The organism is Bdellovibrio sp. GT3 (genome assembly GCF_037996765.1).
Taxonomy (GTDB): domain Bacteria; phylum Bdellovibrionota; class Bdellovibrionia; order Bdellovibrionales; family Bdellovibrionaceae; genus Bdellovibrio.
Window position 1 is genome coordinate 571457 of record NZ_JBBNAD010000005.1, and the last position, 115343, is coordinate 686799.

A 115343-nucleotide genomic window follows, 5' to 3' on the forward strand; every position below is an offset into this window, starting at 1 on the left:
CTTGAAGCGATGTACATGATCTCGCAAGGCGATTCCTTCCGCTACTCTGATAACTCCACAATGATCAATTCGGCTAATCAAGAATCGCTTATTCAAGCGTTGATTACTCAAAACGATCTTCACTACAAATTGAAATTAGGTCTTACGAAAAGTCGTAAAGTTTTAACGTTGAATGAAAAACGTGTGACGTCGGCGGATGTTCGTAAAATTTTTGCCAGTGTTGTGTTTAGTCCCGAAAGTTTAGCAGCGATCAAAGAAGGTGCCGATCACCGCCGCGAACTGGTTGATGATTTGCTGGTGACCTTTGATCGCAAGAACACCGATTTGATCGCCGATTATCGAAAAGCACTGAAAACGCGCAACAAGATGCTTAAGAACTTTGTTGAGGGCGATGTACCTAAAGGTACCACCCTTGACCTTTTGGAGTCTTTAAACCCGCAATTTGTGCGTTTAGCGACCGATTTGACCTATGCTCGCATCAACGCACTAGCTGGTTTGGCAAAAGACTTTAACAACGCCATGCAATACATTTCTGGTAATTCTGCTGTGGATATCTCGGTGGAATACCTGGTTTCCGATGAAAATGCTGTGCACTTCACTCGTGAACAGGTCCAAATGTCTCTTGAAAAACGTCTTGGAGAATTGCATGATGCGGAGCTCTCATCTGGAACCAGTTTGGTAGGGCCACACAAACACGACATCGTGTTCCTATATGGTGGAAAAGACTCAAGATTTTTTTGTAGCCAAGGGCAGCAAAGAGCCATCATTCTTTCTTTCAAAATGGCCCAAATTGTGTATCATAGGAAGGCTCACGGAACCTATCCTGTGCTGATGTTAGACGATGTCTTATCTGAGCTCGATAAAACCAAAAGAGATGCGCTGATTACGTTCTTACACGAGATCAACACACAAATTTTTGTTACGACGACAGACTTCACATTGCCCGACTCTTTCAGCCTCGATCAGTTATCCGTTGTGCGCATCAAGGATGGCCAAATTCTTGATTAGCCATTTCAAGTTTTTAAACTTGCGATGAATGTATGAACGCGATCCGCTCGACAGCGTCGAGGGATATGCAAAGCAATGAGGGGTTCCAGTGTCTACAGAAGAACAACAGCAACCAGCGGCCTATTCGGCCGATTCGATTCAAGTTCTTGAAGGTCTCGAAGCAGTTCGTAAACGTCCCGGTATGTATATCGGTGATACTCAGTTCAAAGGTTATCATCATCTTGTGTATGAGATTGTGGATAACTCGGTAGACGAACATCTTGCTGGATATTGCAAAACTATCAAAGTTTCAATCAATGCAGATGAATCCATCACTGTCGAAGATGACGGTCGTGGTATTCCTGTTGCAACTCAAAAACAAACTGGCAAATCAGCTCTAGAAGTTGTTATGACCGTACTTCACGCCGGCGGTAAGTTCGACGGTGGTGGTTATAAAGTTTCTGGTGGTCTACACGGAGTTGGTGCTTCTGTTGTGAATGCGCTTTCCACTCGTGTGAATGTTGAAGTTCAACGTGATGGTTTCTTCTGGAGACAAAACTACGCTCAAGGAAAAATCCTGGCTCCGGTTGAAAAAGGCGAAGCTTCCACAAAAACTGGAACGAAAGTTACTTTCAAACCAGATCGTGAAATTTTCAAAGATGAAACTATCACTTACGACTTTGCTACTTTGGCAAATCGTTTCCGTGAACTTGCATTCCTAAATGCAGGTCTTCATATTTCTTTGACTGACGAACGCACAGGTAAAAAACAAGACTTCCAATATGCGGAAGGTGTTGCTGAGTTCGTTAAGTACATGAATCAATCTAAAAAATCTTTGCACAACGAAGTTGTGTACTTCAAAGGCGAAAGAGATAACGTCGACGTTGAAATCGCAATGCAGTGGAACGATTCTTACTCAGAATCTATTTTCACATATTGCAACAACATCAATACTCATGAAGGTGGTACTCACCTTGTTGGTTTCCGTGCGGCTTTGACTCGTACAACGAATGCCTACGCAACTGAAAAAAATCTTTTGAAAGATTTGAAAACCAACCTTGAGGGTGAAGACATCCGTGAAGGTTTGGCAGCAGTTATCTCCGTAAAAGTTCGCGAACCACAATTCGAAGGTCAGACAAAAACCAAACTTGGTAATGCCGAAGTAAAAGGTATCGTCGAGTCTTTGGTTAATGAAAAACTAGCTGACTGGATGGATCGCAATCCTACTATTTCAAAAAACGTTATCATGAAGTGCGTGGAATCTGCGCGTGCTCGTGAGGCTGCTCGTAAGGCGCGTGATCTTACTCGCCGTAAGACAGCTCTTGATGGTGGATCTTTGCCAGGTAAAATGGCGGATTGCCAGGAACGTGACCCTGCACTTTGCGAACTATACCTGGTGGAAGGGGACTCCGCGGGAGGTTCCGCGAAGCAAGGTCGTGATCGTCGTACGCAAGCGATCTTGCCTTTGAAAGGTAAAATCCTAAACGTCGAAAAAGCACGTTTTGATAAAATTATTTCTTCCGAAGAGATCAAAGTTATCATTTCCGCTCTTGGTACTGGTATCGGTAAAGACAACGTGAACGTGGATAAAATCCGTTATCACAAAATCATTATCATGACCGATGCCGACGTCGACGGATCTCACATCATGACTCTTCTATTGACGTTCTTCTATCGCCAAATGCCGTTGGTTCTTGAGCGTGGTTATATTTACATCGCTCAACCACCATTGTACCGTGCGAAAAAAGGCAAAGAAGAAACGTACCTGAAAAATGAAGCTGCTTTGACTGAGTATCTTTTGAGCTCGGGTCTGAACAATTTCAAAATCAAAGGTAAAGAATCTTTGCCCGAAGCTGAACTTCGTCAGTTGATTTTGAACATTCAAAGATTGAACAGCCTGATTAAAGTATCTTCAAAAAAGTACGACAAAGACGTTTTGTATTTCATGCTAAGCAAAGTTGCTGATCTTGAAAAAACTTTGGGTGATGAAGGCAAAATGAAATCTGTTCTTGCTGACATGACATCTTGGGTAAATGCGGATCCAAAACTTGGAATCACTGAATTCAAAGCAGAAGTGAAACAAGATGAAGCAACTGGGAAACCATACGCTGATATCTACACGGTTCGCTATGCAGATCGCATGACAACTAAGTTCAGCCTGGATAGCTTGCGTTCTTCAGAAATGATCGAGCTTCGCAAGATCTGGGCGCAAATCCAAGGCATCAGCACGTTGCCACTAACAATCATTGAAGGCGAAAACGAAGTTCAATTCGAAAGCTACAATGAGTTCTACGAACACGTTATGGAATCTACGAAAAAAGGAATCTATATCCAACGATACAAAGGATTGGGAGAGATGAATCCGGAGCAGTTGTGGGAAACTACACTGAACAAGGAAAACAGAACTCTTTTGAGAGTTTCAATTGAAGACGCAGTTGCGGCTGATGAAACATTCTCGATCTTGATGGGTGAAATGGTTGAGCCTCGTCGTAACTTTATCCACGAAAATGCTCTACTGGCTCGTAGCCTTGACGTTTAATTTTAGAATAATTGGTGAATGAATATGGAAAACAATAATCAAGAAAAAGGCGTCACGGTAGTCGATATCAGTAAGGAAATGCGTGGAGCATACCTTCAATACTCGATGTCAGTTATCGTTGGTCGTGCCCTACCAGATGTTCGCGATGGCTTGAAACCCGTGCATCGTCGTGTTCTTTTCGCTCAAAGCGAGATGAACAATCGTCATAACAGACCTTATTTGAAATCTGCCCGTGTGGTGGGTGACGTAATCGGTAAATACCATCCGCATGGCGACTCTGCCGTATACGAAACTATGGTTCGTATGGCCCAGGATTTCTCTCTTCGCTACCCGCTTGAAGATGGCCAGGGTAACTTCGGTTCTATCGACGGCGATAGCGCAGCAGCTATGCGTTACACAGAGATCCGTATGACTCCGATGGCGGAAGAACTACTGAATGATCTTGAAAAAGAAACAGTAGCCTTCGGTCCGAACTATGACGACTCTTTGCAAATTCCTTTGGTACTTCCGGCAAAATTCCCAAATCTTTTGGTGAATGGTTCTTCAGGTATCGCAGTTGGTATGGCGACAAATATTCCGCCGCACAACTTGGGTGAAGTTATCGATGGTACAATCCATTTGATCAACAACCCTACTTGCCAACTTGAAGACCTGATGGTGCACATCAAGGGACCAGACTTCCCTTCTGCAGGTGTAATCGCAGGCCGTGAAGGTATCTTGCAGGCTTATAAAAAAGGCCGCGGTATCATTTCACTAAAAGCCGTTGCAGAAATCACTCCGAACAAAGACCGTGAAGATATCATCATCACGGAAATTCCATACCAGGTTAATAAAGCGAAGCTGATTGAAAGCATCGCAGACCTGGTTCGCGATAAGGCTATCGAAGGTATCTCTGATATCCGCGACGAGTCTTCTCGTGAAGGTATGCGTATCGTGATCAATCTAAAACGTGGCGAAAACGCTTCCGTTATTTTGAATCGCTTGTACAAATTCACTCAAATGCAAGTTTCCGTTGGTATCATCATGCTTGCGCTTGATGCGAAAAACCAGCCGGTTACGTTCGATTTGAAAGGCATGCTTGAAGCCTTCGTTGATCACCGTCGTGACGTTGTTACGAAACGTTGTATCTTCGAACTTAAAAAAGCCCAAGAGCGTGCTCACATCTTGGAAGGCTTGAAAAAAGCTCTGGATCACATCGAAGAAGTTATCAAAACGATCCGTGCTTCTAAAGAAGCGCACGCGGCTCGTGAAGCTTTGATGACTAAATTTGAATTCTCTGAACGCCAAGCAATTGCAATCCTGGAAATGCGTTTGCAACGTTTGACTGGTTTAGAGCGTGATAAAATCATCGAAGAACTTGCAGAACTTCAAAAAACTATCGATTGGTTGAAATTCGTTTTGGCTGACGTTCGTGAAATCTACAAGATCATCGTTGGTGAACTTGAAGACATGAAAAAACGTTACGCAGATCCACGCCGCACTCAATTGCAAGGCAGCCTTGATGATATCGAGGACGAAGATCTTATCGCTGACGAAGACATGGTTGTGACAGTGACAAACACAGGTCTTATCAAGCGTATGCCGACAGCTGAATACCGCGTACAAAAACGTGGCGGTAAAGGTTTGAAAGGCATGGAGACGAAAGAGGAAGACTACGTTACAGATCTATTCTCTGCCTCTACTAAAACTATGCTTCTTGTCTTCACTGACAAAGGTAAAGTGTACTGGGTGAAAGTTCATAAACTTCCACTGGGCAGCAGAACTTCCAAAGGGAAATCTTTGGCCAATGTAGTTCAGCTTTCTTCTGGTGAAAGCGTTCGCGCGATCTTGCCGGTTGACGAGTTCAACGAAAACAAATTTGCAGTGATGTTGACTGAAAAAGGTGTCATCAAAAAAACTTCTTTGGATTCTTTCGCGAATCCAAGAACTGCGGGTGTTATCGCTCTTACGACAGATCTTGATGACGGTATTATTGCCGTTAAGATTTCTGACGGTCAGTCGGATATCTTCATTGCTACCAAAGAAGGTATGTCGATTCGTTTCAACGAAAACGACGTGCGTGGAATGGGCCGTACAGCTCGTGGCGTGAAAGCTATTACGCTTGCAAAAGATGACGTAGTTGTCGCGATGGAAGTTCTTGAAAAGAACACTTCAGACACGATCTTGATGGTAACCTCAAAAGGTTACGGTAAACGTTCAGAAGTGGGCGAATACCGCGTTCAATCTCGTGGTGGCGTAGGTATCATCACTCAGAAAACTACTGACAAGGTTGGTAACGTTGTTGGTACTAAAAAAGTTTCTGAGAAGCATGAATTGATCCTTTCTACAGACAATGGACAGGTTATCCGTATGAAAATGACGGACATCTCTGTTCTTGGCCGTAACACCCAGGGTGTTCGTTTGATTAACATCGACGAAAAAGACGAAACAGTAACTGGCTTGGCGGTGGTTGAAGACGACCACTCTGACGAGGCGGCTGCTCCTTCTGCACCTGAAGGCGTGACTCACTAACATGATCAGAGGAGTTCTGGTTGTTTTACTATTACTCCTCACCGCCTGCTCCTCCCAGGAGCGTGGCGACTATAAAATAGCCGAAAAAAACGTAAGCCAGGGTAACTATAAAGTTGCCCTGGAATACTTCGATCGCGTGATTCTAAGAAACAGTAATTCTGAGTATCCAATGGAAGCAGCTCGCGAAGCGGCCCGGGTTTCATTTTTTGAAATGAAAGACTACGAGCGAACGATCAAATATCACCGCTTCATCGTTTTGAATTCAAAAGACGAAAAAGAACGCGTTCAATCGCAAAAACAAATCGCTGATATCTACTTTAATAATCTTCAGAACTATCAGGCATCGGTTGTTGAATTCAGTAAGCTTCAACAGATGCCCCACACGGATCTGGAGGCGGCTCAATATCAAATGAGCATCGCGCGTGCGAACTACTATATGAATAACTTCTTTCAGGCGGAATCCGAGATCGATTCTTTGTTGCGCCTGAAATCTGACGACAATATTCGCTTTCAGGCATTAATGCTGAAAGGGAATATCCTTGTCGCCAAAAAAGAATTTATCAAGGCCATCGATATATTTAAGGGCATGATCGACAAATACCCTCAAAGATCAGTTCAGGAAAACGTAGGTTTGGTTCTGGCCGTCTGTTATGAGGAAAATGATAATTTCAAAGAAGCGATCAAAGTTCTTGAAGACTATCGTGGTAAATACAGCCCGCCTGAGTATATTGAGCTTCGTATTAAGCGTCTTCAAGAGCGCATGAAAAATGCCCCGGGTGCGAAAGGCTTTAGGAAGTAATGAGAAAGTATATAATATTTGCATCCATTGGCTTCGAACTTGTCGGGTTGATTATCGGATGTTTTTACTTGGGCGAACTTCTGGATACCAAATATCAAACCAAGGGAATGGCTTTCGTTGGTTTAAGCTTAGCCGCCCTGGTGGGTTGGCTGGTTCGGGTTATTTGGCTTTTAAAGCGCATGGAAGCCCTGGAAGAAAAAGAAAACGCGAAAAAGAACCCAGGTAAATGATTAGAGTTTTAATTTGTCAGCTCTTTATAACGGTCCTTGGCTACCTAGCCACACTGTTTTTTGCCGCACCTAATCATGCGGATTCATACCTTTGGGGCTCCCTAACTATCCTAATGAGCTTTGCCTTGATGGGATTGGGGTACGGGCTGATCTTCCAAAAGAAATTGGTTGCCCTAGGAGTCTCCCTTATTGTATTTAAGTACGCGATTTTAGGCATTATTATCTTCACTCTGACCAAACTCGATTGGTTTTCATCAATTGCGTTTGCCATGGGTGTTGCTAGCTTTATTGTTTCAGCAATCTATTATGCGATCAGTGAAGCTTTGAGAGAGGAAAAAGAAGATGGCGGCAGGAGCACACCACCCGTTTAACTGGACACAACTTATTCCAGGTGTAGGCCTTGAATATTATCACGTTGCAACTTTAGCAGTAGCAACAGTAGCAACTATCGGTGTTGGTTTGATGGCTCGTGCATCTTTGGGTAAAGGTGAAACGGCTGTTCTTCCTGCGGATAAATTTTCTGTTCGCGGAATCTTTGAAATGCTTACTGAAATGATGTCGGGATTGGCTGACATGGTTATCGGTGAACATGGCAAACACTATGTTCCGTTCTTCACTTCTGTATTCTTCTTCATCGTATTCAACAATTTGATCGGTATGATCCCGGGCATGACTCCGGCGACTGAAAACATCAATACGACTTTCGGTTTCGGTATCTTGATGTTCTTGTTCTATAACTTCCAAGGTGTGAAAGAAAACGGTCCTATCGCTTACCTAAAACACTTCATGGGTCCGGTTATCTTCCTGGCTCCGTTGATGTTCGTAATCGAAATCGTATCCCACTTGGTTCGTCCATTCTCATTGGGTCTTCGTCTTGCTAACGTAATGATGGGTGACCATACGGTACTATCTGTATTCTTGGATCTAGTACCAATCGGTGTACCAATTCCATTCTATATCATGGGATTGTTCGTATGCTTTGTTCAGGCTTTTGTATTTACTTTGCTTTCAATGGTTTACGTAGCATTCGCGATTGCACACGACCACTAAAAGGCAAATATTTAACCGTTCTCTAAAGGAGAAACACATGAAAAAAATGATCGTTGCACTAGTTGCTACTTTGGCTTCCGTATCTGCATTTGCACAAGAGGCAGCTGTTGCTGCTGCTCCAGTTGCTTCTACAACTGGTTTCGGTGACAAAGGTTTGATGGCTATCGCTGCTGCATTGACTATCGCTATCGCGGTATTCGGTGGTGCTATGGCTCAAGGTAAAACTGCTGCTACAGCTCTTGATGGTATCGCTCGTAACCCAGCGGCTTCTGGTAAGCTTTTGATCCCAATGATCTTGGGTCTAGCTCTTATCGAGTCTCTAGTTATCTACGCGTTGATCATCGCTTTGAAACTTTCTTAATTAACGGCGCTTCTAAGCGCAGTAATTAAAAAGATCAGAAATGATTATAAAAAGGCTGGGTTCGTCCCGGCCTTTTTTATTTTGTACAGGGACACACTTTCTCCAAGGTACGGTCTACCTTAATCCCAGCATTTACACCCGCTACGGGTGTGCGGTCGTCCGCAGTTAATATAAATCCAAAATTTCCTATTTACCTTGCCCTTGGGACAACCTCGATAAATAACCTGAGGTTAGGATGAAGAACTGGCTTACCATTGGACAATTTGCGAATTCGATTGGCGTATCGGCAAAGGCATTACGTCTTTACGAAGACATGGGTTTGTTGAAATCCCATGTGCGTGGGGAAAATGGCTATCGCTATTACGATGAAACACAATTGGATCTTGCTCGCCGTCTAAAGGAATTCAAAGATTTGGGTTTCACATTGGCGGAAATCAAAGCCCTTCTTGAGGCCGACGAGTCTTTAGATTCCGATAAACTTGCGACTTCAATGCATGTACGCCTAAAAGATATTTCCCAACAGGCAGAACTTCTAAAATCCCAAAAAGAACAGATCGAATGCATCCTCTCCTCTTTACAAAAGAAACAAGAACCGCTTGAGGCGGAACAAAGGAGAGCGATCATGAGTTACTACGGTAAAGTTTCGATTCTGATTACAGGTTGCGATGGGTTGGAAAAAACTGCGCATTTCGTGCATGAACATTTTAAAAGTGCTGGCCAGGATGTGCCGATCTTAATGTGGTCGGCTGGTATGGAGTTGCCAGAGGCAAAACCATATATTTTGATTCTACCTGAAAAGTACCTGGAACAAGAAGATGTTCTAAGAATTAATGCGGATGTGATTGTGATTAAAAGCGTCAGTATTCATTCTGAAGAAATGGAAAAAACGTATTTGCGCTTGTTTGCCGAAGCAGGTCCGCATGTCACAACGGTGATTAATGCTGATGATCGTGCGTCGGTTTCGTTTGCGGGCCAAGAAAATGTACGTAAAGGTCGAATTTTCTACTTCACCAAAAATCGAGCTTTAGAGCCACAGATTCAAAACATTGGTGGCGTTATTAGTAGCGGCGAAGATCTAGAAATCTATGGATTCAATTTGAAAAATTCAAAAGTTGAAATGAAGTATAAAAAGATACTGGCGTTCGAAGACGAGATTGCACTTGTTTCTTCATTTGCGGCGGTGATGTCAGCAGGGCTTGAGAAAGAGAATCTTGTTGGAACACTTGCGCTGATCAAATAATAAAAAAAGGGCCGGTGTTTTCACCAGCCCTTTTCGTATTCGTAATTTCTACATCCGATTCGGATGTGCGGACGTCCGCAGTCTCCGTCGGGAAGTAAGGCCGTACCTTTAAAGGTATTTGTTAACCACAGCTTCAACGCGGTCTTGGATGCGTTTCATGCCGGCTGCTGTTGTTGCTTCGTAGCGCACAACCAATACGGGTTGTGTATTTGAAGAGCGGCACAATGCCCAACCGTCTTCGAAGCTTAGGCGGATGCCGTCAGTTAGATCTACTTTGTAGTCTGCGCCTGGGCCGCCTTTGAAAGCTTCTTTCATTTTCTCAACGATCAAAACTTTTTTCTCTTCAGTCGTGTCGATGCGGATTTCAGGTGTGTTGAATGCTGGTGGCAAACCTTCCAACAATTGTGGAATTGTTTTGCCAGTTTTTGCCAGGATTTCCACCAGGCGAAGACCTGCATAAGGAGCATCATCGTAACCGTAATTGCGATCTGCAAAGAAGATGTGACCAGACATCTCGCCACCGAATGGTGCTTTTTCAACTTTGATTTTTTCTTTGATTAAAGAGTGACCTGTTTTCCACATGATGGGTTGGCCACCGTGTGCTGCGATGTCGTGATACAAGCGATCAGAACATTTAACGTCACCTACGATTTTTGCACCTTTGTTTGTCTCAAGGATCGAGCGAGAGATGATAGTCATCAACTCGTCACCGTAAACCATGCGACCCGTATGATCGACCACACCGATGCGATCAGCATCACCGTCAAAGCCGATACCGCAAACGGCACCCTCTTTTTTAACCTGTGCAGCTAAATCCACAAGGTTTTCCTCAACCGTTGGATCTGGGTGATGATTTGGGAAAGTACCATCTGGTTCTTCGAACATGATTGTCGGCTTCAAACCACATGCTTCAAATAGACCGCGAACAACGGAACCACCGGCACCGTTTCCGCAATCCAATACGACTTTAACGTTCTTCAGTTGGCCGAATTCTTTTTTATAGTGCTCGTAGTAGCTTGGACGGATGTCGAAAGACTCCACAGAGCCTTTGCCATCGATGTACTCGCCCTTTTCGATAATTTTGCGAAGAGTTTGGATTTCTTCACCAAAGATCGTTGTTTTGCCCAAAGAGATTTTGAAACCGTTGAACTCAGGAGGATTGTGGGAACCAGTTACTTGAACGGCGCCGTCCACTTTCATCGTGAATGTCGAGAAATAGCACACAGGGCTCGTTACAAGGCCCAAGTGAATAACCTTAGCTCCTGAATCAACAAAACCTTTTTCCATGCTTTTAACGATGGCTGGAGAGCTTACACGGGCATCGTGACCGATAGTCAGCGTAGGATTAGAAATATTTTTTACGTTCTTCATATGAACGACGAAGGCGCGCGCCAGAATATAGGCGAAGTTGTCATCGAACTGACCGTTGTAAACACCGCGGATGTCGTATTCTCTAAAAATAACTGGTTGATACATTATAACCTCACTAGGTATTGGAAATGACTAGAATTAATACTAACTAGGCCCGCTGTCGAGCTAAATTAACAGCCCACTTAATTGCATCTATCATAGAGTTTGGGTTGGCCTTGTTTTTACCAAAAATATCCTTGGCAGTTCCGTGATCGACACTGGTTCTGACAAATGGAATGCCTAGGCTGATGTGGACGCCGCTGTCTTGTCCGTGAATCATTTTAAAAGGAATCAAACCCTGATCATGGTAAAGGCATAGGTAGACAGAGTATTTCTTCCAGTTCTCCTTAAAGAAGGCGGCATCAGGAACCAAAGGCCCCACATATGGAATTCCTTTTTCGGCCGCAAAAGACTGTAGATTTGGGAAAACCATGAGTTCTTCAGAGCCAATCATCCCTTGCTCGCCAGAGTGAGGATTAAGGCCCAAGACTCCAATTGGTTTTGCGCGCTTGGATGGCGGCAGTGATTTACGTAAAGTATCCGCGCTCAATAAAGCCTCTGCAACGGTGCTAAAGCTTATGTGTTTTGTAATCTGAGAAACAGGCAAATGCCCCGTCGCCAAAACCACATTGAACTCGCTACCCGCAAAACCCATATGGACGGTTTTTGTTTTTGAAATGCGTTTTAGAATATCGGTGTGCCCAAGATCCTTAAATCCAGCATCCTTAATCAGAGTCTTTGAAAGTGGACCCGTTGCCATGCCCTGCAGTTGGTTTTTCATGCAGGCTTTAGCTGTCAGGTCCACCCAGTGTGCCGGGGTTAAATCCGAGCAAATATCTACAAGATAAGGACCTTCGATTTTCAGGGCTTCTTCGATGGTGTCGACTACGATGCGTTTAAACTTTTGATCAATTAACTTCAGATATTTGGTGGAGGCGTTGTCGTTCCTCCACATGATGAATTGGATGTCTTTCAGAGGGCCCAGCTTATGAAGTGCCTTTGCGGTAACTTCGAAGCCAACGCCGTCATCATCCCCAGTGGTAAGCGCAATTCGAATTCTACTCATTGATTCTGATAAAGGCGTCGTCGCGTTTGTTTTGCAACCACAAGCGCAACTGACGTTTGAAGCTGGTTTCCATCAATTGAGCCTTGATGCGATCCTTTTGTTTTTCAAAATTTGGATCAGAAGTCAGCTTACGGCCGGTAAGTTTGGCAATGTGATAACCCATGCGTGATTTGATAACACCAGTGGTTTCACCAACAGTCAGGCCAGCAATCGCTTCTTCAACCTCGGGCATGAATTCGCCGGACTTGAATGTGCCAAGTGCACCACCGGAGGAGAAATTTGGATCTTCACTAAACTGCTGCGCCAGGGTTTCGAAGTTTTCACCGGAGCGCAATTTGGAAAGAACATTTTCGGCGCGTTTGAAAGCGGCCTCTGCCCCACCCTTTTTAGGGTTAAAGAAGATGTGAGATACCGAGAACTCATCTATTGAAGGCTTGTTCTTCGGATTGGACTTCAGATATTCATTTAAAGCGTCTTCATCCGAGATGCGAAGCTTGGAAATGATCTCTGTATCCATCAGGTTTGATTTCTCAATCTTGTCTTTCAGGAAAACCTTGTACTCATTAACATCAACGCCCTGGCCTTTAAGGATGTTTCCAAGCTCTGCTTCGCTTACGTTGTTTCTTTTGGCCATTTCTTTGAAGTCTTGTTCAACGCGGGCATTGGTTACGGACAAATTCAGACGTTTGATTTCGGAGAAAATAATCTTCTCGTTAATCAAGTAGTCCATTTGTGCTTTTCTATCTTTTTTCAATTCGTCGACAGATTTGCCATCCAACAAAGCATCATCCACCATACCAGGTTTGGAAATTCGACTTTGTAATTCCTTAAGGTCAGACTCAAGGATGATTTCGTTGTTCACGACAGCCAAAGTTTTTTCAATGACTTCGGCCTTAACTGGAGCTGCGACTAATAAAGAAAAAAGCAAACTAATCATTATCCCCTCGGGTATCTACGGAAATGGAGTTCATCAATTCGTGATCCTTTAGGACTTTACTACTTCTGAGCTGAGCATCAAGCCATGCGACGTATTCTGCCTGCTCGCGTTGTGCTTTAAGAGCCCGAGTAATTTGCGGACGTACTTCTTCGAGCGTTAAAGTGGAGGCCGGAGCCTTTTTTTCTACACGAATCAGATGAATACCGAAGGGGCTTTTGATGGTTTGAGTACCGGCAGAGTTTGTAAACAGGCGGTCAAAGTAGTCCACAGTGCCTTTTTCAATCCAACCAACCACGCCGCCGGACTTTGCCTCTGGCGTAATGGAGAACTTCTTGGCAAGTTCAGCAAAATCTTTAGTTTTCAAATCTGTTTTAATGGCATCTGCTTTGGCTTCTTCATCAACGACGATCTGACGGATATAAATGCGCTCTTTGCGTTTATACATATCCTTGTGATCATCGTAATAGCGTTTGATCTCGTCTTCGGCGATGGGCTTGGCCTTCTCATTGATTTTTTTGAAAACCTCACGCTCGATCAGGCTGTAGCGTAAGTCCTCGCGCCATTCCGCAAAAGATAAATTCTCTTGAGCCAGTGCGCGACGAAATGCAAGGTCATCTGGATAGTTGGCGCGCAATTTATCCACTTCGGCATCAAGAGTGTTTTCTGACACGACGATTTTCTGAGCGCGTGCCCAATCCAAGGTTAAGCTTTTAACCAGGAAGTCGCGTAAGATGTCTTCTTTGATTCTTTGGACGTTATTGGGGTCTTTGGCGGCAAGCGCATCAAAGTTTTTAAGTTTTCTAGCCAGTTGATTGGCGAACTCTTTGGCGGTTAATACGTGCTCATTTACCTTCTGAACAGGTTTCTTGGAAACCTTCTGGTAATTGGATGGGCAACCTGCCAAAAACACACTTGTTAAAATAAAAAGCCCCGCTTTAACGGGGCTCTTTAGGAATTTCATTAGAGTATTTCCTTATTTGATAAGGTTTTTGTTTTCTTTAATGGAGTAGGATTTTTTCAACTTCTCAAAGTACTCATTAAAGATCACTTTTCTTTTCTCATCGTATACTGCCGCTCTGATTTGGCGTTTATCCGCGTTTTCAAAGCTGCGACGACCCGTTAGCTTAATGATGTGGAATCCATATGGAGATTCGATGAGCCCGTTAATTTCACCGACCTTCATGCCGATTGCCGCTTCATAGTATGCTGGAACGATTGTAACACGAGACTGCCAGCCGATGTCACCACCCGCTTGCTTGGAAATCGCGTCGTCAGAATAAAGCTTAACCAGCTCTTCAAACGGACGCTTTGATTTTTTCACTTCAGCGTAGATTTCATCAGCACGCTTGCGAGCTTCCGCGATTTGCGCCGGAGTTGCACCCTGTTTAAACTCAATCAGGATGTTGCTTGTGCGGATTTCAGGATTGGTTTTATACCAGTCTTGCATTTCTTTGTCAGAGATCGTGATCTTTTGGATTTTTGGGCCCAATTCTTTTTCAAGAAGTGCTTTATACATAGCCTGGCGCAATTGTTCCTGAACAATTGGGTCTTTTTCCAGATTGCGCTTTTCAGCTTCCTGCAAGCCCACTTCGTAGCGAACCATGTCTTCAAGGAAAAGGTCTTTAGTTGGAGGGTTTGAAGTTTTAGACTTAATGTCATTGTACTTCTTGTTGAACTCGTCCAGGGTGATTGTTTTTTTACCCACTTGAGCCAACACGTCAGAAGATTTTTGCGCGAACGCGGGTGCCGCGATGAGCATCAAGATGCTAATAACTAATTTCATACTTTAAAAGTCCCTTTAAAAAGTTGAATACAAACTATGTTAAAACGCTAGCACTAGGTTTTATTATCCGCAATGAAATTAGCCGCTTGCTGGCGTGTACGGTGTAAAAGGGACTCTAACTCTAGAGCAAGGTCTGGGTTTCTGGGATCCTGCTCTTTAGTCACAGGAGGAAGACTCTCACTCCAAACTATAACTACCTTTGCAAATGGTTTTGGCAGAAAGGTTTTGTTCCAGGATTTTGGGAAGTGAATGGCGCGATCGACATAAACGCCAGCTGCATAAATTGGCCCATGAATCATGCGTGATAGTTCAAAAACACCGGGCTTCACTTTGTGTAACGGACCCTTTGGTCCATCCACTGCAAAGCTGCAATTTCCCCCGTCTTTTACTAAACGCAACAGACCTTTCAGGGCTTGCACACTGCCGCGTGAAGAGGATCCACGGCTGGTTTTTGCACCCATCCACTTTAGGACGGTGGCCATAAGTTCACCGTCTTTGGATTGAGAGGCAATTGTGGCAATTCGATAGCGCTTAACAATCGAAAGCAATGCCAGTTCGTCTCCATGCCAGTGGGCAAGAACGACAGGATTTCTGTTTTTCAGGGAATTCTTAAGAGATTCAGGCTCAGAAAGACGAACCCTCCACGTCCATGAGAGGGTTCGATAAAATACAAACACGATGATAGGAAGTATGTATTTCCTAAACACGATTAGTGGTGAAGAGCCTTTTTGAACTCTTCAGTCAATTTTGGAACGATTTCCAAAGCGTCACCTACGATACCGTAAGTTGCTTTTTGGAAGATTGGAGCGTTTGCATCGTTGTTGATTGCAACGATAACTTTAGATGAACCCATACCTGCCAAATGTTGAATCGCACCAGAGATACCGACAGCGATGTACAAGGATGGAGCAACCGTTTTACCAGTTTGACCAACTTGCATACCGTGTCCTACCCAACCAGCGTCCACTACCGCACGAGTAGCACCAACAGTTGCACCCAATACGTCAGCAAGATCGTTCAAAACTTTAAAGTTTGCTGCTTCTTTCAAACCACGACCACCGGAAACGATGATGTTTGCTTCAGTCAAATCCAATTTCTCAGAAGCACCTTTCACGATCTCTTTGATCAATGTTTTCAAATCCGTTGCCGCATTTGCATGTTCAACCACATTTGCAGTTTTAGATGTGTCAGCAGCGTCAACTGGCATTTGATTTGCGCGCATCAAAACGATTTTGATCGGGCTGTTTTCAAAGTTAACAGTCGCAAATGCTTTACCAGAGTACATTGGTTTAACAGCAGTGACGTTGTCGCCAGAGATTGTCAACTGAGTGCAATCACTTGCAACACCTGTGTTCAAGCGAGCTGCAACACGTGGGAACAAGTCTTTACCTGTTGAAGAAGCGGAAGACAAGATGATGGAAGGTTGAACTTTGTTAACGATCGCAACCATGTTTGCAGTGTATGATTCTGGATTGTAAGAATCCAAAGAAGCATCTTTAACAACATGCACTTCAGAAGCGCCGTTGTGGCCGATAGCTGCAGTTACATCACCTGCGTGAGAACCGAAAGTCACAGCAACCACAGTGTTGCCGGATTTGGCAGCGGCTTGCAAAAGCTCCATGGAGCTGCGTTTAAGTTTACCGTTTGTTTGCTCAGCAAATACTAATACTTTACCCATTGCCAACTCCTACAGAACCTTCGCTTCATCGCGAAGAAGTTTAACCAGTTCTGCTGCTTGTGCAGAAGAATCGCCAGAAAGCATTTTTACCGCCGGTTTATCAGCCGGAAGAGTCATGCCAGAGTATTTTACTTTGATATCAGACGCAGGAATGTTCAAGGAGGAGAACTCGATCTCTTTGATCACTTTCTTTTTGGCTTTCATGATGCCTGGCAAAGAAGCGTAACGAGGCATGTTCAAGCCTTTGTTTGCGCCAACAACTGCCGGAGTCATCATTTGCACAACTTCCTTAGCGCCACCTTCTACGTCACGCTCAACGGTTACATTTTCGCCATTGAATGCGAACTTGGAAACCACTGTTGTGTGTGGAACGTTTAGGAATTCAGCCATCATCTGGCTTACTGAAGAGGCGTTGTCGTCGATTGCAAGCTTGCCGGTGAAAATGATTTTCATTCCGCCCTCAGCTTTGATCACTTCAGCAAGTGCTTTTGCAGTTGAGAAGTTATCCAGACCTTCGCCGTTGATTACGATAGCTTCGTCAGCACCCATAGCAAGAGCGGTACGCAAGGATTCCACTACGCGAGCTTTCGGGCCAGCGCTCAAAACCCAAACTTGAGAGCCTGGATTTGCATCGCGAAGCTTGTTGGCTTCTTCGACTGCATATTCGTCATAAGGGTTCATAACCCATTTAATCCCCGCCGTATCGATACCGGTCTGGTCGGGAGAGATTTTAATTTTAGTTTCAGTGTCTGGCACCTGTTTGATGCACACAAAAATCTTCATGTTTTACCCCGTTTTTAGGTGACCAGTTCTATCGCAGATGATTTCAGAGGCAAAACTAAATCCTCAAAGTCTAACATGTTGCGAAACATGACAGGGGTCATGGACAAATCAAACCCCCGAGGAGTAAGTTAATTAAAAACTTAATGAGAATCTAAAGCTAAATTACAAGGGGTTTCATACCATGTTTTCATTTCTCGGAACGACTGTCGGGAAGAAATACTTAATGGGTATTACTGGACTTGTGTGGGCGGGCTTCGTGCTGGCTCATATGGCCGGAAATATGCTTATTTTCGTAAGTCACGATGCTTACAATGCCTACGGACATGCGCTAACTAGCGGAAAATTGATCTACGTTGCGGAATTGGTGTTGGTGCTGGCGCTGATCACTCACGTGACGATGGCGATTTCACTGACTAAAAACAATCGCGAAGCAAAAGGCCAACGCTATGCTGTTGCTGCCAAAGGCACGAAGAAAGTTTCCCTGGCATCCAGAACAATGGCCATTCAGGGTTCGTTGATTCTGGTTTTTGTGATTCTTCATTTGATCACTTTCAAATACGGCCACTACTACGAAACTAACGTTAACGGGACGCCAATGCGCGATCTGGCCAAGCTGATGGAAGAAGTATTCCAGCAACCTGGTTACGTGGTTTGGTATGTGGTTGCGTTGGTTCTTTTGGGTTTCCATTTGAAACACGGTGTGGGCTCCACATTCCAGTCTCTGGGATTGATGGAAGGCACTTACCGCAGTCTTTGGGCAAAGCTAAGCATCGGCTACGGTATTATCGTGGCTCTGGGCTTTATCTCTCAACCTCTTTACCTTTTCCTAATGCGCTAAGGAGCACACAATCATGGCTAATATCTTAGACAGCAAAATTCCAAGTGGTCCAATTGAAGGCAAATGGGAAAAAGCAAAGTTTGAAAACAAACTTGTAAATCCAGCCAATAAAAGAAAGCACTCCGTTATCGTTGTGGGTACCGGTCTTGCCGGCGCATCCGCCGCTGCTTCTTTGGGTGAACTTGGTTATAAAGTAAAAGCATTCTGTGTGCATGAGTCCCCTCGCCGCGCCCATTCCGTTGCCGCTCAAGGCGGTATCAATGCTGCAAAAAACTATCAAAATGATGGTGACTCCACTTACCGTCTTTTCTACGACACAGTTAAGGGCGGTGACTTCCGTGCCCGCGAAGCCAACGTTTACCGTCTGGCTGAGGTGTCTGCGAGCATCATCGATCAAATGGTTTCTCAGGGTGTTCCTTTTGCCCGTGAATACGGCGGTACGCTTGCCAACCGTTCTTTCGGTGGTGCGCAGGTTTCCCGTACGTTCTATGCCCGTGGTCAAACCGGCCAGCAGCTTTTGTTGGGTGCATACTCGCAAATGATGAGACAGGTTGATGCTGGCACAGTGGAGCTTCGTTATCGTCGTGAGATGTTGGACGTGGTTATCGTTGATGGCAAAGCTCGCGGTATCATCGTTCGCAATCTTTTGACAGGTGAAATTGAATCTCACGAAGCGGATGCGGTCGTTATCGCTTCCGGTGGTTATTCCAACGTATTCTTCCTTTCCACAAATGCGATGAACTGTGCAGTGACGGCGGCATGGAAAGCCCACAAACGTGGGGCTTACTTTGCGAATCCTTGCTACACACAAATCCATCCAACCTGCATCCCAGTTCACGGAGAGAATCAGTCTAAATTGACTTTGATGTCTGAGTCTTTGCGTAATGACGGTCGCGTTTGGGTTCCTAAAGCGGTTGGTGATAAACGTCATCCAAATGACATCCCTGAAAACGAACGTGACTATTACTTGGAGCGCGTTTACCCGTCTTTCGGTAACTTGGCTCCTCGTGACGTGGCTTCTCGTCAGGCAAAATATGCATGCGATGAAGGCCGTGGTGTGAATGAATCCGGCAAAGCTGTTTACTTGGATTTCGCTGACGCTATCAAGCGTCTGGGTGAAGATAAAATTTCAGAACGTTACGGCAATTTGTTTGAAATGTACGACAAAATTACCGGCGAAAATCCTTATAAACGCCCAATGAAAATCTATCCGGCACCTCACTACACAATGGGTGGCTTGTGGGTTGACTACAATCTTCAATCAACAATTCCAGGCTTGTTCGTGGCTGGGGAAGCAAACTTCTCTGACCATGGTGCGAACCGTTTGGGTGCATCTGCATTGATGCAAGGTTTGGCTGACGGATACTTTGTTCTTCCGTACACAATCGGCAACTATCTGGGTGGAACAAAACTTGATAAGGTTACGACTTCTGATGACGCCTTTAAAGCAGCAGCTGATGGTGTAAGAAAAGAAATCAGCACTCTAATTGGCATTAAGGGCAATCGCACCGTCGACAGCTTCCATAAAGAGCTTGGTAACATCATGTGGGAAAACTGCGGCATGGGTCGTAACGAAGCTGGTCTTAAAAAGGCCATTCAGGAGATCCCAAAACTTCGCGAGGAATTCTGGCAAAACGTGCGTATTCCAGGAGATCCAAACTATCTTAACGTTGAGCTTGAAAAGGCCGGCCGCGTGGCTGACTTCTTGGAGCTTGGTGAGTTGATGTGCCGTGATGCTTTGGAGCGCCAAGAGTCTTGTGGTGGTCATTTCCGTGAAGAGTATCAAGACAAGGGTGAAGCGAAACGTGATGATGAAAAATTCTGTCACGTGGCCGCGTGGGAATACACTGGTGAAAACAAAGCATCAGTTCGCCACAAAGAAGAGCTTGTTTTTGATAACGTTCACCTAGCAACTCGTAGCTATAAATAAGAGGCTGAAAATGAGTGGTAAAAATATCAATCTGACTTTGAAAGTTTGGAGACAAAAAGGACCTAAAGATTCAGGTTCTTTTGTTGAGTATCCTGCGAAAAATGTGTCTGAACATGCTTCTTTCCTTGAGATGCTGGATGCTGTGAATGAAGAAATCGTAGCGAAAGGCGAAGAGCCTATCGCGTTTGACCATGACTGCCGTGAGGGTATTTGTGGTACTTGTGGTTTTGTTATCGATGGCGAAGCTCATGGTAAGTTGAAGGCAACAACAGTTTGCCAACTGCACATGCGTAACTACGAAGACGGCGATACATTGACGATTGAGCCGTTCAGAGCAAACTCCTTCCCGGTGATCAAGGACTTGATGGTCGACCGTTCTGCGTTTGACCGTATCATTTCTTCCGGTGGTTATATTTCTCAAAACACGGGAAATCCCCAGGATGCGAATGCAATCCTGATTCCGAAAGCAGACTCTGACGAAGCAATGAGCTCAGCGACTTGTATCGGTTGCGGTGCTTGCGTGGCAGCTTGTAAGAATGCTTCCGCAGCATTGTTTACTTCAGCTAAAATTTCTCACATGGCTTTGCTTCCGCAAGGTGCTGTTGAGAAAGATGAGCGCGCTCTTCGCATGGTTGCAGCCATGGACTCTGAGGGTTTCGGTGCTTGTACAACTACAGGTGCTTGCGAAGCTGCATGCCCGAAAGAAATTCAGCTGACCAATATCTCCCGCATGAATCGTCAATACTTGGGTGCTGTTTTAACTCAAAGACCTAAGCATAAAGACGGCGGCGCAGGATAGGCTGACATTCGCATCAGTTTAAATTTTTGTTCGTGATTCCAAGGGGTTCGGTTTTCCGAGCCCCTTTTTTTGTATTTATTTTTAACCTTTAAATTCTGCATCATCGGTCGATCTCAATGAGAGACGCATCCTAGACCTTCATCTATGAATTTCCCCTAAAGCTCGAACATCAAACTTCCGAAATCTAGACCAAGGAATGGGCTTATGAAGAAGATTGATCAACTTATGGCAGAATTGGGTTTTAACAAAAACGCACCAGATAGCGTGAAAGAAGCCTTTATAAAGCATTTAATAAAGGTCTCTGAAGGCGTGAACGTTGTTACTCCGTCTGAAAAGCGCGAAATTGCCCAACATCCCGAGAAAATTGTGCAGTTTAAGATGCCAGAGCAGATGAGTTTTGGTTTTGCCGACGAGAAAACAACTCGTCCTACAAGACCAAAGACTGGTTAAATAACCTATAAACACAGGACTTAGGTCTAGGTTTTTGACCTCAAATAAAAACAAATAAAATCCTAACTTTGCGATTGGTACCATTTTGGAACTGGGGAACCACTAGGCAATTATTGCCGAGACCTTCCTCGGGCTGAAATCACCCATCGAAGGAGGGATTATGAGAGGGCTTATCGGAAGAGCCATGCTCGGTTTGTTCGTTTCTGTAAGCGCGTTCGCTGCTAAACCTGAAGCTGTGCCTGGTGAATACATTGTTCAACTTAAAAATCAGTATGCTATTCAGTCTACACAAATTCTAAGTCAGCAATTGGGCGCTTATGTTAAGAGCACAATTCCTCAAATGAATATCGTGGTAATTAAAAAGCCGGTATTTGAACTTACTGACAGTGTTGTTAAAACACTTTCTCAAAACCCAATGGTTGATATCGTTGAACCAAACTTTATCTACCGTATTAACAAAACACCAAACGATCCAATGTTGGGCCGCCTTTGGGGTATGAATAACTCCAACAACGCAGGTGTGGACGTTGGAGCTCTTCAAGCTTGGGATATTACAACAGGTTCAAAAGATGTTCTTGTTGCAGTAATCGATACTGGTATTGATTACAATCATCCAGATCTTAAAGAAAACATGTGGTCGAACCAAGCTGAGCTAAATGGTCAGCCGGGTGTGGACGATGACGGTAACGGCATCGTGGACGATATCTACGGCGCAAACTTCGTGAATGCGGCGAAACCAACGGGTAACCCACTTGATGACCACAGCCACGGTACACATTGCTCCGGTACAATCGGTGCAAAAGGTGACGACGGTGTTGGTATCGTAGGTGTTGCGTGGAATGTTCGTTTGATGGGTGTAAAATTCCTTTCTGCAGATGGTTCCGGTTCCCTAGAGGGCGCACTTAAAGGTATCGACTATGCTGTGAGCATGGGTGCGACGATCCTTTCGAACTCTTGGGGTGGCGGTGGCTACTCTGAAACTTTGAAACAGGCGATCCAAAGAGCGAACGACAAAGGTGTTCTGTTTGTTGCAGCGGCTGGTAACGAATCCAACGACAACGATGCGAACCCGACTTACCCTGCCACTTACGATGTTCCTAACGTTCTTTCTGTAGCGGCAATTGATGAAAAAGGCTCTTTGGCTTCTTTCTCCAACTACGGAAAAAACAAAGTTCACGTGGCTGCTCCTGGTGTGAACATTTACTCATCCACTAAAAATGGTGGTTACAGCTCTTACTCTGGTACATCAATGGCGACTCCGCATGTTTCCGGTATTGCGGCTTTGATCGCTTCCAATGAGCCAGGTTTGAACGGCATCCAAATTAAAGAGCGCATTATGGCGACTGCGAAGCCTTACCCAACTCTACGTGGTAAAGTTCGCACAAAAGGTATTGCAAATGCTTACACAGCTTTGACAAACACTGAGCCGGTTCCAGATCCAAATGACCCGGTTAACTGGCAAACTGTGACTGCAAGTGTTTCTTCTGCTCACCCGTACGCAAGCAAATCCAACGAGACATTCGAAGTGAATGTTCCGGGCGCGAAGCAAATTGCAGTCTACTTTGAAAAATTCGACACTGAACGTGATTACGATAAAGTTATGATCTACGATTCCACAGGGAAATTGGTTCAAACTTTGTCTGGTAAAGCAGATGACACTCTTAGCACCGTGATCGAAGGAAGCTCTGCTAAAATCGTTTTCACTTCTGATGACTCTGTAAACCGTTATGGTTTCGACATCACTAAAATTGCTTTCCGTTAGTCCTGACTAACAGGCAAATAGCAAAAGCCATCTCGTAAAGCGGGATGGCTTTTTGTTTTTAATCAGTATCAAACCTCCACTGCTGCCATATGGAAAAAGCCCGTCAATACTAGAAGGAATTGATGGAGGTTGCATGGAACCCGAATTGCAGCGAAATAGACCCACTCCGCAACGTAAGCCGGTTTACCGTCCCGAAAATAAAAAGAATGAACCGATTCGTAAGCATGTCGACGAGAGTGCTTTTGAGCAGAAGTCTTTTGCGCAGGAATCCAGCGTTATTGTCGGCACCTGTCTGATCGTTTCCGGGTTCATCGGATTCGTTATGACCAATTTCCTGGGAATGCATCTTACTCCTGCACACAACATGATTCTTCTGGTGTCTGGTGCAGCCTTGGTAGCTATGGGCTTTAAGAAAGAACCAGTCGCCAGAAAGTGCGCGATGATTGTTGGTGCATTCTTTGCCGTTATTGGAGTTCTGGGGTATGTCGTTGGAGCGCCAGGTATTGCGACAACTGGAAACATGCAACGGGATGATTTTCTGTGGATTGTGTCTCCGGAAGTTCTGGAGATGGGCTCTAGGGATCACAACATACATCTGCTGACGGCGGCGATTTTACTTGCCTGCTCCATCATGAGATTTAAACGCCGAAAACTTCAGGGCCTTTAGTCTTCAGAGATGCCTTCATTTAGAAACTTTTCAATTTTCAGGTTTGTATAGTCAGGGAAATCAAGCTGTGTGCAGTGAGAACCGTATGGCACGAGCACAAACTCGGAGTGCTTGATTTTCTCTTTCAGGTGATACTGAAATCGGATGGGTGTAACTGCGTCTTTTTCGCCCGAGATCACCAACACCGGTACATTGATGGTTTCAAGAATTGATTCACCATCGAACTTCATGAGCTCTTCAAATAATGCAATGAAGACTCTCAAATTCATGCGCGCGACTCCGCGACAATAAACTTCGATGTCCTTGAAATGAGTCACTCGCAAATTAAAGCCGCCGGCCAATGCAGTTGCATACATTGCCAGTGGATTATCAACCGCGACTTTCCACAGAGTATTCCACAGGTCCGGCGCGCTGTCGTACTGCCCTTTTACGAAATAAAAAAACGGCTCGACGACATCAAGACCAAACATTCCTTTGATGGGATTTCTGGCAAAGCCATTGATGAACACCATCGACCGAATAAGTTCTGGGTGCATTGAATAGAGGTTCAGTAAAACGGGCGCTCCAAAGCTATGACCCGCAAAGTGTGCACTCTTAAGTCCAAGATGCTCCAGCAATCCTGCAATGTCCTTGCAGACGGCTTCCAAAGTCAGCTGACTCATGTCTGCAATTGGTGTGCTTTTATGATGCCCGCGCAAATCAAATGCGATCACTTGATAATTGCGAGAGAAATATTCGATTTGATAGTGCCAGTGATTAATAGGACATGCGATTCCATAGATAAGAACCAGCGGATCACCCTGCCCGTGAGTTTCATAATAGATAGAGGTGCCGTCATAGCTTTCAAATGTTCCGATGCTTTTGGATGTGGTTTCCATGACGTTCCTCGAAGCTCAATCTATAGATATGAAACTTTAATAACCGTGCTACCGACAGCAATCATATCACCATCATGCAACGTTTCGGCAGAGACCTTTTTATTGTTAAGCGTAACCCGGCCAATGGCTAAGACCTTAAGCTGAACCTGGCCCGGAAGTGCCACAAACTTGAAGGCATCCCGAGGGGCATCCACATCCAGAAGCTCGATATCCAGGGAGTCAGCGCCCGCAGTTCTGGGACCATACCCTAAAATAATTTCCTCATCGGCCTGAATGCCGCGAAGAAAGGTCAGCTTTAGCGCCGGAGAGAATCTTTCAATTTCAATCGAAGGCTGTGTGTTTTCAATTTTGGAATCGGGAATCTTGGCGCTTAAAATATTGCGCCAAGTCAAAAGACGTTCGAAGCTTCCCGCCTCTTCTTCCTCAACACTGACGACTTTAAACTGAGTACGGCCAACCTCGAAGATAACCCCCGGAATTAACGCTACTTTTTTCACACGGCGGCCCGAAATGTACAGCCCGTTTGAGGAATCCAGATCCAACAGTACCAGTTGCGCCTTACCATCCAAAGCCACTTGGGCATGGGTTCCTGAAACCTTTGGATCCTTAATAACGATGTCTGCCTGGGATCTGCCCAGGGTCATTCCGTCGCGCAATTGCAGCCGCGAACCTTCGTTAACTCCATTAAGAATCTCAATAAAAGTGACCATTTAGGTATGATAGGGCTGGATTCCCATGTTTCAAAGGACTATTCCTTGTGCTCAAACTTAAGGCGTGCTAAACCCGTTAAACATTTTAAAAGTCATCCTTGTTCCCACCCCTGTATGGTGGGGGCTTTAACCGAAAGGATTATACATGGAAACTAAAAACACTATGCCTTACGAGGTTGTAGTTCTTATGCATCCAGATGCAACTCTTGAAGACCAAAAAGAGCTTTTCAAGAAGAACAAATCAACTATCGAGACTTTCAAAGGGACTATCAACTCTTTGGAAACTTGGGGCAAACGTAACTTGGCGACACCAATCGGCAAGTTGAAAAAAGCGACATACTTCCACTCTACATTCGAGGCTGACACTCAAGCTATCGCTGAGTTGGAACGTACTATGCGTATCAACGACAAAGTACTTCGCTTCATGCACACTCGTCTTGATGAGCGTGTTTCTTTGGCTAAGTTCATGGAAGGCTTCAAAAAAGGTCTTTCTGAATCTGCTGCTCGTGAAAAAGAGCGCGAAGCTAAAATGCAAGCTCGTAAAGCTGCGTTCGCTGCTGCTAAAGCAGACCGCGCTGAACGTGGCGAGTAATTAAAGGCGTAAGCCATGAAGAAGACAGCGTCACCACAGAAATTCATCACAGTTTCATCTCTCTCGATTTTGTTGTCGATGATGACCGTGGTGTTCGGCGCTCCTCTTCTTCGTGTGCTCCGTCAGACTTACGGTCCTTGGGCCTTTTGGATCCTGGGACTGTTGGTAACAGGGGCTTCGTGGCTCCTCAACGCTCAACCTTTAGCAATGTTCATTGGCTCCGTTTGGATGACTTTAGGGGTATACAATGAACTTGAGCAAAGAGGATTTGGGTGGTGGAAGTCCGGCATTCTGAGCGTACTGCTTGGGACAGGTGCTGCAAGCATCTCTCTTTACGGTGCCTTCAAAGTGAATGGGATTAACACGTACGCTGAAGTTCAAAAACTGGTCGAACAGTTTACTGAGCAGGTTCAGAAAATGAATCCCGCAGTTAAATTGGACGCTTCAGTTCTGATGCAGCAAGTTCCATCAGCCATTGCGATTACTTTGATTCTCGCTTTAGGTGTGGGACTAATATTTGAGAGAAGGGTTTTTTCGTGGCTCAATTTGCCCCGCGAGAAAATTGCCTCTCAGCTCAATTTGTTAGAATATCGCCTGCCCGATTTTTTTATCTGGGTTGCGATGACAGCCTTCCTTCTAACAATGGTGAGTTTTGGCGGTAAGGCCATTGCGATCCTCGCAGTTAATATAGTGAACGTAGCACTCGTTCTTTATTTTTTTCAGGGGTTAGCAGTGTTGGAGGTATGTCTTAATTCGATGCGAGCAGGAACGTTCACACGAGTTTTGGTGTACATAATCTTGGTCGGCCAGTTGGTGCTTGTATTAAGTGTCATTGGTTTGATCGATTACTGGTTGGATTTTAGAAGTCGCATCCGCAAGATGACGGCTCCCAAAGCCAGCTAATACTAATTTCACTTTGGCTTTTGCCGAAGTAATGGAGATCACATGAAAGTTATTCTTCAAAAAGACGTTAAAGATGTTGGCCGTGTTGGTGAGTTGGTGAACGTTTCTGAAGGTTTCGCAAGAAACTTCTTGTTCCCACGTAAATTGGCTGCTGAAGCTACAGAAAAACGCGTAAAAGAATACGAACACTTGAAACGCGTTGCTGAAACTAAAAAGAAAAAAGCTATGGCTGAACGCCAAGAGCTTTTGAACAAAGTTAACGGCACTACTGTAATGTTCAAACTTCAAGCTGGCGCAGACTCTGACAAGCTTTTCGGTACTGTAACAACTACAGATATCTCTAAAGAGCTTCAAAAAATGGGTCACTCTATCGACCGTCGCGATATCCTTTTGGAAGAGCCAATCAAAGTATTGGGTCAACACAAAGCGGTTATCCGTTACGCTGAAGGTTTGGAAGCTAAGATCCAAATCGCAGTTGAGCGCGCATAATTTACCAAATAGTACGCAAAACTATGAGAGAGGCCTCGGATTTCCGGGGCCTCTTTTTTATTTGCGGTATAAGACGCGTCCCGGAACGTTTGTCATCTTTACCATAACGTAATCTTATGGATTACATCGAATTTTTTATATTGCCCTGGTTCCAATTTGGGTGTTTAAAGGCGCCATTGGAGGGGGTTCCATGAAAACAATCAATTCACTAAAACTAGTTTTATCCTTGGGTGCATTGGCGACGATCGCTGCTTGTACTCCAAATAATTCAGCTTCTTTGAAAGCTACAGACTCTTCCAAAACAATTATTGGTGGTGAAGCTGTTGCTGATTCAGACATCATCAGAAAATCCACCGTATCTATCGTGGTGACTGTATTGACTCAAGACGATCAACAAGGTGAGTTCTTGTGCACAGGTTCTATCGTTAGCGAAAACACGATCCTGACTGCTGCTCACTGCGTGCCAGGAAATGAATACAAGAAAGCAGCGATGTACGTTGTTTTCTCTACTGATCTGAATAAATTACAGCAAAGCCAAATCCAAGCGGTTACTGGCGTTGTAGTTCACCCACAATACGGTGAAGGTGATGCACGTCTTCGCGCTACGATCGAAAGATTGAAAAAAGAAGGCAACCCGTCTGGTGAAGGCGTTGAGTTGTCTGATCGCGATCAAGGTGCGGATAACTACGATTACGCAGTTATCAAAATCCAAGGCAAAATCCCTTCTAACTACCAAATCGCTAACGTTCTTAAAAACGAAACAGTTTTGAAAAATGGCGCGAAAGTGACTTTGGCTGGTTTCGGTCTTACGTATGTTAAAAAAGAAAAAGTAGATCTTAAAAAATATCCAGATCTTGATGGTGCAATTGCCAGCGGTCAAATCGCTTGTACTTACGACAAGACGACTTGCTACATCTTGACTCAAGAGAACGAAAACATTCTTAAGAAGACAGATGTTTACGTAATCCAAGCTTACGGCGACACTGAAGTGGCTTTGGATCAAACTCAAGGTAAAGGTGCTTGCCACGGTGACTCTGGTGGTCCGGCATTCATCAACATCGATGGTGTTGAATACCTTTGGGGTGTAACTAGCCGTGGTACGGGTCAAGAAGGTATCGACGATTGCTCTAACTACGCAATCTACGGAAAAGTAAACGCGTTGTGGGACAGCTTCGTAGCAAAAGCGATCGCACAATTGAACTCTCCAAAAAAATAATCAGAGTTTAAAATTAGAAAATAAAAAAGGCCTCGGTGATCCCGGGGCCTTTTGTTTTTAAGCGGATTTAGATTCTTCTTCGCAGGCAAGTTCCAGGAACACCTGGTTCAAGTAGTCGACCATGATATCTCGTAGCTGGTCGATTGTGAGCTCATCAGCACTGGTGCCATGTGCAGACATCAGTTTATTTAATTCACCCGTCAGAGACCCTTGAGGGAGTCCGGTTGCCTCTACCACTGATTGGGCAAGACTCTTATTCATATTTGCCTCCGTGCTACTTGGTAGGCGCGATCCATGCGCCTATATCCTAAGGACCCCTCCACTCAATCAAGGGGTTAAATTTAACTCAATCTAAAAGCGAATATACGGCTTTTGGTCCAGTCATTTTGGAGCACCCGTCGACTTAAATTGAGGCGCCCTCATGAAAACCCTAAACCTGTTTCCTGAAAATTCCGAAAAGTGTTCGGGGAGTCAACTTATGCGCGTACTGTCTGGAGTCCTTATTATTGGGACCTTTTTACTTTCTGCCTGTTCGCTCGACATTAATATGTTGGGGAAAGACCAATCGTATATTGGCCCGGACGATGGTGTGAACTTTCCTCTGGGCGATAAAGCCTCCTACTTCTCTTCCGCGACAGACTTCACGCAAGCTGCAAATGGAAACTACTACGTCGTCGATGCAAATGGGGCGAATGTGGTGATTCTCAATCCTCAAGGCAGAGCAATGAAAAAAATTGGCGGATTGGGTTCGGGAAACGGTCAATTTAGTCTCCCGATGAGTGTCGCATCTGATTCGCAGAGCAATTTCTATATTGCAGACTTTATGAACTCAAGAATTCAAAAGTTTTCACCTCTAGGCGTGCACTTGGAAAATATTGGTACGACTGGTGGAACTGGTGATGGATTGTTGTCCCGTCCGTGGGGACTGGCAATCGACAGTCAGGACAATCTTTACGCTACTGAGTGCCAGGGTACCTCAATCAACTATCTGAAGAAGTACAAACCTAACATCTCCACTGGTCTTTATGAGTTTGAAGATGTCAAAGGAGGATCAGAAGGTAATGGTGCCAATGACTTTGACTGTCCCCGTGGTGTCGCCATTGACAGCAATGACGACATATTTGTAGTCGATGCTGACAACTATCGAGTGGTGAAAATTGATAAAGTCACTTGGAATGCAGTTTCCAACTTCGGTTCTCTTGGGCCAGGTAACGGCAAGTTTGGAATGCCCGGATTTTCTTCGGATATGAACGATATAGTCATTGATGCTGATAATAATATTTATGTGTCTGAGGCATATCCGACTATCAAAATTCAAAAATTTAGTGCCGCTGGTATTTACGAAAGACATTTCGGAAATGGAGTGGGAACTGGCGACAGTGAACTTCAAGATCCGAAAGGTTTGGGGTTGGATAATAGTGGCAACTTGCTGGTGGGTGATCAGATTCAAGGTACTGCAGTGGGGTACGGCCAGATTTTCAAGTCTGATGGAACTTTTCTGGAAAAGTGGAAATCAGGAGGAAGTGACCCCGGTGAAATTGCAAAGCCATTTGGAGTTGCTGTTTATAAGTCGGAGTTTATCGTTGTTATTGATAACGGAAATAAAAGAGCAAGTTTGTTTAAATTCACGGGAGAGTGGATCAGAGATTTCGGTAATTTTGTAATGCCATTGGATGTGGACGTTGACGGAAGCGGCAACATTTATGTTCTTGATGCGGATACCGGTGTTAATGCAGGCAAGATCTATAAATTCGATAAAGATGGTTTGGTTGGTTTGCCATGGCCGACTACTGAGTTAGGAGCACCCAGCACCTTGGGCATATCTTATGGTTTCAAGGTGACGTCATCCGGTGAGGTCTATTTGGCAGAATCCGCCAAGAGCAGAGTTTCCAGATTTAGTAGCTCGGGCGTTTTCATTGAGTCATTTGGTGAAGATGCAGGAACAACAGATGACGACTTATCACTTCCGCTAGATGTTGAAATTGATAGTCTCGGACGTGTTTATACCACGGAATATCTCACTACTCGTCTGCACGCATTTCAACCTAATGGTGTCAGTATTGCTAAAGTGGGAAGTAGTGGGTCGGGTTCATCTCAGTTTCAACAGGCTTATGGAATTGCAGTTGATTCAACAAATTCAGTGTATGTTGCAGATGGAGTGAACAATAATATTCAGATTTTTTCTTTGACCGGTTCCTCATTTACCCGCACTGGCGGATTTGGCCAGGTTGGTGTCGTAGGTGGAGAGTTCTCAGCGCCAATTCATATGGTTATAGATGAAAATGAAAATTTATGGGTGGCAGACTCAGGCAATGCTCGTGTTCAGAAACTAAATCTTTCAGGTCAGCCGGTAAATTAACGGCGGTGGGAGTAGTTTTTTCCCCACCGTTGGGCTTTGGGTAAGCACCAGTACAGGAATGGCAGCAACAGTCTTCGCGGCATGAGCCTGCGGATATAATAGAAAACTTTGGCATCAAGTGTGGCAGGAATCCATAGGGGTGGATTTTCTGTTTTCATGGTTTTGATAATGATCTTGGCGATTTGTTCGGAAGAGGTGCGCGAGGTTTGCATCATCTTTGCCACGAAGGGTGTCATGTTCTGGTAGAAGTCGCAGTAAGGACCATTCCAATTGTTCGCGGGATCGGACAATTCCGTGTGATAAACGTTCATGAAGGATTCGCTATTCACAAAGCCTGGTTGTACCAATGATATCTGCACACCGAAGGGGCGCATTTCATACCACAGGGACTCGCTGGCGCCCTCAAGAGCATACTTCGACGCCGAGTAAGACGACATGGTGGGCATCGCCAACATTCCCGCTACAGAAGATATATTGATGATCTTGCCCCTGCCCGTTTCGCGCATATACGGTAGCACACGACGAATCAAACCCATCGGACCCAGATAGTTTGTTTCCATCTGCAGAAGCTCATCCTTGGCCGTCATGTGTTCAATCACGGATCGATAAGAGATACCGGCGTTATTCACCAAGATATCCACACCACCCCATTTTTTGCTGATGTGGTTGATGACTTCAATTCGGGATCCTTCTTGGGTGACGTCCAAAGGATAGATAACGAAGCGTTCGTTCTCTAAAAAGTTATCGTGAAGTTTTTGAATTGATTTTTCACGAGCTGTGGCAACGATGCGGTATTCAGGATGATCCTTGTAAAGCAGTCGCGCCAGGTCCAGACCAATACCCTTAGAGCACCCCGTGATTAAAACAACGGGATGGTGAGGCTGATCCGGATTCTTTTTGTGATAACGTGAAAAAGGCCACATAAGTGGCCTCTATTATCCTAGGCTGGAGCCCCAGGAGCAAAGTTTTTCGGTCTGCCACCTGGCATCGGAGGTGGAGCTTGCGGCGGAGGAAGTGGATTAATATGTCCACCACCCTGTTCGCTTGGCTCAGGATCTCGGAAGCGAGAATGCTTGGCATCGAATTTAAGTTTAACAGTACCTGTGGCACCGTTACGCTGTTTACCGACGATAACCTCTGCGTGACCTGCTTTGTCTGGATCTTCCTTGTCGTAGTAGTCATCACGATAAAGCATCATGATAACGTCGGCATCTTGTTCGATAGATCCGGACTCACGGAGGTCAGAAAGCATTGGACGACGGTCCGCACGACCCTCTACCCCACGATTCAGCTGGGCTAGTGCGATGATCGGAACCTGAAGTTCCTTGGCAATCGACTTCAAGCTCTTAGAGATTTCGGCAACCTCTTGCTCACGTGAAGAGAATTTTTGTTTCATACTCATCAACTGCAAGTAGTCGATCATGATGCAATCGATACCGTGTTCTGCCTTCAAACGACGGGCACGAGAACGGATCTCAAATGGTGACATACCTGGAGTATCATCGATAAAGATTCCGGCCTCTGAAAGAGCGCTGGCTGCGTTAATCAGCTTAGGCCATGCAGAGTCCTGGATTTTACCGTTACGGATTTCATTCATGTTAACGCGTGCCTCAGAGGACAACATACGCATCATCATGGCTTCTTTACCCATCTCGAGAGAGAAGTAGGCGATAACTTTCTTCGCGCGAAGGGCGATGTGCTGAGCAACGTTCAGAGAGAACGCTGTTTTACCCATCGACGGACGAGCGGCGATGATCGTCATCTCACCCGGGTGAAGACCCGAAGTCATTTTATCCAGTTCGGTGAAACCAGTTGGAAGACCGGTAACATCGGCTTTACGTTTATAAAGCTCTTCAATCTTTTGGATGGAAGCCTTAACGATCTCCATGGAGCCCACAAGACCTGTTTGTTGTTTGGTCTCTGTAAGTTTGAAGATTTCAGATTCGGCTTGGTCCATGAAGGACTCAACGTCTGCAAAATCCTGGTCGTAAGCACGCTCGATCAACTTGCTGTTCGCGGAGATCAGCTTACGAAGAAGACCTTTTTCACGAACGATTTTTGCGTGCGATGAGATGTTTGCAGAAGAAATGGTTTTATCAAGCAAACCGATCAAATACTCCGGACCGCCAACCATATCCATGGAACCTTCGGCCTGAAGCACGTTGGTTACAGTGATAATGTCGATTGGCTGATTTTTTCCGTGAAGATCTTTGATGGCAGCGTAAATCTTTTGATGTGCTGGCTTATAGAAGTCCTCTGCGAAGAGAACGTCACCAACCTGATCGAGAGCTTCTCGATCTAGCATGATGCCGCCCAGAATAGACTGTTCGGCTTCAAGATTTTGCGGTGGAATGCGAGTACTCACGACACAACCCCTCGTGTGAGAATATCATACAAAAAAATGCGAGACTTAAACAAAGTGGGTGGTTCTAGATGGCTCGCTGGTGCTAAATCGTGAACAAATTTAGTTTAGTTTTTTAACACGAATTTTGTAGTTATCAATTTTCTTCTTAAGAGTATTGCGATTGATGCCAAGCATCTGAGCAGTCTTTACTTGATTGCCATTGTACGCACGTAGAGCAAGCTCAAGAAGTGGTTTTTCCACTTGTTCGATAACTACATTGTACAAACCGTTCAATTCAACTTGCGCCTCTTTTTGCTGAGCGAAAAGAACTTCGAGTTTGCTTTTAACAAGCTTTTCCAAGCTTACAGACTGAAGATTAGCGACAAAAAGATTATCTGAACTGTTAAGGTTCGGCGTCATGGAACTCCCGGAATTACATCAATGCGTGGGTTTTTGGAGTAATCTATACTCCGCGTGTTTCGGGAGACCAAATATACTTATGCAGTTGTAATTGCAACCTTGCAGATGATTTTTGCTGCAATATTTTTTCTGCCAACCAGCGTTCAGATACTTGGCCGTATGATGGGCTGTATAAAACCACAAATTTTTCGAACAAATTGTGTTGACGACAGAAATTTTCAGACCAGTTGAAGTCTTCCTCGGAACAGATAACAAACTTGAATTCCGTGCTGGGTGTAGAAAATTCGATGTTCTCCATCAAGAAAGAATTTGCTGCACCACTGTCGGGAGTTTTCACATCCAAAATAACTTTCACGCGAGGATCAACTGCTTTGATTGATTTTGAACCGGAAGTTTCCAAAGAAACTTTGTAACCCTTGTCACTAAGTTCGCTCATCAACGGATGAACTTCTTTTTGCAACAAAGGTTCACCGCCAGTAACGCAGACATGTGTGGGTTGATGGGAATCAATTTCTTTAACGATAGATTCCAAGGACTGCATTTCGCCTTCGTAGTAGGAATACTTTGTATCGCAATACGTGCAACGCAGGTTGCACGCCGTGGTGCGCACAAACACCGTAGGGGCACCTACGTACGTTGTTTCACCTTGGATACTGTAGAAAATCTCATTTATTTTAAGCATTCTTACTGGCTCTTTGTCTTGGAGGCACCCTGTTAACTCTGGCGGGGCCGCCAGTACTTGTACCTGCCCCAAGTCCTAAGTCAAGGTTGCGCTGCCCGAGCATGACTAACTCAGCGAAATTTCGTAAATTTTTTAAATGAACCAATTCCTCAAAAAGTTCCGACAAGACGTCACTGCAATCTGTTTCTTGGGCCTAGGTCTCTTTATCACATTGTCATTGGTAAGCTATAACCCTCAGGACCCCTCTCTAAACTCTATAGGGCAAGGACTAAAAGCCCTAAATTACTGCGGAATCGTCGGCAGCTTCCTGGCGGATGGGCTTTATCAGCTCTTCGGATTGGCCGCTTGGGTGATTGTGGCGGGTCTTATCAGAATGGCCTGGGCGGCAGTTCGCGGTGAATCCTTGAATCTTAAGAACATTCGTTTTGTCTGGGCATTGCTCTTGATCGTGGATGTTGCGGCATTACTTTCGATCTATATGCCAACGACACGCCTCTTCCAGAATCAAATAGCACTGGGGGGCATGCTGGGCATGGGGGTTTCCCAAGCTTTGATGGGGGCCTTCGCTTACGCTGGTGTGCAGGTGATTCTGTGGACCTTTATGGCGGTTCTGGTGGTGTTCTATTCAGAAAAGTCATTGCATGAACTTGCAGAGGTTCCGCAGGAATTCATGGCGATGCTGAAAAAGAAAAAAGTCGGCGAGCGAATTGCCGGCTTCTTTGGTGGTGCATTCGTAAATGAAAAGAAAGCGCCTAAGAAAGAAAAGAAAAAGGACGAGCCTAAAAAAGCCTTCCCTCTTGCAGATAAGAAGTTCGTAGGAAAAGACGAAGAGGAAGAAGACAAGGACTTGAAACTTCTTCTGGATGCAGCTGAAGAAGAATTTGACGAGGAAGAAGAAGAGGACGAAAGCGATGAGCTTTTGGCGGATGACGACGGCGAAGAGGAGGAAGAAGAAGAAACTCCTGCAGTTCGCATGTCACAAAAACGCAAAGTGGTGATGAAAGCAAAGCCACCTCGCCGTATTGAGAACTGGGAAATGCCAAAGCTTGCGCTTTTGGAAGATCCTCCAGTATCCAGAATCAAAATCGACAAGGCCGAGATTCAAAGAAAAGCTGATGCCCTGGTCGAGAAGCTTAAAAACTTCTCCGTCGAAGGTTCAATTCAGGACGCGAAACCAGGTCCCCTGGTTACAATGTATGAATTTAAGCCGAACGCGGACGTAAAGATCTCCAAAATTTCTGAACTTGAAGATGACTTGTCGCTGGCATTGTCCTCTGAGTCAGTGCGTGTGGTCGGTCATATTCCAGGCACGGATGTTGTTGGTATCGAGACCGCGAATCTGAAGCGTGAAACAGTTTATTACAAAGACTTGATTGCTGAAGACTCATTCTGGAGTGAGGATCTGGCGTTGCCGATGGCGGTGGGCCGTACTGTTGATGGTGAGCCGAAAGTCGTTGATCTGCGCAAGATGCCGCATTTGTTGATCGCCGGTACGACGGGTTCTGGTAAATCCGTATTTGTCGGTTCAATTATCACAGGTCTACTATTCCGACATTCTCCGAAAACTTTGCGCTTGGTTTTGATCGATCCGAAAATGGTCGACTTGGCACCGTTTGCAACAGTGCCACACTTGGCAATTCCGCACGTGACCGAGCCGAAAAAGGCTGCGACGGCATTGAAGTGGGCTGTGCGCGAAATGGAAAAGCGTTATAAATCCCTGTCCAAGTTCGGCGTTGGTAAAATTGAAATGTTCAATGAAAAGACCTCGGCGCTTTCAAAAGACGAGATCGAGCAGCATGAAAAAATCAATATTGAACTTGAAGAAGGCAAAGCCAAACTTGATCAGTATTACTATCAACCACTTCCTTATGTGGTTATCGTGGTGGACGAGCTTGCCGATTTGATGATCACGGAAAAGCAAAACATCGAAGAGCCGATCCAGCGTTTGACTCAAAAAGCCCGCGCCTGCGGTATTCACTTGATCCTGGCAACTCAATCGCCGCGTAAAGACGTTGTGACTGGTTTGATTAAAACAAATATTCCGGGTCGCGTGGCATTGAAAGTGGCTTCAAAAATGGACTCCAGAATCATTATCGATGATTCCGGGGCGGAACGTTTGCTTCCGAATGGGGACATGTTGTTCCAGGCACCGGGAATCGGTAAGCCTACCCGACATCATGGTCCTTATTTGAAGGATGCTGAAATCGCGAATGTCGTTAAACATTGGGCGTCTCAGGGTGAACCTGAATATGATCCTCTCGCAATGAAAGCATTGGATGGATTTGCTGGAGATGGGGCCGAAGCTGGTTCCGGAGATGGCGGCGGATTCGGTGAGGAAGAGTACGATGAGCGTTATGACGAAATCCTGTCCTGGGCATCTGCTCAGAAGGAAGTCTCTGCCTCGTTGATTCAGCGTAAATTCCGTTTGGGTTACCCGCGCGCGGCTCGTTTGATTGAAATTTTTGAAAAAGAAGGCGTCGTGGGGCCGGCGAACGGCAGCAAGCCGCGTCAAGTCCTCATTTCTTCCTACAGCGAAACGTAATCGGTGCTTGCTAGTCCTCCTTTGGTCGTGCTGCAATATTAGCAACAAAACCATCAAGGAGGATTTTTTATGATTAAAGCAATTATTGCTTCCCTAGCACTGACATTGTCAGTTTCCGCATTCGCAACTCCAAACGTTGCTGACGTTGTAGTTCAGGCTCAATTGCCTGCAATCGCTGAACAAGCTCAAACTTTGGGTTTGGACTGGAAAGTTGGCGACAACGCAAACTACAACTTGGATATGGGCGGTTTCATTAAAGGTAAAATGGTAATGTCTGTTAAATCCATCGGTGACGACGGCATCTGGATGCAACAAGATATGGATCTTGGTTTCGCGGGTAAACAAAACGTTGAAACTCTAATTGATCCAAACACTGGCGCGGTTAAAAAAATGATCGTGAACGGTAAAGAACAAGAAGTACCTAAACAAGACGTTGAAGTTGTTGAAATCAAAGAAGACAAAATCACTGTTCCGGCTGGTACTTTCGAATGCATTCACGCAATTCTTAAAGACAAAAAAGACAACGCAGAAATCAACGCTTGGATCAATCCACAGTTGATTCCAATGTCTGGTTTGTTGAAACAAGTTGCTCCAAGCCAATTCGGTAAAGTAACTGTTGAGTTGACTTCGTTCTCTAAAAAATAGTTCATGAAGTCGAACTTCTTAAAAGCCGCTCTTGGAGCGGCTTTTTTATTCTCAAGCCCCGCATTTTCTCAGTCCAAAGCTGAGACCTACAAAGATATTATCGAAAAAGCCTACAACTTGAGTTTACAGAAGGATCGCCAACAGGCGTTGAATATCCTTACTGCAGCAATTGCGCGTGAAACCCGTCCCGCTGCGCAGATGGAACTAAAAAAGGCCGCCTTGGATGTGGCCCATGTTTTCTTCAGCGATAAGGCTCAGCAGCTTTATGAAACTTCAATTTCTTTGAAGAAAACGGATCTAAATCAGGCTCTGGCAAAATTGAATGAGGCTCAAAGAATTGAGCCCGACAATCAGACTGTCCTGACGGAACTGGCTAGATTGCATGTGGCTAAAAACGACTGCTCTAACGCAATGGAAGTTTTGGCCAAACCTATAAAAGTGATTCCTTTTGATGATGAACTGAGACTTGCCAACGCTCAAAGTCAGGCATGTTCGGGTCAATGGATCGACTTTGCCAAAAACCCGGAAGCCTTGGACCCTAAGAAGTCCTCATATCAAAAATTTTGGATGATTCTTTCCGTTGAGCATCAACTGAAGCTGAAAAACGCCGCGAAAGCGAATGAGCTTGCACAGAATCTGGTGAAACTTGATCCAAAGTATCCTGAAGCACATTATTGGACCTGGAAGACGTCTCAAGTATTGAAAAAGAGCAATGTCGAAGAGGCTCAGAAATATGTGATGGCCTGCAAAAACATTTCAGCGAGCCAGTATAGACAGTATATGATAGATCCCATGCTTTGTCGCCGAACCACAGAGGTTGAAGGCGAAATCAAGGGGATGAATGGAACCACTGAATAAATCCTTATTGCTAGTCATCGCCTGTGCATTTGTTGCAGGTTGCGGAGTAAAAGGGGCACCCCTTCCTCCGCTGACTCCGCCACCACTGGGTCGTGGAGAACCGACTTACTCTGAAACCACTCGTAAAGAAAAACGTAAAACTCGCCCGGTTAAAGAAACCAATGAGGACGAGGCGGATAGTATCGGAGAAGCTCTGTGAACCCACTCTTGCCAGTTAGAATCACGAAAATGTCCGGGGCGGGAAACACCTTTGCCTTTATTGATGGGCGTGGTCGTACCGACTGGAAGAAGATCGAAAGTGAGCTTGGGAAGTCCCGTGCAGAAATAGCGCAATTGGTTTGTGATCGAGTTTTGGGATTGGCTACGGACGGATTCATAATTATCGAGGACCCTTCCGAAGGCTATGATTTCAATTGGGATTTCTATAACTCAGATGGATCAACTGCGGAAATGTGTGGGAATGCTGCCCGTTGCGCCGCTAGATACTGCTATGAACAACTGGATGAAAAAGAAATATCAAACATTCGCTTTAAAACCGGAGCGGGATTGGTTTCAGCCCAAATTCTGGGTAACGGAAAAATTCGCGTAAAGATGCCAGAAGCCCGCGTTATTCAGAATCCGATCGAACTGGAAACAAAATCCAGCTCTAAGGAAAAGTTTGTTCTGGTTAACACGGGTGTGCCCCATTTGGTTCAAAAGATTCATGAGTTTGTGGATTCAGTAAACTTAAAGGATCTGGCCAGAGAAATGCGCAATCACGAGGATATTAAGCCCGCGGGAGCCAACGTTACTTTCTTCGCGGAGGATGCGCCCGGCAAAATCAAAGCCGTCACTTTTGAGCGCGGAGTTGAAGACTACACGCTAGCTTGTGGCACAGGCGCAGTCGCAGCAGCTTTTGTCAGCTCGCTGGAAAACAGTTTAAATGAAATTGAAGTACAGATGCCCGGAGGAGTGATGGAAGTCCACTTCTTTGCAAATGATGCAAAACCACTTTTGGTGGGTGATGCAGTATTCGTAGGTGACTTCCAATACAGCGCGGAGGCGGTTAAATGAAAAATTTCAAAGGAACATTCACGGCCCTGTTAACTCCATTTAAGAATGGAAAAATCGACTACCTATCCCTGGATAAAATGGTGACTCATCAACTTCAAAATGGCGTTGATGGTTTTGTTATCAATGGAACTACTGCGGAAAGTCCGACTCTGAATGATTCTGAAAAGCAGGAGCTTTTCAAGCATGTCAGAAAGCTTGTGGGGACTTCTGTTCCATTGATTATGGGAACAGGCTCAAACGACACAGCGAAAACAATTGAAGACTCCAAGAAGGCTGAGGCCTTGGGCGCTGACGCCATTCTGGTTGTGGTCCCCTATTACAACAAACCACCTCAGCGTGGCTTGTATGCGCACTTTAAAGCTGTTGCGGAAGCAGTAAAGATACCAACAGTTCTTTACAATGTTCCGGGGCGTACTATCACCTCTTTGGCGCCAGAGACAGTGAATGATTTGGCGAAAGTTTCCGGAGTTATCGGAATTAAGGAAGCTTCCGGTAGGATGGATATTGCTGAGCAGATTATAAAATCCTGCGGCAAAGACTTCGTTATGTTGTCCGGTGATGACGGGACTTACGTGGACTTTTTGAAGTGCGGTGGACACGGCGTGATTTCGGTGGCGACACATGTGATTCCGAAGCAGATGGTGCAGTGGAAGAAGTGGGTTCAGGATGGACAGGTTGAAAAAGCCCAAGAGGACATCAAGAGGTTCCTTCCGTTGATTGATCTGTTGTTTGTGGAAGCAAACCCAATCCCAGTGAAAAAAGCAGTTCAGTTGATGGGTTTGATTGATTCGGCTGAAATGCGTTTGCCGTTGATGGAACTGGCTCCCGAACACACTGAGAAGTTGAAGATGGAAATGAAGAAAATGGGAGTTTTGGCGTGAAGAAAATCAAGATCGGACTTGTCGGTGCAAATGGGCGCATGGGTCGCGAGATTGCAGAGGTCATTAACAATAATGGTTCCTGTGATGTTGTATACACTCTGGGACGCGATAAAAAAGTGGACCATGATCATGCATCCAAAGTTGATGTGTGGATTGATTTTTCGTCGCCAGAAGCTCTTTCTGATGTTTTGAAAATTGCTGAGCGCCACAAAACACCAGTGGTTTGTGGTACGACGGGATTTACCACTAAAGAAAAGAATCAACTTGCGAAAGCCAGCAAGAATATTCCTGTTCTTTGGGCCTCAAACATGAGCATGGGTGTTGCTGTTCTTAATGAAGCCTTGAAGATGTTCGCTTCAGTTTCCAACTTTGATTTTCAAATCGAGGAATTTCACCACATTCGAAAAAAAGACAAACCATCCGGAACAGCGATCACATTACAGGAAAATCTGGAAAAAGCTGTTGGCAAAAAATGTCCGGAACCACTGGCTATTCGTGGCGGTGGGATTTTCGGAATTCATAAAGTCCACGCCATGAGTGATGAGGAAGTGATTACTTTTGAACATTCGGCGCTGAACAGAACCGTTTTTGCCAAAGGTGCAGTCACCGCCGCCTTGTGGTTGGCTAAACAAAAGAAACCGGGCCTTTACCAGATTCGCGACGTGTTGTTTGGTAAGTAGTATGTCAGGCGCCCTACATAATTCTTTGATTTCGATCTCCCTGGATTTAATGGGCGGAGAAGAAAAATCCCGCGAGCTTCTGGGTAAGATATCGGAGTGTGGAGACATTATTGGAATTTCTTCGATCTACAAAAGATATACCAGTGATGCCCATAACGACCTCAGTGCACGAATCGAATTTGTCATTCGTTTTGAAACTGCAATGAGTGTGGAGCAGCATCTGCATCTGGTGCTGTCGTTGTGTGATGAGGGCTCGTCAGGTTTGGTACAAAGAAGCCAAGTTGAAATGATTCTTTTGGCCTATGACGAGACGATACTTATGTCACCAAGGCTGACACTGCCCTACCCTCAACTGCATACGGATCCATTGATTATCCGCTGTGCAGCAGAGGCCTGGGGTCAATATGAGCACCCAATTTATCAGAAAACCCTCAGTGAAATTTCAAAGACAGCAAGAACCGTAAGGGATGCAGAGTTCTATAAGCAGGGTAAAAGCCTTATTGATTTTTAGGTCTCAGCGACGTACAAATTTAAGGGTTCTTATTTGACCTTAAATTGGAGATTCCATGAAGTTTTTCATTGATACAGCGGATATTGAAGAGATTAAACAAGCCAACCTGCGCGGTTGGGTTGACGGCGTAACTACTAACCCATCTTTGATCGCAAAATCCGGTCGTGATTTTCATACTGTGATCAAAGAAATCTGCAAAGAAATCTCTGGACCTGTTTCTGCAGAAGTTATCGGCTTGCAACACGAAGAAATGGTTCGTGAAGGTCGCGAGTTGGCAAAACTTGCTGACAATGTTGTGGTTAAAGTTCCAATGACTGAAGACGGTATGATCGCAGTTAAGAAATTTACTGCGGAAGGCATCAAGACAAACGTCACGTTGGTGTTCTCTCCACTTCAAGCTTTGTTGGCCGCTAAAGCCGGTGCTTCGATGGTTTCTCCATTCGTGGGTCGCTTGGACGACATTGGCACTGATGGCATGGCCATGGTTAATCAGGTTATCCAGATTTACCAAAACTACGACTTCGCGACTGAAGTCCTGGTTGCAAGCGTGCGCAGTCCAATGCACTTGCAGTTCGCAGCTGAAATGGGCGCTGATATCGCGACAATTCCATACAAAGTAATGCAACAAATGACCCATCATCCACTTACAGACAAAGGTATTAAGCTGTTCATGGATGACTGGAACAAGGTTCAAAAGAAATAATGAAATTCCTGCTGATCACCTTATTACTTCCTCTATTCGTTATTGGCTGCCAAACAACAGGCGTTGTTTTGCGTGAAACGCCATTAAACGTCAGTGAAACTCGTAAGGTGATCGTGTCGGTTATCGGTGAAGTTCGCAGTATCAGTGAAAATGGCCGCGAGTTGTTTTCAAAGTACTACGATCGTCGAGGTAATCCGATTCAAAACATGGATATGGCAAAAGAGCGCTACTACAGCCACTTGATCGTCCTGGGTGATCGCCGTCCATATGACATTTCCGTGGACGTCCTGGTCGAGGCTAGGGATCAGGATGGGGGTTGGGATCTGGTGGACCACGACGACCAGAAAGCCGCTGTGCTGGCGGACAAGGTGAAAAAGGCTCTTAACCAAAGTCGTGACTCTCGCAACATCATTGACGACTTCCGTAGCTTCTAAATAGGATTTATATAGGATCAAAGAATAGTCATGACGACTATTCAGCCAAGGAGAAGTACGTTGCAAGGAAAGCAACTTAAACGGTTTCTACCGTTTGCTGTGCTAGCGGGATGCTTTGCATGGTCAAGCCAGATAGGTGGCTTGAAGTACATTCCTATTTACGAAGGCCTCACGATTCGTGCGCAGAAAAGTTCTCCTCCTCATATCGCATTCGAAGAATCTATCCGAGCAAATTCAAACTTCAGTGAGTGGCAGCGATTCGAAGCTATGATGCCAGTGGCATTGGGGGTCGAAAAAAAGTCCCCGGCGCTATTCGCACAAAGAGTGGTCCTCGCTGAGATGACCATTCAAAAACAAGTTCAGTCATTGCCGACATCGTCTTATGAGCCGATGCCGGTGGGTGCTGAGGTCGGCGCAAACGACGCCTGGATGACCGAGCTTTCCAACGCGCAAAAAAATCGTCTGCAGGCAGCGCAGATTCGTAATGATGTCTTAAATCAAAATTGGTCAGAACCATCGTTTGGTGAGATGGCAATGAATGCCCTGGAAAAATCCGGTGCAGTTAATTCCCAAGGACAAATTATTCAGTCCAGCCGCAAGAACAATCCGACTGTGGTTGTGACGGGATCTCAAGGTCAGAAGGTGGATCAGCCAAGTGTCAGCCGTGTGCCTGCATCAGAGAACCCGGAAACTGGTCACTCTTTTGTCGGTGGCAACTCTGGTGCACCTGAAGCAGCTGATGGTGTTCGTCGTATCGTAGGACCGATCGAAATCACTGGTGGCTTGGCAGTAACGAATGAACATCACATCGAAGTAAGACGCAATGATGAGGGTGTTCTTAAAGAGTTGGGCCGCGTTGATTTGCAAAAAGGCACTTACAATATTGATGTCGAGCAAACTTCAGGGACTGTGGTTGCCAGACTTGTAAGTAAAGATGGCAAAACAATGGGTGAAGGCAGTTTCAGATTGAATCGCCTGGTTCCCGGCTCGCAAAACTATCTTAGTGGTCCCAAAATCAAAATTGAACCACATCCGGATTACTCTGTTGCGGTGTTGAGTGCTTACAACTCCACTGCCAAGGATGCAGCTCCAGGACAAACTCGTGTGACCTTTGTAAAAGGTGTCAGCGATGTAAAGGTCAATCGCGAAGGTATCGCCTCGATGGAAAATGTCACCAAGGGTTCTTCCACGGTGATGAGGGCGGCCGCTCCAAAGCATTTAGAAACCACCAACATTATCGTATCCGGTAAGGAGACTCGATCGACGCTCTATCCAGAGGCGATGGTTTCTGCATTGTTGGATATTATGGCTTCTCAACGTCAGGAATCATACGAAGGCGCGCCAAGTTTAATCTGGGGCAAGGTGACCCTGGATGGCAAGCCGGTGGCAGGTATTGATGTCGTGGTAGAGACAGCTCCTGATTTGAAACCCGTCTACTTTAATCAATTCATGATTCCTGATCCTAAGTTGACCAAGACCAGTGAAAACGGTCTTTATGCTTTCGTTCAGGTTCCTTTCGGATTTCACTCCCTTCTGGCAACCCGTTCAGACTCTATCTTTGGTTATGTGAACGTTGTTTCTGAAGAAGGTGCCATTGCTCAAGGCGATCTAGAAGCGACGATGAAAATGGAATCGGTGCCGATGCGAGTGTTTGATGCATTTAATGGTGAGCCGATGCCAGCAACCATCACTATGCAATCCATTCCTGATGAAGTGAATGTGCCGACGGGCGTGGCAACAGTCAGTCTGCCCAACTTAAATCGTCTTGGATTGATGAGAGTGCACCCAGAAGGTGCCGACCATATTCCGGCCAGATACTTATACAACGACAACGATGAGTTCGTGCACATTCCCCTGGTGCGCTGGGATTGGTTGCGCTCGATTAAGAATCACTTGAAAATCAGTGATACCCCGTCATCCGGTTTGATCGTTGGATTTGTCCCTGACGAGGATTTCGAAGTATTTCTTGCGGGATATGACAATTTCAATCCACAGGATATCGTGTACTTCGATATGCAGGGCCGTATTCTGCAAAATCGTAAAGGTGTTGCCGGTGGTGGTTTCGTTATTTACAACGCACCAGAAGATACCCATGAAGTGGTAGTTACCGGAGCTCGCACGCAAAAGGTTTACTCCCGCGTGGTGCCGGTTGATGCGAACTCATTGGCAGTCCTGAACTTCAGAGAGTAGAAAACTCTGTTACTTTTCTTTTAAAGAAATCCCCACGGTCTTCAAAGGACTTAAACTCATCCCAGCTTGTACCGCCCGGGCTAAGCAGAACTGTATCCGTAGGTTTAACCTTCGAGAGAATATACTCAATCGCTTCATCAAGTTTCGCATGGCTTTGACCAGGCAATCCTGATTTCTTTTGGGCGATCTCGCGACACTCTCCAAAGAACACAAACTCAGAACGATTCATTTTTGAAAGCACTGCCAGTTGTTCCCACGGCAGGTTTTTATCGCGACCACCAAGCAACAGAAACAATGACCCACCGTCGGTAAGAGTGTCGACGGCTGCTGTGGCAGCGATAATCACACTGTCCATGGCGGTGGCCTTGCTGTCGTTGATGAAGCGAACTCCCTTAATGAAACCCAGATTTTCAAGTCGGTGACTTAGGCCTTTGAATTCTTTCATTCCCTCAACTGCAGATGCTGGCCACCCGGCTTCTTTGCACAAGGCCGTCGCCAGCGCAAGGTTGTCCTGATTGTGTTGCCCGATAAGTTGAGCTTTTTGCAGTTGGAACGATTGCAGGTTTTGGTCATGCTTTGAAATTATCTTAAGTTGCGGTGTCGGCGCTTTTCCTTTGGAGTACTCAATCAAATCCCCACCCTCAGAATTTAGCAGCATGGCCTTTTTGGTGATTCCCAAAATATTCCATTTTGTCTGGTAGTAGTGTTCGATGCTGTCGTAACGTTCAAGGTGATTTGAAGTGAAATAGGTAATTGCAGAATAATCCAATTCCAAACCGGCACAGTTTTCCAGTTGATAGCTGGACAGTTCAAGCACAACCCAGTCAGCAACCGGACGCTTTTTTTCAACGACGTCTGCCGCATAAGTTGAAAACGGAGTCCCCAGGTTGCCGCCCACAAAACCTGTTTTTGAGAAAGCTTCCAGCCCAGCCTGTAACAAGGAAACCGTAGTGCTTTTGCCGACGGAGCCCGTAACGCCAATCAATTTTTCGGTGCTTAAGCAGGAGCAGGCCAGGGAAATTTCGCTGGTAATTGTGACGCCTTGAAGTTGTGCGTTTTTGATCCAAGTCGAGGACAGGGGAACACCAGGGGAAACCACGAGAGTTTCAGGCTTCCCTTCAGACATGAGTTTATTAGCGTCCTTAAAGTCTGCTGAATCCAATTTTCCGTCGAAGGTCAGGATATCAGTAGGTCGAATTCCACTGGCAATGAGAAGTCGCTTTGCTGCGTCTCCGCTTTTTCCCATACCGACTACTGCAATTGGTGCTTTCAGGTTCTTGATATATTGGCTCATCTGGCAGATAGTATTATCAGGAGGCAGGTTTGCCCACTTCTTTTTTTGCACATCCAAAGGCTGATTTTAAATCGGCGCAATATACTGCAATCATTAGCGATCTGCATCTTACAGAGGCCGAGCCGGTTAACTTGCGCTTTCCATTATGGAAAAAATTTAAGACTCGCCAGTTCTTTTATGATGATGTTTTTGAAACATTCTTAAAGCACATCGAAGGAAGAGCTCAGGGCAACCCTGTTGAGCTGATTCTTAATGGTGACATCTTCGATTTTGACAGCGTATTGAATTTGCCTGATCAACCGGTGTTTCATGTCAGCTGGATTGAAAAACATCGTGGCCTTCAGCCGCGATCGGAAAGATCCCGCCACAAGATTGAAGTTATTTTGCAGGATCACATGGCGTTCGTCAGATCTTTGCGAGAGTTCGTCCTGCGTGGGAACCGTGCGGTGTTTGTTATTGGGAATCACGATCTTGAGCTTCACTTCATGGAGGTTCAGGACGAAATCATGCGCCATCTGAACTTGCCAGAGGATAAGCGCGAAGAAGTTCGCTTTGTTGAGTGGTTCTATATCAGCAATCAGGACACTTTGATCGAGCACGGCAATCAATACGATCCATATTGTATGTGTGAAGATCCCGTGAATCCATTTGTGCGCGGCTATAATTACGTGGCACTAAAACTTCCATTCGGAAATCTTGCATGCCGGTACATTTCAAATGGAATGGGTTTCTTCAATCCCCATGTTGATACCAACTACATTATGACGTTGAAGGAATACATCTTGTTCTTCTTCAAGTATATTTGGAAAGCCCAACCAGGCTTGGTGTGGACTTGGTTCTGGGGATCTGTGGCAACTCTGGTCCATTCGTTCTTTGATCGCTTGTCAGCGCCAATTCGAAATCCCCTGAGGATTGAGGATCGCATCGAAGTAATTGCCGAGAAGGCAAATGCAGAACCCCGTATGGTGCGTGAACTTAAGGAACTATTTGTTGCTCCTGCGGCCAGCGAACCAATGTTGTTGGCTCGAGAACTTTGGCTTGATCGCGCCTTTATTGTGTTTATTGCGTTCTTTTTGATCTTTCAATTGATGACCTTTATTCGGTCTGTCTATGAAATTTCGATTTTTTGGGCGTTTATTCCCTTATTTGTGCTTTTGCCGTTCTTTTTGTTTTACAGCAAATCTGTAACTTCTTTGGTATCCAGCTACAAGGAGCCCGATGATCGTGTGCTTGCGATGGCGAGTGCAATTACTAAGGTAAAACGGATCGTTTACGGTCATACTCACCATGTCAGACACGAGATTATCGGTTCAGTGGAGCATTTGAACAGTGGATGCTGGTCCCCGGCTTTCCTGGATGTTGAGTGTACGAAGCCTTTGGATCAAAAAACTTTTGTGTGGATATCACCTGGAGAACATAGCGGCAGACAAGCCGAGCTGTGCAAATTCGTCGATGGCGGATCAGAAGTAATGATGGGTTCAAACCGGGGCGCATAACGGCATGGGATGTTGCGCCGCAAAAACGGATTTCCCATTGTCAATTATAGGTCCCATATGCAAACCTTTTACTGTTCAATTTTCAACTAAGGATGGAGAGTTATCATGGCAGAAGTACTTGTTGTAACTAGCAAAGTAAAAAAACTTATCAAAGAAAAAGGCGGCATGAACACTTCTGCTGAAACTATCGACGTTCTCAGCAAAGCAATCGAGCAACTTTGCCTAAAAGGCGTTGAATCTGCAAAAGCAGATGGCCGTAAAACAGTTATGGCTCGCGATATCGTTATCGATCACCTTTAATTTTTGAATTAAAGTTGAAAGCAAAAAACCCACGGTGAAGACTGTGGGTTTTTTTTTAGGGTTGTTTGAATTGGTGGAGGGATAAATGAAATTTAAGGTTGGATCCGCCGGAGTCATACTTCTTTTGTTCTGTTTATATCTCTATCTCAATAAAACAAAGATCGTGGAAGTTCCTCAACCAGTTGTTCTAAGCGCCGCCACGACCGCACAAGTTCCTGTGGCATCGGAAACGGAAAGTTCTCTTTTAACACTGGAAGAGGTTCGCGAAATCGCATTGTCCAAGAACAAGCAGGCAGGGAATACTCAGCGTGACTTTTCTCAAGTGATTCCTAAAACAACAGATCAATCAGCCAGTGGAGACTATCCTGGATTTGAGTTTGAAGATGGAGTGGCCGTCATAGAAGGTGATATCGTTTTGGGTGAGCCAAGGCCTGGGCAAAAGTATCAAGGTTTCACTCAGCCTCTTATGCTTTGGCCAAATGGCGTGGTGCCATTCTTCATCCAAGGAGATGTCGAAAACCCCACTCGAATTATTCAAGCGATGGCAGAATTTGTGGACTCGGGAATCTCTTTTGTTCCCTATATAGATCAAGAAGATGTTCTTGTTTTTCAAAATGGCACAGGAAATTGCAAATCATACGTAGGAAGAATCGGTGGAAAACAACCACTCTGGGTCGCCCCTGGATGTGGAACCAAAGAAATCACTCACGAGATCATGCACGCCCTGGGATTTATCCACGAGCAAAACCGCAATGACAGAGATGCATTTATCGATATTCAATGGGCGAACATCGACGAAAATGCCAAAGTTAATTTCGAAAAATTTCCAATAGAAATGATGAAAGCTAATGGCCTTGGTGCATTCGATTACCAGTCACTCATGTTATACCCACCATCAATGTATTCTAAAAATGGCGAGACGATGAGATCTCTACAACAGGGAAAATCAATTTCTCCCTCGTACTCGCTGAGTACGGGCGATCTTTTAAGACTAAATCAACTCTCGAAAAAAGAATAATCTAGAGCATCTTCTGAAGATCTTCCCAGGAGATGATTTTTACTCCAAGGGTTTGTGCTTTATCGACTTTTGATCCCGGATCATCGCCAACAACCAAATAGCTAAGCTTTGAAGACACGGAGCTTAAGATCTTGCCGCCATTCTTTTCGATAACATCTTTAGCGTCGTCACGCTTTACCGGTAAAGTCCCCGTGATTAAGAAGCTCATTCCAGAAAGCGCGCCTTCTGTGGAGCGAACAGGATTTGTGATCACCACGCCAAGCTTTAACATTTCATGCACTTCTTTGACCAACTTCTTATTCGAAGTCCATTCACGAATCGAAGTGGCGACTTTCGGTCCAATTTCTGGGACCTGAAGGAGCTCCTCTTCGGGAGCAACCAAGAAGTTTTCAATATTAACAAAATGATCGGCCAGAAGCTTTGCAGTTTGCTCGCCAACAAAGCGAATACCCAAAGCGAAGATGAACCGAGCCAGTGTGGGCTTTTTGCTGTTTTCTACACTTTTGATAATATTCACTGCTGACTTATCTCCCTGACGATCCAAAGACAAAATATCTTCCTTTGTCAGACGATAAAAATCAGAAAAAGATGTCAGCATCTTGTTGTCGACCAAAGTTTCAATTAAACGGTCACCAATTTTATCCAGGTTCATGGCGCGTCTGCCGACAAAATGCTTAAGAGATTCTTTTACCATCGCAATACAAAGTGGATTCGTGCAGCGAGTGACGACTTCGCCTTCAGCTTTGTGCGCAGGAGATCCGCATGCCGGGCAATTTGCAGGAATTAAGAATGGCTTGCTGTCCTTGGGGCGTTTATCAAGAACAACGGCAACCACTTCTGGAATCACGTCGCCAGCACGTTGAATGATAACCGTATCACCCACCCGAACATCCTTGCGATCGATTTCGTCCTGATTATGCAAAGTGGAGTTGGTGACAGTCACGCCACCCACTTTAACAGGTGTCATGATCGCAACTGGAGTCAGTGCGCCTGTTCTGCCAACCTGAATGGCGATGTTTTCGATGACCGTAGTTGCTTGTTCAGGTTTGAACTTTGCAGCCGTGGCCCAGCGCGGGCTTCTGGCAACCATTCCCAAGTCATCCTGTTGTCTGATGGAGTTTACTTTGATTACGATGCCATCGATATCAAAGGGCAAGGATGATCTAACTTTTTCAATTTGATGATAGTATTCAACGACTTCCTGGGGGCCGCGACAAACGCGAACCAGGTCAGGATTTGCCTTAATGGCCGTAGGTATTCCGTGATCGGCAAAATAGTTCTGAATATTTTCCTGAGTGTCGAAGGTCTTTCCCTCAACTAAGCCCAATGCATATCCAAAAAACTTCAGGGGTCTGGAGGCGGCTATCTTGGAATCCAGTTGGCGCATGGATCCGGCAGCGGCATTTCTGGGATTTGCGAAAGTGGGTTGCCCGTTCTCTTGTTGAGAATCATTAAGTTCAGCAAAATCTTTCTTAAAGATCAGAACCTCACCGCGAACTTCAAGAATTTCTGGTGCGTTCTTAATTTTCAAAGGAATGCTTTTAATCGTTTTGATATTTTCGGTAACATCTTCTCCGACGGCGCCGTCACCGCGGGTCAGGGCGCGAACCAGTTGTCCGTTTTCATAGATGATCTCCATGGACAGGCCATCGAATTTAAGTTCGCAGAAGTATTCGACATCTTTGTCAGAACTCAAAAACTTTTTAATGCGTTCATCGAAATCAAAGATGTCTTCCGGAGAATAGCTGTTAGCCAAAGATAGCATTGGCATTCGATGTGGCGCTTTGAGGAAGCTCTCCAGCACCTTGCCACCCACTCGTTGGCTGGGAGAATCAGAAAGGTCCAAGCCCTTCGTAGCCTTTTCAAGGCTTAGTAGCTCGTCAAAGAGTTGATCATACTCGTAGTCAGTGATCGATGGGCGATCCATGACATAGTAGTTGTAATCGTGTTCAGTGATGATTTTCTTAAGCTCTTCGTGGCGTTTCTTTGACATACGGCGGACTCTATCACGAGCAAGTTATTTGAATCACGCAATTGCGCGCCTCCTGCGGCGCTCCAAGGTCCAGCCCGGGATTCGCTTGGTGACTGACAGTCACGGAATGTTTTATTCTTCATTCTGGAATTGCTCCCAAAGGAGACTGTTGTGATCGATAAAAAATCCATCGAACATATTGCCAAGCTGGCTCGCCTGCAAATCACTGAAAATGAAGCGACTGAGTTCAGCCAGCAGATGGAAAAGATCCTGCTTAATTTTAAAAAAATTGAAAATATCAATACGACAGGTGTGGAGCCAATGATCACACCAACTGAAATCGAAGCCTACTGGCGCGAAGATGAAGTTGTGCAAAACTACAAGGCTGAAGACATAATTGCCAATGCACCTGAACATGCTGGCAACCTATTCAAAGTTCCACCAGTGGTTTAGGAGATAATTTCCGTGGATTTAACATTTGCCTCATTCAGTGAAATATCTGAAGCCGTAAAATCAAAAAAAGTCAGCGCTCAGGAAGTGGCAAAGCACTTTCAAACCAGAATCACAACACTGAACCCGACACTGAATGCCTTTACCACTGTGAATGAAGAAGCTCTGAAGGATGCCGCGGCCACTGATGCCCGCATTGCCAAGGGTGAGGACGTGGGGCCGTTGGCGGGCGTTCCGTTTGGTATTAAGGAAATGCTTTGTACAAAGAATCTGAAAACCACCGCTTGTTCCAAGATTCTTAGTAATTTTGTTCCGCCCTACGATGCCACGGTGGTGGCGCGACTAAAAAAATCCGGCGTAACCGTCATGGGAAAACTAAATCAGGATGAATTCGCAATGGGATCGTCCAATGAAACCTCCTATTATGGTGTGGTTAAAAATCCTTGGGATGTGACTCGGGTTCCCGGGGGATCTTCGGGTGGTTCTGCAGCGGCTCAGTCCGCGCGTTTGGTCGCGGGTGCAATTGGAACTGATACAGGCGGATCGATTCGACAGCCTGCAAGCTTCTGTGGTGTTGTGGGAGTTAAGCCCACGTATGGAAGAGTCAGTCGTTACGGAATTATCGCGTTTGCCTCGTCATTGGATCAAGCGGGCCCCATGGTTAGCAGCGTGAAAGATGCGGCCCTGACCCTTGAAGTGATTTCTGGACATGATCCGATGGATTCAACCTCTTCACAGAAGAGAGTTCCTGCCTGGAGTAAGGATCTTTCCACGGATATGAAAGGTCTGAAAGTCGGCGTCATTAAAGAGTACCTGAATGGCGGCGTTGATGCAGATACGGAAAAGACCTTTAACGGAGCGCTGGAAGCACTTAAAAAAATGGGTGCCGAGGTTGTTGAAGTTTCTGTCAGTATGTCTGAATTTGCAGTTCCGATTTACTATTTGATTGCGACCAGTGAAGCATCATCGAATCTGGCTCGCTATGATGGTATTCGTTACGGCTACCGCGCTGATTTTCCAAGTCTGTCCGGTGTTGAGCTGGAGGACTTTTACGGAAAAACTCGTGGAGAGGGATTTGGCTCGGAAGTAAAACGCAGAATTATGCTGGGAACGTATTGCCTTTCAAGTGGCTACTATGATGCCTACTACAATAAGGCTGGACAGGTTCGCCGCATGCTCACTGAGCAATATCTTGCTGCGTTCAAGAGCTGCGATGTGATACTAAGTCCGGTCACGGCCTCGCCGGCGTTTAAGGTGGGCGAACTGATTTCGGATCCTTTAACTATGTATTTGAATGATATCTTCACGACCTCCACAAATCTGGCGGGACTGCCGGGGATGAGTGTGCCATTTGGGTTGTCATCCCAAGGTCTTCCCATCGGAGTGCAAGTGACGGCAAATCACTTTGATGAACAGCACATGTTAAATGTTGGATTTGCTCTGGAATCCGTTTCGCCAGTCAAAGGAAGCAAACCCCATGTCATATAGAGGCTATGAGCCCGTCATCGGGATTGAAATACATGTTCAGTTGAAAACAGACAGTAAGATGTTCTGTGCGGACGCCACCAATTTTGATGCCGGTGATAATGAAAATGTTTCCCCGGTCAGTGCTGGTATGCCAGGAACTTTACCAGTGGTAAATAAACGCGCCGTTGAGTTCGGGATTAAAACCGGACTGGCGTTGGGATGCACGATTCGCAAGAAGTCAGTCTTTGCCAGAAAGAACTACTTTTACCCGGACATGCCGAAGGGATATCAAATTTCTCAGTATGATCAGCCGATCTGTGAAAACGGATCAATCACTTTCAAGGTGAACGGTGTGGAAAAAACTGTGAATATCGCCAGAGCCCATCTTGAAGAAGATGCCGGAAAGTCGAACCACAGTGGGGCGCACACGCTAATCAATTTAAATCGTGCCGGTATACCTTTACTGGAGGTTGTCACAGGGCCTGACCTGCGCTCGCCGGCTGAAGCTGCGGAATATGGCCGTACGATCCGTCAGATAGTTCGCTATCTTGATGTATGTGACGGGAACCTTGAAGAAGGCTCCATGCGTTGTGATTGCAATGTCTCCGTTCGCAAAATCGGAGCTCCTGCGTTTGGCACCAAGGTCGAAATCAAGAATGTAAACTCCTTCCGTTTCGTGGAAAAAGCCATCGAGTATGAAATCGAAAGACAAATCGATGAGCTTGAGCGTGGTGGAAAGATCCTTCAGGAAACCAGACTGTGGGATCCTGATAAGAATCGCACCTTTGCCATGCGCTCCAAGGAGGATGCCCAGGACTATCGCTATTTCCCGGATCCGGATCTGTTACCAGTGATGGTTACTGATAATTTGATTGCGAAAATAAAGGGTGAACTGCCAGAGCTTCCTATTGCCCGCGCCAAAAGATTTCAGGAGCAGCACGGACTGCCGGAATACGATGCCCAGGTTTTAACGATCGAAAAATCCGTTGCAGACTATTATGAAGCTGTGGCTGATGTTTGTAAAAATCCGAAATCATCATCAAACTGGATCATGTCAGAGCTAATGCGCGAGTTGAACTCCGTGAATATGCCAATTGAAAAATCACCGATTAAGCCGCAACAGCTGGGTAAGATGATCACGTTGATTGATGCTGGCACCATTTCCGGAAAGATCGCAAAAACAGTCTTTCAGGAAATGTGGAGCAGTTCCAAAGATCCAGAAACTGTTGTGAAAGAAAAAGGCCTGGTGCAGATAACAGATTCAGCTGCGATCGAAAAAATAGTTGATGAAGTTTTGGCAGGCAACCAACAGGCTGTCGATGATCATAGAACCGGTAAAAAGAAAAATCTGTTTGGATTCTTTGTTGGTGCAGTGATGAAGGCATCCAAAGGTCAGGCGAATCCTGATATGGTTAACAAGATATTATTGGAGAAGTTGAAGTAATGAAAGTTGCAGCGCTTGATTTGGGTACGAACACATTTCTATGTTTGATCGCCGAGGGCGGCCCTGGTGGTATAACCAAAGTTCACAAGGATTTGGTTGAAGTGGTGCGACTGGGTCAGGATGTGGATAAAACAGGTATGCTTCATCCTGACGCCTTGGTGCGCGCACGAAAATGCCTGGGCGAATTTAAAAAGGAAATCGACAAACAGGGAGTGGACCGCATTCTGGCAATGGCAACTTCCGCAGCACGTGATGCAAGCAACGGTCAGGACCTTTTTGATATCGGCAAAGAACTGGGAATTCCAATTGAGGTTATTCCTGGAGAAGACGAGGCCCGAATCAGCTATCAGGGCGCCACCGGTGGAGTTATTGACGCCACGAAAACCAAACTTGTGGTGGACGTTGGTGGTGGTTCGACAGAGTTCATTGTGGGTCATGGCGAAAAAATTCTTTTTGGACAAAGCCTTGATATGGGCGGAGTTCGCCTGACCGAAAGGTTTGTCACTCAACAGCCCGTTCCCTTGAATGAACAAAAGAACCTCAATGACTATATATATAGTGAATTGAAAAAGGTTCTTCCCGAAATCTCACGAAACTCGTTGGATCAGATTCTTGCGGTTGCGGGCACCCCGACTTCGATCGTGGCAATTGAAGTCGGAGGTTTTGATGAAAAGAGAGTGGATAATTATTTTCTAAGCTTGGAACGACTGCAGTACTGGGTGGATACCTTCGCCCAAACTTCTGTCGAGGAAAAGAAAAGTAAATATCAACTGGGAGGGCGCGCCGATATTATTTATGCCGGTGCATCGATTCTATTAAATACGGTCAAAGCCCTGGGCATGACTGGTCTTGTGGTATCCACCAAAGGAGTAAGATATGGCGTCGCACTTGAGATGCTTCGTTCTGGCAGTCCTGCTTAGCTTTGCCTTTGTCGCAAATGCCTCGGATGTTGTATTCCCGAAAAAGAAAATTGTCGTCGGCGGCAAGACTCTTACTGTCGAGGTGGCAACGACCGTTGAGCAACAGGCTCAAGGTCTAATGAGCCGGGCAAGTCTTGGCTCAGATGACGGAATGCTTTTCGTTTTTTCCAATGAGGAAACTCGTTTCTTCTGGATGAAGAATACGTTGATAGATTTGTCGATTGGCTTTTTTAATAAGGACGGCAAGTTAATTGACATACAGGAAATGAAGTCCGGCAAAGGTCTAGCAGATACGGCTTTGCCGTCGTACGCGAGTTCAAATCCGGCGAAATATGCATTAGAAATGAATAAAGGCTGGTTTGAGAAAAACAAAATCAAGGTTGGAGCCAAGTTAAAAATCAACCCATAGTCCAGTGAAAAGATAAACAATTGCCAGCATTCTATACTTGGCTTTAGATTGATATTAACGATTGATAGAAACAGTATGTTTCGTAGCATCACTCAAGGACGAAAAATGATGAAAAGACTCGTTATACTACTCGCTTGTTTCGGATTGGTTGCTAACCTTAGTGCCTGCAGCCTATTTAGCAAGGATTCCTCTTCAGGAGAAGAAGTTACATCTGACTTTGATTCTGCTGACTTGGAAAAACTAGAAGGCGATCAAGCACTGGATACTGGAATCGAAGGTGAAGCCGGCGCAGTTGCCTCTTCTGACCAACTTCCAGAAGATGCTCTTGGCGAAACACAACCAGACATGGCAGCAGCTCCAAGTGATGTGCCTGCTGAAGCTCCTGCAGAACCTCAAATTGCTGAACTTCCTGCAGATCCATTTGCACCACAACCGGATGCACCGGCAGATATGCCAACTGATACTGCAGCTTCTTCAGTACCAGAGCCAACAATGCCTGATACTTCTTCTTCAATGCCAGAGTCAACAAGCACGGCTTCAACTACATACGTGGATGAATCGTCTGAACCAGCTCCAGCGAAAGTATCCACTCCATTGCAAAAAGTTGCGACGGCTCCTTGGCAGGTTGGAAAAACCTGGTACAACACAGTTTACTTTGCCCGCCCAGGTGATTCTCTTAAGAGCATCAGCAATATGATCTATGGTAATGGTAAAAAAGTTGGCGAGCTTAAAAAGGGCAACCCGACACTTGCTTCACGCGGTGTAAAACCAGGTGATAAAGTTTATTACAACTCTCCTCACCGTTCCGATGATTCTGGTCGTTTGATCACTTATTACGAAGACAATGGTGTTCAGCCTGAAGTTTACACGGCTAAAGAAGGCGACAACATCAGAGCAGTTTCCAAAGATCTTTTGGGTTATGACAGTGCATGGAAAGAAGTTTGGGCAAGCAACTCTGTTGAATCCAAACAAGAAATCCCAGCTGGTACTCAATTGCAATACTGGAAAGGTGGCCAAGTTGCCGCAGCTCCGACTCAGCAACAAGAGGTAGCGGCAGCTGCTCCAGCAGAAATGCCGGAAGCTCCTGCAATGCCAGAGGCTCCGCCGATGCCAGAAGCTCCGCCACAACAGGCAGCTGCTGATATCCCGCCTCCACCACAAGACATGATGGCTCCGCCAGTACCAGATGCACAGATGGCTCCTCCACCTCCACCGCCAGAAATGGCTCAGGATATGGCGCCACCTCCGCCTCCGCCACCAATGCCAGCTATGAATCCTCCAACACCGCCGCAAGACGAAGTTGCAGGAACAGGCGCAATGGACAACGACACGACAATGGCTTTGGGTGTAGTTGGTTTGGCAGCAGCAGGTCTTGCAATCTTGATCGTGATGAGAAAGAAACGCAGACAGCGTGAGCTTGAGCAGCAGTCTATGGACAACACTCACGTAGGCACTTAGTCGACAATCGACAATTGAAAATTGAAAATGGATTAAAAGAAAAGAGCCCGCTTTATCAGCGGGCTCTTTTTATTAGTTATTCAACAACGAGCTACCGTTAAGACTATCCGACCTTTTTAAAGATCGAATCCATCACTGAACGCGATTCAGTGCGACCGTTCTCAACAAAGTAAATCAAATCATCAACGATTTGCACATCTCTGTTGTTCACGGGCATGAACTTCACGCCGCATCCGATTGAGTTTGCCCAAATAACGTGAGCAGCAACCTTGCGCTCTCTTCCAGCAACGATAAAAATCAGATGCAATTTTTCGTTGGCTCTAACCATTCCGCCTGCGAACTCTAAAAAGGCTCCCGAGATGCTGATATTCTTAAGCGTGCCTGTAGTCTCCTCACGCGCATAATTACGCTTGAAAGAAACCTCTAGGTTTAGAGGGGTTCTTGGTGCTGGAACTTTTAAAGTGTCCTCCACATTAACTCCTTATTTTGCTTAAAGTAGCTATTAACCTTTCGGAATTGCGGGCAAAAAATTAAGAGCTTGGCACGAAAATATCCGAAAATTATGGTTACAGCGCGATAACGGGGGTGTCTCATAAAGATACTTAACCCATTGAAATTGTGAAGTTTTACACTAACTCAAAGAGTCTCAATATTAGGCGTTTCAGGACCCATTTGAAATGTGAGACGGCTCGGGAAATGCGACCTCAGCAATTGCTTTTCCCATTGACAACACCCCCGCGTTTCTAGGAAATTGGGGTAAAGCACACAGTAATAGGTCCAGTCGGACCCTACTTCCTAAAGATCTCTCTTTTTCTTTTTTTAAATCCCACAAGGAGAATTCGTTTGTCCGAACCAAAAGATTCACAAGGCGTTGAAGTCGTTAAGAAACGTACTCGTACGACAAAATCTGCCGATGCAGCACCAGTAGATGCTGCCCCAGAGGCTAAAGCCGCACCTGTTGCCGCTGAACCTCCAAAAGAACAAGCCGCTGCCCCAGCACCTGCTGCTGAAGCCTCCGCAGCTGCTCCAGGCGCTCCACAAGAGCCGCAACAACAGCAACAGCAACAACAAAGACAAGATCGCCCGCAACAACACCAACGTCGTGAGTTCCGTCCGAACAATCGCGACAATAGAGATAACCGCGACCGCGGTGATCGTGGCGACCGTAATGACAGAAATGACCGTGGAGATCGTAATGATCGCAATCGTCATGACCGTGATCGTGGCAACAATCAACGTCGCGACTTCCACCGCAACAGAGAAGATCATCAGCCAGCTGGTGACGATCAAAACGTAACAGCACAACCTGATGTTGATTTGGCGGATATTCAGCTGACAGACGAGGAGAAATCCTGGTTGTCATCAAAGGATTTGAAATCCAAAAACATCACGCAGCTGACTGAGCTTGCAACAAAACTTAAAATCGAAAATGCTGCCGGTCTTCGCCGTCAGGATATGATTTTCGAAATCTTGAAACGTGCAGCTAAACTTGGTCAGGACATTTACGGTTCTGGTGTTCTTGAAATCCTGCCAGACGGTTACGGTTTCTTGCGTTCCCCAGACTATAACTACCTACCAGGTCCGGATGATATCTACGTTTCTCCTTCTCAAATCCGCCGCTTTGGCTTGAGAACAGGTGACACAGTTACCGGTACAGTTCGTCCACCAAAAGAGGGCGAGCGTTACTTTGCGCTTTTGAAAGTTGATTCTCTAAACTTCGAGACGACTGAAAAAGGTAAAGACAAAATCCTATTCGACAACTTAACGCCGCTTTACCCAAATCAGCGTTTGAAACTTGAACACAATCCAGGCGATTACACGACTCGCGTTGTGGACTTGATGGCGCCACTTGGTAAAGGTCAACGTGCATTGATCGTGGCCCCTCCAAGAACAGGTAAAACAGTTCTTATGCAACAAATCGCAAACGCGATTACTGCAAATCACCCTGAAGTGAAGTTGATCGTTCTATTGATCGATGAACGTCCGGAAGAGGTGACTGACATGCAACGTACTGTAAAAGGTGAAGTTGTATCGTCCACGTTCGACGAGCCACCAACTCGTCACGTTCAGGTTGCAGAGATGGTTATCGAAAAAGCAAAACGTCTGGTTGAACACAAGCATGACGTTGTTATCTTGCTAGATTCCATCACTCGTTTGGCTCGCGCTTACAATACAGTGGTTCCTCCATCTGGTAAGATCTTATCGGGTGGTGTGGATTCCAACGCCCTTCACAAACCAAAACGTTTCTTCGGTGCTGCTCGTAACATCGAAGAGGGTGGATCTTTGACGATCATCGCAACTGCATTGATCGACACTGGTTCTCGTATGGATGAGGTTATCTTCGAGGAATTTAAAGGTACTGGTAATGCCGAGATCCACTTGGATCGTAAGCTTATGGAAAAACGTATCTTCCCTTGTATGGACATCAATAAATCAGGCACTCGTAAAGAGGACTTGTTGATTGATAAAGCAGATCTTAACCGTCTGTGGATCCTAAGAAAAGTATTGGCACCGATGAACGTTGTCGATGCGATGGACTTCTTGTTGGATAAAGTGGGTAACACGAAATCCAATGCAGACTTCTTGAAAGCGATGTCCGGCAACGGATAGCGGGTCACGGGCTTTGCCCGCGAAAATCGAGAATCGAAATTCGAAAATGGAAAGGGAGTCGCGAGACTCCCTTTTTCTTTTTAGCGGCAGTGAGTTGGTCTTCCGCGGTCGTCAAACATCAAGTTGTCTCGGCAATTTCGTTTGCGGCAGTTTACTTCGTGCATTTTTCCTTTTTTGGGCATGAAGAATCTTCCGTCGTTGCATTGCTTGGATTGCAAATTCAGATAGCTGTTGTTGGAGCAATAAGTATCGGCAACTCGGGTTCCGTCTGAGCTATAGCAATATGAATTCACCTGGTAGTAGTTAGATAGATTGGTGCAGTAGCTGTAGTCCACAGCAGTTGAGCCATTGTAGCACTGGCCATTTGAAACCGAGTATGCAGTTGTGGCAGTGGTGTCACCGCTGCTGCTGCTGCCGCTGTCACAGGAGATCAGAAACAAAGCCAGCAAAGTGGCGCCTATTGATAAGCAGAAATTCTTCATAAGTGTTCCTCCGAATTGTGTCCGGAGGAAGTTATGCCATCGAAATGTGGAATAATTGTGATGATGAGTGTCGCTAAGATTAATTTACAAGAAGGGAGCCTTGATGGGCCCCCTGTGAATTACTTTAGAATACTGTAGCCGATGCGTGAGCTGAGTTTCTTTTTTAGGTGATCAGTTTCACAACCGCCATACATATTGCCGTTCACGACACCTTCAAATGGATAAATGAAATCAGACATTCCATCGCTGCCGTTTTTAGAGGTGTCGATCATTAAAGACCCCTGAACGCCGACAACCGTGATCAGAATTTTTCCGTGCTTGTTAAAAATGACTTTTGCCACGCCCTCTTTGTCGTTGGAGCCTGGTGCGCTATGAACCAATTTATTGGTGTCCGAATTATAAGTGAGGTTAAAGAACGGCTCGGTGAAGAAGCAGTAGATTTTTTCAGCGCGGGCAGCCTGTGCAGACAGCAAAACCGCGGCGATCGGCATCAATAGTTTCATATTTAACTCCTTGGAGGAGGCAATATGTTGGACGTGGCATGGTTACACAAGTTTCAATCAGGCAAGAGTCCCAGAGGGGGCAAGGTCTGGATTTTGGAGGATTCAGGGGCTATTGGGGATAAAACTGTGGAAATCCCTAAATTAACCTAATTCATTGATATTATGAGATATTTTATTAACTAGTTGTGGTAGTTTAGGTCTTCGGAGCTGCCAAAAAAAGCAGCGATTAATGCTCGACAGCGGGAAACCCCTGTGTTACATCCTTACAGCTTAAGACCCACAGGTTAAATTAATTAAAAGGAATCAGGTCATGAAACAAAACCTACATCCAAAAGTGAACACAGTCGTATTCAAAGATATTTCTTGCGACTTCATGTTCTTGGGAACATCCACTCTTCATTCTAACGAAATGGTTAAATGGGAAGATGGTAAAGAATATCCACTAGTTAAAGTTGAGATCTCTTCAGCGTCTCACCCATTCTTCACTGGTAAACAGCGTGTAATGGATACTGAAGGTCGTATCGATCGTTTCAAAAAACGTTACGGCAAAAAGTAAATTGCAGACCTCCTTCAGGAGGACTCTCTTATGTGAAATGCGGTTCCTCATTCGAACCGCATTTTCATTTCTGAATACCAACTTGATCTTACAGCAGCAGACCTAGGAGCAATCCCCATGTTCTCGAAATTGGAAGAAGTTGAATCACGCTACGAAGAAGTGAATCTGTCACTTCAGCGCCCGGATATTGCTTCAAACCAAACACAATACCGCGCTCTAATGAAAGAGCTAGGGAACCTGGAAAAGATTGTGATTCCATTCCGCGACTATAAGAAAAAAACTGAGAATCTAAAAGCCAGCAAAGAACTTTTGACGGCCGAACAAGATCCAGAAATGCGCGAGTTGATCCGTGAAGAAGTGAAAGAGTTGGAAGCAGCCCTTCCAGCACTTGAAGCAGAACTAAAAATCGCATTGATCCCGAAAGATCCAAACGACGACAAGAATATCATCTTGGAGATTCGTGCGGGCGCGGGTGGTGACGAGGCTTCCCTGTTCGCAGAGGAAATGTTCCGCGGTTACACTCACTATGCTTCTTCTCAAGGTTGGAAAGTTGAAGTCATTTCGTTCTCCGAGGGTAACGTCGGCGGCGCGAAAGAGATCATCGCTTCTGTATCCGGGGATTCTGTATTCAGTAAATTGAAATTCGAATCTGGCGTTCACCGCGTTCAGCGTGTTCCAGCTACTGAGGCTGCGGGTCGTATTCATACGTCCACCGTAACAGTTGCTGTGATCCCTGAGGTGGAAATCAAAGAAGTGAACATCCCAATGTCTGACGTGCGCATTGAAACTATGCGTTCCCAGGGTTCGGGTGGTCAGTCCGTAAATAGAACTGAATCTGCAGTGCGTGTTGTGCATTTGCCAACAGGTCTTGATGTGAAGTGCCAAGAGGGTAAATCCCAATCGGCCAACAGAGAGCGTGCTTTCCAGATCCTTTACGCGAAACTTCAGCAGATCGAAGACGACAAAGCTCGTAAAGAAGCTTCTGACGTTCGTTTGGACCAAATCGGTACCGGCGATCGCTCTGAGCGCATCCGTACTTACAACTTCCCTCAGACCCGTATCACTGATCACCGTATCGGTCTTACGATCCATCAGCTGGATCAAGTCATGAGCGGATCTTTTGGGTTGCTGATTGACCCACTCGTTGCTAACTTCCAAGCAGAGGCACTTAAAAAACAAACCTCTGCTTAGGTTGAATGAAACTCAAAGAAGTACTCGACAAAACCACTGCCTTTTTCAAAGACAAGAAAATAGAGACTCCGCGCCTTGATGCGGAGTTGTTGTTCGCTCATTCCTTAAAACTTGAGCGTATTCAGCTATACCTTAAATTCGACCAGCCTTTATCCGAGGCAGAGTTGTCAGGATTGCGCGAGTTAGTTCGTCGTCGTGGTCAGGGTGAGCCGGTGGCTTATATTCTGGGCTACCGTGATTTCTATAAATCCCGCTTTGAAGTCAGCCCCGCGACCCTTATTCCCCGCCCTGAAACGGAACAAATCGTTGAAGAGGTACTGGCTTGGGCAAAAGACAAAGAAAAGCCTTATACGATCGTTGACCTGGGAACAGGCACGGGCTGCCTGGGGCTGAGCATCCTTAAGGAATTGCCAAATGCAAAACTGGTTTCCGTGGATATGTCGGCGGAGGCCATTGAGGTCGCAAAACGCAATGCTGCGAATTTGGGACTCGCGGATCGTGTGAAATTTGTTAATATTGATGCTGCTAATGTTGATCTTGTTATGGAATCTTGCAGGAACTTCATGGGACAGAACACGATAGACATATTAGTCTCTAATCCTCCCTATATTGCAAAAGACGACCCCGCAGTTCAGGAGAACGTAAGAAAGTTCGAACCATCCGCTGCACTATTCGCAGAAGAAAATGGATTAGCACTTTTGAAATCGTGGACCAAGGCGTATGCCCCCTTCCTATCGTCCGAATCGGTGACGATGATGGAAATGGGCATGAGCCAGGGCTCTGTTATGCAGGGCTGTTATACTGATTTGGATATTTTTAAAAACGTGCGTGTATTGAAGGATCTTTCAGGACTTGATCGAGTGATCACAGGAGTTAAGCATGGATAAAATGGTTGTGATGGGCAACGGCCCACTAAAAGGTACAGTGGCAGCAAGCGGCGCAAAGAACGCAGCTTTGCCAATTCTGTTTTCTACATTGCTTGCTGAAGGCAATCACGTATTCACAAACATGCCGAAGCTTAAGGATATCGAATCCACTTCTGAACTATTGAACAGCTTGGGCTGCGAAACAAAATGGGTTGGTGAAGAGTTCCACGTGAACGTCAGCAAGCCGGCTTCTTTCGAAGCTTCTTACGACCTGGTTCGTAAAATGCGCGCAAGCTTTCTGTGCATGGGTCCGATGCTGGCAAAATATGGTGAGGCCGTGGTTTCTCAACCAGGTGGTTGTGCCATTGGTTCTCGTCCGATTGACCTGCACTTGGATGGTTTTAAAGCACTGGGTGCCACGATCACACAAAAAGAAGGTTACGTTCATGCGGGCTCTCCGAAACTTCAAGGTTCAACATTCTTGTTTGAAACTGTGACAGTGGGTGGAACAGAGAACGTGATGATGGCTGCAACTCTTGCCAAGGGTGTGACTATCCTTGAAAACGCAGCCAAAGAACCAGAGATCGTGGATCTTGCAGAGTACCTAAACAAAATGGGTGCAAAGATCACAGGTCACGGAACTTCCGTTATCCGTATTGAAGGCGTTGAAAAACTAACTCCAGCAAAACATTCCATCATGCCCGATCGTATCGAGGCAGGAACTTTGTTGATCGCAGGCGCGATCACAAAAGGCCAAGTGACAGTCACTAAGTGTGTACCAGCTCACTTGGAAGCTTTGATTTTGAAAATGCGCGAATCCGGTTTCAAAATCGAAACCACTAAAGATTCCATGACAGTATTCCCGGCAGACAAATGGGAAGCAGTTGACGTAACAACGGCTCCTCACCCATTGTTCCCAACAGATCTTCAGGCGCAATTCATGGCTTTGATGACTGTTGCGAATGGTACAAGCGTGATCACCGAAACAGTTTTCGAAAACCGTTTCATGCACGTTACTGAACTTTGCCGTTTAGGTTCAGACATCACACCAAAAACCAGAGTGGCTGTTATCCGCGGCAACCCAGGCAAACTGACTGGTGCGCCAGTGATGGCAACAGACCTTCGTGCTTCAGCTTCATTGGTGCTAGCAGGCCTAGTAGCATCCGGCGAAACAGTAGTAAGCCGCATCTATCACTTGGATCGTGGTTACGAAAAACTAGAAGACAAACTGTCTTCCCTAGGCGCAAACATCCGTCGCCAAGAATAGAAATCTTAGAAATTCTAAAACTAAAAAAGGCAGGATCAAAAATCCTGCCTTTTTGTTTATCCTGCCTTGGGAAGCTGCTGTTTGATTTGATCGACCATTTCTTGCGCCCCTGAGACTGGGACGCCGTCGCGATCAATTTGAAATTCGAAAGTTTGTCCTTGATAACGTGCTTTGACGATCGATCCATCGTTGACCATGCTTTTTTCAATTTCACGAACTTCGACAAGCTCCAAACCATTTTTACGAATGAAGTCTGGATATTTACCTTCCTCTGCTTTTAGCGATCCAAGCTTCGAGGATTCGGCACGGTTGCCGGATTTAATGATACCCGTCCAATAATGCTTGCGAGTGATATCGCGAGTAGAAGGAATCGGTGTAAATGCATTATTAGAGTCGAACATTCTTTCGTAAGTCCAACCAGTCAATTCGCTAAAGAACTTTTGACCTTTCTCAAGGCCGACTTGCTCATAGATAAATAGGTTTTGTAAAGCGTGCGGCATTAAGCCGTGATTTCCAGGTGCTCCGTCGTCAATAATCAAACTTCCACGACGAATTCTTTGTACAAATATACGACCTGGCTCACGCCCAGCTTGTCTGCTGATTGTTTCAAGCATCAGTCCACGTTGCTCGGCTTCAAACTTCAGTACTTGCGCCAGGTACTTTTCAGGAATATCTGATCGTTGGGTGTCACTGCACTCTTTGGCTTGGCGACATAATTTTAGCGCTTTCATTGCCATTTTAATCATGAACTCTTCAAACTTAGGTGAGTTAAAAGCATTGTAAATATCAAGTGTGGTCTGTCTGTTTTCAGGGGAGCTTTTTAGTGTCATAGATTCATAGATGCGCTTCTGATAAGCTGCTGAGGTGATAGTCATTACCTGATCTGCCACGTCTTCGATGGTTTTGGCCTGATGATAAACCTGTGGAGCCTGCATCATGGTTTTGATGTAGCCATAGTCGGTGGTTTGTTTTTTGGCTTCAGCCAAAATCTCTTGATACTGTTTTTCCGATGCCTTTTGAATGTTGGCGCGCTGATTCTGGTCAGGTGATTTTCCAAGCTTTAACATAAACTGCTCGGTTAGATAGTGTTCCTGATGAATCAGATGAAAATTCCGAGATTGCGACAAAAGCTCTGGGTACACGGCAAACTTAGGTGCTGTAGTTCCCGCCGTGGCAGCATCTTTCTCCTGCATATCAATGACTTCTTTACTGCGTGAAATCATGACGTGTAGAGAATCGCTCAATCCACCATCGTGAGTTGATTCAAACTGAATGTATCGTCCTTTATAAACCGCTACAAAAAGATAAGCTCTGGTGCCATAGAGATGGTCAATGCTTAACGAAGACAGGTTATAGGTCGTTTTCAGGAACTCTGTAAATTCAGGCATATTCTGAATATCTTTTACGGAATAAAGACTCTTTGTTTCGTAGGCCTGTTTGTCGCTATTCTTAAATGCGGCTTTGCCACTTTCTTTTGCGACGTTATCAATATACTTCCGTAGAGAGTCTTGAGGACGGTAGAACAATGAAGCCGCGGGTTTTTCAGAAGGCGGAAGATTCGCTTTCAAAAGCAGGAAATTTAATAGGACCCTGCCGGTGCGACCGTTGCCGTCGGCAAAAGGATGGATGTGAATAAACTCTTTGTAGATTTCAAAAACTTCCATTGGCGATGTTTGTGCGTCAATTTTATTGATGCGCTTTAAAATATCAGCGGTTCTTTGTGGAACTTCTTTCGCAGGAGCAAAGTAGTTAATGCGCTGGACGCTTAAAGTCGCCTTTGCCTTCCAGGTTTGTGCGACTTCAAACAGACTCATATCAATAGTGAGCTTCTTCCCATTTTCGATGGCTCTTTGGCCGAATGTTCCACGCATGACTCCGGCCATGGGGGCGTTCGCGGCGAACTCGTACGGATTCATTCCTTGATTCGCAAGTAGATTGATTCTTGAAAGATCAGATGTCGTCATGGGTCTGTTTGACTTTAAAATATCTGAGATCAAAGTGTTGGCGTTGCGAATGCCGTCGATATATTGCTGAAGCTTTCCAGCATCCAATTTTTCGGCGTTCGTGGAAGTTTTCAATTGGATAGTTGAAAGATAGTCACCCACCTGATTTGCGTTCATGCTTTCAATGCGCAAACGTGAGTACACACCACGCAAGTAATTTGAGTAGTTGTTAAAATCGATAGGTTCTTCGTGAATGAACTTGAGTGAGCTGAAATCGACTTTGATGGAGCTGCTCTTCCATCCAGAAACATCTGCCTTAACAGTGAACCATCGACCCATGATATCTTTTAGTGTCATGAGGCCTTGGTTATCCGCAGACTTAACTACAATGAAACTTGTGGAGTACTCTGGCAAAATAATTTGCTCAAGACCGCCATCAACACCTTTTTCAAAGGATGTATGCTGAGCAGAGACAACGCCTTTTTGCATCAGGTGTTGAATTAGAGCATCGGAATTCAAAGTATGAAAAGGAACAGCCTTATCCCAACTGCCGATTGATTTATAAAATTGCCTTAAGTGAGCCGGAGGATAAGTGGGTCCATCATTGTGAACACCGTCGGTAATTGTAGAATCAGAAAATACCGAGCTACAAGACTCAGCCGCAAAAGATACAGAGGCGCTTAATCCAAGCACCAAAAATATCAAAATGAGACGGTAGACCTTGTGAGTGAATTCCATAAATTGTTAGGATGCCAAAGCCATGCCGTCCCAGAATAAATTTATGAGACCTAGACAGCAGTAAAACCCGCAGTGGGACAAAATTGGCTGACACCAATCGGTCACTCAATGAGTCCGTAATCAAATTGTCTTGTAGCTGAAAAAAGGCAAAAAAAAGGGCCAGCAAGGAGGGGATTTATGCTGACCCTGTTAGGAATAAAAAAATGATCTCAGCCCACGGAGGGGATTGGGGCTGAGACCCTAATGATTACTGAGTAACCTCAGAGATACCAAGCACTACGAAGACGACCGTTTTGCTCCCGAAAACCATTCCAGGGAGGGGATCCACAGAATGAGTTCCATAATTGGGAGCAAGTTGATGCTCTTGCTCGATACCGCTAACCATAACTTTGAAACCAACAAAAGGTGTAAGGTCGAAGTCTGATTGAAGAAGAACTGTGTTTTGAGATTCAAGAACTAAAACAAAAGTTCCATCAGCCAAAACCGCAACTTCACCTACACGTGTCGAATAGTTGTAGTTGGAAGAATCTGTAACTTCAGCGCCATCGATTGCATTATTTGGCAACACGCCTGCACGAGCCACTGCGGAAATCGCAAGGACTAGCAAGATGTAGAAAGCAATCAGAGCATTTTTAATCACAGAGAGTATCCCCCAAAAACTAAAAGACTCTTCTACCTAGAGCAAGGTCTGTGCCAATCTGAGACACTCGCCAAATCCAATAGGTTTAAGATGAGGACCGGATTCAGAAGGGATTAAACTCATTTCGGAACTAAGGGTAATTCCAAGGTGGAACTTCAGTTCAACTTTGGAACCACTTAACTTGACCAAAGCACAGACTGAGACGGTTGTTCCCCGACAGGTTGGTCGTTTGACAAAAAAGTCAGTATTATTAAGCATCTATGTCGCGCATACAAGTCACCTGGGTAGTACGAACACGAAGTGGCCAAGTTAAAGGCCCTTATTCCACTGAAGCCATTCTTCGCATGATTGGTGAGGGTGTCTTTTCGGGTCAGGAAATGATCTCGAAACTGCCAGATGGTCAGTGGTCCCAGATTTCCAAAGAGCCTGCATTCTACGACAAACTTTTGGAAGCACTTGAAGGTGTCGTTGATGTCGACCCTAAAAAAGTTCAAAAGATGGAAGCCGAGACGGTCATCATGAAGCCCGCTTCTTCCGGGCAAACGGGATCGTCCACGATTCCAGGTGGTCCGACGAAGGAAAGCCTTGCGAACATTTCCATCGATAAAAGTAAAACCCGAAAAGTGGATATCTACGACTCTCCGGTGCACGCTCCCCCGACGTATATTCCCGGCACGGTGTCCTCGAATACGACGACTCAGGCAGCGGGAGGCGGCGGCGGTTCCGTAATTGATCTTTCCAATCTTCGTAACATGGAGAAAACGGAAATCGCAAAAACGCTGAAGCTTCCATTGATTGCTTTGGCAGCGATTGTTCTGATCGGTGTTTTCTTGTTGTGGGATACGGGTCCTTCGCGCGGAGACAAAATTAATCTGTTGGCTCCGGGTCACAGCACATCACAAATGAGTGGTGCTGATGCCAAGAAAAAACTCAATGAAGCAATTAGCGCCATGGAGTTTGATACTTTTGAATCTTACCTTGAAGCGCAAAACAAACTGGTTTCCATCGTGGAAGGTTCGCCGACCAATTTGGAGGTCCGTGGTCTTTTGTGTGTGGTTTATCGTGAGCTTTGGCCTTTTGCCAAACAAGATGCGCAGGACTTTAAAACAATTGCTGCTGTTACTCAGTCGACTCGCGCTATCAACGTTGTTAGTCCCTATGGTCGCGTTTGTGAGGCGGTAAAACTGCTTACTTCAGGTAAATTCCGTGAAGCTCGTGGCAGTATTGAAGCGACCTTGGATAGCTCTGAGCCGTTTTCCCTGCTTCCGATTCTGTACGCCTACAAAGCGGAATTGTTGGAGGGTGAAAAAGACTACAACAACGCCGTACCGTATTTCGAAAAAGCGACGCAAATGTGGGATCGCTGGCTTCATCCGCAAGTGATGCTGGGAAAACTGCATATGGCGCAGAATAATTTTAATGAAGCTTCACAGTCTTTCAGAAAAGTTCTGGCGCAAAATCCCAAACATCGTGAAGCCAAACTCTTGATGGGTATCAATGAGTATCGTGGTTTTAAAAAAGCGGATGTTGCTTTCGGCCTGTTGAATTCAGCGATGGAATCAAAGAGTGCTGTGTTTCCTCCAACAGAGGCAATGGGTTATCAGGTGCTGGCGGAAATCTATGTTGAGAGAAATGAAAAAAGAAAAGCTCTGGATGCCGCTCAAGAGGGTTTCCGTCTGAATCCGAACAACTCACAGTTGCGCCAGTTGGTTCTGCGTCTGGGTGGTTCGGATAAAGTCAGTGGTGGAAAAAACCAAAATAGCGAATTGCTGTTCCTGGGTGATCAGTATGTGCGCCAGGGTGACTACTTGGCCGCTCAGGCTGAATTCAAAGCCGCGTTTGAAGCTGATCCCAAGAACGGAACGGCGGCAGTGAAAGCTGCCAAAGCATTGTGGCAACTAAATCAAAGTTTTGAAGCGATTGAGTGGTTGAATAAAGCCATTAAGGCCGAGCCGAAACTGGTTTCCGCTTATGTGACTCAGGCGGATTATCTAACTCAACGTTTTGATTTTAAAGGTGCCACCCGAGTATTAACATCGGCAGTCCGCTTTGCTCCGAATAACTACGAAGTCTTAAGGGGCTTGTCGTTGATGGAGTATCGCCGTAACAACATGGCGGGTGCGGTGAACTACGGAATGCGCGCGTTGAAAGCTTATGATGGCGATATCGATACGTATATTCTGCTGGCGAAAGCCAACGGCGCATTGGCGTTGTCGATCATGCCTTTGAATAAAAAAGAAATTGAAAGAAAAGATGCAGCCGCGAAGGATTCGGTTCGTTTTGCAACCAAGGCCGTGGAAATCGACGGCACCAATCCTGATGCGCAAATCACCTACGCAAAAATGTTGGCAGCCACCAACGGTGTGGATGCAGGCGTCACTTATCTGAACGAATTGATTAAGCGCTTTTCGTACACCTTGGATTACCGAATTGCTTTGGCGGAAGTTCATAAATCGGAGGACCGCTATTCGCAGTCCAAGGACATTTATGAGCGCGTCGTTGAGGCGGATCAAAAGAACAAAAAGGCCTGGTTGGGTTTGGGTGAAAGTTATAAAGCCCTCGGAATGAATGATAAGGCGTTGAAGGCATTCTTGCAGGCGGCAATTCTTGATCCGACGGATGGGGAAGCTTTGTTCCAGGCAGGAAAACTGTATTTGGAAACATCTCGCTATGATGCTGCCATTGAACAATTCAAACGGGTGCAACGTCTGAACGCGAACTACCCTCGCACCTGGTATTATATTGGGCGTGCCGCTTTTGCATCTGGTGATTTAAATGGGGCGGCAGAGGCTGCGAAACAGGAAAAGAAGCTGAATCCGAATGTAGCTGATGCTTACGTTCTGGCGGCAGAGGTTTATTCCGCTCGCAAACAGTTTACTGAATGTGCCGGGGAGTACTCTCAAGCTATGAAGCTTCGTCCCCAAGGAGCAGAAATCTACGTCAAAGCAGCTCAGTGCTACCGTCAGTCGGCTTCTTTGGAAGTGGCAGAAGACATGCTGGCGCTGGCAGCGGCTCGGGAAAGCGGCTACGCGGATATTTATCGCGAGCAAGGTGCGATCTATGAGACCCGTGGGGATATTCGCTCCGCAGCACAGGCGTACAATAAATATCTAGGGCTCTCCCCAAATGCCCCGGATCGTGCTGAAATAGAAAATAAGTTAAACCGAATGGGCAACTAGGAACGTCAACGGAGGATGCCACAATGGGTATCGGCGATAAACTAAGTAGTTTTTCAAATAATGTTCAAGAGGGCGTAAAGTCCACAACCATGACCGTTCTGCACATTTTGTTGCGACTGATCACGGGCTTTTTTGTTGGTATGACGCTGGCTTTGATCGGTCAGGAACTGATCGGCTACGGAACTTTTGCTCTGATTTTTGCAACTGTGGTGGTGATGTCAGTCATCATGAAGCTCCTGTCGCAATGGAGTTTTGCGCAAATCCTTATTTTTGATCTGATTGTCGTCCTTGTCGGGATGCTTTTAAGAATGTATATACTGGTCGCACCTTAAACGAGGACTTCTGAAAAATGATCGATATTAAACTTCTGGAAAAAAAAGCTGAAAACGGCACTTCTTATTACGATGAGTATAAGCAAGCGTTGATCAACCGTGGTGGAACTCCGGAAATCCTGGATCAAATCATGGAGCTTAATAAAAAGCGCAAAGAGATGATCGCTCAGGCGGAAACTGCCAAAGCCAATCAAAACAAATTGAGTGGCGAAATCGGTAAACTGAAACGCGAAGGCAAAGATGCCTCTTCGCTTTTGGCGGAAGTGGATACTCTTAAAGGTTCTGTAAAAGATCTTGAAGCAAAAGCTGGTGAAGCTGATCAACAGGTTGTGAATTTGGCTCTTGTGATGCCAAACAAACCACACTCTTCTGTGCCAGTGGGCGCTTCTGCTGATGAAAACAAAGTTCTAAAAACCTGGGGCGAAGTTCCAAAGTTTTCTTTCAAAGCAAAGGAACACTGGGAGCTGGGTGAAAAACTGAACATCATCGACTTCGAACGTGCGGGTAAAACCACAGGGACGCGCTTTGCCTTCCTAAAAGGTGCAGCTGCTCAGCTTGAACGTTCTTTGATTCAGTTCATGATGGATATGCACTCCACTCGCCACGGTTACACTGAAATGATTCCGCCATTCATGGTGAATTCAAACAGTTTGACGGGCACCGGTAACTTCCCAAAATTCAAAGAAGACGTTTTCCACTTGGAAGGTTCTGATCTTTATTTGATTCCAACGGCTGAAGTTCCGGTTACGAATTACTATAATGGCGAAATTCTGGACGAAACTTATCTTCCGCAAAGCTTCTGTGCTTACTCCCCTTGCTTCCGTTCTGAAGCAGGCAGTGCCGGTCGCGATACGAAGGGTTTGATCCGTCAGCATCAGTTCGACAAGGTTGAATTGATGACTTTCTGTCATCCGGATAAGTCTTATGAAATGCACGAGGCTTTGACGTCTCATGCGGAACAGGTTTTGATCGATCTTGAACTTCCATTCCGCCGCATGCTTTTGTGCACAGGCGATATGGGCTTCGGATCTGCAAAAACTCATGATTTGGAAGTTTGGCTTCCTGGTCAGGGCGCATATCGTGAGATCAGCTCATGCTCAAACTTCGAGGATTTCCAGGCTCGTCGTGCGAACATCCGTTTCCGCAGCCTTGGTGGTAAACCTCAGTTCGTGCATACCTTGAATGGCTCTGCTCTGGCAGTGGGCCGTACACTGGTTGCGATCCTAGAGAACTACCAACGCGAAGACGGCTCAATCGCTGTTCCAAAGGCTCTTCAAAACTATATGGGCGGCAAAAAAGAGATCCGCTAGTCGGGTCTCTTTAAAATATCACTCCGCGTCATTACAACAACCGCTTGAAAACCCACGTCAAAACCCATAGAACGGTCGACGGAGAGTTGGTAGAGTGGTTGAATACACCAGTCTTGAAAACTGGCAGCCCTTCGCGGGGCTCGAGGGTTCGAATCCCTCACTCTCCGCCATTTGTTTGCTGGACAGCCAAGCTGAATGCAGACGCAAAAAACGAAAAAGCGATCCTTAGTGATCGCTTTTTTTATTTCTAGGCCTATCTGATTCCAATTTAAAAAATAACTAAGGATTTTTGTTCATCGTACAGAAGATCTTCGTGCTTTGTGGTCCGAAGCCGCCGTAGGTGATGTAGTAAATCATTTTAGTTTCTGGATTCTGGCGCATGTAATAGACGACGTTTGGTACACCTTCGGAGTTGTAGATCTCAACTCTTGAAGCATTGCTGCCCTCTTTGATTCGCGCATTTTGTTTTGCGAAATCAGAAGCTTCCTGGCGAGCTTTTGTCAGATCCCAGTTTGCATACGGATTTTCAGGATAGAAGTAAGCAAAGTTGGTAGAGAAGTAAGTTGTGCCGTCTTCAAGTTGGTCGATCAATAATTCGGCATAGTGTTCGTGGTCAGGTCCAATTCCACCCAAGTGAAAACATCCGCCACTGTAAACCCCGGGCTCCTGACTGACCGTGTGTGGAGTGTAGTTAAAACCGGAAAGTATGGATTTCATAACTTTTGTGCATTTCAAACTGTCACATGCATCTTCTGGAAGTTCTGAAATCATTGGAGCAGCGTTAGCAAGGACTGCGCACAGTGCGATAACAGCAAAAATAGTTCGTTTCATGTTGTGTCCCCTCACTATAAAAGCATAAATTTTCTTTGGGGGCGGTCAATTGGTTTGTGATATGCTTCCACCTGATTTTACAAAGGAACGATACTATGTCTCAGATTATCGACATCATTCTGCATCTTGATCAGCATTTGGTTCAATGGATGGCTTATTTCGGGCCGTGGATTTATGTGATTATGTTCCTGGTGATCTTCTGCGAAACTGGCTTGGTGGTGACGCCGTTCCTGCCAGGTGATTCTTTGTTGTTTGCTTTGGGTGCATTGACGACGGTAGAGGGCGGATTGAATCTTTGGATTCTGTTGGCTTCACTGACGATTGCCGGAATTATTGGTGATACCGTCAACTACCACATCGGTAAATATCTTGGGCCGAAGGTGTTTGATATCGACAGCCGCTTCTTCAAAAAACAATATCTGATCGATACGCAGAACTTTTACGATAAATGGGGTGCATTCACTATCGTAGCTGCACGCTTTGCGCCGATCGTCAGAACATTCGCTCCGTTCGTGGCAGGCATCGGCAGCATGAAGTACAGAAAATTTGTTACTTATAACGTTGTTGGTGCTGTGGTTTGGGTGTTTACATTCATCCTGGCTGGACACTTCTTTGGTAACTTGCCGATTGTGAAAAGAAATTTCCACATCGTGATCTTTGGCGTGATCGGGATTTCATTGATTCCGGTTATTTGGCCGATGGTTGCTTCAAGATTTAAAAAGGCCTAAGCGGCCTTTTTAAGTAGTTTCTTAAGATCGTTATTAGTCTCAAAGAAAACCGGATCCGTTGCTTTATAGTGATCAGCCAAATGCTTCACCACGAAGCTGCCGCTGGCGCGGAACAACGGATTCTTGGATTCCAAAAACTCCGCCAATTTCTTGGCAAGCTCACCATCGAAATTCTGTTTGCCCGTCACCAGCAATGCATCTGCGGAGACGCGGTTGTGGCTGGCATAAATGTACTGTCGTAAGAAGCTTACATCTCGAGCCAGGTCACCAAGAACTATAATTGTATTCGCCTGAGTGCGTGGGTCTTTGTGCACAAGGCACTTTTCAAGCAATTCCAATAGAGAGCTTTCCACAAAGGCATGCGGAACCAGATTGGATGCGAGTGAAATCACAGATGCCAAAACTTTGTCGCTGATATGCTTTTTGTGATTCAGAGCGTGTGTTACCGAAACCAGCTTTTCAAAAGCGGCCACCTGTTGCAGCGTCGTTTGATTCACTTTGAAAGTTTTTAGAACCGAGAAAACCCTGAAGAAGCTGATCTCGTCTTTTTCCTGAAGAGCTTTCTCAAGGAATTTATAGATACAAATCAGATCACTGTCGCTGCGATAGTAAGTCAGCTTTTCCAGCTGATGGCGTCCCAGCAGACGATCAATTGGCGCAAAGTCAGTGACTTTGCAAAGTGTCGCAGGTGTGGAGAAACCTTTTAGCATTGTGCTTTTGGTTTCAGCGATGGTGCACAGATCCTGCACGGAGCTGCTGGCTTCGCTATAGAAAGTAATGGAGCTCTTAACCTTGTCGTCCACCTGACTTAGCAGTCTGGCAGACTCAATCAAAGGCAATCCGGATAGGCCGTAGCCCGAGTCCTGAGGAACAAAACGGATTTTACCAATGACGAAAGAGCCTTTCACTTTGAAATAGTGATCTGCTCCATCCGGAAGGTGATCTTCAATATCCTGAGCCACTTCAAAGACGGCACGAAGACACGCCAAAGACATGGCTTGGGAATTCACACCTTGGGATTCTTTGATGTGGAAAACAATCTCGTCACCCACATACTGATAAATAAGACCATTATAGCGCTCAATGATTTCACGGGAGCGGATAAAGTAGGAGTTCATCATGTCACTGACGTATTCATCCTTTTTATCCAGGAAAATCTGCGTGTAACCATTCAGATCAATGCGCACCATTGATGTTTGGAATGCATAAGGTGGTTTTCTGCCGGATCTGATCTCATGAACAATCGCCGGAGTTAAAGTCTCGGTGTAGACTTTGTTTTCGTAAGCAAGGGTCTTCTGTGTGGCTTCATATGTTTGCGCCGCATGCAAAAGAGTCGCGCCCTCTTTGGATAGGGATTTGATTTTACCCATCTGTTGACGGTCGCGGGAAGACAGAACCTTGGTAAGATCAATGATGTCTTTAAGGAATAACCAAACGATCAATGACAGGAATACAGTCACGGAAACCAGATCGCGCAGGATCATGCCTTTGTAATCCCAGGCTGTTTGCATGATGATACGGGCTTTGTTTTGGAAGACACCCACAGTCAGGCGATAATCCATAATCTTAATTGTGCGGAAGGCGATGTTCTCAGTCGCTAGAATCTGATTGAAGACCTTGTAATCAGCATTGATGCTTTCAGCGTCTCCATCGTTGTTGTGAAAGCTGACTACGTCACTGTTCTTTTGCAGGATATAAAAATGGATTAGATTAAGTTCGCGAGCTTTGTCGAGATTTGCTTTTACCAAATCCGTGTTATCTGAAACCAAGGCAGAGATCTGGCTGTCTTCAACGAAAGTCATTTGTGAATGTTTTGTTTCAATCACTTGCTCTGTCATTTCAGCAACGTTGAAGTAAAATTGAGTCGCAGTGATGCCCACGTAGCAAAGCCAAAACGTTGCTACGATTAGAAGTACCATTGATTTGTTGCGTTTCACTTTAGACAACAAAAGCATTCTCCTTTAAGATGCCGACTACATTTTGTTTATCGGACACCTAAGGAAACAACTTAAGTATTTGTTTTTCTGGGAGTTTATTTTTTCTGTGAATATGAGGGAACGGGTCCAGCTATCTTTGACGGATGAAGCGACTACCATCATCCAAGTAGATGACTGTTCCTTCAGGGGCACCCCAGCGGTTGCCGTTATAGTCTATGACCTTGATTCCATTGGCTTTTAATTCAGTTTGGAACGCATCGCTCTTAAGTTCGGTGCGAACCTGGGAGTAGTCCCTGTCGACGATCGTGCTCATGACCTCGCGTTGTTGAGCTTTGTTGATCGGAGCTGCTGAATCTGAGGCCGGTGCACGGCTTGATGCTGCAGTTCTACCGGTTGTATTACGAGTTCCAGTCGTAGCTGCCGGTGCACTGCCACCGCCACCACCGGAGCTTGATCCAAGACTAATTGGGGAGCCACCGCCAGAGGAGATCGCAGGAGAATCCGCAACGCCACCTCTTGCCACGGCCGAACCTCTGCCTCTGGAAACTTCATCAGTTGATGAAGCGGGAGATCGACTGCCTGATCCGGTGGTTTGTGCTGTCGGGTTGTAGTTGCCCGTCTCGTTTTGATATCTGGTTGTGGATCCACGATTACTACTTCCGGACCTGGAGGCTTGTGCTCCTTTGGTCAAATCAACTTCTTCAGCGATGAACTCATCGGCGCCGACACCACCACCACTGCCACTGCTGCCTTTGGATTGATAACGACCATGGCGCGATTGATAGCGTTTGCCGCTAGAACTGCTGCCGCCGGAACCTGAACTGCCACTGACTTCCGAATCGGAATAAGTGGATGTTCCTGAGTATGCGGAGTTTGAAGAACTTGATCCTGAGCTTGAGCTTGAAGATCTGGAGTAGCTTGCAGGCATATTGGAATTTGAATCTTCAGAATTGTCAGCCATAGCCGGGGTGTTTGAAGCTCCCATTACCTGGTTGGCTGTCTTAAATAAAGGAGCACTTTCCGCGAGGCTCTCACGAACCGCAGCTTCTTTTCCTGCGGGTGACTTATCCGTCTTGGTTGCCGCAAGCTTCTGTGCCGAAGGAATGACGGCTTTTGCATTGGCAATTTCATTCTTCATGTTGACGCCCGGTTCACCCTTCTTTTTATCGCTTGCCGGAGATCGCGAACTGGTTGTGCTTTTGACTTCTGATGCTTTGCTATTGTTGGTGTTTGCAGACTCATTCTTAGCCAAAGTTTGTGCGGACGCTTCCACATTGCTCCTAATTGTAGGAACCATGTTCATCGTAACGCCTTTACCCATGTTTTGAACAATTTTGTTATTTGGGTCTACGCAGGACTTTATAATCTGCTTTATGGCGTCCTCTTCAGTGACGCCCGCAGCGTGAGTTATTTCATGATAGATCAAAACCTGCATTCTATCGAAGCCGGTTGGTGGATCATCGCCATTCTTTGGAACTCCAAATCTGATCTTGCCATCTTCGGTAGTGCTTCCGCTAAGGCTGGACTCAGTGGTAAAGTCGCATGAAAATATATTGCTTGGCGCTGATGGATTTTCCTTCATTTTTGCCATGGTTGCAGTAATGCGGGCTGATACCAAAGAGGAATCAACGCCCTCGATATTCTGCTTTTCAACGCAACTGCTGAATCCTGTAGGATTTTTTGCGATGGTTCTCAGCTCGATCTTAAGGTTCCGGCTGAACTTAGGAAAATTCGCTACATCACAAGATTTTTTTTCGTTCGAAGCGTTCTCCAGTATTGCCGATACGTCCTCGCTAAGAATCGATATCTTGTCTGTTAGTACTGCTTGTTGAGCGGCGCAAGCTTCGTCCTCAGTACTTCCGTGCATTACCAGCATGGGACGATCTTCAGAACTAACGAGTAACATTCGATTGTTTTCGAAAATGTACTTATTCACTTTCACGCGAGTATCGTTGAATACTTTGAATTGAAGAGATTCGATTGTTCCTAGTTGGTAGCGAACATAAATTTCGGTATTTCCTTTTCGTAGATACCATTCATCGATTCTTCCGTCCAAATCACGGTCGATACGGATATCATCATAGTTTTTATAGCTAAGAATTCTCTGTGTCGGTGAAGTACCCAATGGATTAAAAATAATCTCGCCATTTGCTGATAAAGCAAAACAAACAGATAGCAATAGAATGATGGCTCGAAATGTGGTTCGCATCTCTAGCTATTTCGGAATAAAAATGAGTAATGTTAAGAAAGCCGGACCGACCTAAGGTCCAGATTTTACTGTGGAGTGTGTCGCTAAAGCTCTAAATTTAAGACGATTTAATCATGCGCGTATTTATTCTCTTTTTTTGCATAGTTTTGTCTGGCTTTGGTACCTCTGCGGCAATGGTGCCCTCCGATTGGGATACACCAGCCAAAGGCTATCCAGCCGAGGATCCTCTTAAGAATCCAGAAGAAAAATTTATGCCTCCACTTGTGAGTCAGGATTCTCTTGGAATTTGTTATGCAGCATCAGCGTCGACCATCTTAAACTTTCAACAATGTAAGCAAATGAATGTCGCTGATTGCAAAAAAGTTCCTGAGTCCAAACGGATATCTATGTTGGGAATTACTCGATATACAAGAATGACCAAGAATGATGAAAACGATTCGTTGGATAAAAACTATAAGGAAATAGCAGAAGGCGGAGATGGAGCGACTGTTCTTAGAACGGCGTTATACTCTGTTGATCGTGTGCCATCAGAGAACTGTGCTTCTTTGGATCGAGTTTTGTCGAAAGATTTTATTAAATCCAAAGGTGATCTTACGGATGCTCAGCGAGCTGTCTGGGAGGGCTTAAAGGCTGACTATCAGAAGTATCGAGAAGCCGTTGCAAAGAATTGTAAAGATTGCGCTGACAAATACTACCAAGCGGCAGTTGAGACAGTCTCAAAGAACTTGAAGATTGAGGAAGACCAACTAGCAGACCCCAATCTTCGTAACGACAACCTGAGAGTACTGAATGCCTTTAAGAAGGAATCCTATGAAGAGGCTCTGAACGAACTTCTTTATCCATCAAAGTGCAGCGACATTAAAAATTCTATCGAATTGGCTGGTAAAGATTCCTTGGAGCACAACGTGTATCCTCAAGGTGAAAAACCAAATCAAGATCAGGTTTTGGGAAAGATTGTATCAATTCTTGAAAGTCGACAACCGGTTCTAATTGAACCTATATGTGTTGCGGATTGCGATAAGAAGCCCAATAAAGATAAACCTGAAGATGGGCCGAAGTACCATTCCGTCGTCATAGCGGGGTACCGTAAGATCTGTAAAAAGAATAATCCAACAAGTTGTCGCTTTGCTCTTAAAGTGATCAATTCTGGTGGGGCCGCTTGGCAAAAAGCAAATAATGATGGCTGGATGGAAGCTGCACCTTTGCTGAAGAATGTGAAAATGGATGAGGCAGCAGTATCTTGGATTGGGTCCACCTTGAAATAGGAGTTAGCATGTCTTGTCGTACATATCGGGGCATGCTCTTGGGTCTAATTTTATCGATTATTCCCATCTATTCTTCGGCGCAAATTAACTATGATTCATTGGTTGAGTCTGATTGGGCGACTCCTGCTTCCAAGGAATATCCTGCCGCGGATCCGGACAAGAATCCTGAAGAAAAATTTCTTCCTCAACTCATTACACAGGACACCCTGGGGATATGTTATGGCGCTTCGGTATCAACGATATTGAACTTCGAACAATGTAAGCAAATGAACGTTGCGAACTGCAAAAAGGATTTACCAGATTCTAAACGCGTTTCCGCTGTTGGAATTTCTCGATATGGTCGAGATGCCGGTATGGATGATGACGATACACAGGATGGAAATTACAAAAAACTGGGTGAAGGCGGCGATGGTACCCGTGTATTGAGTATGGCCGTTGATATTGTAGATCGACTGCCATCGGAGAAGTGTGTGTCGCTAGAGAAAATTTTATCGAAAGGTGTATTCAAGAACAAAGATGAAATCACTCTTGCCCAAAGAGCGATTTGGGACAATTTGAAACAAGACTATGATAAGTATCGTGAGGCGGTAGCTAGCAACTGCAAAGATTGTGCAGACAAGTACTATCAAAGGGCTGCTGAAACGGTATCAAAAAATTTGAAGGTCGAGGAAGACCAAAAATCAACAGGGTCATTGAGAAGTGATCCCGCAAAATTGCTAGCTGCATTTCAAAAAGAGACTTATGAAGAGGCGCTGAACACACTTTTGTATCCTGCTGAGTGCAGTAATCCAACAAACGGAATTGAACTTGCGGGAAAAAACAATTTCGAAGTTAAGAACTACCCAGAATTGGGAAAAGCGGACCGCGAACAAGCTCTCGGCAAAATAGTATCGATTCTGCAAAGTCGACAGCCGGTACTATTGGAACCTATTTGTGTTGCGGATTGCTCAGACGAAGCTAAAAATAAATGTGTTAAAGCCTGCACTACCAAGGAATGCAAAGACTCCTGCGGTCCGAAGTATCACTCAGCCGTGGTTGCTGGATATCGCAAGATCTGCAAGAAGGACAATCCGAGTAGTTGTCGATATGCACTAAAAGTAATCAACTCGGGCGGCGCCAGTTGGCAGAAGGCCAACAATGACGGTTGGCTTGAGGCAGATCCATTAATGAAGAACGTAAAAATTGATAGCTTATCTTTGGCTTGGTTGGGTGCGAAAAAGAACTAGAAAATGCGCACTGCAAGAAACGTTCTGTAAACGGTTTGATTGCAGAAAAAGTGAGCCGTTTGTGTATTTTTCGTAGCTTGACTCCACCATCAGCTCTGCTAGTTTCAACTCCCTTATGAAAACAGAATTCATGCTTAAAGCAGTAGAGCTATCCCGTAAAAACATGCAACAAGGTGCCGGTGGACCTTTTGGTGCCGTTATCGTTAAAGACGGTAAGATTATCGGTGAAGGCTGGAATAAAGTTACTTCCTCCAACGATCCAACGGCTCATGCAGAGGTATCTGCAATTCGTGACGCTTGTTCAAACGTAAAAAACTTCAGCCTTGAAGGTGCAGAGATCTACACAAGCTGCGAACCTTGTCCAATGTGTCTTGCGGCAATTTATTGGGCACGTATTACTACTATTTATTATGGCAACACTCGTAAAGACGCTGCCGACATTCAATTTGATGATGATTTCCTTTATCAGGAGATCCCAAAAGACATCAAAGACCGTAAAGTTCCGATGATTCAGTGCGGACACTCAGAAGCTCTTGAGGTCTTCAAAGAGTGGCAGAGCAAATCTGACAAAATCCCATACTAAGGTCTGATCTGATAAACAGGACTCCAAGCGAGGTTCAAACTTGGAGAGAATAGAGGAATGAAGCACTTTTCATTCCTCTTTTTATTTTCAGCCCTTCTATTCACATCTTCCTGCACAACAGTTGAAAAGAAGGTGCCTCGTGACGTTGCCTCACTTCAAGCGACTGGCGGAATGGAAGGTATCTGGTTTTTACAAGGAACCAGCTCCACGCGTGGACCCTATAACGGCGAATTGGAATTAAGAAGAACCAGCGATGGCACTTATGACGTTATTCGCATGGTCACCTATATCAACTATTTCTATGATGGTTTGAAAGTTCAGGAAGTTTGGACCGGGAAAGCAGTGACTGCCGGTGATACCTTGGTGCTGAGCTATGATCTGCGCCAGGCCGACTTTATTGAAAAGCTGGGCAATGCCAAGCGTGATGCGAGTGACTTTAAGAATATGATCAATGTGGTCACCCGCTTTATCGCAACCGACAAGGGTTTGGCGGCTCAGTACTCAGACAAGAAAGTTTCCAACTATAACGAATGGATTACGACCAAACGTGATTTGGAAGTAAAGCCCCTATGGACAAACTTACGCACCAACATCGATGCGCAGGGGCCGAAGGTGCCGCTTGCTGTTCGCGGAGTTATTAACATCTTTAAGCGCGACATCGGATATCACAAAGATCCCTATGTGCAGTCTTTTAAGAATAGAAAAGAGTTTCAGGAAGAGCGCCCGTTTATTGTATTTGATCCAACCGATTATGACTTCTATCAGACACATAAGGATATAATCCGTGTCGTTAATAAAATCACGGATGATATCAGCATCACAGAGGCCTCTGTAAAACGAAATGCTTACGCTCCGTCGCTCAGTGAAAAAGCAGCCAGCTATGACAAGAACACCGTCACTCATCACATCAATGAAATCGGCATGGTTTCAAAGGCTGAAGTCGATTCAAACGACAAATTGATCGCTTATCGCTATGATGGGGATTCAGCATTGTGGACGGGAATGTATATTGGCTCGCAGGCAATGCGATATCTGAAAACCAAAAACCCGGAAGCTTTGGCGAATGTTCGTAAATCCCTGCGTGCGATATTTATTTTGATGGATATCACAGAGGATCCTGAGGAGTTTGCAAGAACACTTATGCCTTATAAGCCTGGTGATGCGATTCCGAATAAGTGGCATCAAGGGAAAGGCGTTTATGCAAACATGTTGTGGCTCGAAGGTGGCAACAACGACATGTACAAGGGCCTGACGCACTCGATGATGTGGGCAAGTTTAGTGATTCCTGAATCTGACAAGGAAATGTGGGATCACTTGCGCGATAAATCGCGCCGTCTGTTAAAGCTTAGTGTCTTTGATGACAAGTCTCAGAATCAGGCTCCGTCTTATGGATTGGTGGCCCTTATCAACAAGGATAAGAAAGCTCTTGAGGACTATCGTTCCGCTTATCGAAAAATGCGTTGGAAGCCTTCCGGTTACAGCATGAACGCTAACTTCTATTGGCATGGAAGTGCTGATTGGAGTGGTGTGAATCTGGGTTTGGTGGGTGATATGACTGACATCACCATCGCCGAGCGCCTTGGTGAAACAGAAATTCGCAATCGTCTGCGCGAAAGATTGATGGACACTTGGGTTACCTATAGCCCGGCTCAACGGCATTTGGTGACGATGGTGGCCTATGGTTATGCATATTCGAAGGGGACTCGTGGAGACAACTTCCGTGAGGATAGCAGCGATGCCAAATTCATGTCGGCATTAAATAATGCGGCCTGGGGCATTCGGGAAATTCCTTACCCTCGTCCTAATCTGGATGTGACCATTAATCACTCATTAAACCCGGAATGGTGCATTTCTCCGATTCCCCGTTTGTTCTGGAAAGCCCTAAAAAGACCGGAACCTCCGAATGAATACTTCTATCAGGGCCTTTATAACTATCCGGTATTTGAGTACCAGGCATTTACGTCGAATTTCGTCTGGAAGGACACGGCCTTCGGGTTTAAGGACAGTGCCGGTCGTGGCTCTGAAAATGCCGGCGTGGACTATTTATTTGCTTATTGGCTGGCTCGGTACGTGGGCGTCCCTCACGTCGAATAAGCAAGCTTTGAAAGAACTTCCCTATGGTAAGAAAGATTGAATTTCCAGGCCGGTGGGGATAGAAAATCCCCTATGAAAAAGACTGGCAGAGACGCAAAAGAACTAAAGAATTTCGCTTTGGGTGAAACCAAAACGGACTATCCCTCAAACTACTCCCCAGAGTCCCTGGAAGCGTTTGATAACAAGAATCCTGGCAAAATCGCCTGGACGACGTTCATTTGCACAGAGTTTACTTCTCTTTGTCCAAAAACAGGACAACCTGATTTCGCAAAAGTTTTCATCAACTATATTGCCGACAAGAAAATGGTGGAGTCCAAATCTCTGAAACTTTATCTATTCAGCTTCAGAAACCATGGAGATTTCCACGAAGATTGTATTCAGACAATTTGTGATGATCTCGTAAAACTTATGAAGCCAAAGTACATCGAGGTCGTGGGTGAGTTCACACCACGCGGAGGAATTGCGATCTTCCCTTATGCAAGTTACGCTTGTAAGGAGAAGTTTTATCAAAACCTTTGGACAAAACGAATGAGTGAGTTTGCTCCAGGCAAGTATTCCATGGAGTTAAGCAAGCTCTACTAGTGAGGGCTTATGCATGAACGTCTTCCCCGCGAACTTACGCAACTTGTAGATTGGTCAGTAACGGAGTTGGGGAAGGTGATCGAATTTGAACTCGGCAAAGCCGGGTTCGTTCGAATCGAAAAAATCAGACGCTATGTTAAGTCTGACAAATCCAAATCCCTGAAGGGCCTGCAGGCATTGCAGACAGATCTGCAAAAACTTTCAATCTCAGAACAATATCAAATCGCACATGCATTCTCGCTGATGCTGGAAATTATAAACTCCTGCGAATCTGCGTATCGCGCTTATCGTTTGAAATCAGAATCCTCAGCCGCAAAGGACCAGAAGCACACATTTGGTCGTACAATCCATGTGTTGACCGCTCATCCGACAGAATCCCGGAATGCCGACACGCTTTACTACTTTAAGAAAATTCAAGCGCTACTGGAGCGCCGCCTTTTCGGCGAAAGCTTATCTGATCAGGCAGAGCTAAACGTTCTGTTGAAATGGGCTTGGCATATCCCGATGTCGAAGCAAAGAAAACCCTCTGTCATGGACGAGGCAGAGTATGTTTATGGCTTGGGCCTGCAAGATGAGATCATTGATCTATTCATCCACCAGCGCCAGAAGAAGCAGCCCTTTAACATTCGCACTTGGGTTGGTGGGGATAAGGATGGTCATCCGGGTGTCGACGAGAAAACGATGATCTCCAGTTTGAATATGTCCCGGGGAATTTTGATAAAATGGCTTTCAAAATCTCTTAAGGAATTTCAGCGCGACATGGAGCCACTCGTTTTAGTAAGTGCCCAGGAAAAGCATCACATTGCCCGTATTAAAAGTGAACTTCGGTCCGTTCAAAAAAGTCTTCGTTCCTTGAAACTGATTCGGACCAGGGATGCGAACCGTTTGCATAAACTTAAGATGGCGATACTAGGACTTGGAAATCAGCATAGAAAACTTTTTGGGATTGATTCCCCACTTTTACAGCGAATTCAAACGTTCTTAAAAGTATTTCCGGGACTTGTTGTTCCGTTGGAGATACGCGAGGACAGCAGCTTGGTCCACGAGGCAGCTCTGGACAGCGGCAGTAAGCTTAATATCGCCAGAATGTTGAAAATGTTAAGTCGTGTGTCCCCCGAACATGATCCCAAAAACTATGTTCGAGGTTTTGTGCTTAGTAACTGTGAGTCTGTTCAGGATATCGAAGCGGGAATGAAGCTGACGAAGCGTTATCTGGGCGACTACCGACTGCCCGTCGTTCCCCTTTTTGAAAGTTCGCACTCTTTGTCCAACGGAAAGGATATCATTGCGGAATTCCTAAAAAGTGTCCGCAGAAAATCCATCGTAAAACGAAAGTGGTCAGGGGATCTGGAAGTAATGCTGGGTTACTCGGACTCAGCCAAGCAAAATGGATCGTTTGCATCCAGATATTTGGTAAAAACTGCGATTTCTGAGATAGAAAAAGTGATCATGAAGCACGGCCTGCGACCTGTGTTCTTTCATGGCAGCGGTGGCAGCATTGAGCGTGGAGGTGGTTCGGTTCAGGAGCAGACGGATTGGTGGCCGCTATCTGCTTTGCTAAATGTGAAAGTGACCGTTCAGGGAGAGATGATTTACAGAAGCTACTCAGCGCCAGAAATCTTGCAGCGACAGCTTGAAAGAATTATGAATGCCAGAGATCGAAAGTCTGCAAAGGCAGAAGGAAAAACATCCAAGAAAATCGATATGGCTTTAAAGCGAATGGCGGATTTCACCCAGAGCCACTATCAAATGACCCTGCAGGATCCTGACTTTTTGAAACTGATTGAAGAGGCTACTCCCTATTCATACTTAAAGAATTTAAGACTGGGATCGCGTCCCTCCAAAAGACAGGGGTCCGCAGTTGAGATAAAAAGCTTAAGGGCAATCCCATGGGTGCTATGCTGGACACAAACACGTACGTTGTTCCCGACATGGTGGGCGTTTGGAAGTTACTGGAAAAGTTTAAAAGAGGCGCAGAAGAAGGAATACAGATCTGCATTCAGGCAATCTCAGCTTTTCAGTTCCTACATTAAGGCGTTGGGTTTCACGCTTGAGAAAATGGATTTGAATATCTTTGCGCTATACGTTTCAAATTCCAAGCTGCCGGATGAGGTTAAGACCAAGTATATCCGAGAGTTCCAGCAGGAGCATAAGTCCTGCATCAAGGCAGTGCGCGAACTGACAGGAGAAAGGAATCTGCTGTGGTATCGGCCATGGCTTGGAACCAGCATTTCTTTGCGCTCGCCCTTGATTGACCCCCTCAATGTCCTTCAGCTGATTGCTTTGAAAGAAAAGAACCTGCTGTTGTTAAGGGAGACGGTGACGGGTGTTGCGAGCGGGATGTTGACCACCGGATAGGGACCGAAAGGGCCTCCTGTCCATGTTTTAGACACGCATTAAACCTTTGGGAGCAATAGGCTGTCATAGAGGAAGGTCCGATTCTTGTAACTGCCTTGGTGGATTTATTTATCGAACCAAAGGATCTAAAGATGAAGAACTTTTCAATTCGCGGCGTACTTACTGTTTCCCTTCTATTGATCGGGCAAAATTCCTTTGCGAAGATCAGTGCTGATCAAATCAAACAATGTATTGCGAATGAAATGAGCGTGGTTCAGGTGATTCACCCTCTTAAGGCTGAATTCCTAAGATTGGAACGCCAGGGATCTGTTGCAGAGCTAATTGAAATTCTAAGATCCAATTCTGAATCCCTGAGAGCACTGTCTTCAGCTGGTTTGAAAAGCGCTGAGGGGCAGTCATTGAGCCGAGAAATTGCCGACGTTAAATCGGTTTTGGCAAACGCGGATTCGTGTGAGTCAGCTCGCAAAGCAGCTCTGAACTTTTTGAATGTTTATGATAAGAAACCACTTCTTTCTTTGAATGTATTTTTTGAGAACGACCAGGGTTTGAATGCTGAAACTGAAGAGTGGAAAAGCGAAGCGCTGAAGGCACTTAAAACTGCTGGATACAACAAGGCTGCATCCACTTTGGATATTACTCAGCAACCGGCGCTGACTTTGCTGACGGTCTCTGGTGAGACAACATCGGTATTAAGCGAACAGTTCTCCTTACCATACGATGACACTATGAAGTCGGCGCTTAAAGCTATCGTAGGCAACGACGCTTCTGCCAATATCCTTGAAGAAAGACTGGCTGAAAAGATTCGTAATGAGTCTTTGACAAGAATGTCCAAGATCCTAGGTTCTGTTGACCAGCTTGTTAGCCGATAATTTAAACGAACGAAGTCTGATAACCAGCAGCCGAGCAAGCACCTCGGTTGCTGCAACCATACCAATCCAAAAAAGATCCATAAGCCTAGGGTTCGCCCGAAACTCTAATGACAGCTGGGACGCCCAGGATAAAAAGATAAATTGGATAAAATAACAAAGACCAAAATGTCGATTCCAGGCAAGCTCAGAGTTCATCCGCACAATCTTAAATCGGTTCAGGAATTGATTTACTGAATTCAAACAGGAAATCCGAATCCAAATCAATATCACCGCGAAACGACTCCAAAAAAACCAAACTGATCCAGAGAATACGTAGTAATAAAAGCCCGTCGAAGACACTGAAACATCGCTTCTAAACGGAAATGCAGCAATCAATCCAGCCGCCACGGCCAGCAGCACTGGCACTTCGTATTTGAGGCCTGTAAATACCAGCGAATTCATAGAAAGATCTCGTATCACTCGCCCTATCGAGAACCCTAGAACTGGAATTGAAAGCCAAGGCAGAAGTCCCCAACCGATAGTCGTTGTGGCATCCAAATCCCCGATCAGCATCTGGCCAAGGATTGGACTGTCTGATGGTTTGAGCGACTGAAATACTTCAACAGGAATAAAGAGCAAAGACAAAGAGAGCGCACTCAGTGCGAGCAGAGCTTTTTTATTGTTGGGAAGAATTTGTACGGTCAGCAAGCTTACCAATAGATACCCGTATAAATTCCAGCTCCAACTTTGATAATCAGTTTGCGACTGATCGTGGATCATCATTCCCACAAGCCCGATTGCGACCAGCAGATATCGCTGCCAGTTGATGTCTTTTCTTGAAAGACCAATCAAAAAGAATGAGATAAGCGCCAGGATGATTCCGGAATAGCTCCAGTAGTCGACAAAGAACTGAGTCAGATAGGCATAAATGGACTGACTTTTAGTAAAGAACATACGGTCTTCGCCAAAAGCGGACTCCCAAACGTGATAGAATGTAATCACTATCACGCTGAAGGTTCTTAGAATATCCAGAGCCAGGAATCTTCGCTGATTCATTGCCACATCCTTGGTAGCTGCGGCTTAAACAAGGAGTTTACCAGAAACTTTTCCACAGGTGGCAGAGGAATTATTTTGTATTCACTTTTTGGATCATTGCCCAAGTTCATTACTTGGGAATCAGATGCGAAGACAAAGCTTTCAGATTTTTCAAACGCCACGATGTTTGAGAATGGCACCTCTGCAAGCGTTGAGTGAATGATGTCAGCACTTTCGTTGGTTGGGAAGTCAAAGACGATGAAGCCCTGTGGATCCAGTTTGCGTTTCAGGATTCTATAAAATTCAAGACTGTAAAGCTTTGAAAGCTCCACGCTATAGGGGTACGGGAAATCCAAGAACACCGCATTCCATGTACGCTTGCTTTCGCGCAGAAAATGGAAGGCGTCGTCAGCAATCACTTCCACGCGATTGTTGTGAAGGGAGTCTTCATTCAGGTTGCGCCAACGGGGGTCTTCTTTTGCAAGTTTCAAAACCTGTGGATCCAATTCGACAAGAGTTATTTCAGAGTCGGATGGAAACTTTTTTAAAACATCACGCAACAACAAGCCGTCACCCGCTCCCAAGATAAGGATCTTGGTGGGCGCAATGCCGGACAGATGTGTCGCTCCCTCCAAGAAGGCTTCGTGATAAGACTTTTCATATCTGGAATCAAACTGGTATTGCCCGTTCAGCCAAAGGCTGAAGTAAGATTCTCCGTCGCCTTGTCCTTCGACCACGTCAATGGCCTGATAGGGGCTATGATGTCTGGTAACGTGGATATCGTTCTTCAGCCCCCGAAGGTATTCCACCACTTCTGAGGAACTGGAAATGATTTTTGGGTAGTCCACGAAATAGCGCATGCGCAAGGACCACTGTTGCAGCGGTATTTGAATCAGCGAAAAAGCCAGGATGAATGCAGATGCGGCGATTGATCTTTGTAGGTGACTTCTTTTATCAGGTAACTGTGTCGCCAGGTAAATACAGATGCTGCCGCTCAAAAGGGAAATCAGAATGGCGCTTCCATAGATCTCCAAATTCGGAATAAGTATCAGCGGAACAACGACAGCTGATGCCAATGCACCAAAGTAGCTAAAGGCCAGAATTCTATTCAGTTGAATATTGTCTTCAGTGTCTTTGCGTAAGCGGAATAGCAAGGGTGTTTCGTATCCGGTCAAATAGCCCAAGGTTAGAGATATCGCTCCGCTGCTTAAGACGAAAACGATCATCAGTAAGCCAATAGGAATTCGAACTCCGTAGAATTCTATAAGTCCAAGGCTTGGAATAAAGAATAAATATGTGACCAGCATGGGTGAAATCGCACCCAGAAACATCAACAGGAATTCGACCCGGAACAATCCTGATAAAGCGTCTTTGGCGTTAGAGGACTTTTTGCTTCCCAAACCAATTCCATAAATGAAAAGGGCCGAGGATAGACAGAAGCCAATGACTTCCTCCTGCAGGAATACGGCAAACGTCTTTGCCATTACGCTTTGGTAGGCAAATCCACAAAAGGACAGGGCAAAAGAAAGTAGTTTTAATTTGCGATTATCCACTTAGAGATCAGCTCCTGATAAACAGACAAGTTGTACAAAACCCCAAATGTGACTGTGGAAAAGATTGTGCATAACAGGGGAAGTTCAATTTTGCGAAGCTGCGATTCCCTGCCGGCCCAGTAAAAGCAGCAAATGAATGCCAGACCCAGATTCATCAAAGCCAGAATTAGGTTTACCGATATTGAGCCAAACTGCCTGTTTAAAAAAAGCGCAAACAGAATACCACCAGCAAACATGCCTGCATAATCCAGAAACAATGCTCTTTCGTTCTGATCTTTTGCATTGGTCTCTGTTTGCATAACCTGTAAAAGCAAGGGCAGTTCCATGCCCGAAAAGAATCCAATCAGAAAAATCAGGGAATAGCACAGGGGTACGGATACGAACTTCGATCCTGAATCAAAGTATACAAACAGAAGCGGAGACACAATTGCCAGCAGGGAGATGATCACTTCGATCCAGATAAAAACTTTTTTGGAGTTTAAGCGCACAGGAGTGAAGTAAGCTCCCGCACCCATCGCGGAAATATAGATCCCCGTTGTGACCGTATACTGCAATACGACGTTACCCCAAAGAACAGAGAGAATATTGGCCAGTACCAATTCATAGGTGTAACTGCAGAAAGCCGTTAAAAAAACCAGGATAAGAATAAAGCGAAATCTTGAGTCCGCCTTCACCCTAATACCCCTGCGTTGTGGAGGCAGGAACTGTGAACAAATATGTTTGGCGAATCAATTCGGAGTTCGAACAAGACGAACCATTCTTTACACAGAATGCAACTTTCAGGCATTGGTACTGTGGTAGTGAACAATTTGGTGCTTCAGGACGATTCCGTAATGTCGTGTTAAGGGGAATGCTATTGACTGAAGTCATGGCCGGAAGTGCTGGTATGAAGACATCAAGGTTTGCGTGGGCTTGGGGCAAATTGATTTCAGCCATAACCTGTCTGGTGGCTTCTTTAAATATTTCAAACTGATCTGGTTTTTCAGAGCTATTGCTATGGTAGGCGACCATCCACTCATCTTGCGTCTGCAGATTAACTTGCAGGTTGCCGGGTTCGACACAGATATCAAGACCCGCATTCAGGGATCTTTTAGAGCACAATCCCGCAGCGTATTCCCAGCACAGTCGAATCGTTTTAGCCCCGCTTCCAATTTTGATTACTTTTCCGGGGCAGCCATAGTCATCATTTGCGGCATTGCCTGAGGTTTGTGGCGGCATATCGCGAAGGTAGTTCGCCTTGTCATAGGCGCCTTTTAGAGAAACTGCGAAGTTTTCAATGGCAATTTCGGAATCAAAGAATGCGCGGGACTTATCGTAGCTTTTATTAAGAGTTCCCATTTTAGAAACGACACCGACGATAATAACGCCGACAACGACTGCGATGGCAATGACCAGCATCGCCCCAGCAAAACCTTTTTTCGATCGCAATAGTTTAGGCATCATAAAATAGACTCCTAGTTTCTCTTAAGCTGCCCGCTCGGATAAGAAGGTTTTAGAAAATAAATTAAATCATAGGGACGACGGTAAATGGGTCTTCTTTGATTGCGCAGGGTAACCGGAGTTTCAGATGACTGCGCCATTTGTGCCGAGGAAAACCCAAGTACATTATCCCGAAAAGTGACTCTTACGACCCTTTCGACATCTTTATAGGGGCTGGTCGTTTTGCATTCAGCTTGTGTCATCGCAGCAGGTGGGCACCAGGTATAATCGCGCTTGCTGTTTTCCTGACCCAGGTATTCGCGGACGGTGATCTTAAAAGTCACCGAGGACAGTCTAAGTCTGTTGGATAACGCCGGGTCCTGATCGGGATTATTCATGTCGAATCTGGTGACTTGTCTTTCCGTGGCTTGAAAGTCAACGATGGAGCCAAACCACAGGTCATCCCGTGAAGGACCAATTGTGACCGTGCCCGCAGCTTGTGAGCGACCGAGATCGATATACAAGACTCCGAAGGTTTTGGCTGTGGGCCTTTGAAAATAAATTCCCGTAGGCAGAAACCGATCACCCAAGCTGGGAACGGCTGTGTACTCGCTGTGCATATTGTCTCGTAAAAAGATGCCCACCGTGTCCACTGGAGCAGGATTTGCGGTGGCATTAAATCCAGCCGAAGCCAGGTAATCGGCTCTGACGAAGCCGGTATTCTGGCTGCTTCCGGTTGAGTTCCAGTTATTAAGGTTGCGCCCACTGCCATCTTCGACGTTTATGCCTTGAGAAGCGAAGTGTTTCAGATAAAACGAAATATCGTTGAGATCAGACTCCGACTGAATTCTGTTGGTCAGTGACTCACTTTGATTCGTGGCCATCGAGATCAATGCTCCCACACCATACAAAAGAATCGACCCTAGGACTACCGAAAGCAAAAGTTCGATCAGGGAAAAACCTTGTTGCCCCAATTTCCCACTGCTAGAATTTGAAGTACATCTTGAATGGCTTACTGTGGGGGATTTTGAATGTTTCGAAGCGACAGGTCTAACAGTCATAAATATATCTCGGGCTTTTCAGCTCTTGAAATGATGGTTGCGATCGGAATCCTTGCCACGATCTTTATTCTAGCAATGCCTTTCTTTAGCCAACAAGGGAAAATTATTAAAGAGATGAGAACCTCGGCGAGCTGCCAGGCGGTTCTCGATACTGCTTTTTCGCGAATTAACTCATTGGGAAATTCACTGGACAGCTATCCACCCAAAATGAACACCAGCATGGCGGGCGTAAGTGGAGCCGGTGCTATTGGTCAGAGAGTGTTTCTTCCACCCGATATCCCGGCTGGCTCTTACTCGTTTGATCCGCAGTTCAATGCACAAAGAAGTAAGATGTTTGATCTGGCCCCTGGCAGGGTTCTGTATTCGGCAAATCCTGGTAAAACCATCAAGATTCCTCAAACAGCGACGACCACCAAAGACGTTCCAATACGAAATGACGGTTTGACGCTTTACACTCCCCTGTTGCTGAAAGGCTCGATGGAGTACTTGGCAACGAAGTACAATTCTGGACATTGCAATGCCTTCTCGCCAGTGAGTTTGTTGACTAGTGTGGATAGTCAGGCACTAAGCAGTCAATTTCAGGGTGGTTTGAAAAATCTGAATCTATCCTTGAAAGTGAATCGTTACGATCTTGCTTCGAATAGCATGAGCACCGCTTGTGGCAATTACTGGCCTCGTCCTCGAAATGGTGAGCGATCCAATGTAACGTATGAACCGCAGTTTGGATACTCACCTCAAACCAGACAGATCGTTGGGATTTTCCCTAGTTGGATGAATGATAAAGACGGTCTGCGTGTAACCCTGCGTGCGAACTTCATAAATGATAAAGGACAGTCTGAAACCTGCGAAGGCACGAAAGATTTCTCGTTGCCGGAAGATAAGCAAAATGTCGTCGATTTCTTTTATGACGTGAATTATGTGAAAACGTCAGCGGCCACACCGGGTGCGATCATTGATAACACAAATCGCACGAATGGATTGCGCGCCGGAACGAAGTGTTCAGGATCGCAGGCGAATTGCCTGGGTCATCCGTTTGAAACGATCTTAACGAATCTTCAACCATACAATGCTTCAAACCCCAAGTGGCCCGAGAATCGCGACAGGCCTTTATGTTCGCAAACGGCTCAGAACTATATTGATCTGGTTGTCACTTTCCGCGTCTATAACATGCATAAAGACGGTGGCGTGGTGCCGATGTGTTTGGACACTTCCAGACAGTGGTTTAAAAACTCACCAGGCAATTGGTGTCCGGGATCTTACAACGGGGGAGCTGAGACCAGCTTCGATAAATCCTGGGATATGCGTTACACCGGCTGGGTGCCTTGTGAGCAGATGCAGTTCTGTAACTCCAGGCCCGATCGAGTGGAGGTTATCAAATCTTCCGGTACGAATTTCAAGTTCCCGGGTATGAATGTTCAACAGCCATACGTGGAATACAAATACACGTACAACCAGATTCGCGGCGATAAAGCCAACCCGCGTATGTGGGGTTGTGAAATGAAATTTGGTATTGCGATGATCGATCTAGCGGGAAATCTGAGCTATGTACCCGCGCAGGAAAAAATGATGGATCAACCGGGCATTGGTGGCGACAGACGTCCACCAATTAAAGAGATCAATCCCCATGTCTATTTCAAACCACCTCCTTGTTACACGTGTAATTGCAAACCTTGTAAGGGTGGTAAAGGTTTGTTTGGTGGATTGTTTAACTGGGTGTTGTTTGCAGTACTCGTTATCGTAACGATGGGTGTTGGTGCTATTGCCTGGATTTCCATTACCGCACTAACGATTGCCATCGCATCTGGTGTGGCAGCAGTTATCTGCTATAACGGCGGCTTGGGTTGCGCCAGCGACGGGGGACGCAACTATGTTCCTGACTCTGCCGGCGGGAAATACCGGTCTTGCGATGACAGTAATAACGGATGCAAGTGTGGTAAGAAGTGTAACATCATTCGCCCGCCAAGTCCTGGATGGTCCGCTCCACTTGACGATGCGATGGACATTTCGCAACTGGAAAAAAACTCCTGTGTTCCAGGCAGTACATTCTATGTCGATAACACCGCTTACGGAAGTTTGAATGGAATCAAGCCGCAGTTGGGATACAAAACTTCGAATGGAACCGGTAAGGGTTATACCTACAACATGGATCCAAATGCGAAGGTCACTCCTGGGGATGAATTGATTTATACGGCTTTCAACTCCAAAAATCAGCAGTTCTGTTATGTGGCCGTGCGCTGCTCAGCAGGTAAGTTTCAGGTGATCAAAGAGAGCAGTGAAATATTGGATGATAATAATCTGTATCCGCTGATGGGTTGTTATCCGGTGAAAGTCGGCAAGAAGATTAATTTCAACAGTTCCAAACCGGGTATTTCACAGGGCGGAAATGCTTGTCTGGAAGTTCAGTTCAATAAGGGGCCGCAGAATCCGCAAAATAATCAATTGTGGAATTGGTCGAACTTTAATGAACAGTGTAGTGTTACGACAAGCACCAGCACTCTATCAAATGATCCAAGAGTTGTGGCCGGGAACTGTCCTGTGACTTCGGCAATTGTTCCGGCGGGTGCTCAGTATGTGTCTACTGGTTCTGGTTGTGCGCTGCCAACGGCGGATCCAAATGATTTGGTGGGTATGAACTTCGCCTGTCAGCATTCCAAGATTTCCTGGGATCCATGTCTAAACTCGAATTCCAAGACGGGTCCTATGACATGTCCTAAATGGTGCTACGCTGATTGTAAGGTTCCTGAATACGTACCGGAGCATCCTTGGATCGATGCGCCTCATAACGTTCAAAAATACTATGAGAACATGGGTTCTGGAGATGCGGGATTGCCGTTCTGCACGATGGATAGAAACCTATTTGATGTTATTCTTTAAGCATGACTGAAAAAAGCAATCATAGAATCTATGGGTTTGATCTTCTCAGAATCGCCACGATGATGGCGATTCTGTATTTTCACGTTTGGCAGTTTACGTTTTATCAGGATGTGATCTCGCTGCCGCCGGAAATTTCCAATTACCACAATCTTACCGGATGGGTTGGAGATACGTTCAAGTATGGCGGTCTGTTTATCGTGGCCCTCAGTTTTTTTCTGATTGGTTTAAAAGTCAGAGCCAAACAATCCATGCGCTTCTTTGTTCTTATTTTTGGATTGATAACATTGTCTGTTTCAAATGCTCCGGCCCCGATGGATCCCAGCACATGGGATTGGGATGTTTATTCCTATTTGATATTTGCCCTGCTGCTGGTATTGGCATTGCCACGAAATCTGATTCTGCGCACGGCTTTGTCCATGGCAAGTATTCTGATATTAAGCATTCCTTTTGAATGGTATGAAGGAATGCTGCAGATAAAAGACGCGGTTCAGTTTTCGGGTTGGAATTTAATGCCGTGGCTTGCGGTGCCGGTGCTGTTTCATTCACTGGCAGTGATATGGTCACAAAAGTTCAAAGATAACGTTAAAGCGGTAAAAAACTGGGAATGGGCTGTCTGGATTTCTGCAATTGTTCTGCTGTTTGTGATCACTCCAGACTATGGACCTTTCCCTGCGGGTCCTGGCTTTGAGGCTTATGTTTTCAAGCAGAAGCCATTGATGTTCTGGAAGCACTTTGTGGTGTTCTTGTTTTTAATGCGAGTCAGTCTTGATCCAAGAATCAACTCAGCATTGGGAAACATAAAAGGCATGAGCTGGTTTTCCAATCTGGCTTGGAATAAGCATTTTGGTGTCGCCTATTTCATGCATCTTGCATTTTTGCCCATGGGTCTTCATTTCATGGACTTCTGGGGGCACTATCCGCGGGCCTTTGAGTGGCTGTGGCTATTTATCTTTGTCGCTGTCGAAGTCGTGGTGCGATCGATCTATGCTTTGCAGATTGCGTTTAAAACAAAAGTTGTTCGATTGCTTAGTTAGACTGGAACCGCAATGACGGTCAGGTAGAACTTTCCTTTGGTTGTTGCAAAGGGGATCAGCATTCCCGCTGATCCTTGAGGGCAGGCGATCAGGCTTCCCGCTCCAATCAGAACTTTTGGAACTGTCAGCTGCACACCGAAATTGGTGATTTCTGATTTGGCGTTACCGAAAATAATATTATTGATCTCACCGACTGCGTCCTGATTCTCGGCATTGAGTTCGGTCTGTTCTTCCATCAGCATGACGGAGACCACTTCCAAATAGCTGCCTTTATCGAAAGAAATTGCCAGGTATCCAGAGTACGACTGCGACTTGATTTCCACGACAGAGGAAATTTCTCCCATCAAAGATTCATGCGGGGATTTAGTTTCTGCCTTACCCATGGTGATATTCTGCACGCCAAATTGCGCGAATACATTGGTCGTAGCTTTGATGACGGCATTAATCACGCGAACATCCACGGCATACTTGCTGGAAGCGGTAGCGGTGGCTACGGCCGCGGGCCCGCTATTCAGGATCTTAATCATGGTCTGAATCAGCTCATCCGCGGTGATGGGCTTTTTAAGCATTGTGCAGTGGCGAAGGGAGTCTGGCAGATCTGTGCTATCACGTTGTGTGACCACGATCAGGCTTGCGTCCTGGGTGTTTTTATAGGTGTGCAGACCATAGACGAAACCACCATCCATAAGACGTGGCACCTCTGTATCAATTAGAACCATATCGAATTTTTGATTCTCAGTTTTGATCGCGGCTTCAGCACCGTCTTTGGCGCGCACGACGACCGGGGCAATATCAGAGTCCCGCAATAGCTTGCCTAGCGGCTCTCGCACCAAATTATCAAGACCAGAGTTGTTATCAACAATAAGGATCGTTTTTCGAGTCTTCATGGTTTAGTGGCCCGCTCATAAGTGGTTTGGGATTGTGAGGGAATACATGAAGATGCAAGATACCCTAACTAATTATCGGTCCTTGATGGCAGCGACTTAATGATTCCATGAGAGAGAAATTTGGATTGTGAGAATTCTCGGGAAAGCCCCGAAGATGAGTAATTCTCGATAGGTTTATTTTAATTTACCCCTCTAAATAGGTTTTAATTTGATACGGGATCTTGCATTCTAAAAAAGATGCCAATTTTATTTTGTATACTCACCATTCTTAAGTCCCGAGCGAACCCTATCAATAATTGCTTGATCTGCTTCGCTGCGGGAGATCGGAGTTCCACTTTCAAACTCTTGGCTGGAAATTATTCGTTTGAACTTTGAGATTTCCTTTTTTTGTATGCTCGCTGCTGTTTTTCTTGGAGTTTTCTGAGTACGTAAGGGCATGGCTTTCGAGGTACTTTCTATTGAGATTTGATTTTGTTTTTCAGTAGTCAGCTTACTCGGAATATCAAATATAAATGAGGCCCCAATTGATGCTACAGTAAAGTATGCCGCAAGCTTTTCTATATTCATTGAATTTGCTCCGTAGTATCTAGTTCGTCCTGTATACATCGGCATGTTTACCTAGATATTAAAGGATACTCCAATAGTGGGAAAGTTTTCCCAGTAAGACGTTATTAGTGCTGCTGAATGAGCAGCTTTAAGAGCTTGATGTGGTGTCTTTAGCGGAAAATGATAGGGCTATTTGAGGAGCGAACCAAAACAGTGACTAAGGCCTTGAAAGATAGATTTAAACGCGAGGGAAGTATCGAGATTTACAAAGGACGGCGTGCTGAAGCTGAAAGAAATCTGAAATGGCAAAATGCGGGGATCATGTCCCGCTATCTTTATAGTGCCGTTCTTAAAAAGTAGGCCCTAAAAACACAAAAACCTGCTCTAGGCAGGTTTAAATGGCGGAGAAGGAGGGATTCGAACCCTCGGTACACTTTTGGTGTACGAGCATTTAGCAAACGCTTGGATTCAGCCACTCTCCCACTTCTCCGCGGGCTCTTTTTCAAGCTGAGAAGCTAAATTGCCATAGCCCGTGCCCCAAATCAAGGATTGGGGGGCTTATAACGGGGTGCTTTTTGCAATTTTCTTTAAGAATGCTTGATTTTTCGATTACGGCGGCTTAAACATACGTCTCTTTCACAGTGCACTCGTAGCTCAGCTGGATAGAGTACTTGACTACGAATCAAGTGGTCAGAGGTTCGAATCCTCTCGAGTGCACCATTTTTTTCCTTTTTAATCCCATAAATTCAATACCTTACGAAACCAAAAGGCATTACTCTGTTTTCCGTAACGGAGGACGCATGGATTTTAAGTTTTGGCTCAAGGTGGCTTTCATGATTGGTTCATTTGGACTGGTTATCTATGGAATGCAGCAATTAAGATCCTCTCAATTCGCCCGTGATGCTCAAAAAGACGATAGTGCCCTGTCTTTATTGTTGGGTGGAGAAACGCGTCCCTTGAATTGGTGCCCGGCCGACACGAAAAAAGTCGAAATCCTGAATGAAAAGGGTGAAGTTCAAAAGACCCTGGAGTCGGTCCAAGATATCAGCTCGGCCTGCGAGATTATGATTGGGTCCATTTCGGAAGAAGTGTTGAAGACCTCTCAGTTTTCCCGTCGCTTGGTGGCAACGGACGCCAAGGGAGCGGCTAAAACCATGGAACAGGTCCCAAATACATCATTTTTCAAAGTCGACGACATGCCTCTAAGCTCGACCTTGCTGGAAAAAGTCTTAAAGCGCCTGGAACAGCCCTGATTTCTGTTTGACAAGATAGGTCCAAACTAATAATTTGGCTTTCACCGATGTTCAGGAGTAGCTCAGTCGGTAGAGCAAGCGGCTGTTAACCGCTGGGTCGGGGGTTCGAGTCCCTCCTCCTGAGCCATTTTTTATGAAAAACCACCCTAGAGGTGGTTTTTTAGTTTCTGGGGTAAGGTTCAGCTCCGCAACTAGAACAAGTACTGCAGAGTAAATCCCGAAGAAATATAATACTGAATATCGCGGTTCGAGTTGTTGAACATCGCGATCAATCCGTTATCGAAAATTCGCACACGGTATCCAATGGCCAAGCGGCTGGGGAAAAAGGTCAGTGTTGAACCAAACTCTGCCCCATAGCGAAGTGCGGTTTCGTCATAGTATCCCTTGGATGGGTATTTGTCGGGCGAGCGTATAAAAAACCTGTCCGTATTTAAAGCATAGACGGCGAAGCCACCGAACTGAAGTGGGCGCCATTCATTGCCTTTAAGCGGGGTAACCCAGCGGGAATAGCGATAGCCGATATTGGTCTGATAGTAGGTGTCGTTACCGATATCATAGCCGCCCAATGAAACATCGGTCGCGTGTTCCGGAGTCCACTCATAGCTGACTCCCGCAGCCAGGAAACCCATGAATCCAGCACGCTCAATCAATGCGCGCCACTCACCGGAATGAGCGGGGCTTGTTATGAAGATCAGGCAAATAAAAACTATTTTATTGAAAGAGAACAATCTTCCTCCAATGTATCCATGCGCTTGATGCAAAACTGACCGGAGCCCGTATCCAGTCTGACAATCAACCAGTGTGCACCCTGCTCGGCCTCGGATCTTCCGCACTGAAGCATGATTGTGCCGTTGTCCGTGCCCAGCATGTAAACGTGATTGTGACCGTTAAACACGATTTTCACTCTGTTGTGTTTGATTACGTAATCCATGTTGGCGGCGTCTTGGCCATGAAATCTTTCTTCGTCTCTTAGTGGCGTGTGCGTGAAGATCATGACGTTCAAACCTGCGGTGTCTGCGCTATCAACAGAGTCACGCAGCCATTGAGAGCTGAAATTTTCAGGGCTTTCCAGGTTGTTGGAGTTAAAGAAAATATAACGGTAACCGCCGCGATCCATGTAGTAGTTCAAGTCACCGAAAGCTTTTTTGAAAAGCTCGGGACCTGCACCAATCGTGTCGTGATTTCCAATGGCCATCAAACGCGGGCCGTCCAGTCGCGAGATTGATTCAATAAATTGATCGTATTCCAGGTTGTAAGAGGAGTTGGTGTAATCACCGAGTCCTGCAACAAAGTCATAGGGGCCGTTTTGGTTCATTCCAAAAGTGACTTTATCCAATGCCTTATAGTTTTGATGAGGATCAGAAAAAATGCCCAGGCGAATTTCCCCGTCGCCATCAATGTCACCGATCAGGCCCTGATTTTCAATGTTCAAGCCTCTCTCGGGACGCAGTAGCTTATCTGAAAAAGGAGAGTCCACAAAGGGAGCGCAAGAGCTTAAAACTGCAAATGCCAGTAGGCATGAAATTACTTTGATCATAGACGGAACTCCACTGCCAGGCGGCCGTAAAAGTCACTCTTAATGGATGTTACGTGGGAATTCGGAGAATAGATTTTTTCCGACTCATAGAGCTTGCGATCTGCGGATCCACCCAAGGCAAAGATCACGCGGGTTGCTTCAGTCAGCTCGCGGGCCAAATAGGCCTCAGCCATGATCTCCTGATAGAAGAGCCGGTCGTCATCTTCAGTGCGTTCGTGAAAAAGATAGGAGCGCACAGTAAGGGCCGCAACCCCGCCGACAACCGTATTATGTGTGATTTCATTGTCAGCTGAAACGTTGACGCCAAATGGAGTGACAGAGGCCATCCCCTTCCAGTCGTCGGCAAATTTCCACTTCATTCTAAAGAAAGGCAAACCGAATGTGATCTCCATATCATTATCAAGGTGATAGGTGATGCCCAAATACGGGAATGGTTCGCCATTCAGAAATCCGCGATTTTCGGACTGATCAATACCGAAAATCCAATTGTGACTATCAATCAAACGCGTGCGATAAATCAAAGCGGCATAAACATACTTGTCACGATCTGACCCCCAAGGATCATCACTTGCCGTTGCAGAGGCGATAAAACCACTGATGTTATCTCCGTTGGAAAAAGTTTTTCGAGCCCCGGCACCGATAAACTCCTGCCTTAAAGAATTGCCGATAAAGATGTCTTTCGAACCAAGATCAAAATCGGTTCTTCCCAGATTCAGTGATTCAGAATAGACCGCAGCCGACGCCGCCCAAGTGTCGCCAGTGTAAAGGGGTATTTGAACTTCGCCGCTGGAGATGCGAACTGGAGAGTCTTTGTAAGTGTAAGGGGAGGTCCACAAGTCGGAGCGAAACATAAATGTCATTTGCAAATTCTGATCATGAATTTGCGGAATTGTTCCGAGTGGCCGAGCCAAAGCAAATGGTTGAAGCAAGAAACTGCAGATAAGAATGGCGAAGATAAAATTTTGCACGAGTAATTATTAATTTTGAGTATGGTATTCGTCACCAAAAAGTGTGGGGAATGTTTTATAAAACATCTTGTACCCCAAAATGCTTTTGGATAGCATTCCTCAGTACATGACTCGATTAAGTATTTTGAAACCTATATTTCTGGCTATGGTGTTGGTTGTCTTCGCAGGTTGCGCGGATGATTCCTCTGGGAATTCAGTTCCGACTGACAATGTGGAGTTGGATGAAAATTGGGAAAGCATCGAGTACGCACAAGGCATGATCAAAGGCCGTCAGTGGAAGTACCTTCAGGGACGTGCCAGTATTTTCAAGCGCAACAACAAGGACTTTTTGGAAATCCGATTGTGGAATGATCGATTTGATAATCCATGTTCGGTGGCATTGGGTTCGAAAGTACAAGTTCGAATGTATGTTCCTTTAAGCCGGGGCAGCTGGAGAATTGATCCCAATGATCCATTCTCTCTCATTCCTACGCTTATTTTTTCTGACTATGGGGTCAGCAATAATTCAAAAGTAAATTTGATCGCCGATGAGGGCATGGCCTCTGTAAACCTGCTTGATAATAATAATGTCGCGGGTGTCGTCAGCGCTCAATTTAAGCCCAAGGATGAGGGGCGGACCAAGGTTTACGGCAAATTCAACGTTCCGTTCTGTACGACTTTCTACGGCTCAGATTGACACAAATAGGCCCTGAATATCCCTCAAATCCAATATATTGCATTTAGGACATAAAACTATCAGGCATAAACATTGAATTCCATGAATCCGAATCACGTATGTTGGAATCTGGAGGATCGATGAGTCTGAATAAGTACCTATCAGGGCTGACGGCTGTCTGTATGGCGGCTTTTGCATTATCAGTGCATGCAGCACCTGCTTCAAAATTTTCATCCTCCCCTGTTCGCCCGGCAATTGCAGCGATTCCAACACCTCAATTCAAAAGCTACCGCGAGTGGAAAACTGAAAAAGTGAATTCGGCGCAGATGAAAGTGACCCTTATCAGGGGTCAGATTCAAACGCAAAAAACCGGCCGCCGTGCAGCTTCCGGCACAGATCCAAATCTTGCACGAGGCAAATCAATGGAAGCAGTCGCTGCTCACAATATTTCGGTTGAGGCTTTGGAAAGACAACTCAGTGAAGAGCAATATGACCTGGAAGTGGCCAAGGACCTTTCGGTTACGGACTATTTTGCGGGTTATTTGACAAAAGTTTCCGATAAAAAGGCCGCCTTCAAGGAAGTTGCAGGAAAACTTTCTCCTGAAGAAGTGGCAGAACTTATGAATGCCTACGCCAACTCTGTATTTGGCGCACATGCGTCAGACCTTCCTGCCAGTGCAACGAACACCTCTAAAGAAGCTGGTCGCTAATTCCCTTCTCTGGACAGATAAATTTCCTAACAAAAGCGCGCTGCTCGGCGCGTTAAGGGCTTAAAGCCTCTCACTTTCAAAGAAACAATCCTCTCTCTGAAAACATCAAAAAAATTAAGCGGCTCGCCTTGACTCTTTTTAGAGCGAGTTCATATTACCTCCATTGTTATTTTTGAATTAAAAAGTGCATAACGGAGGCATTACATGGCTAAGAACGAAATTGGCGTTCGTCCACTTCACGACAGAATTCTTGTTCGCAGAATGGCGGAAGAAGAAAAAACGGCTGGCGGTCTTTTCATCCCTGATACAGCAAAAGAAAAACCACAAAAAGGTGAAATCATCGCGACTGGTAAAGGTCGTGTAACTGAAGACGGCAAAATCCTGCCTCTTGAAGTTAAAGTTGGCGACAAAGTTCTTTTCAGCAAATACGCAGGAACTGAGTTGAAACTTGAAGGCGCAGAATACTTGATGATGCGCGAAGAAGACATCCTTGGTGTTTTCAATTAATCGAAGAAATTAAATACGGAGAAAAATCATGTCTAAAGTTTTAGTATTCTCAGAAGACGCTCGCGCACACATCTTGAAAGGTGTGAACACTCTTGCGAACGCAGTAAAAGTAACTCTAGGACCTAAAGGTCGTAACGTAGTTATCGACAAGTCTTTCGGTTCTCCAATGATCACTAAAGACGGTGTAACTGTTGCTAAAGAAATCGAATTGGAAAACAAATTCGAAAACATGGGCGCGCAAATGGTTAAGGAAGTTGCTTCCAAAACTAATGACGAAGCCGGTGACGGTACAACAACTGCAACTGTTTTGGCTCAAGCGATCTACCGCGAAGGCGCGAAACTGGTTTCTGCAGGTCACAACCCAATGTCTATCAAACGTGGTATCGACAAAGCTGTTGCGATGATCATCGAAGACCTTAAATCAATGGCTAAGCCAGTTAAAGGTTCTAACGAAGTTGCTCAAGTTGGTTCTATCTCTGCAAACAACGATAAAGAAATCGGTACAATGCTTGCGGATGCTATGGATAAAGTTGGTAAAGAAGGCGTTATCACTATCGAAGAATCCAAAACTGCTAAAACTGAAGTTACAGTAGTTGAAGGTATGCAATTCGATCGTGGTTACTTGTCTCCATACTTCGTAACTAACGCAGAAAGAATGGAAGCAGTTCTTGAGAACGCTTACGTTCTTGTCTACGACAAAAAAATCTCTTCTATGAAAGACATGATCTCTATTCTTGAAGGCGTTGCTAAGCAAGGTCGTCAATTGTTGATCATCGCTGAAGACGTTGACGGTGAAGCATTGGCAACTTTGGTTGTTAATAAACTTCGCGGCACTCTTCACATCTGTGCTGTTAAAGCTCCAGGTTTCGGTGACCGTCGTAAAGCTATGCTTGAAGACATCGCTATCTTGACTGGTGCAAACGTAGTTTCTGAAGATATCGGTCGTAAGCTTGAGCAAGCGACTATCGCTGATCTTGGTGTTGCGAAACGCATCGTTGTTGATAAAGACAACACTACTATCATTGATGGCGCTGGTAAAAAAGCAGACATCACTGGTCGCGTAAACGCTATCAAAGGTCAAATCGAAGAAACTTCTTCTGACTATGACAAAGAAAAATTGAAAGAGCGTTTGGCTAAATTGGCTGGCGGCGTAGCTGTTATCCACGTTGGTGCTCCTTCTGAAGTTGAGATGAAAGAGAAAAAACACCGCGTAGAAGACGCTTTGAATGCGACTCGCGCAGCTGTTGAAGAAGGCATCGTTGCTGGTGGTGGTACTGCTTTGCTTCGCGCTTCTAACAAAATCGACAAAACTAAATTCAACGAAGAAGAAGCTTTCGGTGCGATGATCATCAAACGCGCTTGCGAAGAGCCAATTCGTCAAATCGCTGCGAATGCAGGTCTTGATGGCGCGATCGTTTTGGATCGTATCCTTCAAAACAAATCTGCTTCTTGGGGTTTCAACGCATACTCTGACGAATACACTGACCTAATCAAAGACGGTGTTATCGATCCAGTTAAAGTTGTTCGTTGCGCTCTAACTAACGCAGCTTCAGTTTCTTCTTTGATGCTTACTACTGAGACTATGATCGCAGAAGCACCTAAGAAAGATTCTCCAATGCCAGCTGGTGGCGGCCATGATATGGGCGGCATGGGTGGTATGGGCGGTATGATGTAATCCGCCATCGCCGAAGGCTATGGCGTGATTACACCACGCCGAAGCTTCAGCGAAGGAGGGTCGCACTCCGTTCTAAATACAAAAAACCCGAGTCTAAAAAGCTCGGGTTTTTTCTTTCTAAAAGAGATATTCAATCCCACCCAAGAGTGTAGTCATCTTGTGGCTGACAGTGCTGCGATCAGCAGTTGAGCTGTAATCAGAACTGAAATTTTCAAACAACAATTCGCCCTTGATTGCAAACTTCGTTTTCAATCGATAGTTTCCGTAGAAACTAAAGCTGTTGATTTTGCTGCTGGTGCCAGATCCGCTGTTTGGTGATTCACTCATTGTTGGATTCATGAACAAATCAAATCGCCCGCCCAACTCCATTGGCAGTTCAGGGCCCAGAGGGAATGATCCGCCCAGACTGATTAACAAGCCACCGTACTTATTGGATGTGAAAGCAACCGGAGTACTGTCATCAATTTTAAAATTGGTATCCTGGTAACCCGCACTCAATTGAATTTTCGGTCCAAAGAAATCATTGGAAAGCAGGAAGTTGTATCCGCCCATCACTGAGTACTGGGACATACTTGTATTCAAAGAGCCAGGTGATGAGCCTGACAGACTGTTGTCCACCGTGAACACCGACTGGCGAAGGCTTAATCCGACATACCATTCTGGATTAATCCAAAGCTCGCCACGCACCAGCAGGTTAGGTGCCAGATTCGCATTGCCGGAAATCGATTGCGCGGTCGGTGTCGTAAGTTTCACGTTCTGAGAATAAGAAGAGAAACCTGCCAATACCTCTACTTTACCAAACTGAGGGGGAGGTTCGGGTGCCCACTCATGGGGATCATCACCGAAAGCCACGTCTTTATCGGGTCTTGTTGTGATGTCAGTTAGAATTTTTCCGGAAGGAGTTGTCACAGGGGTTGAGTACTTAACAAACTCATCGGGCATAACTTTGGAGCCCACCGCGATGACACCAGGTTCTTTTTCAAGCTCAACGTAACCGAAGCTTAGATACGGCTCAACCTTGAAAAGCTTAACCCGGCCCAAAACTTCTTTTTCAGTGCTGACCATGAAATTCAATTTTGGATGACGATTCACTTTGATGATCTGTACAACGGACACGCGGCTGTCGGTTTTTAATCCGTAGTTGCTTCCCAGATTCAGCGTAACCTGCTGACCACGACGGCTTAGGATCTCCGCTCTGAAAGGCATTCTATTTTTGATATTATTAAACAAAATGGATGCTTGAGTTTTGATGTCAGCGGTGTCGAAACCTTTATAGTCGGTCAACACTTCCTGCAAAAGCGGAAAACCTTCGCGGCCAACGAAAAGAGTCATCGTAATTGAAATACCACGGGGTCCACGAATAATCTTTGTGGTTAAAGCGGCATTTGACTTTGCCGTTTGCAAAAGTTTTTGAACCTGAGCAGGAGACTCATCAAGCAATTCAGATTTGATTTCTAGATTCTTCGGATAATTAACCAAAGACCACTGCTTGTCCTCATTCAGCTGCTGGCGAAGTTGTTCTTCGACCGGGCGAGCATAGATTCCACCAATATTATCCGTAGTCGGCACTAGCACGATCGACTTGATCGCGAGATCTTGGTCGACTGGACTGACATAGGCGTTCTGGGCAAAGGTCTGAGACACAAATGCAAAAACAACGATGCTGAAAAGAATCTTAATTTTCATACTTTTAATTCTGCACGTCGAATGAAAAGTCGTCAATTTTGGGTCAAGTAATTCGGACCGTTGCCGAAATAAATTTTATGAAGATGCATTCTTTTTTTACATTGATGATCGCAGTTGCTCTGCTTGGTTCGACTTCTTACGCACAGTCTAGTCTGGAAGGAATTTCCACTGGCCGTTATGAGGTTCGAAAGAATTCAGCACCAACCAAATTAAATCGTAACCCGGCTCAAGCAGTTCCTGAAGTGTCTGTGACCTTGAAAGAGGATAAAACAGCCGCTGCTGTGGTCGAGGCAGAACCGGCAGTATCGCCAACTCAGAAAGCTGTGGTTGCGACTTCTGCTCCTGCGCCCGAGGCAGTAGTGGCGGCGGCACCCGCAGCCTCCATTACACCAGTACCAACGGCTGTACCTACGGTTGAGCCTAGCATCACGGACCAGGCAGAGGCTTTATTCTCAAATAAAGCGGATAAAATCTATGATTACTATGCAGAGTCCGTACACCCGGAAGATGTTCGTAACAATAGGCTGGAAGTGGAGATTTCTCCGCTGGCTGTATACAACGACTCTCAGTCAAACTATTCATTCCGTGACTATCAAAGCTTTTACAATGCGCTTCGCTTTAAAGCCAACGTGTGGTTGACGCCACTTATTGGTGTGAGTGGTAAGTTTGTTTTCTCTCTGGGTTCAGACGTTGATTCCATGGAAGCAGATGCCTCCAGAGTCGCAGTGAAATACGAGCAGCTTGATGTGGGTTTGAACCTTCGCAAGTACTTCGGAAATTCTCGTAAGGCCAACTCTTTGGAGTTCGCGCTTCTGTTCAGCGATAATAAAATGAAGCCACCGACGGACGCGGTAAATCGCGTGGGTATCAGTACTTCCGGATTTGGATTGGGAATGAAAATGCGTGTTCCATCGTCGGTGGACTATGCCTGGGTTTATGGTGGCAGCTTCTTCCCGCGTTTACAGCACACGGAGCAAGGCAACGTGTCCAATATCAGCTCTGGCTCTGTGGCGGAAAATTCCCGATTGGCTTTAGAGCTGGGCGGAGAATGGAGATTGTCGCGTTCCAGCCAGATTCTGTGGGGTCTTGAGGCATCTGCAGAAAAGAATATGTTCGATGGCAGCGCAACTGTTCCAGACCCAAGTACAGGAACAACACCCAAGAATGTCAGTGTAACCAATTCGGCCTATGTGTTTTCCCTAGGCTATCGTTGGGGCAACTAAAATCCTCTCATCAAAAGGCGGTATGGCTTCTATACTGAAGCCATGAAGATACGTTTTGCAGTTATCGATGATGCCGCCTTCTTACGCGAACTCATAAAAAACATGATGAGCAACGCCGGTCACCAATGTGTCGGTGAAGCTGAAAACGGTAATGATGGAATCCGTCTGGTGGACTCCGTACTGCCCGATTTGGTTTTTCTGGATATGGTTATGCCATTAAGAAATGGACTTGAAACGGCCCGTGCAATTAAGGAAGCGCATCCCGATATTCAAATTATTGGATGTTCGACAATTGATAACGATGCGATGATTGAAAAAGCCCATGAGGCAGGTTTCGATGCATACATCACCAAGCCATTTACCAAAGAAAATTTACTATTAGTCGTTTCAAAAGTGTTGCCGCAGCTGGGGGAATCAACGCATGGAAGAGGTTAAGTTCGTTTTAAAGACATTGGTATTTACAATGTTACTGATTGTTTTGTCTCAGGTTAAAGTGGGCGGAGCATCGGTAGAGTCTTATGCATTTCGTTGGCTGCAAAGATCAACGGTGTCTCAGTATATTCAAAGTGCTGCCGCAGGGGGCGCGATGGCGCTTAAGAATCTTACAGTGCATGTTAAGGATGGAGTTGTGAGCACTGTGGATGGCTTCCAGGAAGGTTCTCACGAAAAGGCAGTTCGTTAATTAGCGAAGTGCGCCGTTAGAGTTTGAGTTTTTAACAATCTTTGTGGCTGTAGCAGCGACATTTGAAGTGGTTGCTGCAGTGTTTTTGAAAAGAGAACCACCTGCGCGGGAACCACAAGCTGCGAAAGAAGTGGAAGACATTGCGAAAACTACGATTGCGATAAAAGCTGCGATTTTCATATGATCCCCTTTGTTGGTTGGATACTAGACATCTATTGCATCCGACATGCCAAAGCGGGTGTTTCAGACCGGGATTTCGGTCACCAGGAATCAAGTACTTAGAAATTTCAAATCTCAAAATGAGACAGCGATGCCAAGTCGCGCCTTTTTGCGCGCACTGCTGGCAATGGATTGATCAACCTGAAAACTAAAATTCGTGAGCGTCCCGGGGGAAGGATACCCACGAATTTTGGGATTTAAACAGGGATTAACCGCGACCGCCGTTTGCTTTTGATTGAGACGTCGGTACAACCTTAGGAGCAGCAGCTGCGTATGGCTTAGCTGTTTTATCAAACATCTTAGCGCTTACTTGTTGATTGCATGCTGATGCAAATGAAACAGAGGCTGTTGCTGCAATAGCGAATGCGATCATTAGTTTTAGAGCTTTCATAGGTATTCTCCTTTGAAGTGAAATATAACTTCAAACAGGAGTATTGCAGTGGGTATGCCACAATTTACCGGGATGCCAGGTTTACAAACCACGTGTTTTCAAGGGGTTAACGGCTGTGATCTGGGAATAAAAAAGGCCCCTTTTGTAAGGAGCCATTTTTTGTTCTGTGTCTGTTAAGGAACTTAACAGCTATCGGTCGTTAATACCTTTATTCCCGCTAGCTGAGCCGGAGCTGGTAGATTCACCTTTATTCTCATTAGGATTGAAGGCTGTTTTATCCAACAGACGCTCATGTCTTTGATACATCTGACATTTAGTACAACCAGGTGCGCTTACACTCGCGGCAGTTGAACTTTTACCGATTTCCATTTCGTCAGCCGGGTCGGAGCCTGGATTCGTAGTCTCTGCATTAGCTACGATAGAAGTAGCGGAAATCACAAAACTGATCAGAGCAAAAACCACCAGAAACATAAATTTCTTCATACCGAGCTCTCCTTAGAGATATAGCTCTGCAGTAGCAGGAGCGATAATGTCGAGCAAGTTATTAAATGTGCTGGCCACTTGCATTGCCACTGAAGGTCCTTCTTTACTATCCACCTTGTTGATCTCACCATTTGGTTTGTAGGAAACCTGAATAGTTCCCAATCCTGGGCGAGTCACAATAGATGGTTTTCCGTAACGCTCTTCATACTCGATCTTAACCACTTTCTTGGCCTGATCGGTGATCGTTGCGATACGACCGCGATTATCATAGGTCATAGCAATCTTCTGACCATCTGAGTTCTGCGCATAGTTCAGATTGCCTTTGCCATCATATTTAAACTGAGTGGCTTTAGCTGTGACCTTCTGACCTTTTTGGTTGAAGAACGTCGTGGATACCTGAGTCACCTTTTTGATTTTCGAATCGTATTCGAAAGCCATGCGAGTTGCTGGCGTAGCCTTAACTTTTACCAAACCATCCGGATAGTATTCATAAGAAATACGCTCAGAGTTTCTGCGGATGCCCGTCGGCTTGCCGAATAGCTCGTGATAGCTGATATCAGTGACATTGCCATTGATAGTTGTCATCACACGTTGCAGGTAATACTGCCCATCAGCGCGCTGTCTGTGCCAGAACTCGTACTTGTCATCTGCGACAACTTCTTTGCCACAAACTTTTTTAACTGATGACCAGTAGTGATTCTGTGGATCGTTTTGCGAGAACTCGTACTTATAGGATTCCACACACTTGTCGCGATTCGAGAAAGAAGTGACCCAGTCATTCTTCTTGTCATACTTGATCGCGATAGATGTTTTATCCGGCCATGAAGCCTTGGTTAAGTTGTGAAGGTCGTCATATTCGTAAGTGTAAGTCTTGTTCCACGCATTCTTAACTGAAGCCAAGTCATCCAGATTTGCGAACTTATAATCCACATTCAGACCGTTAGGGCCTGTGATGGACTTAATCTTTTTGTTTTGAAAGTACTTGAACGCCAGACGACGACCGTTATTGTCCTCGATCTTGGTGATTTGAGTCTTATCGTAATCGAACTTCAAGAAGTTGCCGTTCTTATCATAGATATGAGTCAGAAGACCTTGCGGACTAAAACGCTGTGCTGTTCCGTCTGGAAGAGTTCTTGTATAAAAAGTTTTATTGAACGTGAAGTTCTCCACTTCGCGACCGTTTGCAAAAAACTTCGTACCTTCCTTAACAGGAACGATAATGCCGTACTTTCTTGCAAGCTCAGTGCGAGTGTTGTCGTCTTCCAAAAGATCTGTTTTCAGGGAACTCAGATAAGTGTCAGTCACGCCGACTTTCTTTTCGGCTTTCATCTTAGTCACGATCTGGCTGATTGTTTTTTCAACATCCTGGCGTGAAACTTCACGAGGTGAGTAGGTAATTTCCATACCACCACCGCACTCTTTCACTTTGATATTTCCCTCAGCATTTACTTCCATGCTGGTTTCGAAATCCGAGCACCAACCGAATCCAAACATTCCGTTGAAAAGTGAGCGGCTGTTATAGGTTCTAACAATTTTAAGATCGTAACCAGTGCCTGGTACGTCCATGTCTATCCACGTATTGGAATAGTTGGCATTCTTCATGTCGACAAGGGCATGCGCCTGAGCCGAGAAAAGAACGGCCACTGCAATAAGTGCCTTCTTCATTATTTCTACCTCTTCCCTGAAACTGACGGACTACACTTTGATGGTAACAAGTTTTTTGATGATGACACCACCGATAATTTGCAGGGCCAGCATGGCAAAGAGCAACACTAGACCTAGGGTGGTGTTAAACATTGGCTTGATGAATGTTGGATCAATTACTAAAAATACGCCCATCAAAAAGAATGGAATCAGAGTGACGATGATCCCTTGCATAAGACCTTGCGCCGTCATTGCCTGAATTTTTTTCTCCACCTTCTGGCGTTCGCGAATAACCAAGACAATAGTCTGGAATGTTTCAGCCAGATTACCACCGGTCTCTTTAAGTATATTGATGGACGTCACAAACATCTGTACGTCTGGACGGGGAATGCGATTTCCAAGATCGTTCAAAGCGCTTTCGAAGCTGTCACCAACTTGCATTTGATACAAAACCTGCGAGAACTCCTGACTGATAGGATTTCCCATGATTTCCACGACACGCTTCATGGATTCCTGCGGATTGGAGCCAGCTTTAATACCGTTGGCCATGATGGTGATGCCATCAACCATTTGATCGACAAACGCTGAACAGCGTTTTTCATAAAGCATGCGAACAATAAGAAGTGGAAGTTGCCAGCCAGCCACAGTCACAGAGGCGCCAAAGAATGCACCGACCAAAACACTTGGCCAGAATAACAAGAACACCAAAGCACCAATACCAAAACTCATTAACAAAATCAGAATAGTGATTTTCTTTTCGTCCGCATCCATGCCCATCAAGCGCATGATGCGAACAACTTCCTCACGCTGGCCTAAGCTGCGTTTGTGAAGCCAGGCAATGGCTTTATCAGCCCATAGAATGACAACTGTGAAAACACAGATGCCAAACACAGGGATCATAATCCATTCCTTAAACAAGAAACTCATAGTTATCCAACCTTCTTAGGAGGCACAACCCCACCCGGCATCTTAGGCATCAATCCCGCACCCGGCGCAGCTCCTGGCGCGGCCGTGCCAGCCGGAGCCTTGGCGGCGGCTGGGTCGTTACTGAAGATCTCACGTGGAATGACCACACCCTTGTCGCTTAGTTTTTGGATAAAGCTAGGGATGGTACCAGTTGCCTGGAATGTTCCGACAATCTTGCGATTCTTATCGTAACCAGTTTCTTTAAAGCGGAAGATTTCTGCCAAAGTGACCACGTCACCCTGCATGCCTGCAACTTCAGTGATGCTTAAGATACGACGACCACCATCGGATTGACGGGAAATCTGCACAATCAAATTCACCGCGCCCGCAATTTGTTCGCGGATTGCACGAATTGGAAGTTCCATTCCAGACATCATACACAGGGTCTCCAAACGTGCGACGCACTCACGGGGACTGTTGGCATGGGTCGTGGTCATGGAGCCATCGTGACCTGTATTCATGGCCTGCAACATATCCAAGGCGGCGCCGTCACGGCACTCACCGACGATGATACGGTCAGGACGCATACGCAGGGCATTCTTAATTAGATCGCGAATATGGATGGCGTTGGAGCCTTCCATGGAAGCGGGACGAGTCTCAAGGCGGACAACGTGCTCCTGTTGCAATTGCAACTCGGCCGCGTCCTCGACAGTGATCACACGCTCATTGGATGGGATAAAGGAAGACATCATATTAAGTAATGATGTTTTACCAGAACCAGTACCACCGGAGATCACCACGTTCAGACCGTTCTCCACGCACAGGCGCAGGAAGTCGATCATGTTTTTGGTGATACTTCCGTACTCAATGTATTTCTCAGGCGTGATACCGCCCTTTTTAAATTTACGAATAGTCAAAGCCGGGCCGTCGATGGAAAGAGGCTCGATCACGGCATTAACACGCGATCCATCTTTAAGACGGGCATCCACGTAAGGTGTGGAATCATTAATCTGACGACCCAGTGGTGTTACGATGCGTTCGATAATACGCCGAAGGTGATCGTTCGACGTGAAAGTCACCGGACTTAAAGAAACCTTACCGCTTCTTTCGACAAAGATTCTTTTAAACCCATTCACCATGATCTCGGTCACAGCAGGATCCGCCAGCAGATCCTCAAGGGGACCCAGTCCCAGGGCTTCTTCCAAAACCTCTTTGATGATCTTGGATCTTTCCTCGCGCACCAGTTCTGGTGCCTCTTTGTCGACGATTACTGTGATTTCGCGCTTGGTTTTTTCGCGAACTTCTTTTTCTTTGTTCTCGTCCTGTTTGGTGTCAGTAAGAAGTTTTTTAAGATCCACGGTACGGATCAACTCATTGTGCACACGGATTTTCAAAATCGTGCGCGGGTCCATGCCATTTGCACCAGAGACCGCCGGTGTATTTGAACCTTCAGTTGCTGCTGGAGCGGGTTTTGGACGAGTCAGTGTTTTCAGTCTTTGTAAAACACCGCCGGTCAGCTTGCGAGACAAGTCAAAGTACGAAGCTGTCAGTGGTGATTTTGGCGAGCTGATAATGAATGGTGTGTATTTTTGCAAGGACATCATCGTCGTTGCATCATCCTGTGGAATGATTCCCAGGAAAGGCAATTGCAGCTGATTGGAAATCGCCTGAGGCGACAATCCAGTTGGAGAAGCCTTGTTCACCACCAATTGGAACATATCTTTGGGGAAAGTCGCAGAAAGCAGCTCATTGATCAGACGTTGAGTTTGCGTCACAACCAGAACCTCTGGTGTGGTCACGATCATGATGGCTGTTGCTTCCTGAAGAATCGCCATTTGCGCGGGACCCAGGTCATTACCCACGTCAACCACGACAAACTTGAAGGCACGGGAGAAGAACTCCATAAGTTTTCCCAGCATATCAGGGGAAATATTAAGAGATTCCTCGGGACCGCGCACGGCGCCCACGTAACCCAAACCGGAGGCATGCATTGTCACCAATGTGTTCATCGGTTGGGAGTTCAGAGATCCTTGGAAAGTGGAAAGTTCTTTTAGTGTTTTTACAGGTTTCAGACCCATAATCACGTTTTGATCGCCGACGGATTTTGAATCCGCGTCGACAAGTAAAACCTGAGTACGAAGCTCGGTCATCAATGCACAGGCAAAGTTAGCAGCAAAGACGCTTTTACCTACGCCTCCCTTACCACCAACAACAGCGATGAGATTACAATTCGGATTGATAGCCAATGCGGACCTCCGCTTAACTTATCGGCTTGGATGATCAATCCGTATACGCGACGTTAGTCGCGCAAACGGAATTTTTTCTTAATTTGTTCTGATCCAGCGCTTGCTGAAGTCTTAATTACCGGAGTCACGAAAACCACAAACTGACTTTGTTGTTTTGCGAATTCTTTGGATGCATACAAGCTGATGATTGGATTCTTCTGTCCAGCTGGACGATTGTAACCAGTCGAAGAGGAGTTGCGGATCAAACCACCCACCGCCGCACTTTGACGGTCACGAACCACCACGGAGCTGGTCATCTCATTGGCACTAGTGATTGGAGCACCGGCAGGAGTACTACCGATCATGCTCGAAACCTTAAAGGCCATATCCATGCGCACGCTGCCGGATTTTTCACCCATCAATACCGGTGTGATCGTAGTTACGATACCAACCTCCGCAAAGGCTGTTCCAGTCGTGCCATTTTGACCAAGCACTGTGTACGGTTGATTGGTGATCTGTTTGATTTCACCTTTTTTACCGTCCTCAACGATCAGGCTGGTACTTTCAAGTACGCGGGCCTGGCCGTGTTGTTTTGCCCAGTTTAGCTTTGGCAACAAGTTTGAAACTGTTCCTGTGATAGAGCTGACGATACCACCAGCGGCAGAACCACCAGTCTGGAAAGTCATCTGGGAGTTATCACCAAGCTCTGGAGTGAACTGGAACTTGAAGTTCTTGGAATAGTCTTTTTGCAGCT

General features: G+C 45.6%; 110 protein-coding genes, 4 tRNA genes and 1 pseudogene (2 of these 115 running past the window's edge). 70 read left to right on the forward strand and 45 right to left on the reverse strand.

The features are described from left to right. The 9 genes from recF to AAAA73_RS10155 form a co-directional block, all read left to right on the forward strand. Positions 1–1008, forward strand: partial view of a DNA replication/repair protein RecF gene (gene recF / locus AAAA73_RS10115; protein ID WP_340598186.1) — the 3' portion only. Its footprint begins 117 nt before the window's first position; 1008 of the gene's 1125 nt are visible here — the last part of the coding sequence; its start codon lies off the left edge, out of view; it ends in the stop codon at positions 1006–1008. Between the two features lie 88 nt (positions 1009–1096). Next, positions 1097–3526: a DNA topoisomerase (ATP-hydrolyzing) subunit B gene (gene gyrB / locus AAAA73_RS10120; RefSeq protein ID WP_340598187.1), complete on the forward strand. Its 2430-nt coding sequence runs from the start codon at positions 1097–1099 to the stop codon at positions 3524–3526. Positions 3527–3550: 24 nt separating this feature from the next. Then, entirely contained in the window at positions 3551–6037 is a 2487-nt protein-coding gene (gene gyrA, locus AAAA73_RS10125; RefSeq protein WP_445292039.1) for a DNA gyrase subunit A, read from the forward strand. Between the two features lies 1 nt (position 6038). Further along, entirely contained in the window at positions 6039–6836 is a 798-nt protein-coding gene (locus tag AAAA73_RS10130; RefSeq protein WP_340598189.1) for a tetratricopeptide repeat protein, read from the forward strand. After that, the gene (locus AAAA73_RS10135) at positions 6836–7066 is read left to right on the forward strand and encodes an AtpZ/AtpI family protein (protein ID WP_340598190.1); all 231 of its coding nucleotides are present in this window, start codon (positions 6836–6838) and stop codon (positions 7064–7066) included. The genes AAAA73_RS10130 and AAAA73_RS10135 overlap by 1 nt, the downstream gene beginning before the upstream one ends. Then, positions 7063–7437: a hypothetical protein gene (locus AAAA73_RS10140; RefSeq protein ID WP_340598191.1), complete on the forward strand. Its 375-nt coding sequence runs from the start codon at positions 7063–7065 to the stop codon at positions 7435–7437. Before AAAA73_RS10135 ends, AAAA73_RS10140 begins: the two co-directional genes overlap by 4 nt. Beyond that, positions 7409–8116, forward strand: coding sequence for a F0F1 ATP synthase subunit A (atpB, locus tag AAAA73_RS10145; protein ID WP_340598192.1), 708 nt, complete (start codon positions 7409–7411; stop codon positions 8114–8116). Before AAAA73_RS10140 ends, atpB begins: the two co-directional genes overlap by 29 nt. A 37-nt stretch (positions 8117–8153) precedes the next feature. Then, positions 8154–8477 carry an ATP synthase F0 subunit C gene (locus AAAA73_RS10150; protein WP_340598193.1) on the forward strand — a complete coding sequence of 108 codons (324 nt, stop codon included), beginning with the start codon at positions 8154–8156 and terminating at the stop codon, positions 8475–8477. 235 nt (positions 8478–8712) lie between these two features. Further along, complete coding sequence (locus tag AAAA73_RS10155; RefSeq protein ID WP_340598194.1) at positions 8713–9717, forward strand: MerR family transcriptional regulator; 1005 nt, start codon at positions 8713–8715, stop codon at positions 9715–9717. Between the two features lie 108 nt (positions 9718–9825). Here AAAA73_RS10155 and AAAA73_RS10160 read toward each other — a convergent pair whose 3' ends face one another. Genes AAAA73_RS10160 through AAAA73_RS10195 form a run of 8 tightly spaced genes read right to left on the reverse strand, consistent with a single transcriptional unit; the run spans position 9826 to position 17374 of the window. Beyond that, a complete protein-coding gene (locus AAAA73_RS10160; RefSeq protein ID WP_340598195.1) occupies positions 9826–11193 on the reverse strand; it encodes a phosphomannomutase/phosphoglucomutase in 1368 nt (455 codons plus the stop codon). Positions 11194–11236: 43 nt separating this feature from the next. After that, positions 11237–12193: a 4-hydroxythreonine-4-phosphate dehydrogenase PdxA gene (locus tag AAAA73_RS10165; protein WP_340598196.1), complete on the reverse strand. Its 957-nt coding sequence runs from the start codon at positions 12191–12193 to the stop codon at positions 11237–11239. Continuing rightward, complete coding sequence (locus tag AAAA73_RS10170) at positions 12186–13130, reverse strand: peptidylprolyl isomerase (RefSeq protein WP_340598197.1); 945 nt, start codon at positions 13128–13130, stop codon at positions 12186–12188. The genes AAAA73_RS10165 and AAAA73_RS10170 overlap by 8 nt, the downstream gene beginning before the upstream one ends. Then, a complete protein-coding gene (locus AAAA73_RS10175; protein WP_340598198.1) occupies positions 13123–14091 on the reverse strand; it encodes a peptidylprolyl isomerase in 969 nt (322 codons plus the stop codon). Before AAAA73_RS10175 ends, AAAA73_RS10170 begins: the two co-directional genes overlap by 8 nt. A 12-nt stretch (positions 14092–14103) precedes the next feature. Beyond that, the gene (locus AAAA73_RS10180; RefSeq protein ID WP_340598199.1) at positions 14104–14913 is read right to left on the reverse strand and encodes a foldase protein PrsA; all 810 of its coding nucleotides are present in this window, start codon (positions 14911–14913) and stop codon (positions 14104–14106) included. 53 nt (positions 14914–14966) lie between these two features. Next, the gene (locus AAAA73_RS10185) at positions 14967–15590 is read right to left on the reverse strand and encodes a lysophospholipid acyltransferase family protein (protein ID WP_340598200.1); all 624 of its coding nucleotides are present in this window, start codon (positions 15588–15590) and stop codon (positions 14967–14969) included. A gap of 32 nt (positions 15591–15622) precedes the next feature. Next, entirely contained in the window at positions 15623–16591 is a 969-nt protein-coding gene (locus AAAA73_RS10190; RefSeq protein ID WP_340598201.1) for an electron transfer flavoprotein subunit alpha/FixB family protein, read from the reverse strand. A gap of 9 nt (positions 16592–16600) precedes the next feature. Next, on the reverse strand, positions 16601–17374 hold the full coding sequence (locus tag AAAA73_RS10195; RefSeq protein WP_340598202.1) for an electron transfer flavoprotein subunit beta/FixA family protein: 774 nt from the start codon (positions 17372–17374) through the stop codon (positions 16601–16603). A 181-nt stretch (positions 17375–17555) separates the two neighbouring features. Between AAAA73_RS10195 and AAAA73_RS10200 the strand changes: the two genes are divergently transcribed. From AAAA73_RS10200 to AAAA73_RS10225, 6 genes are all read left to right on the forward strand, one after another. Continuing rightward, positions 17556–18212, forward strand: a complete 657-nt coding sequence (locus AAAA73_RS10200) for a succinate dehydrogenase cytochrome b subunit (RefSeq protein ID WP_340598203.1) — start codon at positions 17556–17558, stop codon at positions 18210–18212. 13 nt (positions 18213–18225) lie between these two features. Further along, positions 18226–20142, forward strand: coding sequence for a fumarate reductase/succinate dehydrogenase flavoprotein subunit (locus AAAA73_RS10205; RefSeq protein ID WP_340598204.1), 1917 nt, complete (start codon positions 18226–18228; stop codon positions 20140–20142). Positions 20143–20152: 10 nt separating this feature from the next. Beyond that, a complete protein-coding gene (locus AAAA73_RS10210) occupies positions 20153–20941 on the forward strand; it encodes a succinate dehydrogenase/fumarate reductase iron-sulfur subunit (RefSeq protein ID WP_340598205.1) in 789 nt (262 codons plus the stop codon). 204 nt (positions 20942–21145) lie between these two features. Next, positions 21146–21391, forward strand: coding sequence for a hypothetical protein (locus AAAA73_RS10215; protein WP_340598206.1), 246 nt, complete (start codon positions 21146–21148; stop codon positions 21389–21391). Positions 21392–21551: 160 nt separating this feature from the next. Then, positions 21552–23153: a S8 family serine peptidase gene (locus AAAA73_RS10220; RefSeq protein ID WP_340598207.1), complete on the forward strand. Its 1602-nt coding sequence runs from the start codon at positions 21552–21554 to the stop codon at positions 23151–23153. Between the two features lie 133 nt (positions 23154–23286). Beyond that, positions 23287–23820, forward strand: coding sequence for a hypothetical protein (locus tag AAAA73_RS10225; RefSeq protein WP_340598208.1), 534 nt, complete (start codon positions 23287–23289; stop codon positions 23818–23820). Here the strand turns inward: AAAA73_RS10225 and AAAA73_RS10230 are convergent. Next, positions 23817–24698: an alpha/beta fold hydrolase gene (locus tag AAAA73_RS10230; RefSeq protein WP_340598209.1), complete on the reverse strand. Its 882-nt coding sequence runs from the start codon at positions 24696–24698 to the stop codon at positions 23817–23819. The genes AAAA73_RS10225 and AAAA73_RS10230 overlap by 4 nt on opposite strands. Positions 24699–24718: 20 nt before the next feature. Further along, a complete protein-coding gene (locus tag AAAA73_RS10235) occupies positions 24719–25408 on the reverse strand; it encodes an FHA domain-containing protein (RefSeq protein WP_340598210.1) in 690 nt (229 codons plus the stop codon). Between the two features lie 145 nt (positions 25409–25553). Here AAAA73_RS10235 and rpsF point away from each other — a divergent pair, with 145 nt between their 5' ends. The 4 genes from rpsF to AAAA73_RS10255 all read left to right on the forward strand — a co-directional run bounded on the left by rpsF (position 25554) and on the right by AAAA73_RS10255 (position 28608). Beyond that, a complete protein-coding gene (gene rpsF, locus AAAA73_RS10240; protein ID WP_340598211.1) occupies positions 25554–26000 on the forward strand; it encodes a 30S ribosomal protein S6 in 447 nt (148 codons plus the stop codon). Positions 26001–26015: 15 nt separating this feature from the next. After that, entirely contained in the window at positions 26016–26903 is an 888-nt protein-coding gene (locus AAAA73_RS10245; RefSeq protein ID WP_340598212.1) for a DUF2232 domain-containing protein, read from the forward strand. 42 nt (positions 26904–26945) lie between these two features. Beyond that, positions 26946–27392 carry a 50S ribosomal protein L9 gene (gene rplI / locus AAAA73_RS10250; RefSeq protein WP_340598213.1) on the forward strand — a complete coding sequence of 149 codons (447 nt, stop codon included), beginning with the start codon at positions 26946–26948 and terminating at the stop codon, positions 27390–27392. Between the two features lie 190 nt (positions 27393–27582). Next, on the forward strand, positions 27583–28608 hold the full coding sequence (locus AAAA73_RS10255; protein WP_340598214.1) for a S1 family peptidase: 1026 nt from the start codon (positions 27583–27585) through the stop codon (positions 28606–28608). Positions 28609–28665: 57 nt separating this feature from the next. On the opposite strand, the gene AAAA73_RS10260 is transcribed toward AAAA73_RS10255, so the two are convergent. Then, positions 28666–28869 carry a hypothetical protein gene (locus AAAA73_RS10260; protein ID WP_340598215.1) on the reverse strand — a complete coding sequence of 68 codons (204 nt, stop codon included), beginning with the start codon at positions 28867–28869 and terminating at the stop codon, positions 28666–28668. A 217-nt stretch (positions 28870–29086) separates the two neighbouring features. On the opposite strand from AAAA73_RS10260, the gene AAAA73_RS10265 reads away from it, so the two are divergent. Continuing rightward, positions 29087–30967 (forward strand): NHL repeat-containing protein, encoded by a 1881-nt coding sequence (locus AAAA73_RS10265; protein WP_340598216.1) that lies wholly within the window; start codon positions 29087–29089, stop codon positions 30965–30967. Here AAAA73_RS10265 and AAAA73_RS10270 read toward each other — a convergent pair. From AAAA73_RS10270 to AAAA73_RS10285, 4 genes are all read right to left on the reverse strand, one after another. Beyond that, positions 30964–31890, reverse strand: a complete 927-nt coding sequence (locus tag AAAA73_RS10270; protein ID WP_340598217.1) for an SDR family oxidoreductase — start codon at positions 31888–31890, stop codon at positions 30964–30966. The genes AAAA73_RS10265 and AAAA73_RS10270 overlap by 4 nt on opposite strands. 17 nt (positions 31891–31907) lie before the next feature. Next, positions 31908–33332 (reverse strand): replicative DNA helicase, encoded by a 1425-nt coding sequence (dnaB, locus tag AAAA73_RS10275; RefSeq protein WP_340598218.1) that lies wholly within the window; start codon positions 33330–33332, stop codon positions 31908–31910. A gap of 99 nt (positions 33333–33431) precedes the next feature. Next, entirely contained in the window at positions 33432–33731 is a 300-nt protein-coding gene (locus AAAA73_RS10280) for a helix-turn-helix domain-containing protein (protein WP_061834327.1), read from the reverse strand. Positions 33732–33774: 43 nt separating this feature from the next. Next, entirely contained in the window at positions 33775–34413 is a 639-nt protein-coding gene (locus AAAA73_RS10285) for a radical SAM protein (protein ID WP_340598219.1), read from the reverse strand. A 136-nt stretch (positions 34414–34549) separates the two neighbouring features. Between AAAA73_RS10285 and AAAA73_RS10290 the strand changes: the two genes are divergently transcribed. From AAAA73_RS10290 to AAAA73_RS10340, 11 genes are all read left to right on the forward strand, one after another. Continuing rightward, positions 34550–36955 (forward strand): DNA translocase FtsK, encoded by a 2406-nt coding sequence (locus AAAA73_RS10290; protein ID WP_340598220.1) that lies wholly within the window; start codon positions 34550–34552, stop codon positions 36953–36955. Between the two features lie 69 nt (positions 36956–37024). Continuing rightward, complete coding sequence (locus tag AAAA73_RS10295; RefSeq protein ID WP_340598221.1) at positions 37025–37600, forward strand: hypothetical protein; 576 nt, start codon at positions 37025–37027, stop codon at positions 37598–37600. Positions 37601–37603: 3 nt separating this feature from the next. Next, positions 37604–38458 (forward strand): tetratricopeptide repeat protein, encoded by an 855-nt coding sequence (locus AAAA73_RS10300; RefSeq protein WP_340598222.1) that lies wholly within the window; start codon positions 37604–37606, stop codon positions 38456–38458. Continuing rightward, a complete protein-coding gene (locus tag AAAA73_RS10305) occupies positions 38442–38657 on the forward strand; it encodes a hypothetical protein (protein WP_340598223.1) in 216 nt (71 codons plus the stop codon). Before AAAA73_RS10300 ends, AAAA73_RS10305 begins: the two co-directional genes overlap by 17 nt. Then, on the forward strand, positions 38654–39511 hold the full coding sequence (dapF, locus tag AAAA73_RS10310) for a diaminopimelate epimerase (RefSeq protein WP_340598224.1): 858 nt from the start codon (positions 38654–38656) through the stop codon (positions 39509–39511). The genes AAAA73_RS10305 and dapF overlap by 4 nt, the downstream gene beginning before the upstream one ends. After that, positions 39508–40392, forward strand: a complete 885-nt coding sequence (dapA, locus tag AAAA73_RS10315) for a 4-hydroxy-tetrahydrodipicolinate synthase (protein ID WP_340598225.1) — start codon at positions 39508–39510, stop codon at positions 40390–40392. The genes dapF and dapA overlap by 4 nt, the downstream gene beginning before the upstream one ends. Further along, a complete protein-coding gene (locus AAAA73_RS10320) occupies positions 40389–41072 on the forward strand; it encodes a 4-hydroxy-tetrahydrodipicolinate reductase (RefSeq protein ID WP_340598226.1) in 684 nt (227 codons plus the stop codon). The genes dapA and AAAA73_RS10320 overlap by 4 nt, the downstream gene beginning before the upstream one ends. 1 nt (position 41073) lies before the next feature. After that, entirely contained in the window at positions 41074–41583 is a 510-nt protein-coding gene (locus AAAA73_RS10325) for a hypothetical protein (protein WP_340598227.1), read from the forward strand. A 55-nt stretch (positions 41584–41638) separates the two neighbouring features. Beyond that, entirely contained in the window at positions 41639–42286 is a 648-nt protein-coding gene (gene fsa / locus AAAA73_RS10330) for a fructose-6-phosphate aldolase (RefSeq protein ID WP_340598228.1), read from the forward strand. After that, positions 42286–42720, forward strand: coding sequence for a hypothetical protein (locus tag AAAA73_RS10335; protein WP_340598229.1), 435 nt, complete (start codon positions 42286–42288; stop codon positions 42718–42720). Before fsa ends, AAAA73_RS10335 begins: the two co-directional genes overlap by 1 nt. A gap of 141 nt (positions 42721–42861) precedes the next feature. Then, the gene (locus tag AAAA73_RS10340; RefSeq protein WP_340598230.1) at positions 42862–44910 is read left to right on the forward strand and encodes a hypothetical protein; all 2049 of its coding nucleotides are present in this window, start codon (positions 42862–42864) and stop codon (positions 44908–44910) included. Here the strand turns inward: AAAA73_RS10340 and murD are convergent. Beyond that, complete coding sequence (gene murD / locus AAAA73_RS10345; protein ID WP_340598231.1) at positions 44900–46255, reverse strand: UDP-N-acetylmuramoyl-L-alanine--D-glutamate ligase; 1356 nt, start codon at positions 46253–46255, stop codon at positions 44900–44902. The genes AAAA73_RS10340 and murD overlap by 11 nt on opposite strands. Here murD and AAAA73_RS10350 point away from each other — a divergent pair. The 3 genes from AAAA73_RS10350 (at position 46234) to AAAA73_RS10360 (ending at position 49018) form a co-directional block, all read left to right on the forward strand. Then, positions 46234–47700 carry a metallophosphoesterase gene (locus AAAA73_RS10350; RefSeq protein WP_340598232.1) on the forward strand — a complete coding sequence of 489 codons (1467 nt, stop codon included), beginning with the start codon at positions 46234–46236 and terminating at the stop codon, positions 47698–47700. The two genes, murD and AAAA73_RS10350, sit on opposite strands and share 22 nt — an antisense overlap. A 105-nt stretch (positions 47701–47805) precedes the next feature. Further along, positions 47806–48000 (forward strand): histone-like protein, encoded by a 195-nt coding sequence (locus tag AAAA73_RS10355; RefSeq protein WP_142698475.1) that lies wholly within the window; start codon positions 47806–47808, stop codon positions 47998–48000. Between the two features lie 85 nt (positions 48001–48085). After that, on the forward strand, positions 48086–49018 hold the full coding sequence (locus AAAA73_RS10360) for a M12 family metallopeptidase (RefSeq protein WP_340598233.1): 933 nt from the start codon (positions 48086–48088) through the stop codon (positions 49016–49018). A gap of 1 nt (position 49019) precedes the next feature. Here the strand turns inward: AAAA73_RS10360 and ligA are convergent, their stop codons facing one another. Beyond that, the gene (gene ligA / locus AAAA73_RS10365; RefSeq protein WP_340598234.1) at positions 49020–51011 is read right to left on the reverse strand and encodes an NAD-dependent DNA ligase LigA; all 1992 of its coding nucleotides are present in this window, start codon (positions 51009–51011) and stop codon (positions 49020–49022) included. A 150-nt stretch (positions 51012–51161) separates the two neighbouring features. Here ligA and gatC point away from each other — a divergent pair, with 150 nt between their 5' ends. The 6 genes from gatC to AAAA73_RS10395 all read left to right on the forward strand — a co-directional run bounded on the left by gatC (position 51162) and on the right by AAAA73_RS10395 (position 57138). After that, positions 51162–51443 (forward strand): Asp-tRNA(Asn)/Glu-tRNA(Gln) amidotransferase subunit GatC, encoded by a 282-nt coding sequence (gene gatC, locus AAAA73_RS10370; protein ID WP_340598235.1) that lies wholly within the window; start codon positions 51162–51164, stop codon positions 51441–51443. Positions 51444–51455: 12 nt separating this feature from the next. After that, positions 51456–52928: an Asp-tRNA(Asn)/Glu-tRNA(Gln) amidotransferase subunit GatA gene (gatA, locus tag AAAA73_RS10375; RefSeq protein WP_340598236.1), complete on the forward strand. Its 1473-nt coding sequence runs from the start codon at positions 51456–51458 to the stop codon at positions 52926–52928. After that, positions 52918–54351 (forward strand): Asp-tRNA(Asn)/Glu-tRNA(Gln) amidotransferase subunit GatB, encoded by a 1434-nt coding sequence (gene gatB, locus AAAA73_RS10380; RefSeq protein ID WP_340598237.1) that lies wholly within the window; start codon positions 52918–52920, stop codon positions 54349–54351. Before gatA ends, gatB begins: the two co-directional genes overlap by 11 nt. Continuing rightward, positions 54351–55271 carry a Ppx/GppA phosphatase family protein gene (locus AAAA73_RS10385; protein WP_340598238.1) on the forward strand — a complete coding sequence of 307 codons (921 nt, stop codon included), beginning with the start codon at positions 54351–54353 and terminating at the stop codon, positions 55269–55271. Before gatB ends, AAAA73_RS10385 begins: the two co-directional genes overlap by 1 nt. Beyond that, entirely contained in the window at positions 55228–55680 is a 453-nt protein-coding gene (locus AAAA73_RS10390) for a DUF192 domain-containing protein (protein WP_340598239.1), read from the forward strand. The genes AAAA73_RS10385 and AAAA73_RS10390 overlap by 44 nt, the downstream gene beginning before the upstream one ends. Positions 55681–55785: 105 nt before the next feature. Then, on the forward strand, positions 55786–57138 hold the full coding sequence (locus AAAA73_RS10395) for a LysM peptidoglycan-binding domain-containing protein (RefSeq protein ID WP_340598240.1): 1353 nt from the start codon (positions 55786–55788) through the stop codon (positions 57136–57138). A 103-nt stretch (positions 57139–57241) separates the two neighbouring features. On the opposite strand, the gene AAAA73_RS10400 is transcribed toward AAAA73_RS10395, so the two are convergent. Further along, entirely contained in the window at positions 57242–57610 is a 369-nt protein-coding gene (locus tag AAAA73_RS10400) for a PilZ domain-containing protein (protein WP_340598241.1), read from the reverse strand. A gap of 884 nt (positions 57611–58494) precedes the next feature. On the opposite strand from AAAA73_RS10400, the gene rho reads away from it, so the two are divergent. Further along, entirely contained in the window at positions 58495–59748 is a 1254-nt protein-coding gene (gene rho / locus AAAA73_RS10405) for a transcription termination factor Rho (RefSeq protein WP_340599369.1), read from the forward strand. Positions 59749–59828: 80 nt separating this feature from the next. On the opposite strand, the gene AAAA73_RS10410 is transcribed toward rho, so the two are convergent. Both AAAA73_RS10410 and AAAA73_RS10415 read right to left on the reverse strand, forming a co-directional pair. Beyond that, on the reverse strand, positions 59829–60230 hold the full coding sequence (locus AAAA73_RS10410; protein WP_340598242.1) for a hypothetical protein: 402 nt from the start codon (positions 60228–60230) through the stop codon (positions 59829–59831). 119 nt (positions 60231–60349) lie between these two features. Then, positions 60350–60733, reverse strand: coding sequence for a hypothetical protein (locus AAAA73_RS10415; protein ID WP_340598243.1), 384 nt, complete (start codon positions 60731–60733; stop codon positions 60350–60352). A 310-nt stretch (positions 60734–61043) separates the two neighbouring features. Here AAAA73_RS10415 and AAAA73_RS10420 point away from each other — a divergent pair, with 310 nt between their 5' ends. The 4 genes from AAAA73_RS10420 to murA all read left to right on the forward strand — a co-directional run bounded on the left by AAAA73_RS10420 (position 61044) and on the right by murA (position 64613). Beyond that, positions 61044–61289, forward strand: coding sequence for a type B 50S ribosomal protein L31 (locus AAAA73_RS10420; RefSeq protein ID WP_340598244.1), 246 nt, complete (start codon positions 61044–61046; stop codon positions 61287–61289). Between the two features lie 117 nt (positions 61290–61406). Then, positions 61407–62480, forward strand: coding sequence for a peptide chain release factor 1 (gene prfA / locus AAAA73_RS10425; protein WP_340598245.1), 1074 nt, complete (start codon positions 61407–61409; stop codon positions 62478–62480). Between the two features lie 5 nt (positions 62481–62485). Continuing rightward, positions 62486–63367 carry a peptide chain release factor N(5)-glutamine methyltransferase gene (gene prmC / locus AAAA73_RS10430; protein ID WP_340598246.1) on the forward strand — a complete coding sequence of 294 codons (882 nt, stop codon included), beginning with the start codon at positions 62486–62488 and terminating at the stop codon, positions 63365–63367. Beyond that, positions 63360–64613, forward strand: coding sequence for a UDP-N-acetylglucosamine 1-carboxyvinyltransferase (murA, locus tag AAAA73_RS10435; protein WP_340598247.1), 1254 nt, complete (start codon positions 63360–63362; stop codon positions 64611–64613). The genes prmC and murA overlap by 8 nt, the downstream gene beginning before the upstream one ends. 56 nt (positions 64614–64669) lie before the next feature. On the opposite strand, the gene AAAA73_RS10440 is transcribed toward murA, so the two are convergent. Further along, on the reverse strand, positions 64670–67294 hold the full coding sequence (locus tag AAAA73_RS10440) for a Fic family protein (protein ID WP_340598248.1): 2625 nt from the start codon (positions 67292–67294) through the stop codon (positions 64670–64672). A gap of 247 nt (positions 67295–67541) precedes the next feature. Then, positions 67542–67934, reverse strand: coding sequence for a hypothetical protein (locus tag AAAA73_RS10445; protein ID WP_340598249.1), 393 nt, complete (start codon positions 67932–67934; stop codon positions 67542–67544). Positions 67935–68194: 260 nt separating this feature from the next. Between AAAA73_RS10445 and AAAA73_RS10450 the strand changes: the two genes are divergently transcribed. The 4 genes from AAAA73_RS10450 (at position 68195) to AAAA73_RS10465 (ending at position 72925) form a co-directional block, all read left to right on the forward strand. After that, the gene (locus AAAA73_RS10450) at positions 68195–71113 is read left to right on the forward strand and encodes a tetratricopeptide repeat protein (RefSeq protein ID WP_340598250.1); all 2919 of its coding nucleotides are present in this window, start codon (positions 68195–68197) and stop codon (positions 71111–71113) included. Between the two features lie 23 nt (positions 71114–71136). Further along, entirely contained in the window at positions 71137–71445 is a 309-nt protein-coding gene (locus AAAA73_RS10455; protein WP_340598251.1) for a hypothetical protein, read from the forward strand. 17 nt (positions 71446–71462) lie between these two features. Next, positions 71463–72755, forward strand: a complete 1293-nt coding sequence (gene serS, locus AAAA73_RS10460) for a serine--tRNA ligase (protein ID WP_340598252.1) — start codon at positions 71463–71465, stop codon at positions 72753–72755. Between the two features lie 80 nt (positions 72756–72835). Then, positions 72836–72925 (forward strand) — tRNA-Ser (locus AAAA73_RS10465). Between the two features lie 109 nt (positions 72926–73034). On the opposite strand, the gene AAAA73_RS10470 is transcribed toward AAAA73_RS10465, so the two are convergent. Beyond that, complete coding sequence (locus AAAA73_RS10470; RefSeq protein WP_340598253.1) at positions 73035–73586, reverse strand: hypothetical protein; 552 nt, start codon at positions 73584–73586, stop codon at positions 73035–73037. Between the two features lie 95 nt (positions 73587–73681). Here AAAA73_RS10470 and AAAA73_RS10475 point away from each other — a divergent pair, with 95 nt between their 5' ends. Next, positions 73682–74314 (forward strand): DedA family protein, encoded by a 633-nt coding sequence (locus tag AAAA73_RS10475; RefSeq protein ID WP_340598254.1) that lies wholly within the window; start codon positions 73682–73684, stop codon positions 74312–74314. Here AAAA73_RS10475 and AAAA73_RS10480 read toward each other — a convergent pair. Further along, a complete protein-coding gene (locus tag AAAA73_RS10480; protein ID WP_340598255.1) occupies positions 74311–76269 on the reverse strand; it encodes an adenylate cyclase in 1959 nt (652 codons plus the stop codon). The genes AAAA73_RS10475 and AAAA73_RS10480 overlap by 4 nt on opposite strands. Before the next feature lie 112 nt (positions 76270–76381). Continuing rightward, a complete protein-coding gene (locus AAAA73_RS10485; RefSeq protein WP_340598256.1) occupies positions 76382–78460 on the reverse strand; it encodes a hypothetical protein in 2079 nt (692 codons plus the stop codon). A 113-nt stretch (positions 78461–78573) separates the two neighbouring features. Between AAAA73_RS10485 and AAAA73_RS10490 the strand changes: the two genes are divergently transcribed. The 7 genes from AAAA73_RS10490 to AAAA73_RS10520 all read left to right on the forward strand — a co-directional run bounded on the left by AAAA73_RS10490 (position 78574) and on the right by AAAA73_RS10520 (position 87437). Then, a complete protein-coding gene (locus AAAA73_RS10490; RefSeq protein WP_340598257.1) occupies positions 78574–79725 on the forward strand; it encodes a hypothetical protein in 1152 nt (383 codons plus the stop codon). Between the two features lie 8 nt (positions 79726–79733). Next, positions 79734–80951: a hypothetical protein gene (locus tag AAAA73_RS10495; RefSeq protein ID WP_340598258.1), complete on the forward strand. Its 1218-nt coding sequence runs from the start codon at positions 79734–79736 to the stop codon at positions 80949–80951. A gap of 115 nt (positions 80952–81066) precedes the next feature. Further along, complete coding sequence (locus AAAA73_RS10500; RefSeq protein WP_413583095.1) at positions 81067–81534, forward strand: nucleoside deaminase; 468 nt, start codon at positions 81067–81069, stop codon at positions 81532–81534. A gap of 57 nt (positions 81535–81591) precedes the next feature. Further along, positions 81592–83628, forward strand: a complete 2037-nt coding sequence (locus AAAA73_RS10505; RefSeq protein WP_340598260.1) for a hypothetical protein — start codon at positions 81592–81594, stop codon at positions 83626–83628. A 72-nt stretch (positions 83629–83700) separates the two neighbouring features. After that, positions 83701–84210: a preQ(1) synthase gene (queF, locus tag AAAA73_RS10510; RefSeq protein WP_340598261.1), complete on the forward strand. Its 510-nt coding sequence runs from the start codon at positions 83701–83703 to the stop codon at positions 84208–84210. 9 nt (positions 84211–84219) lie between these two features. Next, positions 84220–86568, forward strand: a complete 2349-nt coding sequence (locus AAAA73_RS10515; RefSeq protein ID WP_340598262.1) for a phosphoenolpyruvate carboxylase — start codon at positions 84220–84222, stop codon at positions 86566–86568. 131 nt (positions 86569–86699) lie between these two features. Beyond that, on the forward strand, positions 86700–87437 hold the full coding sequence (locus AAAA73_RS10520) for a hypothetical protein (protein WP_340598263.1): 738 nt from the start codon (positions 86700–86702) through the stop codon (positions 87435–87437). Here the strand turns inward: AAAA73_RS10520 and AAAA73_RS10525 are convergent. The 6 genes and pseudogenes from AAAA73_RS10525 to AAAA73_RS17430 form a co-directional block, all read right to left on the reverse strand. Then, positions 87405–88472 carry a hypothetical protein gene (locus AAAA73_RS10525; protein WP_340598264.1) on the reverse strand — a complete coding sequence of 356 codons (1068 nt, stop codon included), beginning with the start codon at positions 88470–88472 and terminating at the stop codon, positions 87405–87407. The two genes, AAAA73_RS10520 and AAAA73_RS10525, sit on opposite strands and share 33 nt — an antisense overlap. Further along, on the reverse strand, positions 88469–89935 hold the full coding sequence (locus tag AAAA73_RS10530) for a spermidine synthase (protein ID WP_340598265.1): 1467 nt from the start codon (positions 89933–89935) through the stop codon (positions 88469–88471). Before AAAA73_RS10530 ends, AAAA73_RS10525 begins: the two co-directional genes overlap by 4 nt. 50 nt (positions 89936–89985) lie before the next feature. Continuing rightward, positions 89986–90678, reverse strand: coding sequence for a hypothetical protein (locus tag AAAA73_RS10535; RefSeq protein WP_340598266.1), 693 nt, complete (start codon positions 90676–90678; stop codon positions 89986–89988). A 1-nt stretch (position 90679) separates the two neighbouring features. Further along, positions 90680–91447 (reverse strand): hypothetical protein, encoded by a 768-nt coding sequence (locus AAAA73_RS10540; protein WP_340598267.1) that lies wholly within the window; start codon positions 91445–91447, stop codon positions 90680–90682. 11 nt (positions 91448–91458) lie between these two features. Beyond that, positions 91459–92307 (reverse strand): hypothetical protein, encoded by an 849-nt coding sequence (locus tag AAAA73_RS10545; RefSeq protein WP_340598268.1) that lies wholly within the window; start codon positions 92305–92307, stop codon positions 91459–91461. Positions 92308–92331: 24 nt separating this feature from the next. Continuing rightward, positions 92332–92484, reverse strand: a pseudogene (locus AAAA73_RS17430) (prepilin-type N-terminal cleavage/methylation domain-containing protein); the annotation flags it as partial. Between AAAA73_RS17430 and AAAA73_RS10550 the strand changes: the two are divergent. After that, positions 92455–95358 carry a type II secretion system protein gene (locus AAAA73_RS10550; protein WP_340598269.1) on the forward strand — a complete coding sequence of 968 codons (2904 nt, stop codon included), beginning with the start codon at positions 92455–92457 and terminating at the stop codon, positions 95356–95358. The pseudogene AAAA73_RS17430 and the gene AAAA73_RS10550 sit on opposite strands and share 30 nt — an antisense overlap. Positions 95359–95360: 2 nt before the next feature. After that, a complete protein-coding gene (locus AAAA73_RS10555) occupies positions 95361–96392 on the forward strand; it encodes a hypothetical protein (RefSeq protein ID WP_340598270.1) in 1032 nt (343 codons plus the stop codon). On the opposite strand, the gene AAAA73_RS10560 is transcribed toward AAAA73_RS10555, so the two are convergent. Beyond that, on the reverse strand, positions 96389–97279 hold the full coding sequence (locus AAAA73_RS10560; RefSeq protein WP_340598271.1) for a chemotaxis protein CheX: 891 nt from the start codon (positions 97277–97279) through the stop codon (positions 96389–96391). The genes AAAA73_RS10555 and AAAA73_RS10560 overlap by 4 nt on opposite strands. 246 nt (positions 97280–97525) lie before the next feature. Then, positions 97526–97846, reverse strand: coding sequence for a hypothetical protein (locus tag AAAA73_RS10565; protein WP_340598272.1), 321 nt, complete (start codon positions 97844–97846; stop codon positions 97526–97528). Between the two features lie 204 nt (positions 97847–98050). Here AAAA73_RS10565 and AAAA73_RS10570 point away from each other — a divergent pair, with 204 nt between their 5' ends. Next, positions 98051–98185, forward strand: a complete 135-nt coding sequence (locus tag AAAA73_RS10570) for a hypothetical protein (RefSeq protein WP_340598273.1) — start codon at positions 98051–98053, stop codon at positions 98183–98185. A 39-nt stretch (positions 98186–98224) separates the two neighbouring features. Here AAAA73_RS10570 and AAAA73_RS10575 read toward each other — a convergent pair. Beyond that, a tRNA-Ser gene (locus AAAA73_RS10575) sits at positions 98225–98315 on the reverse strand. A 153-nt stretch (positions 98316–98468) separates the two neighbouring features. Between AAAA73_RS10575 and AAAA73_RS10580 the strand changes: the two genes are divergently transcribed. The 3 genes from AAAA73_RS10580 (at position 98469) to AAAA73_RS10590 (ending at position 99205) form a co-directional block, all read left to right on the forward strand. Next, positions 98469–98545 (forward strand) — tRNA-Arg (locus AAAA73_RS10580). A gap of 80 nt (positions 98546–98625) precedes the next feature. Next, the gene (locus AAAA73_RS10585; protein ID WP_340598274.1) at positions 98626–99078 is read left to right on the forward strand and encodes a hypothetical protein; all 453 of its coding nucleotides are present in this window, start codon (positions 98626–98628) and stop codon (positions 99076–99078) included. Between the two features lie 51 nt (positions 99079–99129). Then, positions 99130–99205, forward strand: a tRNA-Asn gene (locus AAAA73_RS10590). 64 nt (positions 99206–99269) lie between these two features. Here AAAA73_RS10590 and AAAA73_RS10595 read toward each other — a convergent pair. From AAAA73_RS10595 to AAAA73_RS10605, 3 genes are read right to left on the reverse strand one after another with little or no spacing between them, the layout of a single operon-like run. Next, positions 99270–99806 (reverse strand): hypothetical protein, encoded by a 537-nt coding sequence (locus AAAA73_RS10595; RefSeq protein ID WP_340598275.1) that lies wholly within the window; start codon positions 99804–99806, stop codon positions 99270–99272. Continuing rightward, the gene (locus AAAA73_RS10600; protein WP_340598276.1) at positions 99785–100615 is read right to left on the reverse strand and encodes a metallophosphoesterase family protein; all 831 of its coding nucleotides are present in this window, start codon (positions 100613–100615) and stop codon (positions 99785–99787) included. The genes AAAA73_RS10595 and AAAA73_RS10600 overlap by 22 nt, the downstream gene beginning before the upstream one ends. Next, positions 100612–101475 (reverse strand): hypothetical protein, encoded by an 864-nt coding sequence (locus AAAA73_RS10605; RefSeq protein ID WP_340598277.1) that lies wholly within the window; start codon positions 101473–101475, stop codon positions 100612–100614. Before AAAA73_RS10605 ends, AAAA73_RS10600 begins: the two co-directional genes overlap by 4 nt. A gap of 214 nt (positions 101476–101689) precedes the next feature. Here AAAA73_RS10605 and AAAA73_RS10610 point away from each other — a divergent pair, with 214 nt between their 5' ends. The 4 genes from AAAA73_RS10610 (at position 101690) to groL (ending at position 105130) form a co-directional block, all read left to right on the forward strand. Then, complete coding sequence (locus AAAA73_RS10610; protein ID WP_340598278.1) at positions 101690–102259, forward strand: hypothetical protein; 570 nt, start codon at positions 101690–101692, stop codon at positions 102257–102259. 119 nt (positions 102260–102378) lie between these two features. Next, positions 102379–102948 (forward strand): hypothetical protein, encoded by a 570-nt coding sequence (locus AAAA73_RS10615; protein WP_340598279.1) that lies wholly within the window; start codon positions 102379–102381, stop codon positions 102946–102948. Positions 102949–103167: 219 nt separating this feature from the next. After that, on the forward strand, positions 103168–103455 hold the full coding sequence (gene groES / locus AAAA73_RS10620; RefSeq protein ID WP_168196705.1) for a co-chaperone GroES: 288 nt from the start codon (positions 103168–103170) through the stop codon (positions 103453–103455). A gap of 28 nt (positions 103456–103483) precedes the next feature. Next, complete coding sequence (gene groL, locus AAAA73_RS10625; RefSeq protein ID WP_340598280.1) at positions 103484–105130, forward strand: chaperonin GroEL; 1647 nt, start codon at positions 103484–103486, stop codon at positions 105128–105130. A 117-nt stretch (positions 105131–105247) separates the two neighbouring features. Here groL and AAAA73_RS10630 read toward each other — a convergent pair whose 3' ends face one another. Next, positions 105248–106816: a hypothetical protein gene (locus AAAA73_RS10630; RefSeq protein WP_340598281.1), complete on the reverse strand. Its 1569-nt coding sequence runs from the start codon at positions 106814–106816 to the stop codon at positions 105248–105250. 77 nt (positions 106817–106893) lie between these two features. Between AAAA73_RS10630 and AAAA73_RS10635 the strand changes: the two genes are divergently transcribed. Genes AAAA73_RS10635 through AAAA73_RS10645 form a run of 3 tightly spaced genes read left to right on the forward strand, consistent with a single transcriptional unit; the run spans position 106894 to position 108721 of the window. Then, positions 106894–108039, forward strand: coding sequence for a hypothetical protein (locus AAAA73_RS10635; RefSeq protein ID WP_340598282.1), 1146 nt, complete (start codon positions 106894–106896; stop codon positions 108037–108039). Between the two features lie 42 nt (positions 108040–108081). Beyond that, positions 108082–108474 (forward strand): response regulator, encoded by a 393-nt coding sequence (locus tag AAAA73_RS10640; RefSeq protein WP_340598283.1) that lies wholly within the window; start codon positions 108082–108084, stop codon positions 108472–108474. After that, positions 108461–108721, forward strand: coding sequence for a hypothetical protein (locus AAAA73_RS10645; RefSeq protein ID WP_340598284.1), 261 nt, complete (start codon positions 108461–108463; stop codon positions 108719–108721). The genes AAAA73_RS10640 and AAAA73_RS10645 overlap by 14 nt, the downstream gene beginning before the upstream one ends. Here the strand turns inward: AAAA73_RS10645 and AAAA73_RS10650 are convergent, their stop codons facing one another. The 7 genes from AAAA73_RS10650 to AAAA73_RS10680 form a co-directional block, all read right to left on the reverse strand. Beyond that, the gene (locus AAAA73_RS10650) at positions 108722–108901 is read right to left on the reverse strand and encodes a hypothetical protein (RefSeq protein ID WP_340598285.1); all 180 of its coding nucleotides are present in this window, start codon (positions 108899–108901) and stop codon (positions 108722–108724) included. Positions 108902–109148: 247 nt separating this feature from the next. Then, entirely contained in the window at positions 109149–109331 is a 183-nt protein-coding gene (locus tag AAAA73_RS10655; RefSeq protein WP_340598286.1) for a hypothetical protein, read from the reverse strand. Between the two features lie 189 nt (positions 109332–109520). Next, on the reverse strand, positions 109521–109814 hold the full coding sequence (locus tag AAAA73_RS10660; protein ID WP_340598287.1) for a hypothetical protein: 294 nt from the start codon (positions 109812–109814) through the stop codon (positions 109521–109523). Between the two features lie 12 nt (positions 109815–109826). After that, the gene (locus tag AAAA73_RS10665; RefSeq protein ID WP_340598288.1) at positions 109827–111479 is read right to left on the reverse strand and encodes a DUF6531 domain-containing protein; all 1653 of its coding nucleotides are present in this window, start codon (positions 111477–111479) and stop codon (positions 109827–109829) included. Between the two features lie 30 nt (positions 111480–111509). After that, positions 111510–112385 (reverse strand): type II secretion system F family protein, encoded by an 876-nt coding sequence (locus tag AAAA73_RS10670; protein ID WP_340598289.1) that lies wholly within the window; start codon positions 112383–112385, stop codon positions 111510–111512. Between the two features lie 2 nt (positions 112386–112387). Then, positions 112388–114610, reverse strand: coding sequence for an ATPase, T2SS/T4P/T4SS family (locus tag AAAA73_RS10675; protein ID WP_340598290.1), 2223 nt, complete (start codon positions 114608–114610; stop codon positions 112388–112390). Positions 114611–114663: 53 nt separating this feature from the next. Continuing rightward, a protein-coding gene (locus AAAA73_RS10680; protein ID WP_340598291.1) for a BON domain-containing protein crosses the window boundary here: on the reverse strand, positions 114664–115343 show its 3' end. It continues 844 nt past the right edge of the window; only the last 680 of its 1524 coding nucleotides appear in the window; its start codon lies off the right edge, out of view; its stop codon occupies positions 114664–114666.

Coding starts and splice junctions, on each gene's coding strand:
- gyrA (WP_445292039.1), top strand. CDS start 3,551: ATGGAAAACAATAATCAAGAAAAAGGCGTCACGGTAGTCGATATCAGT.
- AAAA73_RS10130 (WP_340598189.1), top strand. CDS start 6,039: ATGATCAGAGGAGTTCTGGTTGTTTTACTATTACTCCTCACCGCCTGC.
- AAAA73_RS10135 (WP_340598190.1), top strand. CDS start 6,836: ATGAGAAAGTATATAATATTTGCATCCATTGGCTTCGAACTTGTCGGG.
- AAAA73_RS10140 (WP_340598191.1), top strand. CDS start 7,063: ATGATTAGAGTTTTAATTTGTCAGCTCTTTATAACGGTCCTTGGCTAC.
- atpB (WP_340598192.1), top strand. CDS start 7,409: ATGGCGGCAGGAGCACACCACCCGTTTAACTGGACACAACTTATTCCA.
- AAAA73_RS10150 (WP_340598193.1), top strand. CDS start 8,154: ATGAAAAAAATGATCGTTGCACTAGTTGCTACTTTGGCTTCCGTATCT.
- AAAA73_RS10155 (WP_340598194.1), top strand. CDS start 8,713: ATGAAGAACTGGCTTACCATTGGACAATTTGCGAATTCGATTGGCGTA.
- AAAA73_RS10160 (WP_340598195.1), bottom strand. CDS start 11,193: ATGTATCAACCAGTTATTTTTAGAGAATACGACATCCGCGGTGTTTAC.
- AAAA73_RS10165 (WP_340598196.1), bottom strand. CDS start 12,193: ATGAGTAGAATTCGAATTGCGCTTACCACTGGGGATGATGACGGCGTT.
- AAAA73_RS10170 (WP_340598197.1), bottom strand. CDS start 13,130: ATGATTAGTTTGCTTTTTTCTTTATTAGTCGCAGCTCCAGTTAAGGCC.
- AAAA73_RS10175 (WP_340598198.1), bottom strand. CDS start 14,091: ATGAAATTCCTAAAGAGCCCCGTTAAAGCGGGGCTTTTTATTTTAACA.
- AAAA73_RS10180 (WP_340598199.1), bottom strand. CDS start 14,913: ATGAAATTAGTTATTAGCATCTTGATGCTCATCGCGGCACCCGCGTTC.
- AAAA73_RS10190 (WP_340598201.1), bottom strand. CDS start 16,591: ATGGGTAAAGTATTAGTATTTGCTGAGCAAACAAACGGTAAACTTAAA.
- AAAA73_RS10195 (WP_340598202.1), bottom strand. CDS start 17,374: ATGAAGATTTTTGTGTGCATCAAACAGGTGCCAGACACTGAAACTAAA.
- AAAA73_RS10200 (WP_340598203.1), top strand. CDS start 17,556: ATGTTTTCATTTCTCGGAACGACTGTCGGGAAGAAATACTTAATGGGT.
- AAAA73_RS10205 (WP_340598204.1), top strand. CDS start 18,226: ATGGCTAATATCTTAGACAGCAAAATTCCAAGTGGTCCAATTGAAGGC.
- AAAA73_RS10210 (WP_340598205.1), top strand. CDS start 20,153: ATGAGTGGTAAAAATATCAATCTGACTTTGAAAGTTTGGAGACAAAAA.
- AAAA73_RS10215 (WP_340598206.1), top strand. CDS start 21,146: ATGAAGAAGATTGATCAACTTATGGCAGAATTGGGTTTTAACAAAAAC.
- AAAA73_RS10220 (WP_340598207.1), top strand. CDS start 21,552: ATGAGAGGGCTTATCGGAAGAGCCATGCTCGGTTTGTTCGTTTCTGTA.
- AAAA73_RS10225 (WP_340598208.1), top strand. CDS start 23,287: ATGGAACCCGAATTGCAGCGAAATAGACCCACTCCGCAACGTAAGCCG.
- AAAA73_RS10230 (WP_340598209.1), bottom strand. CDS start 24,698: ATGGAAACCACATCCAAAAGCATCGGAACATTTGAAAGCTATGACGGC.
- AAAA73_RS10235 (WP_340598210.1), bottom strand. CDS start 25,408: ATGGTCACTTTTATTGAGATTCTTAATGGAGTTAACGAAGGTTCGCGG.
- rpsF (WP_340598211.1), top strand. CDS start 25,554: ATGGAAACTAAAAACACTATGCCTTACGAGGTTGTAGTTCTTATGCAT.
- AAAA73_RS10245 (WP_340598212.1), top strand. CDS start 26,016: ATGAAGAAGACAGCGTCACCACAGAAATTCATCACAGTTTCATCTCTC.
- rplI (WP_340598213.1), top strand. CDS start 26,946: ATGAAAGTTATTCTTCAAAAAGACGTTAAAGATGTTGGCCGTGTTGGT.
- AAAA73_RS10255 (WP_340598214.1), top strand. CDS start 27,583: ATGAAAACAATCAATTCACTAAAACTAGTTTTATCCTTGGGTGCATTG.
- AAAA73_RS10260 (WP_340598215.1), bottom strand. CDS start 28,869: ATGAATAAGAGTCTTGCCCAATCAGTGGTAGAGGCAACCGGACTCCCT.
- AAAA73_RS10265 (WP_340598216.1), top strand. CDS start 29,087: ATGCGCGTACTGTCTGGAGTCCTTATTATTGGGACCTTTTTACTTTCT.
- AAAA73_RS10270 (WP_340598217.1), bottom strand. CDS start 31,890: ATGTGGCCTTTTTCACGTTATCACAAAAAGAATCCGGATCAGCCTCAC.
- AAAA73_RS10280 (WP_061834327.1), bottom strand. CDS start 33,731: ATGACGCCGAACCTTAACAGTTCAGATAATCTTTTTGTCGCTAATCTT.
- AAAA73_RS10285 (WP_340598219.1), bottom strand. CDS start 34,413: ATGCTTAAAATAAATGAGATTTTCTACAGTATCCAAGGTGAAACAACG.
- AAAA73_RS10290 (WP_340598220.1), top strand. CDS start 34,550: ATGAACCAATTCCTCAAAAAGTTCCGACAAGACGTCACTGCAATCTGT.
- AAAA73_RS10295 (WP_340598221.1), top strand. CDS start 37,025: ATGATTAAAGCAATTATTGCTTCCCTAGCACTGACATTGTCAGTTTCC.
- AAAA73_RS10300 (WP_340598222.1), top strand. CDS start 37,604: ATGAAGTCGAACTTCTTAAAAGCCGCTCTTGGAGCGGCTTTTTTATTC.
- AAAA73_RS10305 (WP_340598223.1), top strand. CDS start 38,442: ATGGAACCACTGAATAAATCCTTATTGCTAGTCATCGCCTGTGCATTT.
- dapA (WP_340598225.1), top strand. CDS start 39,508: ATGAAAAATTTCAAAGGAACATTCACGGCCCTGTTAACTCCATTTAAG.
- AAAA73_RS10325 (WP_340598227.1), top strand. CDS start 41,074: ATGTCAGGCGCCCTACATAATTCTTTGATTTCGATCTCCCTGGATTTA.
- fsa (WP_340598228.1), top strand. CDS start 41,639: ATGAAGTTTTTCATTGATACAGCGGATATTGAAGAGATTAAACAAGCC.
- AAAA73_RS10335 (WP_340598229.1), top strand. CDS start 42,286: ATGAAATTCCTGCTGATCACCTTATTACTTCCTCTATTCGTTATTGGC.
- AAAA73_RS10355 (WP_142698475.1), top strand. CDS start 47,806: ATGGCAGAAGTACTTGTTGTAACTAGCAAAGTAAAAAAACTTATCAAA.
- AAAA73_RS10360 (WP_340598233.1), top strand. CDS start 48,086: ATGAAATTTAAGGTTGGATCCGCCGGAGTCATACTTCTTTTGTTCTGT.
- ligA (WP_340598234.1), bottom strand. CDS start 51,011: ATGTCAAAGAAACGCCACGAAGAGCTTAAGAAAATCATCACTGAACAC.
- gatB (WP_340598237.1), top strand. CDS start 52,918: ATGTCATATAGAGGCTATGAGCCCGTCATCGGGATTGAAATACATGTT.
- AAAA73_RS10385 (WP_340598238.1), top strand. CDS start 54,351: ATGAAAGTTGCAGCGCTTGATTTGGGTACGAACACATTTCTATGTTTG.
- AAAA73_RS10390 (WP_340598239.1), top strand. CDS start 55,228: ATGGCGTCGCACTTGAGATGCTTCGTTCTGGCAGTCCTGCTTAGCTTT.
- AAAA73_RS10395 (WP_340598240.1), top strand. CDS start 55,786: ATGATGAAAAGACTCGTTATACTACTCGCTTGTTTCGGATTGGTTGCT.
- AAAA73_RS10410 (WP_340598242.1), bottom strand. CDS start 60,230: ATGAAGAATTTCTGCTTATCAATAGGCGCCACTTTGCTGGCTTTGTTT.
- AAAA73_RS10415 (WP_340598243.1), bottom strand. CDS start 60,733: ATGAAACTATTGATGCCGATCGCCGCGGTTTTGCTGTCTGCACAGGCT.
- AAAA73_RS10420 (WP_340598244.1), top strand. CDS start 61,044: ATGAAACAAAACCTACATCCAAAAGTGAACACAGTCGTATTCAAAGAT.
- prfA (WP_340598245.1), top strand. CDS start 61,407: ATGTTCTCGAAATTGGAAGAAGTTGAATCACGCTACGAAGAAGTGAAT.
- prmC (WP_340598246.1), top strand. CDS start 62,486: ATGAAACTCAAAGAAGTACTCGACAAAACCACTGCCTTTTTCAAAGAC.
- murA (WP_340598247.1), top strand. CDS start 63,360: ATGGATAAAATGGTTGTGATGGGCAACGGCCCACTAAAAGGTACAGTG.
- AAAA73_RS10440 (WP_340598248.1), bottom strand. CDS start 67,294: ATGGAATTCACTCACAAGGTCTACCGTCTCATTTTGATATTTTTGGTG.
- AAAA73_RS10450 (WP_340598250.1), top strand. CDS start 68,195: ATGTCGCGCATACAAGTCACCTGGGTAGTACGAACACGAAGTGGCCAA.
- AAAA73_RS10455 (WP_340598251.1), top strand. CDS start 71,137: ATGGGTATCGGCGATAAACTAAGTAGTTTTTCAAATAATGTTCAAGAG.
- serS (WP_340598252.1), top strand. CDS start 71,463: ATGATCGATATTAAACTTCTGGAAAAAAAAGCTGAAAACGGCACTTCT.
- AAAA73_RS10470 (WP_340598253.1), bottom strand. CDS start 73,586: ATGAAACGAACTATTTTTGCTGTTATCGCACTGTGCGCAGTCCTTGCT.
- AAAA73_RS10475 (WP_340598254.1), top strand. CDS start 73,682: ATGTCTCAGATTATCGACATCATTCTGCATCTTGATCAGCATTTGGTT.
- AAAA73_RS10480 (WP_340598255.1), bottom strand. CDS start 76,269: ATGCTTTTGTTGTCTAAAGTGAAACGCAACAAATCAATGGTACTTCTA.
- AAAA73_RS10485 (WP_340598256.1), bottom strand. CDS start 78,460: ATGCGAACCACATTTCGAGCCATCATTCTATTGCTATCTGTTTGTTTT.
- AAAA73_RS10490 (WP_340598257.1), top strand. CDS start 78,574: ATGCGCGTATTTATTCTCTTTTTTTGCATAGTTTTGTCTGGCTTTGGT.
- AAAA73_RS10495 (WP_340598258.1), top strand. CDS start 79,734: ATGTCTTGTCGTACATATCGGGGCATGCTCTTGGGTCTAATTTTATCG.
- AAAA73_RS10500 (WP_413583095.1), top strand. CDS start 81,067: ATGAAAACAGAATTCATGCTTAAAGCAGTAGAGCTATCCCGTAAAAAC.
- AAAA73_RS10505 (WP_340598260.1), top strand. CDS start 81,592: ATGAAGCACTTTTCATTCCTCTTTTTATTTTCAGCCCTTCTATTCACA.
- queF (WP_340598261.1), top strand. CDS start 83,701: ATGAAAAAGACTGGCAGAGACGCAAAAGAACTAAAGAATTTCGCTTTG.
- AAAA73_RS10515 (WP_340598262.1), top strand. CDS start 84,220: ATGCATGAACGTCTTCCCCGCGAACTTACGCAACTTGTAGATTGGTCA.
- AAAA73_RS10520 (WP_340598263.1), top strand. CDS start 86,700: ATGAAGAACTTTTCAATTCGCGGCGTACTTACTGTTTCCCTTCTATTG.
- AAAA73_RS10525 (WP_340598264.1), bottom strand. CDS start 88,472: ATGAATCAGCGAAGATTCCTGGCTCTGGATATTCTAAGAACCTTCAGC.
- AAAA73_RS10530 (WP_340598265.1), bottom strand. CDS start 89,935: ATGGCAAAGACGTTTGCCGTATTCCTGCAGGAGGAAGTCATTGGCTTC.
- AAAA73_RS10540 (WP_340598267.1), bottom strand. CDS start 91,447: ATGATGCCTAAACTATTGCGATCGAAAAAAGGTTTTGCTGGGGCGATG.
- AAAA73_RS10545 (WP_340598268.1), bottom strand. CDS start 92,307: ATGGCCACGAATCAAAGTGAGTCACTGACCAACAGAATTCAGTCGGAG.
- AAAA73_RS10550 (WP_340598269.1), top strand. CDS start 92,455: ATGTTTCGAAGCGACAGGTCTAACAGTCATAAATATATCTCGGGCTTT.
- AAAA73_RS10555 (WP_340598270.1), top strand. CDS start 95,361: ATGACTGAAAAAAGCAATCATAGAATCTATGGGTTTGATCTTCTCAGA.
- AAAA73_RS10560 (WP_340598271.1), bottom strand. CDS start 97,279: ATGAAGACTCGAAAAACGATCCTTATTGTTGATAACAACTCTGGTCTT.
- AAAA73_RS10565 (WP_340598272.1), bottom strand. CDS start 97,846: ATGAATATAGAAAAGCTTGCGGCATACTTTACTGTAGCATCAATTGGG.
- AAAA73_RS10585 (WP_340598274.1), top strand. CDS start 98,626: ATGGATTTTAAGTTTTGGCTCAAGGTGGCTTTCATGATTGGTTCATTT.
- AAAA73_RS10600 (WP_340598276.1), bottom strand. CDS start 100,615: ATGATCAAAGTAATTTCATGCCTACTGGCATTTGCAGTTTTAAGCTCT.
- AAAA73_RS10605 (WP_340598277.1), bottom strand. CDS start 101,475: ATGACATTTATGTTTCGCTCCGACTTGTGGACCTCCCCTTACACTTAC.
- AAAA73_RS10610 (WP_340598278.1), top strand. CDS start 101,690: ATGACTCGATTAAGTATTTTGAAACCTATATTTCTGGCTATGGTGTTG.
- AAAA73_RS10615 (WP_340598279.1), top strand. CDS start 102,379: ATGAGTCTGAATAAGTACCTATCAGGGCTGACGGCTGTCTGTATGGCG.
- groL (WP_340598280.1), top strand. CDS start 103,484: ATGTCTAAAGTTTTAGTATTCTCAGAAGACGCTCGCGCACACATCTTG.
- AAAA73_RS10630 (WP_340598281.1), bottom strand. CDS start 106,816: ATGAAAATTAAGATTCTTTTCAGCATCGTTGTTTTTGCATTTGTGTCT.
- AAAA73_RS10635 (WP_340598282.1), top strand. CDS start 106,894: ATGAAGATGCATTCTTTTTTTACATTGATGATCGCAGTTGCTCTGCTT.
- AAAA73_RS10640 (WP_340598283.1), top strand. CDS start 108,082: ATGAAGATACGTTTTGCAGTTATCGATGATGCCGCCTTCTTACGCGAA.
- AAAA73_RS10645 (WP_340598284.1), top strand. CDS start 108,461: ATGGAAGAGGTTAAGTTCGTTTTAAAGACATTGGTATTTACAATGTTA.
- AAAA73_RS10650 (WP_340598285.1), bottom strand. CDS start 108,901: ATGAAAATCGCAGCTTTTATCGCAATCGTAGTTTTCGCAATGTCTTCC.
- AAAA73_RS10655 (WP_340598286.1), bottom strand. CDS start 109,331: ATGAAAGCTCTAAAACTAATGATCGCATTCGCTATTGCAGCAACAGCC.
- AAAA73_RS10660 (WP_340598287.1), bottom strand. CDS start 109,814: ATGAAGAAATTTATGTTTCTGGTGGTTTTTGCTCTGATCAGTTTTGTG.
- AAAA73_RS10665 (WP_340598288.1), bottom strand. CDS start 111,479: ATGAAGAAGGCACTTATTGCAGTGGCCGTTCTTTTCTCGGCTCAGGCG.
- AAAA73_RS10670 (WP_340598289.1), bottom strand. CDS start 112,385: ATGAGTTTCTTGTTTAAGGAATGGATTATGATCCCTGTGTTTGGCATC.